This is a genomic window from Thalassobacterium maritimum, from assembly GCF_031127805.1.
GTDB classification, from domain to species: Bacteria; Verrucomicrobiota; Verrucomicrobiia; order Opitutales; family Coraliomargaritaceae; genus Thalassobacterium; species Thalassobacterium maritimum.
Map to the genome: position 1 here is coordinate 1 of NZ_JARXHW010000017.1, position 90956 is coordinate 90956.

The window sequence follows — 90956 nt, forward strand, 5'->3', positions numbered from 1 at the left end:
GATTCCGTGCGTGCAGAGCAGGTGCGGAGACCTGCGATCCCGGGGAATGACTCCGATTCCGTGCGTGCAGAGCAGGTGCGGAGACCTGCGATCCCAGGGAATGACTCTGATTCTGTGCGTGCAGAGCAGGTGCGGAGACCTGCGATCCCGGGGAATGGCTCTGATTCGAAGATGTTCGAGCTAAGAGTCTTCAAGGCTTTTGCTAGGCTGTGTAAGTGACGGTGGATCAGTTCGCTAGGTCCGCCTAGGATCCCGAGCTCTCCCATTTATTCAATTGGACGTTGGATGTTGAACGTTCGACGTTCTCCCTGTCTCGACGTTTCCAACTTCGAACTCTGCCTTAGGCCTCTTTTGCTTGTGCGGCTTTGGCGATTAGGGCGAGCCCTTCTTCCAGGCGGGCACGGGGGCAGCCGAAGTTTAGGCGCAAATGTTGTGGGCCGTCGAAGGGCGTGCCGTCGCTGAGGCCGACGCCGTGCTTTTCAAAGTGTCCGACGGGATTCTTGAGGCCTAGTTTGCTGACGTCAAACCATGCTAAATAAGTGGACTCCATGGGGCGGAAGGTGATCTCTGGCAGTTCGTTTTGAATGAATTGGTAGATCAGATTGTAGTTGCCGCGCAAATACGTGAGCAGCTCTTGGCGCCATGGCTCGCCGTGATTGTAGGCGGCGGTGATGCCGGCGTAGCCGAAGCAGTTGACCTCGGTGATGATGCCGCGAATGGTTTTTTGGAATTGGGCGCGCAGCTTGGGATCTTCGATCACGGAATAGGCACAGGCGAGCCCGGGCAGATTATAAGTCTTGCTGGGGGCCATCAGGGTGACGGTGCGCTGCGCGACGCGTTCGCTGAGGGTGGCGGTTACAGTGTGCTTGGCGTCTTCGTCGAAGACGAGGTCGCAGTGGATCTCGTCGGAAATTAGAATTAGATCGTGGCGTTCACAGAAATCGGCGACTGCGGTGAGCTCTTCTTTGGTCAATACGCGGCCGACGGGATTGTGCGGACTGCAGAGCACGAAGATCTTGGTGTTTGGCTGAACCGCCGCTTCCATCGCCTCGATGTCGAGCGTCCATTGGTCGTCGGCATTGAGGCAGAGAGGGACTTTGATCAGTTCGCGGTTTGCGTAGTCGGGCGCGGACAGAAAGGGGGGGTAGACCGGTGTGGCGGTCATGACGGAGTCGCCGGGCTCGGTGAAGGCGTGGCAGCACAAGTTAATGGCGGGCACCAGACCGGGCAGGAAATTGAGCCAGCCAGCTTGGGCGCTGTAGCCGTGTTGGTTTTGCAGGTAATTGAGCACCGCTTCGACGGGCGCGTCGTAAGGGACGGTGTAGCCGAAGATGCCGTGATCCAGGCGTGCTTGCAGGGCATTCATGATCTCGGGCGCGGTGGTGAAGTCCATGTCGGCGACCCAGAGCGGTAGGATGTCGCGGCCTTTGTACTTGTCCCATTTGAGGCTGCCGTAGCCAGTGCGATCGGGGCAAGTGTCGAAATTGTAGTTTGCTGTGTTCAAGGTAAGTGGATGCGCCGATGCGCTTATGCGTTTTTGACGAGTTGTGTGAAAGCTTTGAATTGTGGGTGATCGGCACTGCCGAGCAGGCTGTAAAAGATGGTTTCGCTGGGCAGTACGTGGGCCTCCATGGCGAGTAGTTGCTCCAAGACCGAGCCGCGGTCTTCGGGGCGACGTTCACTGATGCAGTCGCTGAGCAGGGTGACGCCGATTTCCTCGCTGAGGGCTTGGATCGCACTCTGGTAGACGCAGATGGAAGTCTCGATGCCGGCGATGAGTAAGTGGTCGATTTGATTGGCTTCGATCCAGCGGTGGAGTCCTTCAGCTTCGAGGGCGGAGAAGGCGCTTTTGTCGAAGACGGGTGTGTTGACGTCCCAGATACTGCTGAGGGCTTCGGTGGTGGTACCTAATTTTTCAGGCAATTGCTCGGTGGCGGCGATGGATACGCCCAGGAGCTCCGCTGCCTTGACGGCAAAGGTGGTGCGCCTCAGGAGGCGTTCGCGGTCGGGCATGGCTTTGAGGAATACATCCTGAAAGTCGATGAGTAGTAGGCCTAGGTGATTACTTGGATCGGACATGAGAATTGGGAATTGGAAATTAGGAAATGGGAATTAGGAATTAGATGGGGTCGGGGAGGCGTTTGCTATGGGCGTAGGCTTTGCGGGCGCGGACTTGGGTGAGTGTTTGGTCGCCGATGGTGTAGGCGGTCAGGTGGCCGCCGTATACGCAGCCGGTATCGATGCCGATGGAGCCGGGGCGCTCTAACACATTGGGGCGGGGCGTGTGGCCATAGACGACAAAGGGGGAGCCTCGCCAGGTGTCGGCCCAGGGGGGCGCATCGGGGGCGTCGGAGCGTTTGGCGGCGTTCCCTTTTTTATCGATCACTTGGATGGTGGTGATGATTTCGAGTGCTTGTTTTTGCCAAGGTATGTCGGGCAGGAAGCCTCCGTGCACGAAGACTGTCTCGATTTTGGCATCGTAGAGCACACTGGGCATTTCTTCGAGGTAGAGCCAATCGTCTTCGGTGAGTTGCTCGAAGGTGGGGCGGTCGTAGTCTTTAAGCAGGCTAGGCTTGTTGTTGCGCCATGCTTCCAGCAGGCGCAGTTCGTGATTGCCGACGATCGCTTCGACATTGTATTGGCGTGCCAGTTCGATGACACGACAGCTGTCGGGGCCACGGTTCACTAAGTCGCCGACCTGAATCACCCGATCTTTGGGGGTAAGCTCGAGGGCTTCGAGGAGTTCTTCGAATTCATCGGCACAGCCGTGCACATCTCCGATCGCGATTGTTCTTTGCATAGTCAGCTACTGAGCGTTTGAGCCCAATGACAGGGCTGCAAGTATATTCGAACGTTTTCGCAGCTGAGTGGCCTTTAAATTCAGCTTTTTGCTAGTAGGGCGGAGAAGTTTGCGGTGGCTGTTTGGTAGCTGTCTATTGCGGCTTGGGGTTCGATGGTGCTGCCGGCTTTGGGTTGGCAGAACTGGCTTTCCAGCTGGTGTAGGTTGAGGCCGAGTGTGTGGCTGGCGGCACGTAGGGCGGCGCCGAGCGCGACCGAGCTGCTGACGGCGAGGCGTTGCACTTTGGCCTGAAATATATCGGCGACGACTTGGGCGATGGCATCGTTTTGGGACGCGCCGCCGGTCAGGTAGATGGCTTCGGGCTGCAGCTGCATCCAGTCGCTGCGGAGCTTCATGTTAATAAATTGTCCTTCCACGCAAGCGCGGATGGCGGCGTCGGCGTCTTGCCAATTTTGAAAGGCTTCGCTGCCTTTAAGAATGGGGGCTGCCAGATCGATGCGGGGGCTGATCTCGGGACGAAAGAAGGGCAGCATGACTTGGTCGTCGTTGGCGACGGGAGTTTTGCTGAAAGCTGCAGTGAATTGGTCCCAGTTGTAATTGAATTTGTCTTTGACGGCCTCGCGGGCGAGGGAGCCGTTGACGAAGCACTGCAAGGACATGGAGCCGCCGGCGGGGTTGCCGAAAACGTGGCCGCAGCCTTGCGGGTCGGCGACGACGCCTGGCATGGCGGCAAAAAAGGTGTCGGAAGTGCCCAGCGAGAGGACAACTTTTCCGGGGCGGCTGGCGCCCATGCCGACGAGGCTGCTGGGGTTGTCGCCGGTGAAGAGGGTGATCGGGGTGCCTTGGGCGAAACCGTATTTTTCGACGAAATATTCAGAGATTTGGCCCGCTGTGGTGTTGCCGGGAGCGGCGTCGGGCAGGCGTTTGCCTAGCTCGGGCGCGGTGGCGGCGAGCAGTTCGGGGTCCCAGTCCCAAGTGTGGATGTTGAGTAGATTCATGCCAGCGCCGTCGCCGGTGTCGATGGGGGCGTCGGCTCCGCAGAGCAGGGAGCAGAGGAAGGAGCTGACTAGGTGGATGTGGGCGGTTTGTGCGTAACCGGCGGGATCGTTTTTATAGAAACGGCGAATTTGTGGGCCCGTGAAGCGCTCGATGGGGATGGAGCCGGACTTGGCGCAAACGACTTCGTCGCCCCCGAGGGCAGAGGCGATCTCGCGGCATTCTGCGCCGGTTGAGGTGTCCATCCAGATGGGGGCGGTTCTGCGCGCGAGGCAGGGCTGGATCTGGGCGGAGAGGCTTTCGGAGGCATCTAATGTGTCGATGGCATTGAGCCATTGATCGTTGAGATACACGGAGCCGTGCTGCTGACCTGCGCCGGAGATGGCGGCGATTTTAGCGAGCTCACATTGGTCTTTGAGTTCTTCGAATAGCAGTTCGAGTGCATCGAGCCACATGCGTGGGTCGGCATGCACTTCGCCAGCGGCACCGTCGGGGATGAAGCCGGAGGGGGCGCTGTATTGCGGCAGGCGTTGGCCGAAATTGACGGAGGCTTCGGCGACGATGGTTTGTGTCTCCGTATCGATGACGATGGCGGAGCAGCTCTGGGTGGAAGAATCTAGGCCGAGTGAAAGCATGGCGGGGGCCGCTGGCGCGGCAGTTGGAAGGTGGGAGGGCGTAGGGGCGCGACTTGTCACGCCCGCCGGTGCAAAGTAGCCGACACGACGCGGGCGTCACAAGTGAAGCCCCTACGATAGACTAGATGAATTCGTTTAAAAGATTCTCCAGCATTTCCTGGCGACCGCTGGCTAGGATGGGCTCGCCGTTGCTGAGGGCGTATTTTTCGAGTTCTTCGAAGCCGACTTCACCGGCTTCGATCTTGGCGCCGATGTCTTTGTCGAAGCTGCCGTAGCGGGCGTCGACGAAGTCTTTGAGGCGGCCATCTTCGCGGATGGCGTGTGCGATTTTGAGACCGCGGGCAAAGGCGTCCATGCCACCGATGTGGGCGTGCATGAGATCAATTGGCTCGTGAGACTCACGGCGGCGTTTGGCATCGAAGTTGAGGCCGCCGGTGGTGAAGCCGCCCATTTCGAGCACGACCAGCATGACTTGAGTGGTGAGATAGATGTCGGTGGGGAATTGATCGGTGTCCCAGCCAATCAGTTCGTCGCCGCGGTTGGCATCGATGCTGCCGAGCATGCCAGCGTTGTGGCAGACGGTGAGTTCGTGCTCCATGGTGTGACCTGCGAGGGTGGCGTGGTTGGTCTCGATGTTGAGCTTGAAGCGGTCCATGAGGCCGTATTCGCGCAGGAAGTTGAGACAGGCCGCGGCGTCGGAGTCGTATTGGTGGGTGGAGGGCTCGCGTGGCTTGGGCTCGATGTAGAAGGGGCCGTCGAAGCCGATCTTGTCCGCGTGATCGACTGCCATGTGCAGGAAGGCGGCGAGGTGATCGAGCTCACGCTTCATGTTGGTGTTGAGTAAGGTGGCATAGCCTTCGCGACCTCCCCAGAAAGTGTATCCGAGCCCGTCGAGTTCTTTGGTGCATTCCAGGGCCTTTTTTACCTGTGCGGCGGCGTAGGCGAATACCTTGGCGTCGGGTGAGGTGGCGCCGCCTTGCGAGTAGCGCGGGTGGGAAAATAGGCAAGCGGTGCCCCATAGAAGTTGCACGCCGGTTTCCTGTTGCTTGGCTTTGAGTTTGGCGACGACGGCGTCGAGTGCGGCGTTGGAAGCCGCCAGATCGCCGAGTTCGGGCGCGATGTCGCGGTCGTGCCAGCAGTAGAAGTCGATGCCGATTTTTTCGAGGAATTCAAAGAACACGTCGACACGTGCGACGGCGTTTTCGACGGAGTTGGAACCATCGTCCCAAGGCATTTGGGCGGTGCCTGCGCCGAAGGGGTCGGCGAGCTCGTTGCGCATGACGTGCCAGTAAGGTGCAGCGAAGCGGAGGTGCTCCTTCATGGTCTTCCCCGCGATAATTTCGCTCGGGTTATAGTGCTTGAAGGCCAGCGGGTTTTTAGAGCTGGGGCCCTCGAATTGGATTTTGTCGCAGTTGAAGTATTGCATGGTGATTTCGTAGTTGGGTTGTTTTAGCGCCCAACTCAGAGTTGTGGTATGAACGCGTGGATGATTTGTGAGGTTTTAAAGTGATGCTTGCTTCTGAAAATTGAATCAGGCGCTAAAGCAACCTGACTACGACTAGAGATTACCAAAGTGGAGCGATATCCGAAACCGTAAATTGCGATTATATTCTGTTGATTTGCGTCATATTCTGCGCTTGGTTTATAGGCAATGAGCCAACAGATCGCGATTGTAATGACGGAGGTGTTTTTGCGTCGCTTGACGCCGGCATTGATGCCCTTTGTGCGTCGTCAGCAGGACTTCCGGGTTGTCAGTATTCATCGACCGATCGACGAGTTGCTGGATTTATTGCGTGAGTTGCAGCCGGATGGCTTGATCACTGAATGGTTGCCGGAGGTGACGGAGGCGCTTTTGAGCTTGGATATGCCGACGGTCATCGCGGATACAGATTTTAGTTATCCCGGGGTGGTGAGCATCGACGTGGATGATTATGCGGTGGGCGCAGCGGCGGCCGAGGCCTTTCAGCAGGCGGGCTATCGTAGTTTTGCTTGTTTGGGCAATGGCACGCCGTATTCGGGACAGCGGATCGATGGCTTTATACAGGCGGTGGATTTACCTGTTTCCGTGCATACGGAGACCGCGTTTGAGGATGCGCGCTATAGTGAGCATTTCGTTGCACCGAATGCGAGACTGCGTCGTTGGCTGGAGTCCTTACCGAAGCCAGTTGGTATTTTTGCGGTGCATGATCCGCTGGGGCGATTTCTGTGCAGCAGTTGTCAGCAATTAGGGATCTCGGTTCCGGAGCAAGTGGCGGTGATCGGAGCAAATAACGACGACTTGGTCTGTGGTTTGAGTTATCCTATGTTATCGAGTGTGGCGATTCCCTGGGATTCGATTGGGGCGTTGGTTGGCGAATCGATGCAGGATTTGTTGGTGCAGAAACGGGCGCCGGCAGAGCCGGTCTTGGTGCCGCCAGGTGGTGTGGTCTTGCGGCACTCAGCAAATCATTTGCTGGTGGATGATCCGCAGTTGCGGCGCGCGATGTCTTATCTCTCGGAGCGCATGCAGGATTCGATCAGTGTGGGGCAGATGTGCGACGAGTTGCGGCTGGCGCGTCGTAGTTTAGAGCGCAAGTTTAAGGAGTTTTACCGCTGCACGCCTTGGGAAATGCTCTGCCGCTTGCGTGTGGCACAGGCGAAGCAGTTGCTGGCGCAAACGAACCACCCGATCGGCAGAATTTCGGACTTGTGTGGCTTCAACGACGCCGAGCGCATGGCGGTGGTATTTAAGCGAGTCGCGGGTGAGGCGCCATCGAGCTTTCGCAAGAATCGAAGGTAGCGGTTTGCTTGGGTCGGAGTCCCGCCTACTCTGAGCGGGCGTAACTCGTGGAGCCCTTTAGACGGTCGCGTATCCAGAGGCTTGCTGATATAGGCCGCCTAAAGGCGGGACTCCAGCCTACTCGGGCACCTTTACATCGTAGATGTAGCCGACGCCGTGCACAGTGCGGAAGGCGTCGAGTGTCAAGTCGTGGCGTTTGTAGAGCTCGCGGATCTTTACAATGTATTGGTCCAAAGAGCGGCTGCGGACATCGGCGTGGATGCCCCATACGGAGTGGATCAGATTCTTGCGAGTGAGCACTGCATTGGGATGATCCGCGAGGTAGGCGAAGATGCCTAGCTCTTTGCGGCCGATGCTTTCGATGGCGCCATCGGGGAAATTGACTTCTAAGCGCTGCGGGTTGACTTCAGCCCCGCAGAATTCGAATGGTTCATCGGTGATCGACGCGTTTTGAGTGATATTGCTGTCGTTGGTCGTTTCGGCGCGGCGGAGCACCGCGTTGATGCGTGCGATCAATTCTGGAAATCCAAAGGGCTTGGTGATGTAGTCGTCGCCGCCCATTTCGAGCGCTTTTACTTTTTTAACTTCATCGTTTTCGCCTGTGAGGAAGATGACGGGGGTGCTGTTACCAGTGCCGCGGAGGTCACTCATCAGGTTGAAGCCCGTGTTGTCGGGCAGATGCACGTCGAGCAAAATGAGATTCGCAAAATTGCTTTTTAAGAAGCGCTCCACGTGGCAGGCCTCGTGGCAGATCTGGCTTTGCATGCCGGCGACTTCCAATTGTGTCGCGATCAAGGTGGCGAGATCTTTATCGTCTTCAGCGATTATGATGAGTGGCTTAGGTGTTTGGTTCATCTGATTATGAGTTTGCCTGTGTGTCGGTTTTTTGGGGGAGGTCTGTCAGGTCAGCCAAGTCCGCAAGGACTTCGCTCGCGTGGGCTTCTGGTTTTACTTTGTGATATGCTTTTGCAATGGTTCCGTCTGTGTGAATGAGGAAAGACATGCGATGGATGCCATCGTAGGTGCGCCCCATGAATTTTTTCTCTCCATAGACGCCGTAGGCTTGGGCCAGCTCTAGTTCCGTGTCGGGAATGAGGGGGAAGGGGAGTTGGTATTTTTCCTGAAATTTACCGTGTGAGCGCTCGTCGTCTTTACTGACGCCAATAACCTTGAGGCCGGCTTCTGCGAATTCGGCCCAGGCGTCACGTATGGCACAGGCCTCTTTAGTGCAGCCTGGAGTATCGTCTTTCGGGTAGAAATAGAGCAGGCAGGGTTGCTGTAGACCTTCGAGTGTGTATTGTTGACCGTCTTCCGTGAATTGGAAGTTCGGTGCCTTTTTTCCGGCTTCGAGTGGTGTTGGTTTGCCCATGATTTGTGTGGAAAGTGTCTTCTAAATGCAGAAACTAAGCACTTATAGGCCTTTTACAATTACTTATTTATAATGTCCAAGCGTAAAAGACATGCGCTTTTACAAAATTTAATCTTGTGCCTGATTCGTCCTGCTTCAGCTTTTGCGGCTATGGAAAATACGCCATTACTCATGCTCGGTCTGCCGAAAGGCAGCCTACAAGACTCAACTATCAAACTTTTTGGTAAAGCGGGCTTCAATATCTCAGTGAGTTCCCGCTCTTACCGTCCGTCGATTGACGACGAGGAGTTGGATGGCCGCTTCGTGCGCGCCCAAGAAGTGAGCCGTTATGTAGAGCATGGATATTTCGACTGTGGTCTGACTGGACAAGACTGGGTACGTGAGAATGACTCTGACGTGGTCGAAGTGTGCAGCCTCGTTTATAGTCGCGCATCAAACAAGCGCTCCAAATGGATCATCGCTGTGCCAGAAGCTTCGCCTGTGCAGACTGTCAAGGATCTCGAGGGCAAGCGTATCGCGACTGAAGTGGTGAACATTACACGCGAATATTTGAAGGACAACGGAGTGAATGCCGAAGTTGAGTTCTCTTGGGGGGCGACCGAAGTTAAAGTGCCGGATTTGGTTGATGCGATTGTGGATCTAACTGAAACAGGTAACTCGATTCGTGCCAACAAGCTGCGCATCGTCGACACACTTCTTTACACTAACACGGTCTTGATCGCCAATAAGGCGTCTTGGGAGAATCCTGAAAAGCGCAAGAAGATCGAGAACATCGCAATGCTGCTCCAAGCCGCGCTTGAAGCCAACAGCAAGGTCGGGCTCAAGTTGAATATTGAAAAAGCGAAGCTCGATAGTGTGCTGGCTGATCTGCCCGCGCTGCGCAATCCGACTGTCAACCGCCTGACTGATGAGTCTTGGGTCGCGATCGACACGATCCTCGATGAGAAGACTGTGCGTGAAATTATTCCTGCACTCAAAGCGCATGGCGCTGAGGGGATCATCGAGTATCCTTTGAACAAAGTCGTTTTTTAGGCGAGTTTTAGGATTTGATTTTTAGAAGTGACTGACAGTCCTTGGCGCCATTCTCTGAGTGGCGCCAGGGGCCGGTCCAATCACACTTGTGTCGATTTTAGTGGGCGAACGCGCAGAGATTTTATTGCTTCGCAATTTTATCGATGACCGCATTGGTTCGTGTGGCAGAGTCCGCAGTGCTCCATGCACTTGAACCTGTTTGTAAGCATTCCACGACATTGGAGATTAATCCAAACTGAATGTTTTCGCTGTGCGGATAGTCCAAAATTTCTTCTTCACCGTCTTCGCTTACAATGCGGAGCTCTGTTGAGCCAAAGACCGAACAGGTGATCTGCGCTTGCTCGAATTGGAGTTCTATTTGATCTCGGTATTGTGAACTAATAAAATTCCAATCGCCTGATACGGAAACGCCGGCATCCGTGGTCGCTGTCATGGCAACCAGTTCTTCCACCGGGGAGCCTTTTGAGCCATGCAGCATGTGTCCACGAACGGACTGTAGTGGGCCCAGCCACCAGTCAAACAGGTCCAGGGCGTGACTGCCTAAGTCCCAAAAAAGTCCACCGCCTGAAAGCTCGGGTTGAAAGCGCCATGAGTCGGGGGTGCCCGTTCGCTGCTGGCCGCAAGCGTAGCGATAGTGTAGACTGCGCAAGGCTCCAAATTGATGGTTATCGATCAGTGATTTTACTTTATTAAAATGCGGTAAGCCACGGCGGTAATAGGCGACAAAGAGCGGCCGGTCGGCTGCGGTAAAAGCATCGATCATTTTTTGGCACTCAGTGGCATTACGCGCCATTGGCTTTTCGACATAACATGGCTTACCAGCTGCGGCAACTTGAAGGGCCAATTCGCAATGAGAGCCTGGGGGAGTGGCAATGTAAACTGCATTGACTTGCGGATCATGTATCAAGGCCTCCGCGGAGTCATACCAGCGAGCAATGCCATGGCGCTGCGCATAGTCCGCAGCCTTGGGGCCATCTCGACGCATGACTGCAACAACCGAGCTGCCAGGCACTTTCTGTAAGGCGGGGCCGCTTTTCACTTCGGTTACGTTACCACATCCTAGAATGCCCCATTGTATGGTTTCCATTTGCATGCTACTTAATAAGCCGACCTGCCGAGTTGATTGGAAGTGCAAAAGTCCTAATCCAGCCGACAATTCGGTAGCTTAGATCTATGGGGCGGCTAGGTTCTAGAGCGTTGTTGTCGTGTCAACGCTGGGAAATTTTCAAAGGGGAGGCTAAAACGCTCGGTACCCAAAGATTCGGTACATTTAGCTTTGAGTGCGCGCCAGCGGTCCCATTCGTAGTCGGGGGCGTGTGCGATGTGGAGGCGTAGGCTGCGCCATTCCAGGCGGGCGCGTTCGATATCGCCTTGGCTGAGCTCGTCGTCGATGTAGGCGGCGGCATGGCTGCTTTTGTGCTCGATGTTATACAGGATTTCGCTGGCGCCTTCGCCGTAGTCTTCGGGCACGCCGCGCCTTAGGTAGCCGGGGATGCTGCGCAAGCCGTAGGCTTCCTGGCAGAAGGCGGTCAGCGGGCGACCGGCAAGGGCGAGTGCGTTGAAGCGGTGCCCGGCCCGCAAATTGGCGAGATCGTAAACAAGTTCTTCGATCGGGTAGTGCTTGGCTTCGAGGGCGGCGGCCACCGCGAGGCCTTCGCCGTGATTGAAGAAAGAAAAGATAATCCCGCGTCGGGTGGGGTGGGCGCGATGGTCGATGAGACCGAGTGCATGCCATTGTTCGGCGACGCTGCGTGGGGTGGAGTGGGAAGTGGAGATCTGTCTTCGCTTTGCTACGCCGTGACAAGGTGGGGAGTGGGGAGAATGTTGATTGTTGGGGAGGCTGCCGGTGATTTCGCGTTTGCGCTCGATGGGGTTGAGTAGGCCTTTGCCGCTGAGGTCTTTGAGCGCGTAGATTTCACCTTCGCTGTAATCGAGTTGTGCGTAGAGGCTGCCGTTACGCTCGCCGAGCTGCACGGAACGTCCGCCGCGAGTGAGTGAAGCGAGATTGGGCACGATACGGCGCTCGATTTTTTCCAGTGTCCAGAGCTTGGGAATGTTGGGTGTTTTGCCCTGGTGGCGCTCCTGTTCGCGCAGTGCCTTACGCAGCCACTTACTCAGGCTGAGCCGGTTGTCGTCACGGGTTTGGGGGAAGGTGGCGAGGGGCACTTCCAGGCCGTAGCGGCGGTCTTTGCCGGTGCCGAATTTACAGATGGTGCCGATGCGCAGGCTGGCGACGATTTTGGGGCTGCTGAGTCCCGGGCGCCAGCTGTCGCGATCGAGGTACCAGCTGTCTTTGAGTTTGAACAGGATGGGGGCTCGTTTGCGTTCCCAAATACCTTCGCTGTTCTTGAATTCTGTAATCACTCCGCCGGACAGGGATTGTTCGTGATTGAGGGTGCTGGTGGCGTGGGCTTTGCTTTTGCGCTGGTGCAGAAAGTCGTCCAAGCCCAGCTGGATGGGCTCGCGGGCGAAAAGGCGGGCGGTTAACTCGCGGGTGGCTTGCAAGGGTTGCTTGCCATCTTCGACTGCGGTTTGAATGACTGTGAGTAGGGAGGGCCAATCGACGTTGCCTTCGCGTTGCAGGCGTAGGGCTTTGGCTTCGTTGAGTCGGGGGGCATTACCGGTGAACAACACGCTGCCGCGATCGTCGAGGCCGCGGCGTCCGGCGCGGCCGAACATTTGTAGCAGCTCATCGGGGCGCAGGTGTCGATGCGCTTCGGCGACCCGGTATTCGCGATCCAGCACCAGCACCGAGCGCATGGCAAAGTTGATGCCGGCGGCGAGCCCCGTGGTGGCGACGATGACTTTTAACTGGTTGGCCTTGGCGAGTGGCTCGACCAGCGCGGCGCGTTGTGCGTAGCTCATGCCACTGTGGTGAAAAGCGATGCGCTGCTTGAGAGTGCGAGCCAGCTCGTTGCCGGCGAGGGCCTTTTGCTCGGGTGTGAGCACAATGCTGTCGGGCTCGGGTAGGGCGGCGGCCAGGCTGCGGGCGAGGCTTTCGGCTGCCTTGCGCCGGGGAGCGAAGATCAAGATGGGGCCGAGGCCGGCGGCGAGTGCGCGCGCGATATAGCGTGGCCAGCGGCCATGGATGTTCTTGGGCAGTTGCTCGGGCAGGGCGTCGAGGTGAATCTCGTCCAATGGGACCGGGCGTTCACGATGGCGCACGGTGGCGACGGTGCGGCCGCAGCCTTGCAGCCAGGCTTCGATGTCTCGGGGGTTGGCCACGCTGCCGCTGAGCAGTAGTAATTGGGTGTCAGGCGGGGCCATGGCGAGTGCTAGCTCATAGTTCACGCCGCGGGCATGGTCGCCCACCATTTGGTATTCGTCGATTACCAGTAGGCGCGGACCACGCCCGGTCATCAGGGCGCGCTTTTGCGTTTCCAGGGTGGCGATCACGATCGGGGCGTCGCTTTGATAGCTGATGTCGCCAGTCTCGATCCCGACGCGCCAGCCCTTGGCTTGCCACTCACAGAATTTATCGTTGGCCAGTGCACGGGTGGGCACGGTGAAGACCGCTTTGCCGGGAAAGGCGCGTTCGACTAAGTGTTCGAAAATGAAGGTTTTGCCCGCACCCGTGGGGGCATCCACAATGACGTCGTGCTGCGCGCGCAGCAAGTTGACCGCCTGTTGTTGCCACAGGTCGGGTATGGTCAAAGCTGTTTCTAGGACGTCCACCTAAACAGATTCGGCCGAAATTGGGATGCTGTAAAGTGTGGGCCTTGGATCTTTTAGATTTTAAGGGCAATTGAGATGCTTGTGTTGACAAAAGGCACACATTCGCGAAAATGTAATGATGTTCGATTGGTCTGATGAAAAAGATTCTCTACTTCGTCGAGAACGTGGAGTGAGTTTTCAGGATGTTATTTATCACATTAGTCAAGGTGATGTCTTGGCACTTTCAGATCACCCGAATGTTGAGAAATATCCGAATCAGAGAATCATGTATGTCCGTATGAATGACTATGTCTATATGGTGCCGTATGTTGAGAATGACTCGGGTTTATTCTTGAAAACAATTATACCGAGCCGGAAAGCGACGAAACATTACTTGGAGGAAAAGCGATGAAAGAAGATAATTACGAAAAAGAACTGCTTGAGGCTGAGGATGGTATTTTGGATGCAGCCAGAGCTCCCAATGATCGAGAGGCTGAGCGATTGAAGGAGGCGGCACAGCAGACCTACAACAAAGATAAACGGATCAATATTCGTATCTCGTCGCGCGACTTGAGTGCTTTGCAGAAAAAAGCGAATCGCTACGGTATGCCGTATCAAACGCTGGTATCGAGCGTCTTGCACCGCTACGTGACGGGGGATTTGACCGAAGTGGATTCCTAAAGGCTCGGCTTCAAGATCAGCACGCCGTCGTGGGCTTCGGCGATTTCGCGCATGATGTTGGCGTAGCGCTCGTTGCCTTGTGCGGCGCCGAGTCGGAAGGGGTTGATGAGAGTGGGGAATCCTATGGCGCTGATGGATACGGGGCGCTTGCCAGTGGCGGGATTGCGTGGGTTGAGGCGGTCGAGCTGGATGAGGAGGCTCTGGGTCGAGCCGCGAAAGTCGTCGCCGATGAAATAAATGCTCATGGAATCGTCGGCTTTGAGGCTGGGCTTGAGGTCGCGTATGGCACGGCGTAGACCGGGTTCGGGATCGCTGACGCTGGCGACTCGATAATTGAGGATTTGCTTCAAGGCTTGTTGTCGCAGGCCAGAGGTGTCGGGCAGCCAGAAGCCTGCGCGGTTGCCGATCATATAATTACCGCTGGAATCGAGGAACTGGATGCTGCGCACCTCGGGCAGGCTGTCCAAGAGTTCTCGGATTTGGTCAATCACGCTGTAGTGCAATTGAGCGGTCATTTGGTTGCGCATACTACCGGAGGTATCGATGACGAAGGCGACGTGGGTGGCTTCGGCTGGCAATCCAATGGGGGGGAGGTCTTCGTGTTTAAAGCTTTGCAGTAAGCGATTGGCCTCGGAGGCGGCCTGCGCGGCAGTGCTGAGGTTGGCCTTGCGGCTGTCATACTCTTGTTGTAAGTCGGCGAGTTGGGACTCCAGTTCTTGAATGAGGGAAAGGATGCGTTCACGCTCGGCGCTCGTTTGTTCGCTATGAATGGCGGCTTCCAGCAAGGCGGCCTTTTCAGCGACATCGGCTTCCAGCATGGCGAGCTGTGCCTGCATGGACTTTAGGGTGGGCACGTCGATTTCACTTTCGACGCCGTGCGGTCCTGAGCCGATCGAGAGGATGAACAATAGCAGGATCGCCCCGAAGCCACAGCAGAGGCAGTCGAGAAAAGAGAGGCTAAAGACCTCTATGGGGCGGCGTTTAATCATTTATGGATGGGGGATGAATGATGAATGATGGGGGATGAATGATGAATGATGAATGATGGGGGATGGGTGATGAATGATGAATGATGGGGGATAAATGATGTCAGTTATTATTCATCCGCCATCCGCCATTGCGCTAGCGTTAGTGCGCGGCCGGCCAGTCGTTGTCGGGGATGAGGGTGATGCCTCCGGTGCGGCCGCTGAGTTTCCAGAAGAGGCCCGCCGCGGAGGGATCGCCTTCGAAGGGGAAGAGGATGGTGTTGAAGGGATAGGTAAATTGCTGGGCCATGGCGCGGTTGAAGAGTTGCACCCGGTCGGCTTCGCTGAGGGCTCCGTTGCTGGGCGCCGGAGCGCTGGGGAGTCCGTCGCCGATCAGTAATAAACTGCTGGCGCGTTGCTGGAGTTGGTTGACGGTTTGCAGGGCTTTGGCGAGGTCTGCGCCCCCGCTGGCTTGGAGTTTGTCGAGGCGATCCAAGCAGGAGAGCAGGGCGTTGTTATCGTAGGGATCGATATAAGGATTTTGTGGGCTACCGGAGAGTGCTTGGGTATTTTCAGCCATGGCAAAGATCGCCACTTGGGTGCCTTTGGGGATGGCTGCTAGCACGGCGCGCACGGCGGCTTTACTGCGGAGCCATTTGGGGGCGTTGCTGCCGCTGCCTTGTTGGATGATTTGCACGGCGCTGTTGGCATCTTCTGCCAGCATGCTGCCGGAGCTTTCGAGTAGAATGACCGCACGTGGGGCGCGTAAGCGTAGGCCTGAGAGGTAGCTGTTGTCGGCAGAGGGGCGATCGAGTGCCGCGGGCTCTTCGCTGGGTTCGGCCTCGGATTCCAGTGCTGCGAGGGCTTCGGCCTGTGCTTCAATCGCTTTCGCGAGGCGTTCTTGTTCGGCGGCCAATTGAGCGACGCTGGTCGCGTTGCTGTCTGGTTGCGGATCCAGAGCTTCGATCTCTTTTTCCAGTGCCATTTGCTTCGCTTCAGTTTCGCGAATGGCGGCCTGCAGTGTTTCGGCGGCCGCTTGCGATTGAGTGGCCTGTTCTTGGCTATCGGTGATTTGCGCCTTTGCCGTGAGAATGAAGAGCAAGAGCACGGCCCCGAAACCGCAGCATATGCAGTCCATAAAAGAAAGCGCGGAGCTCTGTGTTTCGCGGCGACGTTTCACGGGAAATAATCTCTAGTTTAAGTGCTTGGCAGTGGGCTGAGGTTTAACCTTCGCTCCTTGCTTCGTCTTGGCTGGCGGACTTCTGCTCTTTATCCTCGGTCTGCTGCTCACGGATAGCGGTTTCTTCGCGGTCGTAGAGTTTATCGATGAGTTGCTCGCGGCAGAAGGTTTGTAGACGCAGAATCAGGCCTTCCTGGCCGCCTTGTAGTAGGTGAATGAGCAGCATCAGCACGATACTGATAAAGAGGGCCACCAGAGTGGAGTTGAAGGCTACGCCCAGCGCACTGGTGACGCCGGAAATGTCGCCTTGTAGCGCTTCGTCAGCGCGCTGCAGGGCGACGCCGATCCCGCGCACGGTGCCTATGAAACCGATGGAAGGGATCGCCCAGACGAGGTAGCGGAGCATGGAGAGCTCGCTTTCTTGTTGCTCGGAGGCCACTTCAAGTCGGCCCATGATAGTTTCGGTGGCTTCGGGCACGCTGCCTGTCATGTGATAGCGTTCGAGCCCACGCGCCATCACGTAGGGGAGGATCTTATTATGCAAGTCCTGCTGTTGGCTCTTGCTATCAATCTCGGCAGAGAGTGCGCCAGCGCGCTCGCGTGTAATGCTGCGCGCGCCAGCCAGTAGATCGACTTCGGGCTCCGTATCCAGCCCCTCGCTCTCGGGAGCGAAGCGGCCGAGTGTCTTGGCCTCGTAGTTAAGCAGTATGAATTTATAGATCAGGATCATCAGCCCCCAGAGAAAGAGGGAGATACAAATTTGCTGCTCATAGTCTTTGAGTATAACGAATAGGCTGGAGAAAGAGCTGCCGACATCGACGCCGTAGCTGTTAGCCAGATCAGCCTTATTGGCGCCGGGGCGTATGATGAGACCGTAGAGAGTGCCGACAAAAATGAAGGAGGCGATCAAACCGAGGGTGAAAATGAGGCCTTTGACAGAGAAGAGGCCGCGTTCAGGATTTCGTAGACTCATAGATAGCTCGGAACTTTAGATTGAGAGGAGGTCTTATTATTCTGTGCATTGCAATTTCTGCAAGGGCACTTATTGATAGCGTTATGAACAAACTTTTTGCCTCTACCATCTTAATCTTGGCTCTCATTTTTGCAACGGGCTGTCAGAATAATCCCAATCGTGGTCGCGATCTCGGTATACTTGCGGGTGCCGTGCTGGGAGGCATCGCGGGTGCCCAGATGGGCGATGGCGATGATATCAATGTGGTGGCCGGCGCGGTGCTGGGAGGTGCTTTAGGTGGCATGGCTGGTAATCAGATCGATCAGCGTCAAGAAGAGCTGCAGGCAGCTGAGGCGCAGCGTCAATATGAGTATGAGCAGGAAGTCTTGCAGCAGGAGAAGCTAGAACAGGACATTAAAGCTTTGGAAGCGAAGCGGGTGCGTGATGAGATTGCTCGCAATTCCACTTCGGCCGATGTGGCTGCTGCAGAGCGTGAAGCCGCACGAGTGGAAGCTGAGTTGGCCGCTAAGAAAAAATCTTACGAAGAGTCGCAAGCGCGCGCGCGTCGCATTCAAGAAGCGCAAGCGCGCATTGCTAAGGCTCAGGAAGAATTGGCCGAACTGGAGCGCCAAGAGAATGGGCAGTATTAACGCGAACTACCAACGGAAAGTGGCACCTGCGCTGTATTGGTCGCCGCGCCCCGGGGTGCCAGGCACGTCTTCGAAGCCGTCATCCCAAGCGTTGTCGATCGCGAAGAAAAGCTCTAAGTCCTTGATGGATGGTGGGTAAATGCTGAGGCCGAAGTGGGTGAAAAGTGCGGAATCACTGCCGTTGCGTAGCGCGTTCGCTTCATTCTCGCGCCATTCGTTGTCGATACGAATCTCAATAATCTCATTCGGGCGCCAGATCGCGCCTAGGGTCACGCGATGCTTGGCATAGTTGAGTGCGTAGAAGCTCCCGACTATGGCGTCGTTATTGTAGTCTTCATCTTTATGCAGGTGGGTATAGCTGGCGATACCTTCGAAATCGCCCCAACGTTTGGTGCCGATGAGCTCAACGCCGAATGTTTCGATGTCGACTGGGTTCGCGCTGCGAGCGAAGGGGTTGCTCTCGTAGGTCCAATCGACCAGATCCTGATCCCAACGGTAAAAGATTGCAGCTTCGAGGCTCCATTCGGCACGTTGTAGCTTGCTTCCTAATTCCAGGTTTTTGCTGGTTTCTCTGTCGAGCTCGTAGTTGCTTTGAAAAACGCCGCTACTATCGCTGCCATTGATGGCTGTGTAGCCGGCTAATTGGGAGGTTTCAGCATAAGATAGATAAATTGTATCGTTGCTAGCACTTGAATTGACGCGTTTCCAGGTGATATCTGCTATGGGAGATAGCTCGGATTCGTTACGGTTTGAGTCGTCGTAAGTTGCGCCTGCTCGTACTGTCAATGTGCTGCGTTCGTCGATGTTGAAGCGATATTGCGGTAAGAATGAAATGCTGCGATAACTTCTGGAATTGAAGTCGCCGAAGACGAGGCTAGTCGAATCAATTTCATCGGCAGTGAGTTGCGCTGAATAGTTCAGAGCGATCTGCTCGTTGATCTCATGTTGGCCGCTCACTCCTAGTGAACTGACGCTTGTTTCGTGCTCTGCTGTGTAGTCAAAGCCTGTCGCATCTAGGAGGTAATTGTCCTTATTGATTCTGTGGTAAGCTGTGATCTCGAACCAATTCGAATTTCCATAAGTTTGCTGATGATTGAGCATGAAGAGCCGGGTTTTTAGCTTTTCTGTTTCGATGGCACCAACGAAGGCACCTGCAGGTGGCGTGTACATATTGGGCCAAGTGAAGTTTTTCGACTGATAGCCGGCAAAAAAGTCGGTCTGCGAATTGGGGCCGAGTATTTGCGCGCGTCCGGTGGTGCGGTTGAAGTCGCTGTCGCCAAACTCAAGGGTGCCATCGCTTTCGGAGCGAGAGACTTCCGCCTCGATGCCCCAACTCCATTCGCCACTTTCACCGAGGGTGCCTGTCATGCCGTGGTGGATACGTTGAAAGTTGAGGTCGTGGTCACCGCCGCCGACTGTTAAGCTGCCGCCGTCGGCGATCTGACTCCATCCGTAAGTGATGGTGCCCACTGTGCTATTGAAGCCGTAAAGTGCATTGTCGATGCCTGTGAACACTTCGGCGCGTTCGAGCATTTCCGGCGCGATGGGTAGCTCGGCGAAGTAGTGACCGGTTTGCGGGTCGATTAGAGTGGCACTGCCCACTCGGAAGCCGGTGCTTTCGAAGATACCACCACGAATGGTGACGTCGCCTTGCGCCTCCGACATATTACGTGATTGCAGGTCGACGCGCGGTTCGAACTCCAGGTTTGAGACTGGCGATTCGTAGGTGGTGACTGGGCGTATGTTCGCTGTTTGCTGCGCATCAATGTAGAGCGTTGGCAGCGTTTGGGTGCCTTCTGCGATAACCAATAGCGGAATCGGAGTAAACGCTAGTAAGGAAAGATTTTTGATTTTGCTTGGAATCATGCAGCTAGCCAAAACTCAGAAATCTTAAAGATCAATTGTTAATTGTTTAAAAAATCAGCTTAACATTGGCGTTGATTTTTGGGTTGGCATTTGCTGGACATCTCATCATTGAGACTTACTCCATTTATAATCCTATGCAGCTTTTAAATCTCAGTTTCGCAATTCTCATCATTAAAATGGCTATTTGTATCCTGCCGGGGGTGATTGGCATCTTTATGATTGTTAGCTCTGAAGAGAAAAAACGGGAACTTCGGAATACAATTTGTAACCAGGTATTTGGCGTGAGCAATGCGATCCCCTATCCAAAGTTCGCGATGACTATGGTGGTTATCGGTTCAGTGCTCTTGGTTTTTACGCTATCAGCTTCGTGGTTCTTGTTACTGCGCGATATGTTTATTGAATCCTGATATTGTATCAGGCAATTTTAAGCATCGCGTTCGGCAATTGCTTTACGGTAGATCTCGCGGCTGATCCAAGCATCGGTCGCTGCGTAGCGAATTTGTTTTTGATCGAGATCTGCACGTGCCCAATTGGAAACTTGTGCGGCTTTGCTAATACGGCCTTTCATGATTAAGCCTGCTAGGGCGCGCAAGCCGCGATTTTCGTAGCCGAGCTTGAGAGTGATGTCGGCAATTTCAACAAAGCCAGCCGGGGAAAATTCTGCCATCGCGCGGAGCTCTTTAACGTCATCCTTAATCGCAACGCCAGTCTTTATAATATCGGGAGATTCGAGCAATGGGAGTAGCGGTTCAAAGGTCTCAGTTTTGTTGATACGAAACAGATACACGCAATGCTCCGTGGCTAGTTGTATCAGTGCAGGTGGGTAGTATTGCCCCTTTTTGAAAGTTGGCCGTGTCTCTGTGTCGAAGCCCAGATGCGCTTCATTCACAAGTTTAGCGACGGCGGCTTCCATCGTTTCGATGCTCTCTAATATTTGTATTTCTCCCTCCCAAGCAATTAAAGGTAGCTCGTTAATTTCGGCTTTGGATATTTTGCGATTTTCTATGGTGGGCGTGTCGGTTGTTTCGGACATGTAATTATATTTTAAGCTTCGATCTCGAGGCCGTCGAAGGCCAGTTCGATGCGCTGGGGGTAAGTCTTGCAGTTTGTGTCTTTGGAAATGCGTTGATTGTAATCTTCGTTATAGCGTAGAGCGTCTTTGTGGATTTCTTCGATATCTGCGTCGGAGTAGGCGGGCTCGTGGTGGAAGACTATGAGTTGACGCACCTTGGATCGGGCGGAGAGCTCGACAGCTGTCATGTGGTCGGAATGCCCCCAATTGCGCTTTTCGTTGGTTGCTTCTTCAAAGGTATACTGCCCGTCAAAGATGAGTACGTCGGCGTCCCTGAAGAAGTCGACGAAGCGATAGCCTTCATCGCGGGCCTCAGGACCGTGTTCAGAATCCGATGAGAAAATGATGCGCTTGCCGTGCTCTTCAAAGCAGTAGCCCCATGAGTCCCCAGGGTGTTGTTGCTTGATAGTTGTTACTTGAACATCATCGACTTGAAAACTAGCACCATTTTCTCGTATGTCGAATTCGATGTCGGCTTGCATTGCTTCGAAGGGAACAGGAAAGCAGGGGGCCTCCATCTGTGCGCGAATTGCACGTTCGGTGTCTTTATGGAAGCCGTGAAAGATGATCCGATTTCCAGCTTTGTAGGCAGGCGTGAAAAACGGGAAGCCTTGAATGTGGTCCCAGTGCAAGTGTGAGATGAAGATGTGGTAGGTGGCTGGGGGCGCGTCTTTACTCTGACTGAGGGCGAAGTCGCGCAAGCCAGTGCCTGCATCGCAAAAGATGAAATCATCACTCTTTGCTTGGATTTGTACGCAAGAGGTATTGGCCTTGTAAGTGCCGCGTTCGCAGTGGGGTAAGGTTTCTAGGTAGGCATCGACTGCATCGAGGTTCTCAAAGCTGTGTTCACGAGCGCCCCAAATCGCATCTCGAACCTTTTGACGGATCGATTCCGATGTGCTAGGAGCTGGAAGTGAGCCACAGGAGCCCCATATGATCGCTTTCATGCTTTGTGAAGCTGGTTAAAATTACTTGTCGAACAGGCCTTTGATACTTTCGCCAATTTTCTCACTGGCTTGATCCACTTTCTCAAGACCTTGAGTTTTAAGTGCCTCGACTGCGGCTCCGCCTAGCTCGCCCGCATTGGCAATGGCAGGACCGATGGATTGTAAAACCTTGCTCAGCACGAGATCGATGACTTCAGCCATGGTCATTTGTTTCCCATCCTCACCGATGTCGTTCATTTCTATGCGAGGTAGAGTGACTGTTTGTCCTACGCCCATCACGCCGACGTAGACAGTGCCTTCTTCGATGACGAGCTGTTTGATGACGACCTGCTTTTTGGCGCCCGTTTCAGGCTCGGGGGTAGCTGCCGTGTCATCAGAGCTGTCGGCCGGGCCAGTAAACTCTTCGATGTTTTGCAGCAATTGCTTGAGGTTGGAAGACGTTAGAGTCTTTTCGTAACTGATTTCTGGCTTCTTGATCAGGATGTGGTCGATTATGATCTTGTCGCTAAGGACGGTGCCCGTATCGACTTGCAGGTCAATTTCACCGAGAGAGAAGATATTTGCGCTCTTGAAACCCTCGGGGTTGGCGACATTGAGTCCAGTTAAAGAGCCATTTCCTGATAAAATCGAGAGATTGACGTCTTCTAGTGTGACAGCCGTTTGTGTGACTTGCGGGCCGTACTTCTCAACGCCCTTTTTGATCTGCTGATTAAGCCCCCCCGATAACACGTAATAGACCGCTGCGCCAGCGATTAAAGCGAGTATTAGGAGGCCTAGGAGTAATTTTTTAAACATAATTGGTCTATGTAAATAGATTGATTGTGATGTCGACTCTACAGCATAATCGCTCTATGGCGAGTTTGAAAAATCATCCAGTCTTGAGCGAGTTTTTATTGCAAGGCTTCGAGGCTCCCGAGGGCTTGGTTCCGGTAGCTGTGTATGCGAATTTCTCTGCGGCAGGGGATGCCGGGCTCGCCATTCTCGCGATGGGCAAGGCGTATTGGACCTTATTCCATGCGGGGCAATATGTAATTTGTGTGGCCGCAGCCGATGCTTCATTGGTCGCGGCGGAGCTGCGAGCCATGTTGGACTTGGACTCTGTGCCCAATCGATTTATGGGCACGCGATTTCTGGAATTCTCGTTCAGTTCCTTGAGTTTTGTGCTGTATGCCTTGTTATTGATCGGCTGTTTCGTCTGGCAACAGGCTGGTTATCCGCTGGATCTGGGCCGTGGGGACTCGCTGGCTATGATCTCTGGGGGCGAGTGGACGCGGGCGCTGACTTCGCTGTGTTTACACGGTGATATTGTGCATCTGGTCTCGAATCTAGTCGCTGGAATGGGGTTTGCCTTCTTCGTCGCTCGATTTTTTGGCGCGGCGGCTGCGTGGTTGTTGATTTTACTGAGTGGGGTGCTTGGTAATGTACTCAATGCTTGGGTCTATTTTCCCGAAGCGCATTATTCGATCGGTGCGTCCACCGCGGTATTTGGAGCGCTGGGTCTATTGACCGGAGTCGGGCTGTGGGTGGCGTTGACGGAGGCTCAAGAGAGCTGGCTTATGCCGCGTTGGTTTATACCAGTGTTTGGGGGCATTACCTTGTTGGGCTTGACCGGGATTGGCGATGGGTCGCTGCACGGTATCGTTGATGTGGCGGCGCATATCAGCGGCTTTATGTGTGGCTTGCTGCTGGGCTTTTTGGGGGCGATTTTTCAACGCGCATTTGCTGTGCTTGAGCGAGCGCGAGTTTGGCTCGGGCTCTTGACCTTGGCTCTGGTGGCCATCGCTTGGGGCCTGCGCGTGGGCTAGGCTCGCAACAGGCATGGGAACAGTGCTGATGAGTGCACGGAGCTCGGGCGGCGAAGCTCCGAGGCCTTACTTACTTTTTAGGCTTTTGAAGTTTGGGTTTGGGCACTTTACAGTCGACGGTGCCACAGCCGCAGCCGCGAGCGCTACTCTTTTTCTTCGGCTTAAATGCCTGATAGAGATAGAGTAGGGCCGCTAAAATGATTACTGCGACGATAATGACTTCAATGCTTTCCATTAGCTGTGCATCTCCACGTGCTATGACACAAAGAGCATGCCGACTTGGTAGACGGCCACGGCGGCGATCCAGGCGAAGCTTGTCAGTGCGACAAAGCTACCTGCAGCCCACCACCAGTTGAGTTCCTTGGCGATCACAGCCAAGGTGGCTCCGCACTGCATGCAGAGGGCAAAGAAGACCATGATCGAGAGTGCGACTGGAATATTAAAGACGGGCTCACCTTTGCGAGGGCCAGATTCCCATTTGGCATTGCTCAACGTGCTGCGCAAGTCGTCCGATTCCTCATCCACCTCGCCACCGAGTGCATAAGTGATTCCGAGAGTTGAAATGATGATTTCACGTGCCGGAAAACTGGCTAATACGCCAACGGTGATCTTCCAGTCGTAGCCTGCGGGAGCGAAGATGGGCTGCACAAACTTACCAAAACGGCCCATATAGCTTTGTTCGAGGTAACGGGCAGAGATTTGTTCTTCTAATTCAGTGCTCTGCGCTTCGTCTAGTTGAATCTCGCCGGAAATCTCGCTCATCGCACCTTGCGTGATTTGGCCGATGTATTCTGCAGTCACCTCTTCTTCCAGTTCCGTGGAGCGTGGGAAATATAACAGTGCCCAAATGATGATCGTCATCGCGAAGATAACTGTGCCCGCCCGCACGACAAATTCTTTACCACTTTCATACATGCGGTGGAAAACTAGCTTCACTTGTGGCACCCGATAGTGAGGCAATTCCATCACAAATGGCATTGGCTTACGCCCCTTATTTAGAGTTTTATTGAGCGCCCAGGCAAAGGGGGCGGCTACCAGTGCGCCGATGAAGTGCATGCCAAAGAGTGCGGCACCTGCGACGTTTGGGCCGTATTTGGGTTCGATAAATGCACCGATTAGCAGTAGATAGACAGGTAGTCGTGCCGAACAACTCATCAGCGGAGCGACTAGAATCGTGATCAAGCGCGCCTTGTTGTCGTTGATCGTGCGGGTGGCCATAATGCCTGGGATTGCGCAGGCGAAACTCGTGAGCAGTGGCACGAAACTCTTACCGTTGAGCCCACACCATTGAAAGAGTTTATCCATCAGGAAGGCCGCTCGTGCCATATAGCCTGAGGCCTCTAGCAGTGAGATGAAAAAGAAGAGCACCAGGATTTGCGGCAGAAAGACCAAAAATGCGCCGACACCTCCGATGATGCCATCGGCGACCAAACTCTGTAGCATGGGCGTGGCGACGAGTGCATCCGAGGCGATCCCTTGCACCCAGCCGACGACTGTTTCGATCAGATCCATGATCGGGCCGGCCCAGGTGTAGACGGATTGGAAGACTACATACATCATCCCAACGAAGACCAGCAGGCCCCAGAATTTGTGTAGTAGCAGTTGATCGATGCTCTCGGACTTGCTGCGCTTTTTCATCGCCGATTGGCGCTCCAGCACGTCGTTGAGTAGAGGATTTAAAAAGCGGAAGCGCAGCGTCGATTCGGCGGCATCGGGTTGAAAGCCATCTTTGTATAGTTGCTCGCGGGCAGCCTCAATGATTGCTTGGTGTTCATCGGCCGGAGTCTTTAGCCGTTCTGTGACTGCGCTCTTACGATCAAAGAGCAGGCGCTGTAATTCGCCTTCACTCAGAGATTCGCTGCGTTGCTCAACAAGCTGTTCTCTCAATGAGCCAATCGCCTTTTGCACAGGCTCTGGCCATTTCGGACGTACCAAAATCGGGCGCGTTACGAGTGCCTTCTCGATCGTTTTGGCCAATTCATCGGTTCCGCTCTTGCGCTTAGCGACTGTGGGCACGACGGGAACTCCAAGCCGTTGCTCTAGAAGTTTACTGTCGATTTGAAGCCCTTTTTTCTCGGCGACATCCCAGCAGTTGAGTGCGATGACCATGGGCACTCCCAGCTCTGAGGCCTGCGAAGCTAGAAATAAATTACGCCGCAGGTTTTCGACGTCCACCACCACTACGACTAAGTCGGGTGCCTGGCCGCCCATGCCATGTCCACTGATCACGTCAACTGCTACCCGCTCATCAAGTGAACTCGCGCTGAGACTATACGTGCCCGGCAAATCGATTAACTCGACCGACTCTCCGCTGGGCATAGTCCAAGTGCCTGTCTTTTTTTCAACCGTGACGCCAGAGTAGTTGCCCACTCGCTGACGCATTCCAGTCAGTATATTAAAGAGGGAAGTCTTACCCGTGTTCGGATTCCCGATCAGAGCAATGCGACGGTTGGCTTTTGCGCTGCTCATTAGATTGCTTCAACCTCCACGTGTGCAGCGTCTTCCAGACGCACGCTGATGTGGCAACCGTTGAATTCCACTGCGATTGGATCGCCCAGTGGTGCTTCGTGCACGAGGCGTATTTCTTGGTCCGGCAACAGGCCCATAGACATCAGCCGCGAGACGCAGTCGTTGCAGCAATCCAAGTTTTTGACGCGGAAAAGTCCGCCTTTTTTGATTTCGTTCAGTCGCATGGTAAAATGGTCTCGGCTGAGAATAAGTCTCAATCGCTCATTGATGAGAAGGAGTTATGACTGAATTGCAAGCCTCAGCTGTCCTAGGCGTGAGAGTTTTCAGGTCGAGGCGGTTTGGGGCAGCCGGATCGTGTGTGAAGGCTCCGCACGGAGGCAGTGAGACTGGAGTCAAGCTCGCCTTGCGTGCGCTCTAGCTGAAACGCTTTTTGTGGCCACGCGAGACGGTCACGTATTTTTCGGCGAGTCCCTTCAGTCCCGCGCGTTCCGCATCGCTGAGTGCGCGCACCACTTTAGCTGGAGCCCCGAGCACTAGCGAGCCTGCGGGGATTTGCGTGCCTTTTGTTACCAGTGCGCCTGCACCGATAATCGATTGTTCGCCGATGACAGCGCCGTCAAGAATGGTGGCTTGCATGCCGACCAGGCATTCGTCGCCAATTTCGCAGGCGTGGATCATGGCTGAGTGGCCGATGGTTACATATTTGCCGACTTTTACACCGTAGTCGTCGGCTAGGTGCACGACGGTGCCGTCTTGCACATTGGAGCCTTCGCCGATTTCGATGGTATTGATGTCGCCGCGCAGCACTGCATTGTGCCAGACGCTGGAATTGAGCCCTAGGGAGACGGCGCCAATGACGACGGCGCCTTCAGCCACATAGGCCGAATCGTCGATGGCTGGAGTTTGATCAAGATATTTCGAGAGACGTTCATCTATAGTCATAGTCGCCCATTAAGCGGGAGGATAGATTTTGCGCCAGTTCAAAGCACTTCTATAAGCAGGGCTTCTTGCTTGGAAACTGCGAACTGCTTCCATTGAGAGTGATCTTTTTCCGGTGCGTACTGGCTTAAACGATGTAACCACGTACGCTGGCGTGCCTTCTGTGGTCGCAGGGTCCAGCTTTCTTTGCCTTCGCTTGTGATTGCCTCCAATACTATCTCGTTACCAGGCTTCTAGTCCCAATGATTCGCAAACCCCGCGTGGGAAAGTGGCTTGGCGCTTACTAGAGAGTTTTACCTTTAACATCGGTATTGTGTAAGTAGATTTTGCCTTACTTGTCAACTTTGCCGTAAGGTGGTGCCTGGCTGAAGGCAGCCACATACATGAGATGATCGGTATTTGCAGCTTCTGCCACATGGGCATCGTGTGCGTGCAGATCGATACTCGCCCAGATCTGATCGATTCGTAACAGCGGCATTGAATGCATGATTGTGTTACACCAACCGCGGCCACCTGTGGCGAAGCTGTCTCTAAGACGCGTATCGATTGCTTGAAAGACGCGATCTCCTTGGGCTACGTTAAAATCGCCACCTAGTAAGATCGTTCTATCTGAACTCGCTGATGGGAGTGCTTGCACGACTTTGTCGATCTGTTCCATTTGGCGCTCTCGTTGGAGTCGTTGTTGAGTCCAGCAATTGGCGTTCCATAGGTCTATGCGTGGATTACTGGTTGCGAGTCTTAGTGAGGTGATGTGGTACTGTGTGCCGCGGATTTCAGCCCAAGCTGTATTAAAGAAGGAAGCCGTGGTTCCAATGTGTTGGATGTGACCTTTGACTAGAATGCTGGTGTCCACGCCGTGTGCATATTGGTAGTCGCTGTTTTGCTTGACCCATTCGAGTACCGTATTCCGTTGTGGCGTTTCTTGTATTAATACGATGTCGGGGCCTAGCTCCAAGGCAGAGAGGAGTGCATCTATTGAGCCTGAGCAATTGACTGTGATGACTTTTAATTGAGAAGTGATGTAATGTTCGGGGCGTAGCAATCTACTGAGAGATTTGATTTCTTCAACAAAGCTAAAGGTGAACAGTAACCAGAGCATGCAAGCGAACTTGAAGGACGCGCGGCGGTAAGCCGGGAGGCTCAAGCCCCATATAATTAACCAACTCCACGCAGGAAAGATGGTGACTGCGCTGGCCCAGTCAGGACGCTGCCAATAGACTAGGAGCAGAAACAATGCGGATGATATGGAGATGCCGTTTAGCGTTCTTCTCATATGTCAGCTTGATCGGCACTGATTAGCTCGCGGGCCTTTACGGAAATACGCCGCGCATCTCATAGACTTTATCGATGTGTGCGATCGCGGCCGCGTAGGAGGCTAGGCGCATGCTGCAGTCGAGGCGCTTGGCGGTGGCCAGCACGCGCTCGGCAGAGCGTGTCATCACTTTACGCAGACGCTCGTCGACCAGCTCTTCGTCCCAGGTCTCGGATTGTCGGTTTTGCTTCCATTCGAAATAACTCACCGTCACACCGCCGGCGTTGCACAGAATCGCGGGCAGCACTTCCACGCCTTTTTGGAGTAGATGCTGCTCTGCGCGTGGGGTAGTGGGAGCGTTGGCCGCTTCGACCACCACTTTACATTGTAAGCGTTCGGCGTGTTCGAGGTCCACCATCTGCTCCAGTGCGGCAGGTATGAAGAGGTCGACCGGGGTGCTGTAGAAATTGGGCGCGTCGATTGCGTCGGCTCCGGCGAAACCGTTCACGCCGCCAGTGGCTTGCACGTGCTGCGCCAGTGCTTCGGCGTCGATGCCGGCTTCGTTGCGGATGGCACCGGTGTGGTCCATCACTGCTTTGAGTTGACTGCCGCGTGCTTGGAGTAAGCGAGCGGTCCATGAGCCGACATTGCCATAGCCGATCAGGCTGAAACTGAGCTTTGAAATCTCCATGTCCATGCCCGGGAGGAGGGCGTCGAGCACATAGACCAGCCCCTGACCAGTGGCTTTTTCACGCCCAGCGGAGCCGCCGAATTCGAGGGGTTTGCCGGTGACGACGCCGCGTGCGGTGACCTTGGTGGAGGACTCGGCGAAATTGATATAGGTGTCCGCCATCCATGCCATGATTTGTGCATTGGTGCCCATGTCAGGAGCAGGGATGTCGTAATCCGGCCCGATGTTGTTACCCAGTGCGGCGGTGAGGCGGCGGGTGACGCGTTCGAGTTCGCTGCGGCTGATCGAGCGTGGATCGATCTTAAGTGCTCCTTTGGCGCCGCCGAAGGGCAGGCGGGCCAGCGCACATTTCATCGTCATGAGCAGTGCCAGCGTCTTGACCTCGTCCAGTTTGACTTCGCCGTGGTAGCGGATGCCGCCTTTGTAGGGGCCCAGTACGTTGTTGTGTTGCACGCGATAACCTTTGAATAATTGCCAGCGTCCATCGTCCATTTTGACGGGGCAGTGCACCATGATTTCATTCTTAGGTTGCGAGAGGATCAGCTTCAGACGCTGGTCTACTTTGAGCAAATTGGCCGCTTCGAGTACAGAACTGATCGTCTGGAAATACAGATTATGATCATCGTAGTAATCGTCCAATTCGTGGAAGATTTCACGTGCGGATTGGCAGGCGGGGGTATCGCAGGGGTCCATGCGATTAAGGGTGCTCGCGCTGAGTGAAGAAGGCAAGCGCTTGTGTGATTAAAACCTTCGCTTTTAATTTTAGCGTGGCGGCTCTACCTTGCCGTTGTCCAGATTCTTAGAGAACTGAGGAAGAAGAGTTCCAAGGCCGCGACTTGGTTGAAGTTGATTTCCATCAGGCTGGCAGATTTTTCCAAGGCTTCGGTGGCGCGGTGCAGGGCGCTGGCAGGAAGCTCGCCTGTGTTGAGGGCTTCGATATCGCGTGCAAAGCCGGCAGTGGCTTTTTCGATCTCCGCGAAAAGTTGTTTGCGATAGCCTTTGCTTAGGCCGACTTCCATGGCATCTTTTTCGTCCGAGCTGATATGCTCGGGCAGTGTTTCTTTTTGTGCTTTCCAGGCAGTCGCTGTCATTTCATTCAGAATCGCTTGAAAGCGCGCATTGAGGCCGTAGGCGCCCATCATAATGTGGGGAATGGTCTTTTTGTTGGGACCTTTAATCAAGCGGCCGAGCCATTCGCGATAGGAGACCACCCAGGCGGGCCAGTCGGGGTGCTGTATGCCTTCCATTGTGGCCGGAATGCGGAAGTTGAGGCAACGGCTGCGAATGGTGTCGAGCAGGTCGTAAGGGCGCGTCGTTAGCAGAAATAGAGTGGTGCCGGCTGGCGGCTCTTCCAGTGTCTTCAGAAAGGCGTTGGCAGAGGCCGGATTCATACGATCGGCGTCGATCACGATGCCGACCTTGCGCCCGCCTTGATTGGAGCTTTTGGCGATGTCGACCACCAGCTTGCGCATGGTGTTGTTTTCTTCTGTCTTGCCCACTTTGATCAAGCGAGCTTTGCCACTCGGGCGTAAGATAAAGCAATCTGGATGGTCGAAAGGGTTGCGCATCGTTTCGAGTAGATGGGCGGCGATCGCACTTACGATTGTTTCGAGGCTTTCTAAGCTCTCTCCGTGGAGTAGGATGCCGTGCCCGAGGCGGTTCTGGGCCAAAGAGCGTTCCAGCACTTCGACCGCACGGGTATCGCGCAGTTCTTCAGGAAGGGAGTCGGATAGTTTCATTTCTTTGGATTTATGCTTTAAAATTGCTCAATTTGTCGCAGGCAGCTTAGCTGTATTTTTGGCTTAAGATTCTATGCTGAGCAAGAAACAAGACACCTTTTCGAATGATTAAAAAAGAACGCGCCGCTTATATTCAAAATCGCTTACAGGAACTCTATCCTGAGCCGCCTGTGCCCTTGGATCATAAAGACCCGTATACTTTGTTGATTGCGGTGCTGCTCTCGGCTCAGTGCACCGATGTGCGGGTCAATCAGATCACGCCCTTACTCTTCGAGCGTGCAGATACGCCGCAGGCGATGGTAGAGATCCCTGAAGAGGAAATTCGCGCGATCATTCGTCCTTGCGGGCTTTCGCCGATGAAAGCGAAGGGCATCGCGGGGCTTTCGCGTATTTTATTGGATCAACATGGCGGCGAGGTGCCTGCCGATATGAAGGCGCTGGAAGCACTGCCTGCTGTGGGGCATAAGACGGCTTCGGTGGTGATGGCACAGGCCTTTGGGGTGCCCGCGTTTCCAGTCGACACACACATTCATAGGCTTGCGCAGCGCTGGGGCCTCACCAATGGGAAAAATGTGGCCCAGACCGAGCGAGATCTGAAGCGATTATTTCCAGAGTCGTGTTGGAATGACTTACACCTACAAATTATTTTCTATGGGCGCGAGTATTGTACTGCCCGCGGCTGCGATGGCACTGTCTGTGAGATTTGCCGCACGGTGTATCCAGCTAGAAAGCGCGCCAAGAAAACCTTAAAAGCTTAGTTTGCGTGGATAGCCAGTTTCGCTGGCTGTATTAATTGCCGAAGATTGATTGATTTGTGCCTAAGTCGAAGGAATCGTTGCCAAAGCTGCTGTCCGAACTTGCCGGCGCATTGATTACTGCGTCAAAAGTGAAATCGGCCGCTCCTTTACCCTTGGATTGGATCGGTTGATGAAAGTCGATCTCGAACTCACTGCGTTTTGCCGGAGCTTCAGCTTGAGTCTTTTCGTCTGCTTGAGACGTCGCCACTGCTTGGGCGGGTACAGCTAGGCGCCCTATAATCGGCTGCGAGGATTGAGTGGGGACAATATCAAAAATGAAGTAACTACTTTGCTCATAGGCCTGCGCTAGGCTTACACAGATCAGTGGCAGTATGAGTGTGGCGATCAGTCGACGGGTTCTTGGTAGGGAGCGCATGGGATTTTGAATAAGGATTTCAGCTATAATGTCGAGACTCCTGTCCTTTTAAAAAGACTGCTTGGTTTGTGTCAAAATGTCTCACTCTTGCTGGCGTTGTCTCGGTTTGTCGTGTTTTTGCCCAGTTTGTCTTTCTGTGTGAGTGCTGTAAGTGTCTTTTAATCAATCTATTGCATTTGGATTTTAGTGATTCGGAGCTGGAACGGTTTATGCGAGGGTAGAGCTATGAATATTGATTTTAACACATTTACCGAAAAGTCTGCCTTCGCTGTGCAGGAGGCACAAAATCTAGCCCGTCATTATGGGCAGCAAGAGATCGACAGCTGGCATCTATTACTGGCATTGGTGCAGCAAGAAGGTGGCATCGTGCCTGGACTGTTAGAGCGCATGCAAGTTTCGCCCGCTGCTGTCGAACTAGCGGTAAAGCGCGAAATTGAAGCCCTGCCCAAGGCTTCCGGCAGCGTCAATGCCAGCCAAGTCTATGTTTCGTCTGCCTTGCAAAAGGCAATCGCTGAGGCGGATAAGGTCAAAGCCAAGTTGGGCGATGACTTTGTAAGCACGGAACACTTGTTCCTTGGCTTGCTCAAAGGTTCTACGGGTAAGTTGGGGAAGTTGTTGGATTCCTTCGAACTGGATCATGATAAAGTGCGCAAAGCAATTGAAACGGCGCGCGCCGGTCAAAAGGTGACCTCTCGTAATCCGGAGACAACTTTTGAAGCACTCGAAAAATATGGGATCGATCTGGTCGAACAGGCACGTAAAGGGAAGATGGACCCTGTCATCGGTCGCGACTCTGAGATCCGCCGTGTGATTCGCATACTTTCACGTAAGACTAAAAACAACCCAGTGCTCATTGGTGAACCTGGTGTGGGTAAGACGGCCATCGTCGAAGGTCTCGCGCAGCGCATCGTGCGCGGCGATGTGCCGGAAGGCTTGCAAGACAAGACTATCTTTGCACTGGACATGAGTTCTTTGGTGGCGGGTGCCAAATACCGGGGTGAGTTCGAAGAACGCCTTAAGGCCGTGCTGGCCGAAGTTAAAAATAGCGAAGGTCGCATTCTTCTATTCATTGATGAATTGCACACCATCGTAGGCGCAGGAAAGACCGAAGGTGCGATGGACGCGGGTAATATGCTCAAGCCCATGTTGGCACGAGGTGAGTTGCACTGTGTGGGGGCCACGACCCTCGATGAATATCGCAAATACATCGAAAAGGACGCCGCGCTAGAGCGCCGTTTCCAAACGGTGCAAGTCGATCAACCCAATGTCGAGGACACCATCTCGATTCTGCGCGGCATCCGCGAGCGCTTCGAGTTACACCACGGGGTGCGCATTCAGGATAACGCGCTGGTGCAAGCTGCTGTGCTCTCGCATCGCTATATCAGCGAGCGCTTCCTGCCCGATAAGGCGATCGATCTCGTGGACGAAGCCTGCGCGATGATACGCACTGAAATGGACTCGATGCCACAGGAGCTCGATGAGCTGACGCGTCGTGCGCTCCGACTTGAAATTGAAGAAGCTGCACTGAAAAACGAGAAAGATGAAGCGTCCAAAGAACGTCTCAAGACACTCTCCCGCGAGTTGGCCGACATTCGTGAAAAAGAGTCCGCCCTTCGCTCGCAATGGGAGAGCGAAAAGGGCGCGATCGACCAGATCCGTCAAGTGCGCGAAGAGCTCGATACGACACGCATCGAGATGGAAAAAGCAGAGCGTAATTATGATTTGAATACAGTGGCTCAGCTACGCCACGGCAAAATGCCTGAGCTCGAAGCTAAGCTCAAGCAACTTGAAGCAGTTGAGGCTAAAGAGGGGGCTCTCTTGAAAGAAGAGGTCTCACAGGAAGAGATTGCAGACATCGTTGCCAAGTGGACGGGCGTGCCTGTTACACGTATCGTCGAAGGCGAGAAAGAGAAACTCTTGCGTCTGGAAGAAGTGCTGCATGAACGCGTGGTGGGGCAAGATGAGTCGGTCACATTAGTCACCGAGGCGATTCTACGAGCCCGCGCCGGCATTAAAGATCCCCGTCGGCCGATCGGTAGTTTCCTCTTCTTGGGGCCCACCGGCGTGGGTAAGACCGAGCTGGCGCGCACCCTTGCGCAAACACTCTTCGATACTGAGGATAATATCGTGCGTATTGATATGTCCGAATACATGGAAAAGCATGCCGTGGCTCGCCTGATCGGCGCGCCTCCCGGATACGTGGGCTATGATGAAGGTGGCCAGCTGACCGAAGCCGTGCGTCGCAAGCCTTATAGCGTGGTGCTCTTCGATGAGATTGAGAAGGCGCACCCCGATGTATTCAATGTGCTCTTACAAGTCATGGACGACGGGCGCATTACCGACGCACAGGGGCACACGGTAGATTTTAAAAATACCGTGATTATTATGACCTCCAATGTTGGCAGTCGTTTTCTCACCGAAGGTGTGGTTGGAACAGAGATTCCAGACACGGTGCGTGAGTCGGTCATGGCAGAGCTGCGTCAAGGTTTCCGCCCAGAGTTCCTGAATCGGATCGATGACACTGTTTTGTTCAAACCGCTGACACTGGATGAGATTACGCAGATTGTAGACTTACTCTTGGCAGATCTGAATAAGCGCTTAGCGGAGCGTGGTATCACCATCGAGTTTGATGACGCCGCTCGCAAATGGATTGGTGAAAAAGGCTACGATCCGGTTTATGGTGCACGCCCTCTAAAGCGCTTTTTGCAAAAGCAAATCGAAACTAAGCTCGCACGTGGCTTGCTTAGCGGCGACGTCGCAGAGCAAAGCACCGTCTTGTTTAAGTTGGAAGACGGCGCGCTGACCATGGAATCGCTCGACCGAGTCGAAATCCTCTAGTGCGTGCGCTCTTAGCTGCCCGCCCGCAGCTAAGGGCGCCGCATCGCCGGTCCATTGCAAAATCGAAGGCTTGCACTTCATCTTTGAATGTTTAGCTTTCCGTTATGAAATGGATTTTGGCTGTGGTCGCATTATTATCGGGTTTGTTGGGTGGCTTTCTGTTGGCACCTCGTTCTGCTGAGTCCTCCTGGGATACAGGTTCATCCGCCAGCAATGCTCCAGCGGGAGGGGCCGCCTCGGCTGCGGCTGCTCGGGCTGCTGATAGGCAGGGGAGCGCTCCTGCCGCGGCAGGCGACGTAGGGGCATCGGGCGCGGGCGGCGCCGAGTCTATTACGGAGGCTTGGCTGGAGTCTTTGGACGAGCTCGACACTTTTGATCAGATTGGTGCCTTGCATGCTCGTTTAAAGGATCTGGACGTCTCCAAATTTCCTGAGCTGATGAAGAAGTTAGGGAGCTATGCCGGTTCTGCGGTCAACTGGCAGGTGCGCAGCATGATTGCGACTCGCTGGGCTCAAGTCGATCCACAGGGCATGCTAGACTATGCGAAGCAAGAAAAAGGCACTGTTTCGTGGAGTCTTTATAACACTGTTTTTTCCGCGTGGTCGAAGCAAGACCCGCAGGCAGCTTACAGTGCGGCACTCAATCTGGATTCTCAGCGTTGGCAACAAGCGGCGATTCAATCGGTCGTCAATACCGTGGCGGAGACGGACCCGCAGCGAGCCATTCATATGGCTCAAGAATATTATGGTAATCAGGTCAGCGGGCAAGGACGTTGGTTGTATCAATCCATATATCGTAATTGGGCGCAGGAAGATGGAGCCGCGGCGCGGCAGAGTGCATTGCAGTTAGAGGAGGGCGCCGCAAAGTCAGCTGCGCTGGCCGGGGCCATGTCCGATTGGATGGCAAAGGATCCGATGGAGGCGTTGGCTTGGCTAGACTCGTTGCCTATGGACAGCGCGATTTATGGTTCGCGCAAACAAGTCTTTCGGAATTTGCTCAATCAGGATATTGAGGTGGCTAAAGAGTATATTGATTCGGTGGAGAATCCTCTGGAGCGACGCCAAGTGCTCGAGAATTTACAGTTTCATAACTTTGCATGGCAAAAAAGCTATGAGGAGATCCAAGAAGTTTTTGATTGGCTCGGCACAGTCGCGACTGGGCAAACTTATGATAATCGCGTGAGTAGTATTATACAGGCGATGACGCAAAACGATCCAGACCGTGCGATTGATTTTGTGCTTAATATGGGCCCTGGCAATGCACGTATGAATGGCTTGAATGCGATCGGAAGTAAACTAGTTGAAATCGATCCACAGTTGGCCTTCGATTTTGTGGATAGTCTGCCCTATGAGGACGAAAAGCGACGCGCGCTTGGGAGTATGGGCTGGCGCCTTTCGCAGCAGGGAGTCGAGTCGGCTAGTGTATTGGTGGGGGCGCATACGGACCCAATCGTGCAGCGTCAATTAGCCTCGCGCATCTCGGGTGAGTGGTCGAAGTATGATCAAGCCGGAGCATTGGCTTGGTCGGAATCACTATCGGATGAACAGGCGCGAAAATCCGCGATGCGCTCTGTGCTAAGTAATTGGATCGAATCTGACCCCGCGGCAACTTTAGCTTATGTGAGCACGCTAGAGGATAGCGATTCGGGCTCTGTACTACGTGATGCCTACACCAGTTGGGCACGTAATGATCCACAGGCGGCGGTATCTTGGCTCGATCAATTGCCTGAAAGTGCCGAAGCGCGTAAAGCCGACATCTATCGAGGTGTGGCGAGCAGCTTCATTAATCATGATCCGATGGCTGCATCGGAGTGGATTGCAACTCTGGAGGAGGGCCCGGCACGGGATCAATCGGTCGAGACGCTGGTGAATAACATTTCTCAAACTGATCCGGAAGCGGGTTTCATTTGGGCAGTCACGGTGGGAGATGATAATAAGCGTAAGAACACGCTGAATCGCAGTGTGCAGGAATGGATCAAGACCGATATTGAGATGGCTTATGAAGCCGTCCTCGATGCCGAGATCGAAGCCAGCGAAAAAGAACCTTTGCTCAAGATGTTTGAGGGTAAGCTTTAATTGATTTTTTTATCCAAATTGCAGCTCGCAAGATGACTGCAGTTGTGGGCCGTGCAAAACGCAAGCAAGCTGCGCCTTTGTATGTGGCCTATAGAAGAAAGATTATTTTCCCTGATTGATTCTTGATCGCGACCTATAGCTGGTCTTTACGCGTGTAGACAGGCTTAGAGAGTTTTTTTACTAACTTTTTTTTGACGAAGTCGTATGAGGCTGCGGTGTTTCGGCATGGAGTTTGCGTAATTGGACGGCATGGATATAATACGCATTCTTCTCTCGATTCTCTTACCACCTGTTGGGGTCTTTCTTCAAGTTGGGATTGGCCTCCAGTTTTGGATCAACATTGTCTTAACGCTGCTGGGGTACATTCCTGGTATCATCCACGCGCTTTACATCATACTGACTCGTGATTAAGCTGGGGGTGCTGAGTTTAAGTTAGCTGCAGCTATGCTTTGCGCAGCTTATCGACATTTAAGTAATAAAAAACCTGCTGATGAAAAAATTCCATCAGCAGGTTTTATTTTTGGCAAGTGGGGGAGCGCTTCTAGTATGAGGACTCTGGCATGCTAGCTACGCTGCTTGCCTCCCGCGCGCCAGTGGTTACTTATTGAGTTCACTTGCAGGTTGGACCTGCTCAGCGCTTGGTTTTGTGCGAGTGCGACCTTTCTTCTCATCAGCTCGCTCTTTCTTGTGTGGAGCCAATCCCCCTGGTTTGAGGAAGAACAGAATTATGAGAGTTATCGCTAAGATCATTGCGACTGCAGTGAGTATATATCCGTACATGGTAAGCTTTCTTTGAGTGTTGTGGATGTTATTCAGTTGCATGGGATCATGCGACCTAGTGCAAGAGGCACCGTTGTCTAATTAGAAAATGGCATGCCAATGCGGCGGGCGTATCCGTAAGTGATTGTTTATAAGTTTGATGTTCTATTGGCGACCTTTCCCGTATGAGACATTATTGCAAAATGCGTTATTAAACATGCTTTTAACGGGCTAATTGCATTCTTGATATTGATGCTTTTCTAACAGTGAGGTATATCCTGTTGGTATATCGTGCCTTGCGTTGTGGTATTATTTTTTGGCACGGAAAATGGGTTAGTGTGCGTTATGGATACAATAACAGCACCTACATCAACTGACCACGTGAACCACCAAATTGCAGATGATTTGGACCTAGCAGCGCATTCAGAGCATTGGCTAGCTCCGGAGCTCTTAAAAAAGTTAGCCTCACTTCAGGGCTGGAGCTTGGAGCAAGACGCCAACTCGTTGAATCTGGAGAAATACTATAGCTTTAAAGATGACGAAGCAGCTCAAGAGTTTGCCAACACGATTGGTGTATTCCTCAAAACAAATACGGTGCTCATTATGCTTCAAAAGTCAGAAGATCGCCCTTTGGTGGTCATCACCATGCGCGCCAAGGCTACAGCAGAATCTGCACTGATTCTGTGTGAGATTGCAGACGAGAGTGAACGCAAATATGAGATGGTCGCAAGTTGCACCGAAGATGCTGCTTAAATTTGTAGATTGAGCCGCTCTTCATTTGAGACGTTTTCAAATGCAGGGCGGCTATCAGCTTTTGCGTTATTGGCTCACCGCAGTTCCATGTTTCAGAAAATTGTAGATACCGTCAAGTCACGTGCCAATGCATCAGGCAGCCAGTTATCTTTTATGGGCTTGGCATCCTTCTTGGAGTCTACAGTGGTGCCCATTCCCTTGGAAGCGATTCTGATACCTTATTATCACAAACATCGCGAAAGCCTTTGGCGCACCGCAACTGTAGTGACCCTAGCCTGCCTGTTAGGGGCCAGTGCTTTTTATGCAGTCGGGGGGCTCGCTATGGATGGCTGGGGACGTTCTGTGATCGAAACCTTCTCTAGTTCTGAAGGCTTCGAATCTTTGAAGCAGGCTCTAAATGAACATGGCTTTTGGTTGATACTAGCCGCGGGCATCTCGCCGATACCTTTTCAAATTGCGATGTTGGGAGCGGGCGCTGTGGAATACCCCTTTCTTCCTTTCATTTTGGCCGCTGCACTGGCTCGTGGTATTCGCTATTTCGGCCTCGCCTTGTTGGTGCAAGTATATGGAGAGCGCGCATTGAACATGTGGGACGAAAATAAGCTGAAGGCTTCGGCTGTCGCCTTGGTTTTGCTAGCCAGCGTATACGGACTCGGGCGTTGGATTGAGTCAAGTTTGGTGGGCTAGTCGACGCTACTGATCATTTGGTTAGGCTTTTGTGGTCTTTCGCCCTCAAAAACTCTTAATTGCAACCGTTAACCTAAAACCAGAAATATTATGATAGATAAAAAAATACCCATCCTAGACATCGAATCGAAGCTTGAATTGATCGATCCCATTATTAAGGAATCCGGTGGTGTGCGGCTATCGGTTTTCCTCCCTATTTACAATCAGGGCGTCGAAATTCGCCAGAACGCGATCCGCTTAAAGGACTTAGTCGATGAGGCTCGTTCGGGCCTTCAGCACGCAGGCATGGAAGATAGTCAGGTGGATCGTTTCTTAGCACCGCTCATGGATTTGATCGAGCATCCAGAGCAATTGCGCCAAGCGTCACCGGGAGTGGCACTATTATTGGATGCCTGCTCTTTGCGCCGCATTCATTTGAACTATGAGGTTTCACCGATGTGCTGTGTGAGTGATCGTTTTGCTGTGAAGCCCCTGCTCCCAATCCTGCAATCAAATCCTGTCTATACAGTATTGTCTTTGAATCAGGGCGAGGTGCGGGTCTATCGTGGAATCGGCAGCGAGCTGCAAGCTGTCGAGGTGGAGGCGATGCCTCAGGCAATCGGAGACTTGACCGAGTTTGACGATCCAGAGAAGACTTTACAGAATCACTCTGCAACTCGCACTTCCCGTGCAAACACTACGGGGTCTACGCCTGTATCCGGTTTTCACGGACATGGTATGCCCGATACTTATAAAGAAGATCTCAAGAGGCGCTTTTTTCAACAAGTCGCACAAGCGATTGAATCCTTCTTAGTCGATAAGAAGGACCCTCTCATTATCTTTGGGGTCGCGGGTAACATCGGTCATTTCAAACAGGTGAATGCTTCGAGTCAGCGTATTTACATCTATGCAGATCGAGATACCAGTCATTGGGATGTCACCCGGCTTGGAAGTGAATCATTGGAGCTTCTGCAGCCTGAGTTAGAGCAGGCAACCACTGCTAAACTAAACCATATTGAGGAAGCTGTGGGGCATGGTGAGGAAATCGCAGGTATTGCAGAATGTGCGATCGCGGCCGCCATGGGGCGTGTGGAGAGTGCCGTTGTCGCCGAGGATGAAGCGGTCTATGGTAAATGTGATATTGATCGTATGCGCGTCGATTTTGACGAGCAGGGGCAGACGCTCTGCGCGCAGGATTTGTTGGACTTCATCGCCTCTGAGACATATCGCCACGGCGGTTCGGTGATCGCTCTGCCACAAGATCGTATTCCTGCAGGGCGACGCGCGGTCGCTGTTGCTCGTTTCTAACAGTATATGATGGATTAATTAATTACCGATAAGTTCATTCGAGCCGCTGCGCATGTATTGCGCAGCGGCTTTTTTATAGTTCGTGTGTTCGATCGGTATCTTTGCTGGATTGCTTATAATACGGGCGCTGCTAGACGCGAAGCGCGCACCCTTACTCGTTCCCAGAAGCCTTGTCCATCGAGATCACTTTGTTTAATTGCTGTCGCATTATTGAAGTCTTGCTGCAGCATTTCAGTGACCTGCCGATTGAATGCTCTATCACTCACGACTGCACTCAATTCGAAGTTGAGTCTAAATGAGCGATTATCGAAATTTGCCGATCCGATGATGCAATAATCATTATCAGACAGAATGATTTTTTGATGCATGAAGGGGCTGGTATATTGAAACATTTCTGCCCCGGCAGCTTCTAGCTCACGTATATAGCTCCATGCTGCGAATTGGGCTAATCGTGCGATGAGGGTGTCGGTCTCATCGGGGATCAGTATTTTGACTTCAACCCCTCTTAATGCAGCAGCTTGTAGAGCGCGCACGATCACGTCGTCGGGTACGAAGTAAGGACTCGCGATCCAAAGTCGCTCTTCAGCGTGGTGAATGACATCGAGTAAAAAGAGAGTATAGCGCTCGAAGCCATCGGTTGGGCTAGAGGGCAGGCTGGCCACCGCTACATCTTGCCCTTGTTCACTGTGCGATTTTGGCTGCCAGTTTAAATCTTCGAGCACTTCATCACGTGACCAGGCCCAATCCTGTAGAAAGCTCACTTGCAAGGTTTGTACGACCGGGCCATCAAAGCGAGCCATTGTATCTCGCCAGTTCATGTAGTCGGCCTTTACATTCATTCCTCCAATCCACGCCGAGTGTCCATCCACGACGATTAGTTTACGATGGTTTCTGAAATTGAGACGGAAGAGTTTGTTCCACTGAGGCACGACATTGAAACTGACTGACTGCACGCCCGCTTGATGCATGGGTGCTAAGTAGTCGTCACTCACTTTTGTGCCAATGTCGTCATAGATTACGTAGCAGGCAACACCGGCTTGGGAACGCTCGATGAGTCGCCTGGCCAACTCGGAGCCTACTTCATCATCTGCAATCGTGAAAAATTGAATCAGCACATAATCTTGAGCTTGTGAAATTCCTTCAAATATAGATTCAAAGGCTTTGGGGCCATCGGGAAGCAATTCTGCGGCATTGCCCCGAGTGGCTGGTAATGGGAGTAAAGTGTCTCTGAGCGCTGCGGAGCCTTTGAACGTCTCTGCAATTAAGTTTTGTTGCTCTAAGGTCTCATGCAGTCGTTGAATTGTCGGCTCGATCTGTGATGCGTAAATTTGCTTTTCCTCAATGTATTCCTCGAAGTCGACTTCTCCGAAAACCAAGTATGTCGGCACGGATATGAAAGGTACGGTGTTTAGCGCCAAGACCCAGGCAGTGGTGCCTTGTGGCGTACGGGCACTCATGAGCGCATTCAGCGACATAAAGAAACCAATAATATGGAAGCTAACGAGCGCACTCCAAAATAGAATGTATTTGCGAGATCTTTTCCGGGTGCGCACTATGTTACTTTTCTTTCTGGGACTTGGCATTGTGTCGTTGGGTTGAGTTTTTTCTGCCGCTTGCAGCGTGATGCCTGTGCGCTCGAAGGTGTGCACATTATACGGTAAGTGACCTGAGTTGTTGTGGCTGACTTGTCGTGCGCTTGCTAAGAAAAGGCCGGGTGCTCTACACCCGGCCTTCTTTATAAAATGTAATTCAGGTAAATGATTTACATTTCAACTTCGATTTCGTTGACGATTCGTAGATTAGTCGTTGCTGCGAAGGCTTTTTCGATTTGGTTTTTGAGTGCTTGGCTCTCAACTTCGCCTTCTAAGTAGACTGTGTTGTCTTCGATTTCTGCTTCGACCTCAGCGAGGTCATTGTCTTCGACACTGAGGCTGGATTTTACATCGTGCCACATTTTGCTGAGTTTGTTCTCATCATGATCCCACTGTTGCTGGTGGGCGGTGCCGCGCTTCATCGACTGGCGTTGATGGTCGATGTAGGCCTTAATCTCGCTTTCTGTGGTGTCCACTGTGAAGCGATTTTCGGCTTCATTGTGTGTGAGTTGATCGTAGGGCAAAGACACGTGACTCTCTCCTAAGCCCCATGTGCCACCGACTGAGAGATAAGCAGTGGTGAGTTTGCCGTCTTTAGCATTTACTTGAATGTCGCTAACATTCCCAATCTCGACGCCATACTTGTCGTATACTGGAGTGCCGGTGAGATCTTCGACGGTTACCTTAGTTTCGATCCGATCGTTTTGGATAAGTTTATAATTCTCACCAAGATCCGGAGATTTGGCGAAGCCAGTTGCGCTGATAGCAAGAATGGAAGCGTATGTGATTACTGTCTTTTTCATAGTAGTCTATTTCCTTCGTTTTGTGTTTAGGCCGCGAACCAGTGGGTGCGCGATCAATAGTCTTTAAACAGGCAGCATGCCAACATGCTTGAATTACCTGGATGCCTGCGCACGGTTTCGTCTCTTTGAGGATTTTGTATGCTGCATAACTTCCTGTTTTTCAGCTGTCTATGCAGTGATATTCTTCTCTCTTTTTTTGGGAGGATTTTTATTTAAAGAGATCTGGCACGAGAATGCAGGCCCTTTGTCTCATGCAAAACGCAGCTGTTTTGGGAAGTTCTATTGCAGCTTGCAAGTATGTGTGAGGCAGCTTTGATGCCATTTATCATACAGTGAGGTTTAGAGCCTGATTGGCACGGCGGCTGCAATAGATATCTCTTATGAAACATAGAGTCATCACTAACCGTTGTGATTGGAGGCGCCTGCAATTCCTTTTCAGTTCAGACGCAAACATGAATGCTAGAGCTTTTTCAGCTCTGCAGATTCATAATTGGATAGTGGGGGGAGCGTTACTATGATTCAGGCTTTTATAGTGGCGATCAGTCTGATGATTCTAGCGGTTGTTTTTCATTATTGGAGTTTAGGCCGGCTGTTACATTGCCTCCCGCAGCGTGGACAGCAGCGTAATCATTTTTTACGTTCCGTGCTGGTGCTCTTGCTCTTAGTGTGTGTGCACTTAACGGTAATTGTCGGGTTTGCCTGCGGCTTGAATTTTGTCTCTGTATTCTGCGATGCAGGTCAGCTCGCCGGCGATCTTGGTGCAGGATTTATGGACTTTTTCTATCATTCAGCCGTGACATACTCGACGCTCGGTATCAGCGAAGTGCCTACGGGAGCGCTTAAATTTGTGACTGCCTTAGAGGCTCTGACTGGAATTATCCTATTAACATGGTCAGCTACTTTTTTTTATAGCGTGATGGGGCGAGCACCAGAGCGCGAATAATCGTGGCGTTGCGGATTAATAGCGCCGCGTGGGGGCGACTCTAAGTGTCTCGTAGCGGCTGGGATCGATTTCCTGAATGAAGCGACTGGGGTTGAGACGCATGACTTGATTGCCTTGATTGTTGAGCATGGGGTAGCTCATATAGAGTTCTTCTTCCGCGCGAGTGACGGCCACGTAGAAGAGGCGACGCTCTTCTTCCAAATCGCCCGCATCAATGGTGCGTTTGAGTGGGAAGGTGCCATCGGCCAGCCCGATCACAAAAACCACGGGAAATTCAAGGCCTTTGGCTTGGTGGATCGTGGTCAATCGCAAGCAGTTCTGTTGTTCTTCCGGGCTGCGTTCATTACTTTCGGAGGCGAGTAATACTAGTTGAGCAAGCAATTCCTCCATCGTCTCAAAGCGGTTGGCGAAACTGACCAAGCTCTGCAAGTCATCGGCGCGGTCAGTCCAGTTGGGATAGATCTCACGGATGTAGCTGCTATACCAACCGTCGAGCGCGAGTTGAATGATTTCTTCCGGTGCGCGTTCAGTGAGGGCGGCAGATACTTCGCGAATCGTCTCGGCGAGTGAGGGCCATTCTTCCTTGGCGTCGGCGGGCACTTTTTTGAGCACTTCAGGCGAGACCAGTACATCGCAAAAGTTCTTTTCTAGTTTGGCTGCGCGCTCGCGAGTGAATTTATGGATACGCTCCGCGGTCTTGGGGCCGACCTTGGGCAGTAGGCAGGTGAAGCGAGCAAAGGCGGATACGTCGGCCGGGTTGGAGGCGAAGCGCAGCTGCGCAGTGAAGTCTTTGATGTGGGCTTGTTCGAAGAAGCGCACGCCACTTGTGATCTGGTAATCGATATTGAGACGTGTGAGCTCCATTTGCAGGTCCATTGCCTGAAAGTGGGCGCGGTAAAGGATGGCGATATCGGAGAGGTTGCGTCCCTCGTCGACCAGCCCCTCAATGCGTTCGATAATAAATTTAGCCTGACCGCGTGTGTCCATGACGGGCACAAAGTAGGGGCGTTCGCGTGAGGGTTTGATGGCGCGCAGCTCTTTGGAGAATCCAAGGCCGCTCGGTTGTGATGCCAGTACGGCATTGGCAAAGCCCAAGATCTCGGGCGAGCTGCGGTAGTTGGTTTCGATTTTGTGGATTTCGGCACCGGGGTGGCGCTCTTCGAATTGCATGATGTTATCGAAGTCGGCGCCGCGCCAGGTGTAGATGCACTGTGCGTCGTCGCCGACGGCCATCACTTGGTGATGGCCAGCGAGTTGATCCACGATGTCAGACTGCAGGCGATTGGTGTCTTGGAATTCGTCGACCAGGATGTGTTTAAAGCGCGCTTGATACTGTTCGCGAATCTCGGTTTGCTCGCGCAGTAGTTTGAGGAAGTATTCCAAGAGGTCATCGTAATCGACCACTTGTTGATCCAGTTTGGCCTGCTTATAGGCCTTGTAGAATTTATCGACCTTGTCGGCCATGCCGTCGAGGAAGGGGTAGCGCTCATCAGCCTCTTCGCGTGGTTCGCGGCAGGTGTTGCGCGCGTAACTGATCATGTCCGCGACCACTTTGGGCTTGGGGTTGTTCTTGGTTTTGATGAACTTGGAATCCAGTGTCTGAATGACGTTTTTAAGGATCGCTTCCGCTTCGCCTTGATCGAGTATCGTATAGTTACGCTGGAGGCCGACCAGATCGCCGTGTACGCGCAGGATGCGTTGTGCGATGCTGTGGAAGGTGCCGCCCCAGAGCTGGCGACCATTGATGCCCGTGAGCTCTTCCACCCGTTCCAGCATTTCGCGTGAGGCTTTGTTGGTAAATGTGAGCAGTAGGATTTCGTAGGGTTGCACGCCTTGGTGCAGCAAGTAAGCCACTCGATAGGTGAGGGTGCGGGTCTTTCCTGAGCCTGCGCCAGCGAGCACCAAGGCCGGGCCTGGCTCAGAGGTAACGGCGGCATATTGTTCGTCGTTTAGTTCAGCTTTGAAATCGATGGGAGGGAGTGGTGCTTGCATGGAAAGTGTGAAGTGTGAGCGGCAAGTGTGAAGTGGGGCCCGCCCAGCGCAAATGGAAAATAATGTACAGAAAATGAGCCCGTCGGCAATGGCCGACGGGCTCATTTAGGTGCACAAGTTGCAGTTGCTTATTGAGTCGCTTCTTTATTGATTCCAGATGAGAAAATGCCTCCTTTGGCGATTTTTTGCAACTTGCTGTCGGCTTCCTTTTCTTCTGCTAGAGTTTGCCCCAGCAATTCCGCTATGCGACTTTCACCGATGCAAGTTGCGAAGGTGGCTGCAGAACCATAGCTTGCGATTTCATAATGCTCGATGCGCTGAGCTGCCGCGATGAGCGCGGCATCGCCCACATCCGGATCCGATAGCTTGGGGATGAGTTCTTCACCTTCGCGAATGAGTCCTTTGGTGGCTTCACAGGTTTCACCATCAGGTGAAATTCCTAGAATGTTACTTATTTCAACTAAGCGATCGACCTGATTTCTGGTTTCGCTCAGATGCGATTGGAATGCTTGTTTTAAATCATTGTTGTGTGCGGCGGCTTCCATCTTAGGCAGCGCGGCGGTGATCCGATTTTCGGCGTCATAGAGATCGCGGATTTGTTCCACGAGTAGGTCTTTCATGGTCGTTATCATCGTTTTTCTTTCTGTTTGTTTGGGTTGTATTTTCGGGTTGGCAGCTCGCCAACCGGGCAGAATGTAGGGAATGCAACGTGAGTCGCAGCTGCGCTAGATTTGTTGGCGGCCCCCGGTTACGGGATAAATTTCCCCTGTGATATAACTGGCCTGCGGCGACGCTAGAAATACATAGGCGTGCGCTAGCTCTGAAGGCTGCGCGGGTCTTCCAAGCAGGGTGTTCGAGCCAAAGTTTTCTATTTTATCCTCCGGCATGGTATTTGGAATGAGAGGTGTCCATACCGGGCCAGGTGCCACGGCGTTGACACGTATCCCTTTATGGATTGCAAATGATGCGAACGATTTTGTCATACTCGCGATTGCCGCCTTAGTCGCTGCGTAAGGGAGCAAATAGGCTGAGGGATCAAAGCTTTGTATGGATGCTGTGTTAATAATACAGCCACTTTCCTGAATTATATCTAAGGCATATTTGCACAGATAGAATGTTCCGAATGCATTGATTTTAAAGGTATTCTCGAATTCTTCTATATCGATTGCATCAGCAGTTTGATAGGTTGTTTGCGTCGCTGCGTTGTTGACTAGAATGTCCAGTCTTCCGAATTCACTGTTTACTTGTTGTAGCAGTTGCTTGCAGTGTTCGGCTTTACTTTGGTCGAGTTGATAGGCGCAGGTTCGCACGCCAGCCTCTTGTTGCAAGAGTTGTTGCGTGCTCTCTGCATCGCTTTGGTTTTTGTGGTATGTGAATGCGACATCAGCTCCTTCGCGTGCATAGGCAAGTGCGATGGCTCTGCCGATTCCACTGTCACCTCCTATGACTAGTGCGACGCAGCCTGATAATTGCTGGTGGCCTTTATAGCTTTGTTCTCCATGATCTGCTGGAGGATTTAGTTCGTCGCTTGCGTCGCCTGCTCCAGCAGCTGATTTACCATCAAAAGGCGGACGTGCTCCGATATACAGCGGGTTGGGGCGATTTGGTTTTTGGTTTAACTTCATAGTGGCTGACTCTTTGAGGTTATATAATCACGCGGCGTGGCGTGAGCGGACCGCACAGAATGTGCACGGGCTATGCCAAGCGCATGAGTTAAATGCAGAGGTGCTTCGTAACTGCTTTATGTCCAGTTGTATGGGCTTTTACTGCTTTTAGTGCGGCATGCAGCAGCCACATTCGATTTGCAATTGGCAATGTTTGAAGGCTAATGATCGCTTCATTTTGCAATACTGGCTGGGTGTGGCTCCACATTTATTGGCATTCAAATTTAAGGGATCGGTTCCGAAGTAAAAGCCTCCGCTTTGTTGGTTGCGGTTTCGGGCATCTTGGTTTTTCTCGCTCGAATGCAGATTATTCCCTCCAGTATGTTGCCCGAGCGTGATGAGGGTGCACTGCGTCAATTTTTACAGGGCTGCCGTGAGGCGGCTCGCGCCAAGGGGCATTTTCAGATCGCGAGTATCTCTTTGGCAGTGAAGCACATTGCGCCGCTGGCGGTCTTGCAGTCTATCTATGAGCCCGACGAATTACACTGCTACATCGAGCGCGCCAGCGACGATGAGGCGGTGGCCGCAGCGGAGGCAGTGGTGCAAGCGCGCTTTGATGGTTCTGATCGATTTGCCTCGGTGAAGGCCTTTGCCCAGGAGATATTGGAGCATACGATTGCGGTGGGCGATTTGAGTGAGGCGTTTACCGGGCCGCATTTTTTTACTGCTTTCAGCTTCGATGATACGGTCAGCGAGGGGGCTGCATTTCCGGCGGCGACGGTGTTTTTGCCACGCTGGCAAGTCTCTCGCTCGAATGGAAAGTATGGCGCAGTGGCGAATTTGAAGGTCGAGGCGGATACCGATATTGATAGCTTGGTGATGCGAGTCTGGGGCGCCTATCGCAAGTTTGGGGCCTTTGATTATTTGCCAGAGGCGGCTTTGGAGGATGTGGCCGCGTCACCCAAGGTTGAGTCGCGGCGAGAGCTGGCGCCCGGCGTCTATCCTGCGGCTGTGTGTCGTGCGCTCGAAGCGATCGAGGCGGGTGCCTATGAGAAAATCGTGTTGGCGCGCGGTATCGAGCTGGAAGCGGATCGTCCTTGGCAACCTCTGGACACTTTAAATCGTTTACGAGAGCGCTTCGCGGGCTGTTTCACCTTTTCGTTTGCGGGTGGAGAGGCGCGCAGCTTTATCGGCGCTACGCCAGAGCGTTTATTACAGATTCGCAATGGACATTTGTTGACGGAGGCGATTGCAGGTTCGGCGCCGCGTGGGCAGACAGCGGGTGAAGATGCAAAATATGCGCGAGCACTGCTGGAGAGTGAGAAGGATTTGCATGAGCATGTTTGTGTGCGCGATTCCATTCTACGGCGTTTAGAGCGTGTGGGGGTTCAAGGGCATGCGGAGCCGCATCCGCAGCTACTTTTATTGGCGAATGTGCAGCACTTGCGTACTCGCATACAGGCGGAGGTGGGCGAGTCGGTGCATTTGCTGGATATGTTACCGGAGATGCATCCCACACCCGCGGTGGGTGGTTCGCCGCGTGAGCAGGCAGTGCCGTGTATTGCTGAGTTGGAGCAGATGGAGCGTGGGCTCTATGCGGGCGTGGTCGGCTGGTTCAATCACCTCAATGAGGGGGAAATGATCGTCGGTATCCGCTCGGCTCTCATCGAAGGGAAGCTTGCACGCCTTTATGCGGGTGCAGGTATCGTGAAGGGGTCCGATCCGGACAAGGAAATGCGTGAGACAGAAATGAAGTTGCGCGCTTTACTGGATGTGTTGGCGAATTCGTAGTCTTGTTGTGGGCGTATCGCCTGTATAACCGTTTGGTTCAGTCTGTTTAGGCAGTAAACAATGCGTGAGTTGCCTAGCGCCTATAAGGCTTGCTGTGTGGCAATAAGCTTTGCAATGTGTGCGCTGCGCATGAATTCTCAGTTGAAGCAGTTAAAGGCTAATCGTAAGGCAGGATATCTGAACCTGTTCGGCCGGCGTATGGGGCTGGGAATTTACACGCTACTGGTATTGGCATTAATCAGTGCTTTGGGGTTTCCTCAGGGAGGTTCTGTTGGGGGCTTATTACTCTTTCCGCTCGTGCTTGGTTTGGCTGTTGTGGCTGGTTTATTATTTCAATTAGTAGGTGCTATTACATCTTTGGTCTTACTTCTTTTGATTGGGGGCATTGCTTTTTTCATGGAGTTAGGCGTGTTTGCGTCGCTCTCGAAGTTTGATGGCATTTTTTTTATGGTGGGTTTTAGCTCATTGCTGGCTGCATTTGCATGTGTCGCCGCATTTGCCGTGGGAGTACGACAGCGCACGGTTGATCATTCGGCACAGCGACAAAATTTACTTTATAAGATATTTGATGCTCTGCCGATTGGCATTTGGGTGCGCGCTCGAGATGGACGTAGTTTGTTTGTGAACGAACGGTGGGCGGAATTCTCACCTTTGAGTGCCCAAGAAATCTTTAGCTCAGGTAGCACTGAACCACCAGTGGATCTGGGGGATGAATGGAATCAGTTAGTTTCTGAGGTCTTGGATGCAGAGGATTCGGCTGTGCGTTATCAGTCCATTGAGTTGACGGACGCGCGTGGAAAGGAGCTGAGTATGACTTTGCTCACTTTGCGTATGTTGGTGGATCAAGAGGATGACTTTGGCACGCTATCACTATTAATCGATGAAACTGCCTTGCGCTTGTATGAGAAGAAGATGCAGCAGAGTGAACAAAATCTTCATCTCGCTCTGAATAATGCACGGATGGGGTTCTGGGATGAGAATTTGAAAACAAAGCAGGTTAACTGTGATGAGAACTGGTATCACCTGCTCGGGGTCGAACATGTCGCCGGAGATTCACCGCTTGAAATTTGGGAGAAGCGCTTACATCCAGATGATCGCTCTCGTGTGTGCGAGTTGTATCAAGATTTCTACAAGAAAGGTGACGGCTCCTTACGTGTAGATTATCGGATTCGCAATGCACAGCAGCAGTATGTGTGGATGCAGGATAGTGTACGTATCACCGAATTTGAGGTGGATGGCTCTCCACGTCGGGTAATGGGCACGATGCAGGATATCACCGATCAAAAGCAAGCAGAGCTTGAGCTCCAGCAAGCGAAGGAGCGCGCTGAGTTGGGGAATCGCATTAAGAGTCAATTTATTGCTACGATTTCGCATGAGATTCGAACTCCTCTAAATGCTATCATCGGCTTATCTAGTTTGATAACGGAAAGCGAGCTAGAGGAGGAATCACTAGATCTGGCTCAGACGATACATTCCAGTGGGAGAGGGCTGTTATTGTTGGTAAATGATATTCTAGATTTTTCCAAAATCGAAGCGGGGCGACTGGAATTGGAGGTGCAGGAGTTTCCTTTGCTGCTTTGTTTTGAAGATTGCGTGAAATTGTTTAAAGCGCGTGCTGCTGAGAAGAATGTCGAAATTTCGCTGCAGCTCTCGGAGCAGTTGTCTGAGTTCGCGGCGGGGGACATGGAGCGTTTACGACAGGTGGTGCAAAACTTATTGTCGAATGCTCTTAAGTTCACAGATGAGGGAGAAGTCCATGTCACGGTTCGCTCAGTTAGACTGGAAGACATTGATGCCGCGCACCGTCCCGATCCGTTGGAGCCGATTGGTTATTTGGATCACCCAGAGCATGGTTACCTTGAAGTTCGAGTCCAGGATACTGGAATCGGTATCCCTGAAGACAGACAGCATGTTTTGTTTGAAGCATTTAGCCAAGTGGATGCATCGACCACTCGTAAATACGGCGGCACTGGCTTAGGCTTAGTGATCTGCAAGCGACTGGTTAATGCAATGGGTGGGTGTATCTGGGTTGAGAGCGAAGCTGGAGCCGGGGCCACTTTTGCCTTTGTTGTGCGCACGGAGTTTATCGCCGATCATCTTCCACTTGAGGGGGTGACCCGATCGCCCTTCGAACCTGTGGAGCGTATTGCCGGGATGCACCCTTGTGATATCCTAGTGGTCGGCCCAGAAGAGGCTACACGGGCGATCACTGCATCTTGCCGTCAATTAGGCTATACGCCACATGCCGCTGAAGATTATGATTTGAGTGGTCATTCGTATCGCCGTAGACATTACAACATCATGTTCATCTGGATGGAAGATGAACTGGAAGCGCTGGAGCTTGCTAGGAAAGTATCTGCTGCTCCTAATAGTATAAAGCCGGATTTCATTATCGGCTGTGGACCTGTGGAGCAAAAGATTTCCAAAGATCGCTGCCGCCTCAGCGGCATGCACGATGTGGTGCAGTGCAAACTGAGGCCGCAGGTGATCAGTGATGTTATTCTGAGCGCGCTGGGTGTGCGCGATTGAAGGCGCTGACTAAGGCGTGAAGCCCGGCCAACTCGATGTTTGCATTGATACCACAGCCGAAGCTGATGGAGCCATCGTCATTTTTGATCTGTATGTAGGCGGCCGCCTTGGTCTTGGAGCCCCCACCAATCGAGTGCTGGCGATAGTCGATGAGTTTGAAGTCTTTGCGCCCCTTCAAGTGGAGTGCATTCACGAATGCGCTAATCGGTCCGTTGCCGGTGCCCGTGACTAACATTTTTTCGCCATCGATGCAGATGTCGGCTTCGACTTTGACCTCGCCCGTTTTGGTGAAGTCTTCGCGTTCGATGGAGAGTAATTCCAAGGGGGTGCTCAGATTCACATACTGCTGCATAAAGACCTCGTGCACTTCTTGTGGCGCGAGTTCGCGGCTGCCTTGGTCAGCTTGATTGTTGATGGTCAAGCCCACGTCGGGGTGCATTGCTTTGGGCAATTCGAGTCCAAAGTCGCGCTCCAAAATGTAGGCGACACCTCCTTTACCGCTTTGGCTATTGATGCGAATGATCGCTTCGTAATCGCGTCCGATGTCTGCGGGGTCGATCGCCAAGTAGGGCACCTCCCAGCGAATGCCGTCCGTATCTGTGGTGGCGCGCAAGTCCATGCCCTTCTTGATCGCATCTTGGTGCGAGCCAGAAAATGCGGTAAAGACTAAGTCACCTGCGTAAGGATGGCGGTCGTGTACGGTCATGCGAGTGATGCGTTCATAGACCGAGCGAATGTGCTCCAATTGAGAGAAGTCGAGCAATGGATCGACACCTTGTGTGTAGAGGTTTAAGGCCACCGTTACGATATCCAAGTTGCCCGTGCGCTCGCCGTTGCCGAAGAGGGTGCCTTCGACCCGATCAGCTCCAGCCAATAAGCCGAGCTCCGTCGCAGCGACGCCGGTACCACGATCGTTATGGGTGTGTAAGCTGATTATCGCCTTATTGCGCTCCTTCAAGTGCCGACAGAACCATTCAATTTGGTCCGCATGCACGTTGGGTGTCGCCACTTCGACTGTGGCGGGCAAATTAAGAATGATCTTATCGTCCTCCGTTGGTTGCCATTCCGCCATGACGGCTTCGCAGACTTCTAAAGCGTAGTCGACCTCGGTGTCAGAGAAGCTCTCGGGGGAATACTGAAAGCGGATCTGTGTGCCTGGAATCGTTTCGACCAAGCTCTTTACCAAGCGAGTACCTTCAATCGCAATCGCTTTAATCTCTTCCTTTGATTTATTAAAGGTTACGCGGCGCTGCACGGGCGAAGTTGAATTATACAAATGGACGATTGCCTTGGAGACGCCCTGCAAGCTTTCGAAAGTGCGGCGGATTAAGTGCTCACGCGCTTGAACCAACACCTGCAAAGTTACATCTTCGGGGATGCGCTTTTCCTCTACCAAGCGGCGGATAAAGTTAAACTCCGTATCGCTCGCAGACGGGAAGCCCACTTCGATCTCTTTAAAGCCGATTGCCACCAAGAGCTCAAACATCTCGAGTTTCTCGTCCACATTCATTGGTGTGGCGAGTGCTTGATTGCCGTCGCGCAGGTCCACACTGGCCCATCTGGGGGCGTGCGTAATTGTTTTACTCGGCCATTGACGGTCCGGTAAATCAATTTGTTGAAAGGGAGTATATTTTGTGATCTTGCCAGTTTGCATGAGGCTCCTTGCTAAATAAATACGAAATAGAATGCAGTTTTAAAGAAAACGGAAGCGTTTATGTCGAACGCTTACCAGAGTGGAACGCGAAGTTCCTAAGAATTTAAAATACGGGCTTTCTGCCCGCAGACGAGTCAATCTAATCCCCTAGGGGAGTAGTGGGAGTAGAATTAGAAGTGCTCCCATGAGGAGACTATTTCTGTGGGTCGTCATTTGCATTCGATTCACATCGTCTATCGCTAGCCTGAGGCTGTCAAGAGTGGGCTGTATTTTTAGCAATTACGCGATCTCATACAAGTTTTGCGAAGGCAGGTCACTTCAGCGGAGGCGCTTGCCCCCGCTGAAGATCCCTGCCTTCGCGGGCCTGTTATGAGCCCTTATTCCCGTCCGAATAGGACGGCTTGCATGTGTTGGCCGATCTTTGGATTTTCATAGATCGCTTGAATCATCGTGGTATAAGTATGGGTAAATGTTTTGTTGTACACTAGATCGCCGAAGACCGGTTCGACCTTTAAAAAGGCGAGTGGGTCGCGCGCGGTGGCGGCGGCAGCTTGGTGTAGCTCGGCCTTCATTGCATCGACGATGTCGAGTTGCTCTCCGTGTTGGTTGACGCCCTTGTCACTGTAGTAGCACCATGCAGCGATGACTAGGGTGGCGTATTCGATACTGCCACCGTTCGCGAGGTTTTCGCGGATGGTGGCAATCAGGAACTTGGGCAACTTGGAGGAGCTTTCGAGACAGATGCGAGCGAGATTATCCTTAATGTTGGGGTTGCCGAAGCGTTCGATCAGGCAGTCTTTGTAATCGTCGAGCTCAATGCCTTCGACAGGCTCGAGCACGGGCGTGACTTCGAAGTCCATAAAGCGGCGCAGATAGGTAGCAAAGAGTGTCTCCGCGACGCATACATCGATGGTCGGGTGGCCGTGAAGTGAGCCTAGTAAGCCGAGTACTGAGTGCCCTGCGTTGAGTAGGCGGATCTTCATGGTCTCGTAAGGGGTCACGTCGGGCACGAATTGCGCGCCCACGCTTTCCCAAGAGGGACGACCATTGCTGAAGCTATCTTCGATTACCCACTGGATGAAGGGCTCGCAGGTGACGGGCCATTCGTCTTTTAGCTCAAGTTCGCTTTCTAGGTATCGGATGTCGTCTGCCGTGGTGACAGGAGTGATGCGGTCGACCATGGCGTTAGGGAATTTTACTTCAGTGGCGATCCATTCGGCTAAGTCGGCATCTTGTTCCTGTGCAAATGCGAGCATCACCTTGCGGGCCATGTTACCATTGTGCTGGATATTGTCGCAGGACTGAATTGTGAATGCGGGCAGGCCAGCCGCGCGACGTTGTTTCAGCGCAGCAGTTAAGAAGCCGAAGACGGTTTGTGGGTGCCCTGGGTTGGCGATGTCGTGCTTGACGGCGGGATTCATGCAGTCGAACTCCCCCGTGGCAGCGTTGAAATTATAGCCGCCCTCGGTGATGGTGAGCGATACGATTTTTGTATCGGCATGTGCCATGCGATCGATGACTGCGCTAGGGTCGTCGCAGCCTAGCAGAAAGTCGACAATGGAGCCGATCACGCGATTTTCGATGCGTCCGTCGGGGTGTTTTACGATCAGGGTGTATAAGTAATCTTGTTTCTCGAGGATGTCACCGATCTTGCGGTCCGCGTCGCGTAGGCCGACGCCGCAGATGCCCCAGTCGGAGGCGTCGCTTTCGTTCATTAAACGATCCGTATAATAGGCTTGGTGCGAGCGGTGGAATCCCCCCACGCCGATATGGACGATGCCGGCTTTTACCCGGCTGCGATCATACTGTGGGCAGGCCAACTTTTCGGCGAATAGAGGCAAGTTCTTTTGATTGAGTGCGATGGCTTCTTTCATGGGATATGTGGGTTGAGGTTCTATTTAAGTAGAGCTTTTTTGCGGCGAAGTGCCCAATAGGCGGCGCCGAAGTAAATAAGGGTGCAGATAAATGCGAAGCGGTAGAAGAGCTCTCGATTGCTGTCGTAGGCTGCGATGTCGGGGCTGCGAAACATTGTCGAGAGCGCTAGTAGTAGTGTGATTGCGAGGCTGCTACGGGAGCAGAAATGCAGTACTTTAGTGAAAGTTGATCGATCTGCAACTGGTTCAGGCTCATCTTGCGCTTGTTTGGCTTGATACTCTTTGATGGCTTCGTTGCGGGCCTTCTCGGCAGCGACTTCTTCAGGATATTGTTCGGCGGCTCCGTGCTTTTTAGCCAAGACCGTATATACGATCGCGGTGAAGAACCAAGTGGGGATAAAGAGGTAATAGAAAGACATGACGTCTAGGGCATTTAGACCAAATCCAAAGATGAGTCCCACGATCCAAGATGTGACAGCTGGTGTGCTATGTGTCAATTTACGATAGCTCACCCAATACCGTGTGAAGCCGATACGTGGGAAGATGACGTGCTCGGTAAATACGATTGCCCCGACTGGGACCACCAATAAGCCGGCATATGTCAGCAGCGGCAACATTTTGGTGAATACGAAGGGGAAGCAGGCGATGATCACGGTCACGATGCCGACCGCCAGTGTGGTCTTCTTACGAGAGTGCTGGTTAAAGATTGCTTGGGCCGCGAGCCCAGCGCGATAAAGGTTGGCGTTGGCAGTGGTCCAACCGGCAACAATTACGATCACAAAGCCAGATAGGCCGAGCGCGTGGAAGGCGACATCGCCGGGGTCTAAGGACGCGATCGAGGCTTTGACCATAACGGCGGTACCTGCGCCCATGATCCCTGCAGAAATCCATGCGATGTAGTGTCCGAACAGCATTCCGGAGCTGGTGCAGAGACCGTAAATGCTCTTCTTGGCATAGCGCATCAGCGCCATGTCAATCAAGCCAACGTGGGTGATGGTGTTGGCGGCCCATGCAAAGCCGATCACTTCCAGCAGGCCGATGCCAGGCTCTCCGAATACATTAATACCGGTCCAAATCGACTGATCACCGATTGTGATAAAATCGCTCCAGCTCTGCAGCATCGTGTAACCGAACACCGACTCCGTTAGGCTGGGCATCATGACCAATGCACCGCTGGCAAACATGATGAAAAGCCATGGGCCGCATAGACCCGAAAATTCCGAGACCGCATTGAAGCCATACATGGCCACGAAGACGACGATAATGCCCACCGCGAGCACGATCGCCACGAAGGCCGCGCTGTTGGGATACCAATTTAATTGGGCGGGTATGTTAAATAAGAATCTTACCGCCGTCGAGGAAACCGTTATCATAGCCGCGGATATGACGGTAAATATGATGACGTTGGCCCAGTTATACAGCTTTGTCATCGAGTCACCCGCGATTTTGTGTAAGTAGGTGTAGAGGCTCAGGCGCGTCTGAACCGCAATCGGCGTAGTGATCAGCGTCCAACTAAGGATGGCCAATATGTTGCCGATCAGCAGGCCAATCAGGATGTCCATGGTTTTGGCACCTAATGCCACAAATGTGGCACCAATCACAAATTCAGTCGCTGCTACGTGCTCGCCGGCGTAAAGACCGAGGAAGTGCTTCCAGCCGTGTAGTTTGTTGTCCGGGATCGGGAGTTGTTCCGCGCTGACGTTGTCGAGCGCGTGGGTTGAATTGTTATCACTCATCGGGGTATGTTTAGCTTACTGATTTAGTTTAAATTGACTGGGTAATTCGGGAGTGGCGCCAACCTGAGAGCAGACGAAGGAGGCGACTTTATTGGCGAAAATGTTGACCTGATCGAGCGGCATGCCGTCCAGCAGGCTCATGCAGATCGCAGCGGTAAAGGAATCGCCCGCGCCGACGGAGTCGACCATGTCGGTGGGCTGGCAGGGAGCGTCATCCATCGCGTCGGCGCTAACGAGTAAACTGCCATGTTCTCCACGCGTGTAGATCAGTAAGCGCAGCTCGAATTGCGCTTGCAGCTGTTGTAGTTGTTCGCTGGTGCTGCCTTTGAGCGCAAAATACTTGGCCAATACCGGTAGCTCCTCGTCACTCAGTTTGAGGATGTTGGCGGCTTGTAGGGAGCCTTCGAGCAATTCTTTGGAGTGGAAGGATTGGCGCAGGTTGACATCAAAAATCTTGAGTGAGTGGGGCGGCATCGCGCGCAAGAAACTTTGAATCGTCTGGCGGCTTTGCTCGGAGCGTTGTGAGAGCGAGCCGAAACATACGGCGTCCAGCTGAGAAGCTAACTGCTGGAGTTCTGTGGTCAACTCCAGGTGATCCCATGCGGAATTTAGCACAATTTCATAGCTGGGCTTGCCGACGGGGTCGAAGGTGACCTTGGCTTGCCCGGTGGGATAGTCCGCTGTGGTGGATAAGTAGTTTGTGTGGACGCCTGCCGCTTGAAGTTCATCCAGCATGCGACGGCCGAAATCGTCGTCGCCGATGCAGCTTACGGGGTAGGCCTTGGCGCCAATCTGACTGCAATGCCAGGCGAAATTTGCAGGCGCGCCTCCTATGCGAGCGCGATGAGGGAAGACGTCCCAGAGTACCTCTCCTATGCCAGCTACGGTGAAAATCTTATTCATGGGTATAATTATTTTATTGGGGGGGTGCAGATGCGGCCTCAGTGCCGTCGATTCAGTAAGCTTGTAGAATTGTGTACTTTTGTAAAATATTTTAATAGCATTTGACCTTCTTTGTTATTACATTTCACTTACATTTAAATTATGAGTGTAGAAAAGCCCAAGTATTTACAAGTGTATGACGCGATTAAGTATCAGATACGCAGCCAGGCCTATCGGGTCGGGGAGCTCTTGCCAGCTGAGGCGGAGCTTTGTGAGCAGTTTAATTCCTCGCGTCCGACGATTGCGAAAGCGCTCAATTTATTAAGTCAGGAGGGCGTAGTGCATCGTAAGGCAGGCTTTGGCACGCAGGTGCTGCCGCCTCAGGTGGAAGCGTTGAAGATTGGTTTATTGATTCCACAGCTTGCGCAGACGGAGATTTTTGAGCCCATCTGTGCCAGTATCACAGAGTGTGCGCATGAGGCTGGGCTGCATGTGATACGTCCACCAGAGCTCGGGCGCTCGGCAGATTTCCGTAAGATGGCGGAGTCCTTAGCTGCGCAGTTTATTAGTATGAAGGTGAACGGTGTCTTTTTTACGCCGATCGAGTATATCCCGAATCACGAAGAATTTAATTTGGCGATTTTAGAGCGCTTGAGTCAGGCAGGCATCTCGGTGGTGTTATTGGACCGCGATATCTACCCTTGGCCGCGTCAGACGCCCTATGATTTAATTGGGATTGATAATATCGAGGCCGGCTTTGTGGTGGCCGGGCATATGATCTCGAATGGATGTCGTCGCATCGCCTTCGTTTCGGAGCCTAATCCGGCCATGACCATTCAGTTGCGGCAGATCGGCGTGCGTGAAGCCCTGATACAAAATGGTTTTAGCACGCGAGATTTACGCACTGTCAATTTTGAGTCCGAGCATCCGGAGGCGGTGGTGGAAACGCTGCGGCGGGAGCAAGTGACGGGAGTGGTTTGTGCCAACGATGTCACTGCAGCGCGGCTTTTGCGCATTATGGTGGATGGTGGAGTTCGCATTCCTGAGGAGATGCAAGTTTGCGGCTTTGATGATGTAAAATATGCCTCATTATTGGCGGTGCCATTGACGAGTTATCAGCAGCCCTGTCTGGATATTGGTAAAATAGCTGTGAATACGATGATCGCACGCATACAGCACCCAGAAGGCCCGACTCATCGCACTACGCTCAAGGGGCGGCTAGTTATGCGTGATTCAGCGCCTGCACGTCGTTCATAGTGGGAGGGATTCTCGCGTGCTGGGAGGGCTTTTCTGCGCTTGGGAAAACGAAGCGCAGACTTGAGTCTTGTTTGTCTGGGCATTAGCCTTCATTTTACTCTGAGTGACAGACATGACTACCAACTTAAAGGGCCGGACCATTTTACTCGGCATCACAGGCTCGATCGCAGCCTTTAAGGCGGCCGACATCACCAGTCGGTTAACGGAAGCGGGTGCGGACGTGTTTCCCATTTTGACTGCGGGGGCGAGTAATTTTATACAGCCACTCACATTGCAGACGCTTTCGCGCAATCCAGTCGCAGAAGATCTATGGAACGAAGGTGCTAGTTGGCAGCCTGGGCATATCGACCTTGCGGATCGCGCCGACCTCTTACTGGTCGCTCCAGCGACCGCCCATTGCATCGCCCAGTTTGCACATGGACTCGCTCCTGACTTGTTGACTTCAATTCATTTGGCTACGCCAGCGCCCGTGATGATCGCGCCTGCGATGAATGGCAAGATGCTCGCGCATCCAGCGACTCAGTCGAATATTAATATTTTGCGAGAGCGAGGTTGCCACTTTATCGAACCTCAGAGTGGCATGCTTGCTTGTGGCTACGAAGGACAGGGTAAATTAGCCTCGGTCGAGGCGATTGTGGATGCAGTCATGGCTTTTTTTGATCGAGCTTAGAGTTGTTGAATGGAGAACGAAGAGAGCCCCCCCGATAGCATCGCTGCTGCTCAAAAGAAGGAGCAGTTAAAAAATCGCGTGCTTAAAACGGGCGAGAGTTTCGGTAATTATCGGGTGGTGAAGTGCATGTGTGCGGGCTTGCTGGCGCATTACTATCATATGCAGCACATTCGTGACTTGCACGATGTGACAGTGGGCATTTTTCACTATCGCACTGAAGGTAATGATCGCTTTTTTAAGCGTCTAGAACTGTTGAAGAAGACGGTTTCCACCTTCGACCATGAGGCGATTCCGAAGATACGTGACTGTAATAAGATCGACGGGCGTATTTGCCTTTTTCTGGATCCTGTTAAGGGGCAAACACTGAGCCAATATTTTGAAACTCATGGAGAGCCTGGTAAAGAGGGCATCGGGGTCAAAGCATCGGTCGTGATGATTGCGCAATTGCTCGGGGTTTTAGGCTATGCACATTCGCAAGGCGTCGATCATCGCGATCTGGATTCGGATTTAATTTATGTTCAAGAAGATGGTAGTATCCGGATTTTAGGTCTCGGAGTGAAGGCTGCCCTAGGTGTGGATTTATTTGAATCTATTGTCTCTGCATCGGTCTCGCCGCTCGTTTCGAGTAAAACGCTCGGGCGTCTGAATTCATTTGATGTGATGAGTCCCGAGTACCGTTCGGGCGTGGTGGAAGATGCTCGTGTCGATGTCTATGGGGTTGGCTTTATTGGTTACTGGTTGTTGACCGGGCGTAAGGCCGTCCTGTCAAAATACGAGCCGCCGACTAAGCTGGTAGATGATATTTCGCCCAATTGGAACGAGTATTTTGATAAGTCGCTTGAGCGCACTCAGGATAAGCGTTATCAATCCTGTAAAGTTGCGTTGCTTGGGCTCAAGAGCACCGAGGTGGAGCCGCAGTCGGAAGGGGCTGGCTTTGTGCAGCGGCAAATCGACCGGATTCCGGTGCCGAAGAAAATTGTCGAGCGAGGTGAGTTGGCAACACGCATTTACCGGCTCTTTATTATCGGCTTGATTGGGCTGACTTTGACTGCGATCTGTGCGTCATTTTTGAGTGTGAGTTATACTGAGGAGGCTGATTATAGCCGTTCGGTGGCTCAAGTTGCGGAGGCGGGGCAACGTCCATCCCTAGAGCTGAAGGTAGAGCCTCCTGTTGCTAAGGTCGAATTTGTCGGTTTTAAACAGCGTTTTTTCGCCAATGAAGGTGCCTTGCGTTTAAATGTGCAGCCAGGTGACTATAAATTGCGTATTTCTGCACCGCACCACATTGAGAAAATTCTGCGAGTGAACATCGTTTCTGGCGCCAGTATCGCGGAGCGTGTGCAAGTGAAATTGAAGCCTGCGTGGACGGATATGACGATTCATACTGAGCCTGGTGCTTCGATCTCTGTTGTGGATGTGCGTGGTCTTGAGATTGAACTCGGCGTGGCTGATGATTCGGGCACTTTTTCTCTCAAGAAAGGGATTTTTGCTGGAACTTATCAAGTGCTCGTGAAGAAAGCAGGCTATCAGCCCAGTGTATTAGAGAATCAGGCGATTGAGTTTGGCACTTTGGCGGAGATTGATGCGCCACTATTGCCATTACCCGCTAAGGTTGATGTTCGTAGTCAGCCTGCTGGGGCGTCGATTGTTATTAATGATGTCGAACTAGGGAAGACCCCCTTGTCCTTAGAGGATGTGATCCCCAGTGATCAATATTTGGTGATTGCTCGCCTGCCAGGATATCGTCCGATCGGTCGTCGCGTCGTCGTGGAGCCAGGCCAGGATATGATGATTGATTTTGGTGATCTAGTGCCGCTCTCTGGCGCCTTGCGTTTTAGAGTCAGCGTGCGGGGCAAAAACGTGCCCGAGCCGGAAGATCTGTATCATGCACTCAAAGTTGTCATCGACGATGAGGCCTATTCATGGGGAGAGCGCGATCTTGGTTTTGTGCCAGTGGGCGAGCACCGTATCCGACTGGAGCACCCGCTCTACATCTCTAACGAGAAGACGTTGCAGGTCGATGACCGTGGGGAATATACTTTGGACTTCGTGTTGAAGCCGCGTCCAAGTATTGTGCAGCTTGAAATTCCTGGTAGTCTTGAAGCCGCTGTGCGGGTGGATGGTGTGGTGACCAAGTTAGTTGGTAATTCGATTCAGATTCCGGCCAATAAGGAGGTGGAGTTTGAGCTACGTGTCAGGAATCATTTAACTATGTCGCGAGTGTTCAAATTATCTCCGAATGAGACTTATGTGTGGCAGGTCAAACCTGTCTCCATCCCAGGGCCGACGGAAGGCCAGAGTTGGACCCTGCCTTATTTTAGTATTTCATTCGGGTGGGTGCCCGCAGGGGAGTTCACGATGGGGAGTCCTTTACCAGAACACGCACGTTTGCCGAATGAGGGGCCCCAAACTCAGGTTCGGTTCACGCGTGGTTTTTGGGCTGGTATCTACGAAGTCACGCAAGCGCAGTATTACGAAATCACTGGGCGCAATCCTTCTAAGTTTAAGAGTAGCGCTCGGCCGGTTGAGAGTGTGAGTTGGCAGGAGGCGAAGGTTTTCTGTGAGTTGTTAACAAATTTTGAGCGGGAAGCGCAACGTCTACCTGAGGGCTATGTCTATCGTTTGCCTAGCGAGGCGGAGTGGGAGTATGCCGCGCGTGGGGGTAGCATGACTCCTTTTCACTTTGGCCGCGTGGCAGATGCCACGAAGGGCCACTTTCGAGGGGTTTACCCGCGCGATCGTAAAGACGGCTTGCGTGCGCCCGATGGTACCGGCACCTCAATCGTGGGGCGCTATCAGGCAAATGAATATGGGCTTTATGATGTGCATGGTAATGTGCGAGAGTGGACGCTTGATCGCTACAATGGCAGGTTATCCGGTGAGTCCGCGGTAGATCCACGTCCGCGAAGTGAAGGGGAGCGTATCGTCGTGCGTGGTGGCGGTTGGGAGGATTCCGCCGCTCGTGTACGCTCAGCTGTGCGTGAAGAAATTAGCCCGAATGTGACGAGCGATGCGGTCGGGTTTCGCGTGGTATTAGCACCGGAGCTGTAGCTTTCTGGGCGTTGGGGCCCTAATGATTCGGACTGCGATGACTATGCGGCGGTCGATATCATACTATTTAGAGTGTTTCTCCCGCCAGCTCTTTGTCATTTTGCGAGTAGATAAATCTGCTTTACGCTTGCCGTAGTGTTTGGAGCTTAGAGCATGTGATTCGGAAGTCCCCCTCGTTCCCCATTATTAACTACTTTATTCGCCAGCAGACTAGAACCCCGATCCGCATCGCATATCATGGCTTCGGCCGTAGAAAATCCTTCGCCCAATAAACGATTACTGGGATTACTGTGGCCGCATTGGAAGCCGGTTTCGATCGCTTTGGCGGGGATGTTTTTACTCACTGCGGTGAACTTGGCTACGCCGATGCTGATCGGCATGGTGTTTAATGAGGTCTTCCCCGAGCGTGACTGGTTGCTGCTGTGGTGGATTCTCGGAGGATTGCTTGGCTGCTTTCTGCTGCGTAATCTATTTTTTTATCAGAGTAAATTCACAGCAGTGCAGGTGGGTGAAAATGTCTGCTTTTCGCTGCGCAAGCGTTTGTTCGAGCGTATTCAGCAGTTGCAACTGAGTTATACCCGTTCGCAGAGCCCGGGGCAGATCACGAGTAAAGTGATGAACGATAGTATGCAAATTCAGCAATTCATTGCCGATGTGCTACCTAAGACTTTGCAGGCTGCCTTGCTGTTCTTAGGGATTTTGGTGATCACTTATACGATCAACTGGCAGTTGGCATTGGCCTCGACTTTTATTTTGCCTGTGCATCTCTATGTATTCACATTTTTCGGGCGCCGTATCAAGCGTAGTAGTCGCGAGTCGCAGGAACGCATCGATTTTGCCACGGGGAGCATTATCGAAACCCTCTTAGGCGTTGAAGTGGTAAAAGGCTTTACAGGCGAGGAGCGAGGCAATCGCGCCTTTAATGAAGCGATGGAGGACTCGCGGGCCAGCCATCTCAATAGTTATCGTTACGTAGTCTTACAAAAAGTTTGTGCGGACCTCCTGGTCGGCTTTGGCATGTTGGCCTTGATTGGGCTCGGCGCCTATCAAGTGATTGGTCGTCCGGTGGAGCATGCCATGGGTGCGGGCGACTTTATCGCCTTCTTCTGGTACATTCGATTGCTCTATCCTACCGTGATCGACCTGATGAGTAGTGGTGCTAAGCTCTCGAAGGTGGGGGCGAGTGTGGACCGAGTCTATGAGTTACTTGATGTCGATGAGGCTGCCACTGAAGGGGCAGGCGTTGCGATGCCCGAAATGCGTGGCGACCTACGTTTTGATCAGCTTAAGTTTTCCTTCGACGGTCTGAGTGATACCTTGCAGGACGTATCTTTTGCGGTGAAAGCGGGGCAGGTCTGCGCGATCACTGGACACTCCGGAGCTGGTAAGTCAACCTTGGTCAGCCTAGTGCCGATGCTGCTGCGACCGACCGCTGGTAGCATTGTCATCGATGGGGTCGACACGCGTGAAATTTCGACTCGCGATCTTCGCCGAAATATCGGTGTCGTCTTTCAGGAGTGTTTCCTGTTTAATGCCTCGATTCAGGAAAATTTGCGCTATGCCAAAGCCCGTGCTAGCGAGAAAGAGATACGCCGCATCTGTGCCTTAACGGGTGCGGACGAGTTTATACAGCGGCTTCCGAATGGCTACCACACGATTGTGGGCGATGGAGGATTGGCGCTTTCGCGCGGGCAGAAACAGTTGATCACGATCACGCGCGCGATGATCAAAGACCCGAAAATTTTAATTCTAGACGAAGCCACTGCCTCACTCGACACAGAGCTTGAGGATGCGGTCATTCCTACCATTTTAAAGCTCATGCGTGGGCGCACGACTCTCATGATTACCCACAACCCGAAACTTTTGAAACACGCCGATATGGAAATTGAACTCAACCAAGGGCGCCTTGTCTCGCAGCGCAATCGTATCGCATCGGCCGCACAATCCTTCGCGGAGGGGGCGCTCTCGACTTGGTTGCTTTTGCTCGGGCTCACGCTTGGAGCCTTGTTTACCATGCCCACGCCAGTGGCGGCGCAAACTGGCTCTGTCCTGGATGAGATCGAGACCCAACGTATGCGTCTTAGCTATACAGATCCCAAGCGCTGTTTGGATGTGCTTAAAATCTACGGGATCAATACTGGTATCACTGGCGATGCGATTAAAAAGGCTCAATTGCCTGTGGTGGTGGCGATTCCATCGACTGTGCAGCACAATACGATTCCTAACACCGATAAGAGTTTTCCGCTCACCGATGCCGACCCGCTGAATGAACTCCTTATTTTCTACGATCGCTCTCAGCCATCGCAGTTGAGTCGTGTGGTGCGCATGATTCGTGAGGAGATCGATATTCCTTCCCGCCAAATCATGATCGAAGCCATGGTACTGGAGATTTCCGAGTCAGGCTTGGATCGGCTCGGAGTGGAGTGGACGCTGGCTGGCCCCAGCTCGAATTTTTCCGCGTTACAATTGGGCGATGTCGTTCCGGACCTCGATAGTATTAATGATCAGTTCGTGATGGGCACGCCCAAGATCTTTGGAGAATTCGATGTCGGTATCCGCGCACTCATGGCTGATGGGGAGGCCGAGGTGCTTTCGCGCCCCAGTGTGCTGACTTTGGATAATCGCATGGCCTACATTAATGTTGCGCGTAAAATCCCGATCGCAGAAACAAAGTTTCAGGGTAATAATAATGTCTCCACAGTCAGCTTTCGCAGCGAAACGGTGGGCATTCAGCTCGCAGTGCGCCCGCGTATCAACGATGAAGGGCAGGAGGTCAGTATGCAGGTCAATGCGACCGTCTCCGCCGAAGTGCCCAATGAGGATGTAATCGTTCGCAATGCCAATACCGATACAGTGGTGGCGCGCGCGCCGACCATTTCCATTCGCGAAGTCAAAACTTACGCCCGCATTGCCAATAATACGCCCTTTATTATTGGTGGTCTGATCGCAAAGGACGATTTACGCATTAAAAAAACGGTACCGTTGCTAGGTTCGATCCCATATTTGGGGCGCGCCTTTGGCAGCGAAGAAGTCGATCAGCTTAAGCGCGAGGTGATCATCGTGATCACGCCCTTCGTCTTGCCGGAAGAGGTCAATAATCAGACTGAAGCCCTGGATAAGATTGTCGGCCGCTTCCTGCCCAAGGGCGAGGACACCTTCGACTCTTTTGGCAATGAGCTCTTCCGCGACGCCTACCGTATCCGCGACGAGGATGTCTTTGAGCTTAACTTCCTGATTGAGAATGAGCATCTTAACGAATTGCAAGCCAAGGCAGAATTGGCCGTCGATCAGGACTACTCCTTGCGTGCGCAGTACCCATTCTCGAGTTTCGCGAATGGGCGTGTGCCCGGCGAGAACATCCTCGTCTATCGTCAGATGTATGAAGTGATCAAGCGCATTCGGATGGATGAGCGGGTGGACGCTTCGCGCTCGCTGATATTTGAGCCTAAGCCTGATGCCGACGAAGGTTTTGAGGTGAGCTTCTTAGAAAAGCTCCTGCTCGAGCGAGCTCAAGCTCATGCAGGCGAGGTGCAGGCCAAGCAAATCCGCAGCATCGAAGATGTCTGGGATTACTTCGACGACAAAGCGCTCACCATCAGCTACCGTGATTATGGCAAGACCGAGGATCTCAGTCAGGCGCTAGAGTCGCCTGTGCCTAGTATTGAGATCGTTGAGGTGCCAGACCGTTCCGCTTATGAGCATCTTTTTTGGGCCTTGAATCAACCAGACGAGCAAGGGCGTGCGCGTCATAGCATCGTCTTGCACGATGCTGCAGATTTGCGCCGTCTCAAGCGCGCCATCGTATTGCGCGACACTGTCACACTTAACGCCGTGGACCGCACACTCACGCTGGAGAACTTCTCTGTTGGTCGATTCCTGCTTTTGCCCACCCGCGATCTCAGCAAGGTTGACCTCGTGGATGGTGAAGTGGCACGCCTCTTCTATTTGACTGAGCGCTACTACGATGCGCTGCGTCAAGCCTTGCGCGATGCGGCTACCGAGTTGGAAACTGAGCTCGAGGCGATGGGAATCGACTAGGGCTGCGGCGGCGCTGCTTTGACCCGCGGCAGCTGCGCTCGCGCGTGTGTTGCGCTCAGTCCAACCATTCTAACAGCGCTTAATACCGCGCCGTCGCGTCTGGGCGCACAAAAAAGGCCCCAGCGAACCGGGGCCTTTAAATAAATATGAATGAAGCTTTACGCCTTAGTCACCAAGCCTGCTTTGATCGCCTTTACGGAGACCCACATGCGCTTGACTTCGCCGCTAGGTAGCTTGACGCGGATGCGTTGAACATTTGGACGGAATTTCCGACGTGTGTTCTTGACTAGAGATGTACCGATACCACCGCTTTTCTTGGTGAGACCTTTACGGATGATACGGCCGCCTTTCATGGGGCGTTTACCTGTGATTGCGCAAATTCGTGACATAGGAGTTCCTTCGTTGAAAAATTTAAAGGCTGGAAGGTAGGGGGGATCGAGCTCCAAGCAAGCGTTTTCTTTGAAAATTTTTAGAGGCCGATTTTTAGCCTGCATCGTCCCGCAGGCCCCATAGAACCTGGAATCGTTGTCCCATGTTGGCGGGATGGATCAGTTCCAGCAGGGTTTGCCGGTCGTGGCTAAAGCTGCCTGCGCTGTCCGAAACGATGGCTTCGGCGGCCCGTTGGGCCCGCTTGACCAGGAAAGATTCTTGACTCTCCAGCACGACCGATTGCAAGCCCGCAGCTTCCATTTGTGCCATGAGTGGGGTCCAGTTGACGTCGCAAGTGATGTCGCAGTCGCCCGGGCTGGCGAGCAGATCGTTGCCCTGCGCGTGCTGCTTGTAGGTGCGTGCAGTGCCGGAGGGGTGGTCCTGTAGTAGCGAAGTCCAGGTGCGGCCATAGTCGAAAAAGAGTAGTAAACCCTGCCAATCTTGTGACAGTAGCTCAGCCAGTGCAGCTTCGGCGGCAAGTGGGAGGTCTAGCTCGTAGCCGTCTTCAATGTGCGCCGGCAGGCGATCGGCCACTGCTGCGACTTCAGGGCTGAGTTGTGCGAGCAGCACTTCTGTCAGCTCGCCAGCTGTGTTGAGTCCTACGCCGCGCTCGCGCCAAGCGCCCTCGCGAAAGATGAGGCGGTGGAAGGGCAGGGCGTCCAGCCATTCGTTGGCGAAAATGACGACTTTGCCTTCGATTTGGAGTTGGTCGCCCTGGCGAATGACCTGTTCCGCGCGAAAGGGATGTTTTTTTAAGTGGCTGAGGAGTGAGCTGCCGGGTTCCGCGGCGATTTCGACGAAGGTGCTGGCTGCGGCTTCGCCGGGGGGCAGTAGCTCCGCCGCGGCGGTGCTGACGAGTTTGGCAAAGACGCGCCCCAAGCTCTCGGCGGTATAGAAGTCGTGCTCCGGACTGCGGCCTACGCGTTGCGCGAGTTGGGTGTAGTAGCCGCAATCCTCACTATAGAGTGCAAGCTCTATGTAATCGCGGTAGCTGATGGGCGCCGATTGGCAGCGAGCGCGAACGATGTCTTCAACTGTAGTCTGAGCTTCTTTCATGGCTGGCCGTGCACTCTATGCGGAATGCGGACGACTATGAAACCACTAAATACGATCGCGCTGAATTCTTCCTCGCGTGCTTAAATGCTTGAGGCGTCGCCCGACGCGCATACTTAGAGTGAGATGATTTTGGCGATTGAAAGTTCTTGTGACGAGTCGGCACTGGCACGGTTTGATCCCGCCAGCGGGCTGGTGGGCGAGTGGGTTCACACTCAGATCGATTTGCACAAAGAGTATGGCGGCGTGGTTCCTGACCTTGCTAGCCGTGAGCATTTAAAGAATTTCTTTCCGCTGCTTTCAGCTGCGGGGCTGTCTGCGGATCGTGGTGAAATTACTCAGATCGCGGTCACGCACGGGCCCGGCCTGGCTGGTTGCCTGGCGCTGGGCATGGCATTTGCCCGAAGTTTGGCAGTCGCCTGGAATCTGCCGGTGGTCGGGGTCAATCACTTGCGCGGGCATGCCTATTCGCCCTTTATCGCTTTGCATCAGCAGTCGCCGCAGGGTTTTGCCCAGGCCTTCGAGGGGCTGTTGCCGCACTTGGGGCTGATTGTTTCGGGGGGCAATACCATACTCTTTCAAATCGATATGGATCAACAGCTGACTGTGCTCGCGGAGACGGTCGACGACGCCGCGGGCGAAGCCCTGGATAAGGGCGCTAAGCTGCTGGGGTTGCCCTATCCGGGCGGACCTCAAGTCGAGCGATTGGCGGCAGGGGGCGATGCCAGCGTTTACGACTTTCCCAAAGCAATTGCACCGCGCAATGAGCGCCGCTTTAGTTTTTCGGGTTTGAAGACCAGTCTGCGCTATCGACTCGAGAAAATGAGCGATTCCGAGCTGGAGGCTGCGATGCCCGATATCTGCGCAGGCTACCAAGGGGCCGTCATCGATCAACTGGTCGGCAAGACCAAGCATTTGATTCAGGCTGCTGAGTATCGTAGCCTCGGCCTGTCTGGGGGCGTATCCAATAATCGAGCGCTGCGTGCCGCGATGGCGCGCCTGGCGAAGCGTTTTCGACTATCGTGCCACATCGCGCAGCCGCAGCATACCGGGGACAACGCCGCCATGATTGCATTTGCCGCATTTGCCGATCAGGCCGGGCTCGCTCAGGGGGATTTTAGTATCGAGCCAGCCTTGCGTTTGGCGCAGCCAGCCGCGCAGTCTTGATCTTACGTTTTTTTGACAAAACGTGCCGTTGCCAACGAGTATGTGAGCCGTTTGAGTACGCTGGATGCTAGAGCGCTATGCTATATTTGGTGCGGGGCAGAGTGCTCAAGCGGCGCGGCGCCTCGCAAGACACCATGATCTCGAGGTCGTACTCATTGACGAGGCCGGGCAGGGGGATCGAGCGGTTTTTGAGGCGCATGACTTGGCGGATTTTGATGCATTCATCTTCAGCCCAGGCTTTGCACAAGAGCACCCTTGGCGCGTCTTGGCGCAGGCCTCGGGGCGTCCTTGTATGAGTGAGCTCGCTTTTGCAGCTCGCTATTGGCAGGGCAAGGTGATCGCGGTCACTGGCACTAATGGAAAGACCACTTTGACGGGCCTGATCGATGCGGCACTCAAGCAGGCCGGGCATCGCAGTGTGTGTGCGGGCAATATTGGTTTTCCCTTTGCCGATGCGGTTTTGACAGAGGCGAATCATCCGGAGGCCTATGTCGTGCTGGAGGTGAGCTCGTTCCAAGCAGAGCTTGCAGGCGGTTTGAGCTTGGATGCGTTGCTGTGGACCAATTTTGCCGAAGATCACTTGGACCGTTATGGATCCATGATAGACTATTTTAACGCCAAGGCGCGTCTCTTTGCCTGTCTCAAGCCCAGCGGAATTTGTGTGCTGGGGGCGCAGGTGGCCGATTGGATGGAAGCCATGCACCAAGAGTTTAATGCGTATTTTGTTGCGCAAGAAGACAGTGCTTTGCTCTTTAAAATCGACCCTAGTTCCTCCTTCCACCGCTATCCTAATTCGGAGAACTTTACGCTGGCTGCTGAATTGTGGTGGCTGCTGGGGCTCTCCTCCGCGCATCTGATCGAGGCGGCCAATACATTTGAGCTGGAGCCGCATCGGCTTGCGCGAGTTGCGGATTCGGAGGGTGTCTGCTATTGGGATGATTCCAAGGCGACCAATTTTCACGCCACTCTCGCGGCGCTTGAATCGGTGGGGCCACCCGTGGTCTGGATCGGTGGTGGGCGTGCCAAGGGGGGCGATATCGAAGCTTTTGCACGTGAGGTTTCGGATTATGTCAATGCCGCGGTCTTATACGGAGAGGTTGCGCCGCGCCTGGCGGCCGCATTAGAGGGCTTGTTGGATTCGGTGCAGGTATTTTCCTGCTTTGCAGATGCCGTTTGCGCCGCTGCCGAACTGGCCAAAAGCATGACAGATGCGAATGTTTTGTTGAGCCCTGGCTTCTCTAGTTTCGACCAATTTGGCTCTTATGCGGAGCGTGGAAAAAGCTTCACAGATTTGGTTTTAAGTTTGAAGAATACTAGTAATGCCAGCTAGTGTGCTGGATTGCAGGCAATATCTCCATTTTATCATGAAAGTATCTAAAGTTTTCGGTTGTGTTCTCGGTCTTCATTTCGGTGTGATCACAGTATTATTGGTTCAGCCCGGTTGCCGTAGTCAGCAACCGCCTACGCAAACCTACACCCAAACCTCAACCCAAACTGCAGCGTCGACGCGCACTTTAGCCAATACCGGGACTTATACTGCAACGCGTTCCGGCAGCTCCACTAGCAATATGGGCAACACGGGCGGCGAGCGCACCATGGCCTACAGCTCTGGACGCACTATTAAAAGTTCTGTCGAAGGAGCTTCCCGTCTATCAGAAGGCTTTATCGAAGCGAAACGCGTGGATGGTAGTTCTGGAGGTTTGGATGCCGCCTTTAACGCGGGTTTTGATGATGGCCGCTATGCGGCTGATAACACTGGCGGCGAATTTGGTGAGTTCGACGATATTGCTCCGATCGCGCCGCTCTCTTCGGGGTCTGCGGGCGGACAAACCGTGCAAATTGCCGGTGACTCCTTTGAAACCTACACCGTGAAAAAGGGCGACAATTTGTGGACTATTGCAAAGCGCTACAAGGTGTCGCTCAACGAACTGTATGCAGCCAATGGCTTGAATAAAAATTCGGTGTTGAAGATCGGGCAGCAAATCCAGATTCCAGTCGAAGGTGGCACGGCCACGGTCAATACTGTGAGTGCCGATACTTACCAGCCCTCTTCGTTCAATCAGGCGAGCACCAGCTACACTGTCCAGCGCGGCGATTCCCTCTCTAAGATTGCAAGTCGCCACAACACTTCGGTGCGTGCGATCAAGGCGGCCAACAATATGAGCTCAGACCTCATTCGTGTCGGAGATACGCTGATCCTACCGGTTGCCGGCAGTGGCTCAGCGCCTTCCTCCTCCTCTCCTTCTTCTTCTTCGGCGGCATCTAGCCGCTCTAGTGCGCCGGTCACGTATGTGCCCACCACCAACAGCGTCAGCTCGGGTGCTCGCACGCATACTGTTAAAGCTGGTGAGTATCCGGCTACAATTGCTCGCAAATATGGCATGACTTCCGGCGAGCTGCTCGCATTGAATGGCATTACCGACCCACGTAAGTTGCAGGTTGGCCAAGTGCTACAGGTCAGCGCGTCAGGTTCTGCGAGCAATGTGGATTCACGCACCGAAACTGTGGTCGCACCTCCAGCGGCCCAGTCGACAGGTCAGACGGCTGCGCCTAAGACGATCCCCGCGTCGCCAGTTACGAGCTCTTCTTTCCGTTCCTCGGCCAGCGCCGCCGGCGCGAGTAATGTCAGCAGCGGCCCGGTCGAGATCACTGTGATCGAGGCGGACCCTCTTGTTGAGGGAGGTGTCAGCGAGATCGAGTCCGACGATGTCTTCGATGGCGCTGTCGAGATTCCTGTGATTCGTCTGGAGGAGTAGTCTTCTAGCTTCAACAAAAGCGTAGAGACTTCTGCATTCATAATGAGCGCCCGTACGGCTTCGCCTAATTCTTCGTGGCGTATCCCGCCGATTGGGCTCTTTATTGTCTTTATTGTCGTTGGGCTCACCTTTTTGGGCTTAGTCATCCTGTTTAGTGCCTCGCAATCGATGCACGATGACCCGACCGTCTTGTTGCGCAAGCAGCTGATTTGGTTGGGCTTGGCCACGGTGGCAGGGGGGATCGCGATGCTGGTCAATTTAGAGGCCTTGCGCGACTATGCCTACCTGCTGGCCCTCGGGTCGATGCTACTGCTGGGGCTGGTATTGATCCCTGGCATCGGGGTAGAGGTTAACGGTGCACGGCGTTGGATGGACTTCGGCTTTATGCGCTTGCAGGTCTCCGAGATAGGCAAGCTGGGGCTACTGTTTGCGATGTCACACTATCTGGCGAGTCACCGGCGCGACCTGGGGCACTTGCTCAAGGGCTACGTGTACCCCTGTTGTTTGCTCGGGATGTTCTGCGGACTCATCATTTTGGAGCCTGACTTTGGCACCGCTTTTCTTTGCGGCGCAGTCGGTGGTTGCATGCTCTTCCTGGCCGGGGTGCATCTCAAATATTTGATTCCCACCGCGCTGGTGGCACTGACTGGATTTTCGGTTGCGGTCTATTTGGACCCGGTGCGATTGCAGCGCATTACCTCCTTCCTCGATGTGGAGGGCAATCGCAGCGATAGCGCCTATCAACTCTGGCAGGGCATTTTGGCATTCGGTGCGGGCGGCATTCAGGGGGTTGGACTCGGGGCCGGCCGCCAGCAAATGTCCTTCCTGCCCGAGGCGCATACTGACTTTATTTTTGCAATCGTGGGTGAGGAGCTCGGCTTTGTGTTCACCGCCGGGGTGGTGGTGCTCTTTATGACGCTCTTCTTTATCGGTATCTTACAGCTCAAGCGGGCTCCCAATCTTTATCAATATCTCTTGGTGATGGGGGCCTTGTTGTTCATTACTTTTCAAGCCTTAATCAATATCGGGGTTGTCACTGGCTGCTTGCCGACTAAGGGTATGTCGCTCCCATTTATCTCTTACGGTGGCTCCAATTTGGTATTTATGTTCGTCCTCACAGGTATTATTCTCAATGGCTTCCGCTCCTGGGAGCTGCCGGCACTGCGTAAGCAGCGTGATCTATGAGTAGGATTATAATAGCATGTGGCGGCACGGGCGGGCATCTCGCGCCAGGTATCGCGGTGGCGGAAGTGCTGCAAGAACGTGGGCATAAGTGCCTCTTGTTGATCAGCAATAAGCAGGTAGATTCGGCACTGGTCGAAAAATACAGCCACCTTGACTTTATCAAAAGCCCCGGCCGCGCCTTTTCTGGTGGGGTGCTGCAACGGCTCGCTTTTTTAGCGAGCCTGTTTTCCAGCTTCTTTGCTTCACGCCGCATGTTGCGGGAGCAAGAGCCGGATCTGGTGCTGCTGTTTGGAGGCTTTCTATCTTTGGGCCTGGGACTGGCGGCACAAATCGGAGGCGTTCCGGTCGCTTTACACGAGGCCAATTGCCAGCCTGGCAAGGCAGTGCGCTTGATTAAGCACCTGTCGACGCGCGTTTATTTGCCCGATGGTGTGCGGCTTAAAGGCGTGCCTCCGGAGTGTATCCGTTATTACGGCTATCCGGTGCGTAAGGAAATCAAACATGCGCTTAAGGTGGACGCCTGGAAGCGCTTGAATATTCAGGTGCCTAATAAATTGCTGGTCATTATCGGTGGCAGCCAGGGCGCGTCCGCGCTGAATCATTGGGTGACGCATAATTTCGGGCTTTTGGCCAAAGCAGGCATATCGATCTATTGCGTCACCGGATTGGGCAATAGCTCCGCCAGCACCATACACGAAATCGGTAAGGGTGGGGTGGATGTTACAGCCACCTTGGTGCCCTTTTCCGGCCAGATGGGGGATGTGATTTCGGCGGCAGATTTGGTGGTGTCGCGCGCGGGAGCTGGCTCGATTGCAGAGATCATTCGTTGTCGCGCCCCTGCGATTTTGGTTCCCTATCCCTATGCTGCAGATGATCACCAGTATGCGAACGCATTGGCTCATGAGCAACATGGAGCGGGTGTTCTCTTAGCTCAGGATCAGCTGGGTGATTTGACCTCAGAAGTGATTGATTTGATGTTTAACGACTGGTTGTTGGCAAAGTTTAAGTCGAATCTGGAGCGCTTGGATCGCTTCGAGTCCAGTGAGCGTATTGCCGACGATCTGATTGCCCTGTGCGATGCGCGCAGCATTGCGAATGCCGAAAAGCTGGAGCGCGTGACTTGATGGACTCGACCGATCAATATTTATTTCTCGGGGCCGGTGGCATGGGCATGGCGCCGCTGGCATGCTGGATGTCACAGGCGGGCTATTCTGTGTGTGGCTACGATGCTCACTTGCAAGAGCGCGTGCGTCGCTGGCTTGTCAGCTCCGGCGTGCAGCTCGAAGATTTTGTATTTCCCGAACAAGTCACTCGCTTCAGCACGCTGGTGTACTCCAGTGCAGTGAAGCAGTCGCACCCGATACTGGCGGCCGCCCGCGCCGCGGGGCTCAGGTGCTTACGCCGGGGAGAGTTATTGGCCGAAATTGCGCGACATAAACGCTTCGTCGCGGTGGTCGGCAGTCATGGGAAGACCACGACTTCTGGCATGGTCGCGCACGGGTTACGCCTTGCGGGCTTGTCGGTGGACTACATTTTGGGCGGCCTTTCCGCCGATCCTGACATGCCCCCGGCTCACTATACCGGCAGCGATTGGTTGGTCGCTGAGGTGGACGAGAGCGATGGCACCATCGATGGTTTTGCTCCTGCGGCCACCGTGGTGCTCAATGTCGACTGGGATCATGCCGACCGCTACGGCGATGCTGCCAAGCTCGATGCGGCTTTTACCGGTTTACTGGATCGCACTCAGGAAAGGATCTTGCTGCCACAGGCCTTGCACTTGCAGCCTAAGGGCGACACGCCGGTGCAACGTTTCGACGGGGCCGCCCAAAGTATGGGATTGGACGCCGCGCCGCGCGGGCGTTTTAATCAGACCAATGGAGATGCCGCCGCGGCAGTGCTCGCCTTGTTCGGGCAAGCCTTGCCGCGTGAGACGCTATCCTCTTTTCCGGGCATGGCGCGCCGTCAATCGATTCTGCATCAAGATGCTCAATTAACTATACTCGAAGATTACGCGCACCACCCGACAGAGGTCGACGCACTGATCGAGTGTTTACGCGACAATGAGCCAGATAAACGGTTGATTGTCGTCTTTCAGCCGCATCGTTATTCACGCACGCGTCAGTTTAAGGCGGCCTTCGCAGCCTCCCTACAGGCAGCGGATGCGGTGTATTTACTCCCCGTTTATGCCGCACATGAGCCAGTCCTGGCGGGAGGAGATAGTCGCGCTCTGGCTCAAGCATTTTCTGGTATCCCGCCCGTCGAATTGGAGATGTCCCTCACGGGGGTGCAGCAGCTAGCGCGCGCCATTCAAACGGAGCCCACACAATTGGCCTTTGTCGGGGCGGGTGATATTGAGGAATTTGCAGGCGTATTGACTGCTTGGATGACTGTGCCGGCAGAGCTGGCAGCTTCGCAGGCCTCGCTCTTAGACCTTGCCCTGCTACAATACCTTCGTCAGCGCCTATCGCCGGATTGCACTCTAAAGCGTGACGAGCCACTGGCCAATAAGACCACCATTCGCATCGGCGGCGCGGCTCGCTTTTACGCAGAACCTGCAAACTTGAGTGATCTACGAGTTTTGTTGCGCGCGGCGGAACTCTTTCAAATTAAAACATTTTGCATCGGTCGTGGCTCGAATCTCTTGGTCGCAGATACTGGCTTCGATGGGCTGGTGATACGATTTTCAGCTGCTGCCTGGCGTCGTGTCGAATCACTCGGGCAGGGACGCATCTGGGCGGCCGCCGGTGGTCGACTAAAAGAGATCTGCGGGTATGCTGCCAAGCAAGGGCTGGCTGGTTTCGAGTTTCTGGAGGGCATCCCCGGTGCGCTTGGAGGGGCACTGCGCATGAATGCCGGTGCCATGGGCAGTTGGATGTTTGATGTCGTCGAACGTGTCCAGTTTATCGACGAGGAGGGGCGCTATCAGGATTTGCCTAAAGAAGCCTTTCACTTTGGCTACCGCAAAGTGGAGGAGATTAGCCGCGGCATCGCGTTAGGCGCGATTCTGCGCTGTGTCGACTCCGAGAGTGAGCGCTCGATCCGTGCGCGGATGGACCGCTATTCGGGCTCGCGCAAAGAAAGTCAGCCGCGGGGAGCGAGTGCGGGCTGTATCTTTAAAAACCCGGAGGGTAACTTTGCGGGCAAACTCATCGATCAGCATGGCATCAAGGGCATGCGCGTCGGTGCGGCGGAGGTCTCGGAGGTGCACGGTAATTTTATTGTCAACCAGGGGGGGGCTTCCGCCACCGATGTCATCGAGCTGGTGCGGCAAATTCGCGCTCAGGTAAAAGCACAGTCAGGCTATATTTTAGAACCCGAGGTCTTGCTAGTTGGCCAGTCTTGGGATGAAGTTTTGAGCGAATGATTTCTTCTCCCACAGTTATTGTCCTCTATGGCGGCGTCGGTTCGGAGCGCGAAGTCTCGCTACGCAGTGGCGAAGCAGTCGCGCAGGCACTGCGTGCCCGCTTTTCAGTGGAGGCATGGCTGTTGCAGCAAGAGGCTTTGCCAGCAGCCTTAGATGCCGGCGCCCACATTGTATTTCCCGCCCTACACGGGAGTTTCGGTGAGGATGGGCAGCTCCAAGCTCTGCTGGAAGCGGCCGGCATTCACTATTGCGGCAGCGATGCCGTGGCCAGTCGTCTTTGTATGGACAAAGCCGCCACCAAAGCCATTGCCAGCGACTTGCGGATTGCGGTGCCTGCAGCCCTGAGCTTCGACGGTGCGCGAGCCCCGCTGGCGGACGCGGTGATCGAGCAACTCGGGGCCTCACTGGTGATTAAGCCCGCGGACCAAGGTAGCAGCGTAGGTTTACACTTTACCGAGCACCGCTCAGCACTCGGTGTCACGCTTTCCGGTATACGCTCGGGGAACTGGTTGATCGAGCAACGCATCCGTGGACGTGAGCTCACTGTGGGAGTACTCAAAGGCGCCGCCATGGGAATTGTCGAAATTGTCAGTCAGAGTGGTGTCTATGATTATCAAGCCAAATACACACCCGGCTCCACCGAGTATCAATATCCAGCAAGTCTCGAGCCCGCGGTGGAGGCGAAGATTAAAGACCACGCGGAGCAGCTCTTCGATGCCTGTGGCTGTCGCGACTTTGCCCGTGTCGACTTTCTATTGGAGGGCACGCGCCCTTATTTCCTAGAGATCAACACCTTGCCTGGGCTCACCGCGACCAGTCTATTGCCCAAGAGCGCTTCTTGCGTCGGGTTCGATTTTGAACAACTTGCAGCCGAATTGGTGGCGCCCGCAATCGCACGCTTTCAAACCGGAGGTGCGGAGTGATTGGCAATGGCAAGCAGAAAGGCAGCACCTCGGCGAGTGGGCAGCAGAGCTGGCGCGCACTTGCCGGAGCCCCTAAGAGCACACGTGTCAAGTCGCCGCAAGCGCGTAAAAGACGGCAAAATCAGCTCTTTAAGTTGTTCGCTATTTTCTTTGTTAGCATGATGTTGATCGGCTGTGTCGTTTGGGGCGTCATCGCCTTTAAGAACCGCAAAGAGCCCATCCAGATCACGACCCCCTCTAAGCCAGTGGAAAAAGTGCTCTTCGATACCAATGGTGTGTTACCCTCCTCTTGGTTGGGCACCGTGATTGAATTGCGGCGTGATACCACCATGATGGAGATTGATATCTACAAAATGAAGCAACAGCTGGAAGCACACGGCCAGGTGGTGTCGGCTTCGGTGCAACGAGAATTCCCCAATGCGCTCAAGATCGAGATCAAAGAGGAAGAGCCTGTCATGCGCATGCGAGTGGTCGGTCGCGATGGCAAGCCCGAGCTGCGCATTGTTTCCCGAGAAGGCACGATCTATCAAGGGGTGGGTTACCCGCAGGCTACTTTGAGTCAGTTGCCCTACCTGGTGCCTTATCGGCATCCAGAGGGCGGTTTCAAGCCTCTGCTTGGTATTGATAAAGTCGCCGAGCTACTGGAAGTCGCGAGACGCACACAGCCTAAATTTTACAGAACTTGGCAACTCGTTTCCTTAGAGCATTACTCCGGCGATCCTGAATTGCCCGGTGAAGTGATCGAAGTGCGCTCGCCCATGGTCCCACGCCTTATTTTCGGCTTTAATACCAGCTTCGAGCAGCAGCTGGATCGCTTGTCAGTCATTCTGAAATACGTCCAAAGCCGTGGCAATCCTGCCATCAAACGCATCGACCTCTCGCTGCCAGGCTCGGCTGCCGTGCAGTTTGTCAGCGGGCGTATCAGTACCTTCTAGCATCTGTGGCGGATAGTGTACATTTCCGTCATCATTTCTGTCATCTATCCGCCCGAGCGCATTCCCCTCCCACGCCCCTTTATGAAAATCGTACGCACCCTGATTCCGCTCTTGCTGACATCCACCCTCCACGCTGCAACAGTTGATGTCTATTTCGGCACTGGTGGCGGGCAGGCCCAAGGCATTTATCGCGCCAGCTTGGACATCGAACAAGGCAAGCTATCGCCAGCCTCCCTCGCTGCGGAGCTGGATGCCCCCGAGTTTCTGGCCTTTCATCCGGATCGCACAAAACTCTATGCGATCGCTAAGGTGGACTCGAAGCCCTCCGTGGTCGCCTACCAAGTGGCCGCCGACGGCGCTCTCGAACGGCTGCATGCGGAGCCGATCCCTGGAGGCGGCGCCGCGCATATCAGCGTGCACCCCTCTGGCCAGTTTCTGCTGACGGCGCAATACGGCGCCGGTTCGGTCGCGCTCTTCCCGCTCACAGAAGACGGTGCTTTGCTGCCTTGCCAGCAAGTGATCCAGCATCAGGGAGGCTCCAGAGTCGTCGCGCATCGTCAAAATTCACCGCATCCGCATTGGACCGGCTTCTCGCCCGACGGGCGTTTTGCCTTCGTGCCCGACCTCGGACTCGACCAAATTGTGATCTATCAAGTGCAATTTGAGCCCGTTTCGATTGAGCGCATCGGCCATGCCGACTCCGTGCCCGGCGGCGGCCCGCGCCATATGAAGTTCTCCTTGGACGGGCGTTTTATCTTCCTACTTAATGAGTTGAACCTCTCCGTCTCAACACTGGCTTACGATGCCGACTCTGGCAGCGCGCAGCTGCTCGCGTCCGCACCCACGCTCAGCGAAGCCGTCAAAGCCCAGCAAGCTTCTAACTCTGGTTCCGAGATCCTCGTGCATCCGAACGGCCAATTTGTCTATGCCGCCAATCGTGGCCATGACAGTGTCAGCGCCTTTCAAATTGCTCCTGATGGGAGTCTCGAGCGTATCGATGTCGAAGCCATCCGTGGCGCCTGGCCTCGCAATATAAATATCGATTCCAGCGGCCGCTGGCTACTCGCCGCCGGCGCGCATTCCAATACCGTAACGGTGCTCGCCATCGATCCCGATTCCGGCAGTTTACAATATCCCGGCAAACGCGTGATCTCAGTGCCCAATGTAATCTGCATTCTATTGAATGATTAAAATTGCCCTTTCAGAGCCAACTGCCTGGAGCGTCCGTGCTTTAGGCGACCTGTTACATCAGTGTTGTATTCAGACTTGAATCTACAGCTTACTTCTTTCCCTTCAAAAAATCGCGGCTTTCACGCTTTAGTTTTTTGATCTTCGTTTCGTTTTTCTTGAGATCGCGTTTATACATACGATCGATGAAGAGTTTGCCCTGCAGGTGATCCACTTCATGTAAAATGCAACGGCCTAGGAGTCCATCAGCTTCGATCACGTGCGGGTTGCCCTCCGTGTCTTGGTATTCGCAGCGCACGCCGATGGGACGGTCGACCCGACCGTTGACGCCGGGGAAGGAGAGGCAGCCCTCTTCGTAGACTTCTTCCGTGTCGTCCAAAATGGTGATTTTAGGGTTCACGATTGCCATCGGCATGATCAAGTCCAAGGGAGGCTTTTTGCCGTCGAAACTATAGTTGAAGGGCACTTCCACCCCTTCCGGCGGGCGCACATCGACGACGCAAATTTGCAGTGCTTGGTCGACTTGCTGCGCGGCTAGGCCGATGCCTTCCTCGTCATACATGGTGTCGACCATGTCGTCGGCCAAGGTCGCCAGCGCTTGGTTGAAATCTGTGATGGATTTGCCGACTTTGCGCAGGATCGGTTCGCCGTATTGTTTGACTCGTAAAATCATTGAGGAGACTTAGGAATTAGAAATTAAGAATTAGGGAATTCGGGACAGGAATGGGAATTAGCGTTGGCCCGAGGCGCGGGCAGGCAGGGGCGCAGCGTTGGACATGCTGGTATTCACGATCACCTTGTATTGTGCGGCGACCGTTTCGTAGGCAGACTGCAGTGCGGGCCAGACTTCAGCCGCTTCGCCCCATACGACTGTGGACATACTACCACTGTCGCGGCCAATGCCTGTCGCATCCAGCGCATCCAAATAGCAGTACACTGCCTCGCGCACCTGGCCATCCAGTGCGTAGACAGATACTTGAACGGAAATGATAGGATCAGTTTTTTCCATAATAAAGAGGTTTAGGCACGCATCCCCCGCTTGTCACGGCGGAATATCATTTGGGAGTGGTTGCCTGTGCACAAAAAAGCCCGCGATCGCTCGCGGGCTTTTGAAAAATCTGACCTCCGACCTTCTGACTTCCGTCTTCCGGCCGTCTGGACTAGACCAGCATGACCGATGGGGTCTCGAGGATCTCTTTGAGCGCCTGCAAATACTGTGCGCCGACCGCGCCGTCGATGGTGCGGTGGTCGCCGGAGAGACCGATCTTCATCACTTGGCCCACGACGACTTCGTCCTTGTCGTTCACTACAGGCTTCTTAATCGTTGCACCGATACTGAGGATCGCCGCGTTGTTGGGATTGATGATGCCGTAGAAGTCGGAAATGCCGAACATGCCGAGGTTGGTGACGGTCAGTGTGGAGCCGCTCATCTCGTTGGGAGTGAGCTTTTTCTCACGTGCCTTTTTGATCAAGACCTTCGCTTCAGCTCCGATTTCACGTAGTCCCTTGGTCTCGGCTGCGCGAATGACGGGTGTGACCAAGCCGTCGTCGATCGCGACCCCGAAGGCGAGGTGCACGTTCGGGTGTTGCTTGATGCTTTCACCTTCCCATGAGCGATTGATCGCAGGCACGCGGCGCACGGCTTCGGCCGCTGCCTTGAGTGTAAGGTCATTCACGGTAAACTTGGTGCCACCGTGCTCCTTGGGCAGATCCGCAAGCTTGGCGTTGAGCTCTGCGCGGAGCTTGGCCAATGGGCCGCCGTCGACTTCGATTTGTAGGTAGAAGTGCGGTGCTTGAGTCTTGGAGCCCACCAGTGCCTTGGCGATGCTCTTGCGCATGTTGGACACGGGCAGGTCGAGCGCTTCCAGTGTAGCAGCGGGCGCTGCGGCGGGGGCGCTGGCTGCGGCCGGAGCGGCTGCGCTTGCGGCACTGCCGGGTTTTGCGTTCTCGACATCGGCTTTGACAATGCGTCCACCGGGGCCAGAGCCCTGGATGCTGGCCAGATCGATGCCCTTATCAGCTGCAATCTTCTTTGCGAGCGGGGAGGCTTTGATGCGTCCGTTGCCGGAAGCGCTGCTTGTTGCGGGGGCAGCTGCTGGAGCCGGCGCGGCTGCTGGAGCCGGCTCCGCTTTAGATGCCTCCTTGGGAGCTTCCGCGGCAGGTTCCGCTTCAGCTTCGGCTTCGGGCTCGGATTCAGATTCGGAAGCTGCGGGGGCGCTGCTTTCTGCGGCGGGTGCTTCTTCACCTTCTTCGCCGATGGCTGCGATCGCATCCCCTACGGCGACTTCGGTGCCTTCGGCTGCGTATTGCTTAATCAGCACGCCGTCGTCGAAGCATTCGACTTCCATGGTTGCTTTGTCGGTCTCGACTTCAGCAATCATGTCGCCGCTGGAAATTGCGTCGCCTTCGTTTTTTAACCATTTGACCAGCGTGCCCACCGTCATGGTGTCGCTGAGTTTGGGCATGTCGATAAGTGTAGCCATAAGATGAGAATTAGAAATTAAGAATTAAGAATTAGGAATGTGCGTTGAAAAGCTATTCTGCAACTTTGAGCGCGCATTCGATAATGCGTTCTTCGTTGGGGATTTGCCAGTCTTCCAGCTCTTTGGAGTAGAAGTTCGGCGCATCAATTGCAGAGACGCGGTGGATGGGTGCATCCAAATCGTCAAAAGCCTTGAGTTGAATCATGTGCGAGATTTGTGCATCCACGCCACAGAAAGGTTTGTTCTCTTCCACCAGCATCACGCGGTGTGTCTTGCGAACCGACTTCAAAATCGTTTCTTCGTCCAGCGGGCGAATGGAGCGCAGGTCCACAACTTCCACACTGATGTCGTGTTTTTCTTCGAGAGTCTTCGCGGCTTGCAGCGAAATCATAGCGCAGCGGCCGTGAGATACGATGGTGAGGTCCGTGCCTTCTTTCAGCACATTGGCCACGCCTAGCTCGACGATGTACTCCTCTTCCGGCACTTCCCATTTTTCTCCGTAGAGTAGGGTGTTCTCCATCACGAAGACCGGGTCGTTGTCACGGATCGCAGCCTTCATCAGGCCCTTCGCATCATACGCGTTGGAGGGGCAGACAACTTTCAAGCCCGGGTGGTTGGCCACCATGTTTTCGGGCGTGTGTGAGTGAGTCGCGCCCACGCTAGTGCCACCATTGGCAGGACCACGCACGACGATGGGCACATTCATGAGCCCGCCCGACATGTAGCGGCAGAAGGAGGCATTATTGAAGAGTTGGTCGATCGCTACGTAGCTGAATGACATGAACATCATTTCCACGACCGGGCGAATGCCCAGCATGGAGGCTCCGATCGCCAAGCCCGAGAAGGCCGCTTCCGAAATCGGAGTGTCAATCAGACGCTTGTCGCCATGTTTTTCCCAGAGACCTTCAGTGACCTTGTAGGCACCGTTGTATTGAGCGACTTCTTCGCCCATGATGCAGACGTTCTCGTCGCGTTGGATTTCCTCGTCGAGTGCTTGCTTGATAGCTTCGCGGTAAGTGATAAGTGGCATGGTGTATTTAAATTAAGAATTAAGAATTAGGAATTAGGAATTAGGAGTGAGAAATTAGAAACGACAGCAAGGAGCGGTGTGCATTTTCGTAATTCTTAATTCCTAAATCGTAATTGTTTTCTAGTCATTAAAGAAGTGGGTGCCCTTGAGCTTGCCCTCTGTGTCGTTGTCCACTTCCCAGTAAACATCGGTTTGGATCTCGCTGCGTGGTGCGACTGGACTTTCGTCGGCGAACTTTGCGGAGGCTTCGGCTTCGTCCTTCTTTTCTTGGTCGATGCGTTTGGCCTCGGCGTCTGTCAGTGTGCCGTCCTCGAGCAGTTGCTGCTTGATCACGTTGACCGGATCTTTGGTGCGCTTATACTCTTCGATCTCTTCCTTGGTGCGGTACTTCTCGTGGTTGGCGTCCGCTACGGAGTGTCCGCGATAGCGATAGGTGCGGATTTCCAGTAAGAAGGGCTTCATCTCTTCGCGTGCACGAGTCATCGCGCGATTGGCGACTTCACGCACTTCAAATACGTCGTGCCCGTTGCAGACTTCCCATTCCATGTCGAAGCCGTCCGCGCGGTGCGCAAGGTTCTCTTCGGCAGAGGAGCGCTTGAGGCTGGTGCCCATCGAGTAGCCGTTGTTCTCAATCACGAACACAACCGGAATATTCCAGAGCGATACTAAGTTGAGCGTTTCCATGAAAGAGCCTTGATTGACCGCGCCGTCTCCTAAGAAAGCGAGCGCACAGCCCTTGAGGCCCTTATATTTGAGAGCAAAGGCCAGTCCGGCGCCCAGCGGTGTTTGGCCCGCCACGATCCCGTGACCACCCCAGTAGTTCTTGTCCGGAGCGAAAAAGTGCATCGAGCCTCCCTTGCCCTTGGAGCAACCTGTGTGCTTGCCATACATTTCGGCCATACACTCATTCATCGACATGCCCACAGCCAAGGCGTGACCATGGTCCCGGTAGGCTGTGATGATGTGGTCGTTTTCTTCCATCAGCGATACGATGCCAGTGGCCACCGCTTCCTGACCGATGTAAAGGTGTAGGAATCCGCCAATCTTGCCTTGGTTATAAGCGCGCAATGAGCGCTCTTCAAAGCGGCGAATGCCAACGATCGTGCTGTAAAGCGCGATCTTTTCCTCTTTAGAAAGTGATTTGTTGATCGGTGCCGTTGCGAAGTTTGTAGACTTGGCAGGTTTCTTGGCCACCGATGTGGTTTTCGATGTGGATTTCTTTTTCGTAGTAGCCATAAGCGTAGACAGATCAAACTCGCACAGCCCCGATAGATGACAAGACTAAAACCTAAAAACTGGCTATGGCATGCGGGTTAGTTTTCGCGAAATTTTATTGGCGAAAACTGTTTCGCGGTTCTTGTGTCTGCCTTGAGGCAATGTTGTGTAGGTAGTCAACTGCGCGGCGCTCGGACCAGTAGATGTTTTGATCGTTGAAGCTGACGAAGCCGATGTGGCCACCGTGGCTTGGGGTCTCTAGACGGAAATTTGCATTTTCCCGGGCGGCCTCGTGCGGGTAGCACTCCGGCGTGAGAAAGGGATCGTCGAGGGCGTTGACTAGCAGCGTGGGCACTGCGATGTCCATCAGCCGGTGGAGGCAGCTGCTCTGCGACCAGTATTCTTCGGCGCCGGAAAAGCCGTGGATGGGCGCGGTGTAGCGATCGTCAAATTCGGCGAAGGTGCGCATGCGCTCTAAGCCTGCGAGGCTGAGTTGCTGGGGGAAGCGTTGCGCCTTTTCGCGCACTTTTTCTCGCAGGCTGCGCATGAAGCGCGCCATGTAGATGCGGTTTTGCCAGTGCTCGAGCCGCTGCGCGCTGCTGGCTAGATCGCAGGGCACGCTGAAGGCGACCGCGCCACAAATGCGCGGATCGATCGTGCTGCCTCGCTCGCCGATGTATTTGAGCGTCAAATTACCGCCCAGGCTGAAGCCGACGAGGGCGATCTCGCGATACGCGCTGTGAGCGAATATGTGCTCTAGCACGATCTGTAATTCTTCGGTGGCGCCGCTGTGATAGCTGCGTAGCTGCTGATTGGGCTCGCCGCTGCAACCACGGAAGTTCCATGCCAGCGCATCCCAGCCGTCGGCTTGCAGTGCGCGGGCCATGCCTTGGCAGTAGTGGCTGCGCGAGTGGCCCTCGAGTCCGTGCGTGATCACGACGAGTCGCGAACTGCCCGGGCGCCGGGCCCAGTCTAGGTCGATAAAGTCGTGATCTGGAGTGCTTATGCGCTCACGCTGACGCGTGAGCACCGGCACCCGCCTAAATAGAGTCGGGTAGATGGTTTGCAGGTGCGCATTTCGGAAACCGAAGGGCGGAGCATACTTACTCTTCGTCACTCTCGATCTCGGCGAAGCGCATGACTTCTTCTAAGGTGCTGGTGCCTTCTTTGACGTGGGCCCAGCCGCTTTGCATCAGTGTGCGCATGTCTTGCGAGACCGCTGTCTGGCGAATCATGCGGGCGGAGTCGCGCTTGACGATGTGTTCGTGGATCTCTTCGGTCACCCGTAGGATTTCAAACATGCCCACACGGCCACGGAAGCCGAGCTTGCGACAGCGCTCGCAACCACAGGGGGCTTTGGCCAGCGGCGCGTATTGCACTTCGCTGGGGTCGATGCGCATGGTGTGTAAAAAGCTGGCGACTTGACGTGGATCGTAATTGGCCGGCTGCGCGCAGTTGGGGCAGAGGCGGCGCACCAGGCGTTGCGCGATGATCATTTCCACCGAAGAGGCGATCAAGAAGGGCTCGATGTCCATGTCGACCAAGCGGGTGAGGGCACCGGGGGCATCGTTGGTGTGGAGCGTGCTGAGCACCAAGTGCCCAGTCAGCGAGGCGCGGATCGCGATGTCGGCGGTCTCGCGGTCGCGAATCTCACCCACCATGATCACGTCGGGGTCTTGCCGCAGCACGGCACGGAGTGATTGGGCAAAAGTCAGGCCAATCTCGGGGTGCACCTGTGTCTGGTTGACCCCGGGCACTTCATACTCGATCGGGTCCTCTACGGTAATGATGCGCCGCTCGGGCTTGTTGATCAGGCGAATGAAGGCGGTCAAGGAGGTGGATTTACCCGAGCCGGTGGGACCCGTTACTAGAATGATGCCGTGCGGCGTGGCCAGCGACTGAGTCAGCTTTTTTTCCTCATCGTCTGCAAGGCCCAGCTCGCGCATCGAGAGTGGCTTCGACTTTTGATTCAGCAGACGCAGCGAGACGCTTTCGGCATACATCGTCGGGAAGGTGGAAATACGGATGTCGAGTTCCGAGTTGCCGGCGCCGAAGGAGATACGGCCGTCCTGTGGGCGGCGCTTCTCCGAAATGTTGAGCTTGGCCATAATCTTGAGGCGCGAAATAATGGCCCCCTGGAAGCGGATCAAATTGTCGGGCACACGGACGGGCACCAGTTCGCCGTCGATTCGGTAGCGGATCTGTAGTTCGTCGCGGTGCGGCTCGAAGTGGATATCGGTCGCGCGATCGCTGACAGCCTTCTGCACCACTTCATTCACGAAGCGGATCACGGCCGCATCTTCGTCTTCCGCCTCATCGGCATCGGCGACATCGGTCACCAGGTCCGACTCATCCAAGCTGCCGGAGCCGACGCCGAAGTTTTGGGTGATGGTTTCGGTGATCTGTTCCGGATCGCCCATGAACCATTGGGCATTGCGCCCACTGACGGCGTAGATCCAGCGGTTCATTGTCTCGTCGGGCGGCCAAAGGGTGGCCAGGGCGATGGGAGCGCTCTGGTCTGTTTCGGCGGCCAGGTCGTCGCTAAATGCTCGATCCTCGTCAGCTTCCGTCTTGATCGGGATGCACTGATACTCGTGGATCATGCGCAGGGGCAGGGTGGCGGTGGGGTTTTCGATCAGTTCGAAATTTTGCACCACCGGCAGCTCGGCCAGCTCGGCCAGTTCAGTCACCATTTCGCGTGTCGGTCGGTTGCGCAGGGTGGATAGCTCGATCAAACGATCGCCGCGTGGCAGGCCTGAAACAGTGCTGCGTTGTTCCTCGTCGAGGCCTGTGTAGATGGGGTCGATATTCATAACTATACTCTTAGTATCTAAATCGTGTGCTTTGGTTCCTCGGACTCTGTCTCCCAGTAATCATCGCCGTAATTAAAGAAAATCTCTTCGCCTGCTTCGATCTCGCGCAGCGCTTCAAAGCGAGCCGTTTTCCAACGGCTGGAGACGATTAGAAAGGCGTTCGGCTCATCACTGTGATTGATGTAGCGGGTGTAATTGGCCTTCGGGCCTTCGCCCACGATGATATGTGTGCGGCAGACCCACATCACGTAGGCGGAAAAAGGCCGCTCCGGATCGTAGAACTCTTTTTCGCTGATCACCTCACCGGTGTAGTAGCCGATCGTATCTTCCGCCGCGATCCGGTGCTTGGCAAAAAGGCCCATGCCCGCGCCCTCGATAGTAGAGGTGCGGATTTCGAAGTCGTCAGCAGTCCATTTTTTGGGCTTTGGCATGTTGTGGAGCAAAGTAGTGGCGTCACGGGGGAAAGGTCCAACTTAGAATCGAGCATTTATGTAAAAGGTTGCGGCAAATTGTGTGCTCTCGAATTTTGGGCGCCGCAGAGCAAGATTCACCTCAGTCCTCCGCCCTCCGACTCGCGGGCCAACAGTTCGCCGATCCAGCGGCGATGGGGGCCTGATAGTGTGATGCGCTCGATGTCTTCGAGGCGCACCCACTCCAGTGAGGCGTCGATGCTGGGCTTGGCTTTGACCTGGTAAATGTGTTCTTTGATGCGGCGGTGCGTGATCGAGCGCGATTTGCTGGCCAGCAGCTGCTTGGCACTGCGCGGGCTGGCCACTGTCTCTAATCGGGGCAGCTCGTACTGCCCGGCCAGTTGGCCGGAGTCTTCCGCGATACGGTGGAGCAGTAGCTTGCCCGCTTGCAATACCCAGGCCCGCTCGACTTCGACTTTTACCGTGGCTTTGCGCTCGATCTTGGGGCGCGCCTCTTGGCTGCCCTTGCGGCTGGCCGCGCAATAGGCCAGCACGGGACAGACCGTGCAGAGTGGCTTATGCTTGAGGCACACTGTGGCGCCGAGCTCCATCATCGCTTGATTGTGCTCGCCGGCATTGCCTTGGTCCAGCACGGCTTCGGCGGTGGGAGTGAAAGCCTTGACCGCTTCGCCGTTGTTTTTAAACACGCGGGCATCGTCCGTCAGCCGCGCGAGAATGCGCACCACATTGCCATCGACCACTGCCGCGGGTTCGCCCAGCGCGATCGAGCTGATCGCGGCCGAGGTGTAGGGGCCGATGCCGGGCAGTTGTTGCCAATCTTCGCGGCTGCGTGGTTTGGGCTCCAGCGCGACATATTCCTTGGCCAACTTATGTAGATTGCGCGCGCGGCTGTAGTAGCCCAGTCCCTCCCAGTGCTTGAGCACATCCTCGGCGGGCGCCTCGGCCAGGGCGGCAAAGTCGGGGAAGCGCCGCATCCAGCGCTCAAAGTAGGGCAGCATGGTCTTGATTTGTGTCTGCTGCGCCATCAGCTCGGACACCACGGTTCGATAGAGGCTCGGTTGTGTGCGCCAGGGCAAGGGCCGCTGCGCGGTGGCATACCACTGAGCGAGGGCATGACGAAAAGTAATGGTATGTGAGAGTAAGTCCATGAGCCTGGAAAGAGTCGACCTCTGACCTCTGAATTAAGAAGAAGGGAGGCGCACACAGTAGGAACGGGTTCACCGCTCGGCGACAACCAGATAATGGGGCTGGATTGCCTTGCCAAGTCTGGGGGCTTGGCGCCATCTCTTTTCTGTGATAGAAAACCAAGAAAGCATCCGCACGCTACTTTGTGAGCTGCAGCAGGCGATTTTAAAAGCAATTCTGGCCGAGCGCGCACGGAGCACTGTTGAGGCACTGGCAACGGTGTCGCAGGAGACCGCGGCTGATACCATCTACGCGATCGATCGTGTCGCGGAGACGACGATTCATAGCTGGTTGTGCGCGCATTGGCCGAGCGATCAGCCGGTCGAAATTGTGATGGAAGGTCTGGAAGATGGCGCAGTGTTGACCTATCCGCTCGGCACGCCTGTGGGCGAGACCCGCCTGAAATGCATCATCGACCCGATCGACGGCACACGGGGTATTATGTATGATAAGCGTGCCGCTTGGATCCTTGCCGGGGTGGCCGCGCAGCGCGGTGCGGACACTAGCCTAGCCGATATTGAAGTCGCCGTGATGACGGAGATCCCCACCACCCGGCAGTGGCGGGCCGATCAAGTCAGCGCCATCCGCGGCTGCGGCGTGCGTGCCGTGGCGATCGACGTGCGCGACGGCTTTAGTAGTCAAGCACTCCAACTACAACCGAGCCGTGCCCATGAAGTGCGCCATGCCTTCGGCACCGTCAGTCGCTTTTTTCCCGCAGGCTTGGCGCTCCTGAGTCGAGTCGAAGAAGCGTTGTGGGATCGACTCTATGGACAGCCGGATTCGCCGTCACCATTGGTTTTTAATGATCAATATATCTCCAGTGGTGGTCAGTTTTACGAGATCCTGGCCGGGCATGATCGCTTTGTCGCGGACCTGCGTCCGGAGGCCTTTGCCAAGCTCGGCATTTTGTCCAATCTTGCTTGCCACCCCTACGATGTCGCGACCGCGCTCATTCTGCAAGAGGCGGGCTGTGTGGTCGAAAAGCCCGATGGCCAGCCCTTGGATTGCCCGCTGGATACCACTACGCCAGTGAGTTGGGCCGCCTATGCCAATCCGGAGCTTGCCGATACGATGCGGCCAGCCCTACAAGCGGTGATCGCTGAATATTTGTAGCCAGGCAACTAGTGGGCGGATTTCTTCAGCACATCGTAGCCGACGAGTTTGCCCGCTTCCTCATCCCACAGCCGCAGCTGGATTGATCGAATACTGCTACGCAGTGTCAACTCCGGCACTTGTTGAAAGAAGGGCTCCGACTCGTGGCAGGCCTTTAAATTATAATTCGGAATGCGCGAGCTCAAGTGGTGAATGTGGTGGTAGCCGATGTTGCCAGAGAACCAGTTTAAAATCGCAGGTAAGCGATAAAAGGAGCTGCCCTGCATGGCCGAGTCGGTATAGTCCCACTCATCCCCCGTGCGCCAATAGGTGTCTTCAAACTGGTGCTGCACATAAAATAGCCAAATGCCCGCCCCTCCGGAAACCGTCGTGATCAGCAGTTGAATCCATAGGAAATTCCAAAAACCAAATATCAGGCTCATCGCCACTGCGTAGAGCGCGATGCATGCATTCATCTTATACACGTCCATACGGTCGCGGCGGCTGGCGATTTTGTAGGCGAAGCGTTGATACACGATAAACAGCCCCAGCGGGCCGAGCACGAACAGGATAAAAGGATTACGCGTCAGACGGTATTGAACCCGCAGCCACAAGGGAGCCGCCCGGTATTCCTTCACTGTCATAGTCCAGACATCGCCCACCCCCCGGTGATCCAGATTGCCGGAAGTGCCATGATGCACCGCGTGTTGCCAGGTCCAGTGGCGGAAGGGCGTGAGCGTCATCAGCCCCGAGATGAAGCCCACCGTCTTGTTTGCTTTTTTATTTCGAAAAAACGAGCCGTGTCCGCAGTCGTGAAAAATGATAAAAACCCGCACCAAAAAGAGCCCCGCCAGTGTGGCCAGTGCCAGTGTGAGCGGCCACGAAAACGAGACTGTAAAGTACATCACCCCCCACAAAGCGATGTAAGGACCCATTGAATTGACGATCTGCCACGAGCTCTTCTTCAGGCAAGGTTGCTGGTATTTTTTAACGATCTGTCGCCAATTGGGCGCAGTCTCATTAACTGGAATCGGTAGAGGTGGAGTGATTAAAGGCGTGTTCACTGCCCCGTGAAATATGACTTTTTCAGTAGGGGCGAGCACTAAGCTCGATTTTTGAGCCGAGCCTCGCATGCGCGGGCGAAGAGAAGGGGCTGGGAACATTGAACATTGAACGTCCAACATTGAACATCGAATGAGTCGCGGAATTCAGTAGCGGGGGACTTTAGACCCCGTTCCACGTCGTG

General features: G+C 53.9%; 76 protein-coding genes. 31 read left to right on the top strand and 45 right to left on the bottom strand.

What is annotated here, in order from left to right; genetic code table 11:
* On the top strand, positions 1 to 219 hold a 219-nt coding region (locus QEH52_RS08960), incomplete at its 5' end, for a hypothetical protein (RefSeq protein WP_308949838.1).
* 121 nt (positions 220 to 340) lie between these two features.
* Here QEH52_RS08960 and QEH52_RS08965 read toward each other — a convergent pair.
* The 5 genes from QEH52_RS08965 to xylA form a co-directional block, all read right to left on the bottom strand.
* Complete coding sequence (locus tag QEH52_RS08965) at positions 341 to 1504, bottom strand: MalY/PatB family protein (protein ID WP_308949840.1); 1164 nt, start codon at positions 1502 to 1504, stop codon at positions 341 to 343.
* Positions 1505 to 1527: 23 nt separating this feature from the next.
* Positions 1528 to 2079, bottom strand: a complete 552-nt coding sequence (locus QEH52_RS08970; RefSeq protein WP_308949842.1) for an isochorismatase family protein — start codon at positions 2077 to 2079, stop codon at positions 1528 to 1530.
* Between the two features lie 40 nt (positions 2080 to 2119).
* Positions 2120 to 2800: a metallophosphoesterase gene (locus QEH52_RS08975; protein WP_308949844.1), complete on the bottom strand. Its 681-nt coding sequence runs from the start codon at positions 2798 to 2800 to the stop codon at positions 2120 to 2122.
* A gap of 80 nt (positions 2801 to 2880) precedes the next feature.
* Complete coding sequence (locus QEH52_RS08980) at positions 2881 to 4431, bottom strand: xylulokinase (RefSeq protein WP_308949845.1); 1551 nt, start codon at positions 4429 to 4431, stop codon at positions 2881 to 2883.
* Positions 4432 to 4552: 121 nt separating this feature from the next.
* Positions 4553 to 5857: a xylose isomerase gene (gene xylA / locus QEH52_RS08985; protein WP_308949846.1), complete on the bottom strand. Its 1305-nt coding sequence runs from the start codon at positions 5855 to 5857 to the stop codon at positions 4553 to 4555.
* A gap of 225 nt (positions 5858 to 6082) precedes the next feature.
* On the opposite strand from xylA, the gene QEH52_RS08990 reads away from it, so the two are divergent.
* Complete coding sequence (locus QEH52_RS08990) at positions 6083 to 7210, top strand: substrate-binding domain-containing protein (protein ID WP_308949848.1); 1128 nt, start codon at positions 6083 to 6085, stop codon at positions 7208 to 7210.
* A 117-nt stretch (positions 7211 to 7327) separates the two neighbouring features.
* Here the strand turns inward: QEH52_RS08990 and QEH52_RS08995 are convergent, their stop codons facing one another.
* The gene (locus QEH52_RS08995) at positions 7328 to 8065 is read right to left on the bottom strand and encodes a response regulator transcription factor (protein WP_308949850.1); all 738 of its coding nucleotides are present in this window, start codon (positions 8063 to 8065) and stop codon (positions 7328 to 7330) included.
* A 4-nt stretch (positions 8066 to 8069) separates the two neighbouring features.
* On the bottom strand, positions 8070 to 8579 hold the full coding sequence (bcp, locus tag QEH52_RS09000) for a thioredoxin-dependent thiol peroxidase (RefSeq protein WP_308949851.1): 510 nt from the start codon (positions 8577 to 8579) through the stop codon (positions 8070 to 8072).
* 150 nt (positions 8580 to 8729) lie between these two features.
* Between bcp and hisG the strand changes: the two genes are divergently transcribed.
* A complete protein-coding gene (hisG, locus tag QEH52_RS09005; protein ID WP_308949852.1) occupies positions 8730 to 9611 on the top strand; it encodes an ATP phosphoribosyltransferase in 882 nt (293 codons plus the stop codon).
* Positions 9612 to 9732: 121 nt separating this feature from the next.
* Here hisG and QEH52_RS09010 read toward each other — a convergent pair whose 3' ends face one another.
* The gene (locus QEH52_RS09010) at positions 9733 to 10698 is read right to left on the bottom strand and encodes a Gfo/Idh/MocA family protein (protein ID WP_308949854.1); all 966 of its coding nucleotides are present in this window, start codon (positions 10696 to 10698) and stop codon (positions 9733 to 9735) included.
* A gap of 95 nt (positions 10699 to 10793) precedes the next feature.
* The gene (locus QEH52_RS09015) at positions 10794 to 13286 is read right to left on the bottom strand and encodes a DEAD/DEAH box helicase (RefSeq protein WP_308949856.1); all 2493 of its coding nucleotides are present in this window, start codon (positions 13284 to 13286) and stop codon (positions 10794 to 10796) included.
* 387 nt (positions 13287 to 13673) lie between these two features.
* Here QEH52_RS09015 and QEH52_RS09020 point away from each other — a divergent pair, with 387 nt between their 5' ends.
* The gene (locus QEH52_RS09020; RefSeq protein WP_308949858.1) at positions 13674 to 13946 is read left to right on the top strand and encodes a hypothetical protein; all 273 of its coding nucleotides are present in this window, start codon (positions 13674 to 13676) and stop codon (positions 13944 to 13946) included.
* Here the strand turns inward: QEH52_RS09020 and QEH52_RS09025 are convergent.
* From QEH52_RS09025 to QEH52_RS09035, 3 genes are all read right to left on the bottom strand, one after another.
* Positions 13943 to 14935 (bottom strand): vWA domain-containing protein, encoded by a 993-nt coding sequence (locus QEH52_RS09025; protein WP_308949859.1) that lies wholly within the window; start codon positions 14933 to 14935, stop codon positions 13943 to 13945. The genes QEH52_RS09020 and QEH52_RS09025 overlap by 4 nt on opposite strands.
* Positions 14936 to 15074: 139 nt before the next feature.
* On the bottom strand, positions 15075 to 16091 hold the full coding sequence (locus tag QEH52_RS09030) for a vWA domain-containing protein (RefSeq protein ID WP_308949861.1): 1017 nt from the start codon (positions 16089 to 16091) through the stop codon (positions 15075 to 15077).
* A gap of 43 nt (positions 16092 to 16134) precedes the next feature.
* The gene (locus QEH52_RS09035) at positions 16135 to 17064 is read right to left on the bottom strand and encodes a MotA/TolQ/ExbB proton channel family protein (RefSeq protein WP_308949862.1); all 930 of its coding nucleotides are present in this window, start codon (positions 17062 to 17064) and stop codon (positions 16135 to 16137) included.
* A gap of 83 nt (positions 17065 to 17147) precedes the next feature.
* On the opposite strand from QEH52_RS09035, the gene QEH52_RS09040 reads away from it, so the two are divergent.
* Complete coding sequence (locus QEH52_RS09040; RefSeq protein ID WP_308949865.1) at positions 17148 to 17693, top strand: glycine zipper 2TM domain-containing protein; 546 nt, start codon at positions 17148 to 17150, stop codon at positions 17691 to 17693.
* Positions 17694 to 17699: 6 nt separating this feature from the next.
* On the opposite strand, the gene QEH52_RS09045 is transcribed toward QEH52_RS09040, so the two are convergent.
* The gene (locus tag QEH52_RS09045) at positions 17700 to 19559 is read right to left on the bottom strand and encodes a TonB-dependent receptor plug domain-containing protein (protein WP_308949867.1); all 1860 of its coding nucleotides are present in this window, start codon (positions 19557 to 19559) and stop codon (positions 17700 to 17702) included.
* Positions 19560 to 19693: 134 nt separating this feature from the next.
* Between QEH52_RS09045 and QEH52_RS09050 the strand changes: the two genes are divergently transcribed.
* On the top strand, positions 19694 to 19966 hold the full coding sequence (locus QEH52_RS09050; RefSeq protein ID WP_308949868.1) for a hypothetical protein: 273 nt from the start codon (positions 19694 to 19696) through the stop codon (positions 19964 to 19966).
* Positions 19967 to 19983: 17 nt separating this feature from the next.
* Here the strand turns inward: QEH52_RS09050 and QEH52_RS09055 are convergent, their stop codons facing one another.
* The 3 genes from QEH52_RS09055 to QEH52_RS09065 are packed head-to-tail and all read right to left on the bottom strand — an operon-like array spanning position 19984 to position 22373.
* Entirely contained in the window at positions 19984 to 20592 is a 609-nt protein-coding gene (locus QEH52_RS09055) for a 3'-5' exonuclease (RefSeq protein ID WP_308949869.1), read from the bottom strand.
* An 11-nt stretch (positions 20593 to 20603) separates the two neighbouring features.
* On the bottom strand, positions 20604 to 21578 hold the full coding sequence (locus tag QEH52_RS09060; RefSeq protein ID WP_308949870.1) for an MBL fold metallo-hydrolase: 975 nt from the start codon (positions 21576 to 21578) through the stop codon (positions 20604 to 20606).
* 21 nt (positions 21579 to 21599) lie between these two features.
* Entirely contained in the window at positions 21600 to 22373 is a 774-nt protein-coding gene (locus QEH52_RS09065; protein ID WP_308949871.1) for an AsmA family protein, read from the bottom strand.
* 56 nt (positions 22374 to 22429) lie between these two features.
* Here QEH52_RS09065 and QEH52_RS09070 point away from each other — a divergent pair, with 56 nt between their 5' ends.
* The gene (locus tag QEH52_RS09070; RefSeq protein WP_308949872.1) at positions 22430 to 23383 is read left to right on the top strand and encodes a rhomboid family intramembrane serine protease; all 954 of its coding nucleotides are present in this window, start codon (positions 22430 to 22432) and stop codon (positions 23381 to 23383) included.
* A gap of 70 nt (positions 23384 to 23453) precedes the next feature.
* On the opposite strand, the gene QEH52_RS09075 is transcribed toward QEH52_RS09070, so the two are convergent.
* From QEH52_RS09075 to QEH52_RS09105, 7 genes are all read right to left on the bottom strand, one after another.
* Positions 23454 to 23618 (bottom strand): FeoB-associated Cys-rich membrane protein, encoded by a 165-nt coding sequence (locus QEH52_RS09075; RefSeq protein WP_308949873.1) that lies wholly within the window; start codon positions 23616 to 23618, stop codon positions 23454 to 23456.
* Between the two features lie 20 nt (positions 23619 to 23638).
* Positions 23639 to 25852 (bottom strand): ferrous iron transport protein B, encoded by a 2214-nt coding sequence (gene feoB / locus QEH52_RS09080; protein ID WP_308949875.1) that lies wholly within the window; start codon positions 25850 to 25852, stop codon positions 23639 to 23641.
* Complete coding sequence (locus tag QEH52_RS09085; RefSeq protein WP_308949877.1) at positions 25852 to 26076, bottom strand: FeoA family protein; 225 nt, start codon at positions 26074 to 26076, stop codon at positions 25852 to 25854. The genes feoB and QEH52_RS09085 overlap by 1 nt, the downstream gene beginning before the upstream one ends.
* 190 nt (positions 26077 to 26266) lie before the next feature.
* Positions 26267 to 26794: a gamma carbonic anhydrase family protein gene (locus QEH52_RS09090; RefSeq protein WP_308949878.1), complete on the bottom strand. Its 528-nt coding sequence runs from the start codon at positions 26792 to 26794 to the stop codon at positions 26267 to 26269.
* A gap of 328 nt (positions 26795 to 27122) precedes the next feature.
* Positions 27123 to 28064 (bottom strand): endonuclease/exonuclease/phosphatase family protein, encoded by a 942-nt coding sequence (locus QEH52_RS09095; protein WP_308949881.1) that lies wholly within the window; start codon positions 28062 to 28064, stop codon positions 27123 to 27125.
* Positions 28065 to 28101: 37 nt separating this feature from the next.
* Positions 28102 to 29427, bottom strand: coding sequence for a Glu/Leu/Phe/Val family dehydrogenase (locus QEH52_RS09100; RefSeq protein ID WP_308949883.1), 1326 nt, complete (start codon positions 29425 to 29427; stop codon positions 28102 to 28104).
* 83 nt (positions 29428 to 29510) lie between these two features.
* A complete protein-coding gene (locus QEH52_RS09105) occupies positions 29511 to 30473 on the bottom strand; it encodes a hypothetical protein (protein WP_308949884.1) in 963 nt (320 codons plus the stop codon).
* A gap of 104 nt (positions 30474 to 30577) precedes the next feature.
* Between QEH52_RS09105 and nth the strand changes: the two genes are divergently transcribed.
* Positions 30578 to 31231 carry an endonuclease III gene (gene nth, locus QEH52_RS09110; RefSeq protein WP_308949885.1) on the top strand — a complete coding sequence of 218 codons (654 nt, stop codon included), beginning with the start codon at positions 30578 to 30580 and terminating at the stop codon, positions 31229 to 31231.
* Positions 31232 to 31262: 31 nt separating this feature from the next.
* On the opposite strand, the gene QEH52_RS09115 is transcribed toward nth, so the two are convergent.
* Positions 31263 to 31646: a hypothetical protein gene (locus QEH52_RS09115; RefSeq protein ID WP_308949886.1), complete on the bottom strand. Its 384-nt coding sequence runs from the start codon at positions 31644 to 31646 to the stop codon at positions 31263 to 31265.
* 225 nt (positions 31647 to 31871) lie between these two features.
* On the opposite strand from QEH52_RS09115, the gene clpB reads away from it, so the two are divergent.
* The 6 genes from clpB (at position 31872) to QEH52_RS09145 (ending at position 40045) form a co-directional block, all read left to right on the top strand.
* Positions 31872 to 34484, top strand: a complete 2613-nt coding sequence (clpB, locus tag QEH52_RS09120) for an ATP-dependent chaperone ClpB (RefSeq protein ID WP_308949887.1) — start codon at positions 31872 to 31874, stop codon at positions 34482 to 34484.
* Between the two features lie 104 nt (positions 34485 to 34588).
* Positions 34589 to 36559 carry a hypothetical protein gene (locus QEH52_RS09125; protein WP_308949888.1) on the top strand — a complete coding sequence of 657 codons (1971 nt, stop codon included), beginning with the start codon at positions 34589 to 34591 and terminating at the stop codon, positions 36557 to 36559.
* Positions 36560 to 36808: 249 nt separating this feature from the next.
* A complete protein-coding gene (locus tag QEH52_RS09130; RefSeq protein WP_308949889.1) occupies positions 36809 to 36970 on the top strand; it encodes a YqaE/Pmp3 family membrane protein in 162 nt (53 codons plus the stop codon).
* 693 nt (positions 36971 to 37663) lie between these two features.
* The gene (locus tag QEH52_RS09135) at positions 37664 to 38071 is read left to right on the top strand and encodes a hypothetical protein (protein ID WP_308949890.1); all 408 of its coding nucleotides are present in this window, start codon (positions 37664 to 37666) and stop codon (positions 38069 to 38071) included.
* A gap of 87 nt (positions 38072 to 38158) precedes the next feature.
* Complete coding sequence (locus QEH52_RS09140) at positions 38159 to 38758, top strand: YqaA family protein (protein ID WP_308949891.1); 600 nt, start codon at positions 38159 to 38161, stop codon at positions 38756 to 38758.
* A gap of 90 nt (positions 38759 to 38848) precedes the next feature.
* The gene (locus tag QEH52_RS09145) at positions 38849 to 40045 is read left to right on the top strand and encodes a baeRF3 domain-containing protein (RefSeq protein ID WP_308949892.1); all 1197 of its coding nucleotides are present in this window, start codon (positions 38849 to 38851) and stop codon (positions 40043 to 40045) included.
* A 113-nt stretch (positions 40046 to 40158) separates the two neighbouring features.
* Here the strand turns inward: QEH52_RS09145 and cls are convergent, their stop codons facing one another.
* Together cls and QEH52_RS09155 are read right to left on the bottom strand one after the other, a co-directional pair.
* Positions 40159 to 41628: a cardiolipin synthase gene (gene cls / locus QEH52_RS09150; protein WP_308949949.1), complete on the bottom strand. Its 1470-nt coding sequence runs from the start codon at positions 41626 to 41628 to the stop codon at positions 40159 to 40161.
* A 179-nt stretch (positions 41629 to 41807) separates the two neighbouring features.
* A complete protein-coding gene (locus QEH52_RS09155) occupies positions 41808 to 42440 on the bottom strand; it encodes a PRC-barrel domain-containing protein (RefSeq protein WP_308949893.1) in 633 nt (210 codons plus the stop codon).
* A gap of 514 nt (positions 42441 to 42954) precedes the next feature.
* Between QEH52_RS09155 and QEH52_RS09160 the strand changes: the two genes are divergently transcribed.
* Positions 42955 to 43383 (top strand): hypothetical protein, encoded by a 429-nt coding sequence (locus tag QEH52_RS09160; protein WP_308949894.1) that lies wholly within the window; start codon positions 42955 to 42957, stop codon positions 43381 to 43383.
* A gap of 15 nt (positions 43384 to 43398) precedes the next feature.
* Here the strand turns inward: QEH52_RS09160 and QEH52_RS09165 are convergent, their stop codons facing one another.
* From QEH52_RS09165 to QEH52_RS09175, 3 genes are all read right to left on the bottom strand, one after another.
* Positions 43399 to 45375, bottom strand: a complete 1977-nt coding sequence (locus QEH52_RS09165) for an ATP-dependent helicase (protein ID WP_308949895.1) — start codon at positions 45373 to 45375, stop codon at positions 43399 to 43401.
* Positions 45376 to 45503: 128 nt separating this feature from the next.
* Positions 45504 to 45995, bottom strand: coding sequence for a ferritin-like domain-containing protein (locus tag QEH52_RS09170; protein ID WP_308949896.1), 492 nt, complete (start codon positions 45993 to 45995; stop codon positions 45504 to 45506).
* 105 nt (positions 45996 to 46100) lie between these two features.
* On the bottom strand, positions 46101 to 47000 hold the full coding sequence (locus tag QEH52_RS09175; RefSeq protein WP_308949898.1) for an SDR family oxidoreductase: 900 nt from the start codon (positions 46998 to 47000) through the stop codon (positions 46101 to 46103).
* Between the two features lie 339 nt (positions 47001 to 47339).
* On the opposite strand from QEH52_RS09175, the gene QEH52_RS09180 reads away from it, so the two are divergent.
* The gene (locus tag QEH52_RS09180; protein ID WP_308949900.1) at positions 47340 to 48770 is read left to right on the top strand and encodes an isochorismate synthase; all 1431 of its coding nucleotides are present in this window, start codon (positions 47340 to 47342) and stop codon (positions 48768 to 48770) included.
* A gap of 129 nt (positions 48771 to 48899) precedes the next feature.
* On the top strand, positions 48900 to 51299 hold the full coding sequence (locus QEH52_RS09185) for a PAS domain-containing hybrid sensor histidine kinase/response regulator (RefSeq protein ID WP_308949901.1): 2400 nt from the start codon (positions 48900 to 48902) through the stop codon (positions 51297 to 51299).
* Here QEH52_RS09185 and leuA read toward each other — a convergent pair.
* From leuA to QEH52_RS09205, 4 genes are all read right to left on the bottom strand, one after another.
* Entirely contained in the window at positions 51268 to 52953 is a 1686-nt protein-coding gene (gene leuA, locus QEH52_RS09190; protein ID WP_308949903.1) for a 2-isopropylmalate synthase, read from the bottom strand. The genes QEH52_RS09185 and leuA overlap by 32 nt on opposite strands.
* A 377-nt stretch (positions 52954 to 53330) precedes the next feature.
* On the bottom strand, positions 53331 to 54827 hold the full coding sequence (locus tag QEH52_RS09195) for a mannitol dehydrogenase family protein (RefSeq protein WP_308949904.1): 1497 nt from the start codon (positions 54825 to 54827) through the stop codon (positions 53331 to 53333).
* Positions 54828 to 54847: 20 nt separating this feature from the next.
* Positions 54848 to 56563, bottom strand: coding sequence for a purine-cytosine permease family protein (locus tag QEH52_RS09200; RefSeq protein ID WP_308949905.1), 1716 nt, complete (start codon positions 56561 to 56563; stop codon positions 54848 to 54850).
* A 15-nt stretch (positions 56564 to 56578) separates the two neighbouring features.
* On the bottom strand, positions 56579 to 57466 hold the full coding sequence (locus tag QEH52_RS09205; protein ID WP_308949906.1) for a carbohydrate kinase family protein: 888 nt from the start codon (positions 57464 to 57466) through the stop codon (positions 56579 to 56581).
* 141 nt (positions 57467 to 57607) lie between these two features.
* Here QEH52_RS09205 and QEH52_RS09210 point away from each other — a divergent pair, with 141 nt between their 5' ends.
* The 4 genes from QEH52_RS09210 (at position 57608) to QEH52_RS09225 (ending at position 66461) form a co-directional block, all read left to right on the top strand.
* Positions 57608 to 58702, top strand: coding sequence for a GntR family transcriptional regulator (locus QEH52_RS09210; protein ID WP_308949908.1), 1095 nt, complete (start codon positions 57608 to 57610; stop codon positions 58700 to 58702).
* Positions 58703 to 58814: 112 nt separating this feature from the next.
* On the top strand, positions 58815 to 59372 hold the full coding sequence (locus QEH52_RS09215) for a flavoprotein (RefSeq protein ID WP_308949910.1): 558 nt from the start codon (positions 58815 to 58817) through the stop codon (positions 59370 to 59372).
* A 9-nt stretch (positions 59373 to 59381) separates the two neighbouring features.
* Positions 59382 to 62423 (top strand): SUMF1/EgtB/PvdO family nonheme iron enzyme, encoded by a 3042-nt coding sequence (locus QEH52_RS09220; RefSeq protein ID WP_308949912.1) that lies wholly within the window; start codon positions 59382 to 59384, stop codon positions 62421 to 62423.
* Between the two features lie 237 nt (positions 62424 to 62660).
* Positions 62661 to 66461 carry an ABC transporter transmembrane domain-containing protein gene (locus QEH52_RS09225; protein WP_308949913.1) on the top strand — a complete coding sequence of 1267 codons (3801 nt, stop codon included), beginning with the start codon at positions 62661 to 62663 and terminating at the stop codon, positions 66459 to 66461.
* A 158-nt stretch (positions 66462 to 66619) separates the two neighbouring features.
* On the opposite strand, the gene rpmB is transcribed toward QEH52_RS09225, so the two are convergent.
* Both rpmB and QEH52_RS09235 read right to left on the bottom strand, forming a co-directional pair.
* Entirely contained in the window at positions 66620 to 66850 is a 231-nt protein-coding gene (gene rpmB / locus QEH52_RS09230) for a 50S ribosomal protein L28 (RefSeq protein ID WP_308949915.1), read from the bottom strand.
* Between the two features lie 94 nt (positions 66851 to 66944).
* The gene (locus tag QEH52_RS09235) at positions 66945 to 67946 is read right to left on the bottom strand and encodes an SAM-dependent methyltransferase (protein ID WP_308949917.1); all 1002 of its coding nucleotides are present in this window, start codon (positions 67944 to 67946) and stop codon (positions 66945 to 66947) included.
* A gap of 123 nt (positions 67947 to 68069) precedes the next feature.
* On the opposite strand from QEH52_RS09235, the gene tsaD reads away from it, so the two are divergent.
* The 9 genes from tsaD to QEH52_RS09280 all read left to right on the top strand — a co-directional run bounded on the left by tsaD (position 68070) and on the right by QEH52_RS09280 (position 79464).
* A complete protein-coding gene (gene tsaD / locus QEH52_RS09240) occupies positions 68070 to 69110 on the top strand; it encodes a tRNA (adenosine(37)-N6)-threonylcarbamoyltransferase complex transferase subunit TsaD (RefSeq protein ID WP_308949919.1) in 1041 nt (346 codons plus the stop codon).
* A gap of 64 nt (positions 69111 to 69174) precedes the next feature.
* Positions 69175 to 70440, top strand: a complete 1266-nt coding sequence (murD, locus tag QEH52_RS09245) for a UDP-N-acetylmuramoyl-L-alanine--D-glutamate ligase (protein WP_308949921.1) — start codon at positions 69175 to 69177, stop codon at positions 70438 to 70440.
* A 34-nt stretch (positions 70441 to 70474) separates the two neighbouring features.
* Positions 70475 to 71866, top strand: a complete 1392-nt coding sequence (locus QEH52_RS09250; RefSeq protein WP_308949923.1) for a LysM peptidoglycan-binding domain-containing protein — start codon at positions 70475 to 70477, stop codon at positions 71864 to 71866.
* A 42-nt stretch (positions 71867 to 71908) separates the two neighbouring features.
* The gene (locus tag QEH52_RS09255; protein WP_308949926.1) at positions 71909 to 73051 is read left to right on the top strand and encodes an FtsW/RodA/SpoVE family cell cycle protein; all 1143 of its coding nucleotides are present in this window, start codon (positions 71909 to 71911) and stop codon (positions 73049 to 73051) included.
* The gene (locus QEH52_RS09260) at positions 73048 to 74175 is read left to right on the top strand and encodes a UDP-N-acetylglucosamine--N-acetylmuramyl-(pentapeptide) pyrophosphoryl-undecaprenol N-acetylglucosamine transferase (RefSeq protein ID WP_308949927.1); all 1128 of its coding nucleotides are present in this window, start codon (positions 73048 to 73050) and stop codon (positions 74173 to 74175) included. The genes QEH52_RS09255 and QEH52_RS09260 overlap by 4 nt, the downstream gene beginning before the upstream one ends.
* Positions 74175 to 76415 carry a UDP-N-acetylmuramate dehydrogenase gene (gene murB / locus QEH52_RS09265; protein WP_308949928.1) on the top strand — a complete coding sequence of 747 codons (2241 nt, stop codon included), beginning with the start codon at positions 74175 to 74177 and terminating at the stop codon, positions 76413 to 76415. The genes QEH52_RS09260 and murB overlap by 1 nt, the downstream gene beginning before the upstream one ends.
* Complete coding sequence (locus tag QEH52_RS09270) at positions 76412 to 77338, top strand: D-alanine--D-alanine ligase family protein (RefSeq protein WP_308949929.1); 927 nt, start codon at positions 76412 to 76414, stop codon at positions 77336 to 77338. The genes murB and QEH52_RS09270 overlap by 4 nt, the downstream gene beginning before the upstream one ends.
* The gene (locus QEH52_RS09275; RefSeq protein WP_308949930.1) at positions 77335 to 78273 is read left to right on the top strand and encodes a cell division protein FtsQ/DivIB; all 939 of its coding nucleotides are present in this window, start codon (positions 77335 to 77337) and stop codon (positions 78271 to 78273) included. Before QEH52_RS09270 ends, QEH52_RS09275 begins: the two co-directional genes overlap by 4 nt.
* Positions 78274 to 78354: 81 nt before the next feature.
* A complete protein-coding gene (locus QEH52_RS09280; protein WP_308949931.1) occupies positions 78355 to 79464 on the top strand; it encodes a lactonase family protein in 1110 nt (369 codons plus the stop codon).
* An 88-nt stretch (positions 79465 to 79552) separates the two neighbouring features.
* Here QEH52_RS09280 and QEH52_RS09285 read toward each other — a convergent pair whose 3' ends face one another.
* From QEH52_RS09285 to QEH52_RS09325, 9 genes are all read right to left on the bottom strand, one after another.
* Positions 79553 to 80134, bottom strand: a complete 582-nt coding sequence (locus QEH52_RS09285; protein WP_308949932.1) for a peptide deformylase — start codon at positions 80132 to 80134, stop codon at positions 79553 to 79555.
* Between the two features lie 57 nt (positions 80135 to 80191).
* Complete coding sequence (locus tag QEH52_RS09290) at positions 80192 to 80470, bottom strand: hypothetical protein (RefSeq protein WP_308949935.1); 279 nt, start codon at positions 80468 to 80470, stop codon at positions 80192 to 80194.
* A 151-nt stretch (positions 80471 to 80621) separates the two neighbouring features.
* Positions 80622 to 81944 carry a pyruvate dehydrogenase complex dihydrolipoamide acetyltransferase gene (locus QEH52_RS09295; RefSeq protein ID WP_308949936.1) on the bottom strand — a complete coding sequence of 441 codons (1323 nt, stop codon included), beginning with the start codon at positions 81942 to 81944 and terminating at the stop codon, positions 80622 to 80624.
* A 52-nt stretch (positions 81945 to 81996) separates the two neighbouring features.
* The gene (locus tag QEH52_RS09300; protein ID WP_308949937.1) at positions 81997 to 82974 is read right to left on the bottom strand and encodes an alpha-ketoacid dehydrogenase subunit beta; all 978 of its coding nucleotides are present in this window, start codon (positions 82972 to 82974) and stop codon (positions 81997 to 81999) included.
* A 120-nt stretch (positions 82975 to 83094) separates the two neighbouring features.
* Positions 83095 to 84210, bottom strand: coding sequence for a pyruvate dehydrogenase (acetyl-transferring) E1 component subunit alpha (pdhA, locus tag QEH52_RS09305; protein ID WP_308949938.1), 1116 nt, complete (start codon positions 84208 to 84210; stop codon positions 83095 to 83097).
* Between the two features lie 94 nt (positions 84211 to 84304).
* Positions 84305 to 85306: a YheT family hydrolase gene (locus QEH52_RS09310; protein WP_308949940.1), complete on the bottom strand. Its 1002-nt coding sequence runs from the start codon at positions 85304 to 85306 to the stop codon at positions 84305 to 84307.
* Entirely contained in the window at positions 85293 to 87002 is a 1710-nt protein-coding gene (locus QEH52_RS09315; protein WP_308949942.1) for a GspE/PulE family protein, read from the bottom strand. Before QEH52_RS09315 ends, QEH52_RS09310 begins: the two co-directional genes overlap by 14 nt.
* A gap of 17 nt (positions 87003 to 87019) precedes the next feature.
* Entirely contained in the window at positions 87020 to 87433 is a 414-nt protein-coding gene (locus QEH52_RS09320) for an SET domain-containing protein-lysine N-methyltransferase (RefSeq protein ID WP_308949943.1), read from the bottom strand.
* Between the two features lie 116 nt (positions 87434 to 87549).
* Entirely contained in the window at positions 87550 to 88581 is a 1032-nt protein-coding gene (locus tag QEH52_RS09325; RefSeq protein WP_308949944.1) for an A/G-specific adenine glycosylase, read from the bottom strand.
* A gap of 145 nt (positions 88582 to 88726) precedes the next feature.
* Between QEH52_RS09325 and QEH52_RS09330 the strand changes: the two genes are divergently transcribed.
* Positions 88727 to 89731, top strand: coding sequence for an inositol monophosphatase family protein (locus QEH52_RS09330; protein ID WP_308949946.1), 1005 nt, complete (start codon positions 88727 to 88729; stop codon positions 89729 to 89731).
* Between the two features lie 8 nt (positions 89732 to 89739).
* Here the strand turns inward: QEH52_RS09330 and QEH52_RS09335 are convergent, their stop codons facing one another.
* A complete protein-coding gene (locus QEH52_RS09335; RefSeq protein WP_308949947.1) occupies positions 89740 to 90774 on the bottom strand; it encodes a fatty acid desaturase in 1035 nt (344 codons plus the stop codon).
* Positions 90775 to 90956 lie beyond the last annotated feature (182 nt).

Bases quoted from the DNA above. Each gene is read 5' to 3' on its own strand.
- QEH52_RS09295 (WP_308949936.1), bottom strand. From the start codon at position 81,944: ATGGCTACACTTATCGACATGCCCAAACTCAGCGACACCATGACGGTG.
- murD (WP_308949921.1), top strand. From the start codon at position 69,175: ATGCTAGAGCGCTATGCTATATTTGGTGCGGGGCAGAGTGCTCAAGCG.
- QEH52_RS09235 (WP_308949917.1), bottom strand. From the start codon at position 67,946: ATGAAAGAAGCTCAGACTACAGTTGAAGACATCGTTCGCGCTCGCTGC.
- QEH52_RS09115 (WP_308949886.1), bottom strand. From the start codon at position 31,646: ATGCGCTCCCTACCAAGAACCCGTCGACTGATCGCCACACTCATACTG.
- QEH52_RS08990 (WP_308949848.1), top strand. From the start codon at position 6,083: ATGAGCCAACAGATCGCGATTGTAATGACGGAGGTGTTTTTGCGTCGC.
- QEH52_RS09165 (WP_308949895.1), bottom strand. From the start codon at position 45,375: ATGCAAGCACCACTCCCTCCCATCGATTTCAAAGCTGAACTAAACGAC.
- QEH52_RS08995 (WP_308949850.1), bottom strand. From the start codon at position 8,065: ATGAACCAAACACCTAAGCCACTCATCATAATCGCTGAAGACGATAAA.
- QEH52_RS09045 (WP_308949867.1), bottom strand. From the start codon at position 19,559: ATGATTCCAAGCAAAATCAAAAATCTTTCCTTACTAGCGTTTACTCCG.
- QEH52_RS09215 (WP_308949910.1), top strand. From the start codon at position 58,815: ATGACTACCAACTTAAAGGGCCGGACCATTTTACTCGGCATCACAGGC.
- tsaD (WP_308949919.1), top strand. From the start codon at position 68,070: ATGATTTTGGCGATTGAAAGTTCTTGTGACGAGTCGGCACTGGCACGG.
- QEH52_RS09180 (WP_308949900.1), top strand. From the start codon at position 47,340: ATGCAGATTATTCCCTCCAGTATGTTGCCCGAGCGTGATGAGGGTGCA.
- QEH52_RS09085 (WP_308949877.1), bottom strand. From the start codon at position 26,076: ATGCGACTGAACGAAATCAAAAAAGGCGGACTTTTCCGCGTCAAAAAC.
- QEH52_RS09060 (WP_308949870.1), bottom strand. From the start codon at position 21,578: ATGAAAGCGATCATATGGGGCTCCTGTGGCTCACTTCCAGCTCCTAGC.
- cls (WP_308949949.1), bottom strand. From the start codon at position 41,628: ATGCCAAGTCCCAGAAAGAAAAGTAACATAGTGCGCACCCGGAAAAGA.
- QEH52_RS09260 (WP_308949927.1), top strand. From the start codon at position 73,048: ATGAGTAGGATTATAATAGCATGTGGCGGCACGGGCGGGCATCTCGCG.
- QEH52_RS09040 (WP_308949865.1), top strand. From the start codon at position 17,148: ATGAACAAACTTTTTGCCTCTACCATCTTAATCTTGGCTCTCATTTTT.
- QEH52_RS09025 (WP_308949859.1), bottom strand. From the start codon at position 14,935: ATGATTAAACGCCGCCCCATAGAGGTCTTTAGCCTCTCTTTTCTCGAC.
- hisG (WP_308949852.1), top strand. From the start codon at position 8,730: ATGGAAAATACGCCATTACTCATGCTCGGTCTGCCGAAAGGCAGCCTA.
- QEH52_RS08975 (WP_308949844.1), bottom strand. From the start codon at position 2,800: ATGCAAAGAACAATCGCGATCGGAGATGTGCACGGCTGTGCCGATGAA.
- QEH52_RS09290 (WP_308949935.1), bottom strand. From the start codon at position 80,470: ATGGAAAAAACTGATCCTATCATTTCCGTTCAAGTATCTGTCTACGCA.
- QEH52_RS09100 (WP_308949883.1), bottom strand. From the start codon at position 29,427: ATGGACCCCTGCGATACCCCCGCCTGCCAATCCGCACGTGAAATCTTC.
- QEH52_RS09225 (WP_308949913.1), top strand. From the start codon at position 62,661: ATGGCTTCGGCCGTAGAAAATCCTTCGCCCAATAAACGATTACTGGGA.
- QEH52_RS09070 (WP_308949872.1), top strand. From the start codon at position 22,430: ATGGCGAGTTTGAAAAATCATCCAGTCTTGAGCGAGTTTTTATTGCAA.
- QEH52_RS09325 (WP_308949944.1), bottom strand. From the start codon at position 88,581: ATGGACTTACTCTCACATACCATTACTTTTCGTCATGCCCTCGCTCAG.
- QEH52_RS09185 (WP_308949901.1), top strand. From the start codon at position 48,900: ATGAATTCTCAGTTGAAGCAGTTAAAGGCTAATCGTAAGGCAGGATAT.
- bcp (WP_308949851.1), bottom strand. From the start codon at position 8,579: ATGGGCAAACCAACACCACTCGAAGCCGGAAAAAAGGCACCGAACTTC.
- QEH52_RS09020 (WP_308949858.1), top strand. From the start codon at position 13,674: ATGAAAGAAGATAATTACGAAAAAGAACTGCTTGAGGCTGAGGATGGT.
- QEH52_RS09050 (WP_308949868.1), top strand. From the start codon at position 19,694: ATGCAGCTTTTAAATCTCAGTTTCGCAATTCTCATCATTAAAATGGCT.
- QEH52_RS09155 (WP_308949893.1), bottom strand. From the start codon at position 42,440: ATGAAAAAGACAGTAATCACATACGCTTCCATTCTTGCTATCAGCGCA.
- QEH52_RS09145 (WP_308949892.1), top strand. From the start codon at position 38,849: ATGATAGATAAAAAAATACCCATCCTAGACATCGAATCGAAGCTTGAA.
- QEH52_RS09175 (WP_308949898.1), bottom strand. From the start codon at position 47,000: ATGAAGTTAAACCAAAAACCAAATCGCCCCAACCCGCTGTATATCGGA.
- QEH52_RS09210 (WP_308949908.1), top strand. From the start codon at position 57,608: ATGAGTGTAGAAAAGCCCAAGTATTTACAAGTGTATGACGCGATTAAG.
- nth (WP_308949885.1), top strand. From the start codon at position 30,578: ATGATTAAAAAAGAACGCGCCGCTTATATTCAAAATCGCTTACAGGAA.
- QEH52_RS09095 (WP_308949881.1), bottom strand. From the start codon at position 28,064: ATGAGAAGAACGCTAAACGGCATCTCCATATCATCCGCATTGTTTCTG.
- QEH52_RS08980 (WP_308949845.1), bottom strand. From the start codon at position 4,431: ATGCTTTCACTCGGCCTAGATTCTTCCACCCAGAGCTGCTCCGCCATC.
- QEH52_RS09125 (WP_308949888.1), top strand. From the start codon at position 34,589: ATGAAATGGATTTTGGCTGTGGTCGCATTATTATCGGGTTTGTTGGGT.
- QEH52_RS09170 (WP_308949896.1), bottom strand. From the start codon at position 45,995: ATGAAAGACCTACTCGTGGAACAAATCCGCGATCTCTATGACGCCGAA.
- rpmB (WP_308949915.1), bottom strand. From the start codon at position 66,850: ATGTCACGAATTTGCGCAATCACAGGTAAACGCCCCATGAAAGGCGGC.
- QEH52_RS09065 (WP_308949871.1), bottom strand. From the start codon at position 22,373: ATGTTTAAAAAATTACTCCTAGGCCTCCTAATACTCGCTTTAATCGCT.
- QEH52_RS09255 (WP_308949926.1), top strand. From the start codon at position 71,909: ATGAGCGCCCGTACGGCTTCGCCTAATTCTTCGTGGCGTATCCCGCCG.
- QEH52_RS09280 (WP_308949931.1), top strand. From the start codon at position 78,355: ATGAAAATCGTACGCACCCTGATTCCGCTCTTGCTGACATCCACCCTC.
- QEH52_RS09205 (WP_308949906.1), bottom strand. From the start codon at position 57,466: ATGAATAAGATTTTCACCGTAGCTGGCATAGGAGAGGTACTCTGGGAC.
- QEH52_RS09320 (WP_308949943.1), bottom strand. From the start codon at position 87,433: ATGCCAAAGCCCAAAAAATGGACTGCTGACGACTTCGAAATCCGCACC.
- pdhA (WP_308949938.1), bottom strand. From the start codon at position 84,210: ATGGCTACTACGAAAAAGAAATCCACATCGAAAACCACATCGGTGGCC.
- QEH52_RS09220 (WP_308949912.1), top strand. From the start codon at position 59,382: ATGGAGAACGAAGAGAGCCCCCCCGATAGCATCGCTGCTGCTCAAAAG.
- QEH52_RS08970 (WP_308949842.1), bottom strand. From the start codon at position 2,079: ATGTCCGATCCAAGTAATCACCTAGGCCTACTACTCATCGACTTTCAG.
- QEH52_RS09250 (WP_308949923.1), top strand. From the start codon at position 70,475: ATGAAAGTATCTAAAGTTTTCGGTTGTGTTCTCGGTCTTCATTTCGGT.
- xylA (WP_308949846.1), bottom strand. From the start codon at position 5,857: ATGCAATACTTCAACTGCGACAAAATCCAATTCGAGGGCCCCAGCTCT.
- feoB (WP_308949875.1), bottom strand. From the start codon at position 25,852: ATGAGCAGCGCAAAAGCCAACCGTCGCATTGCTCTGATCGGGAATCCG.
- QEH52_RS09160 (WP_308949894.1), top strand. From the start codon at position 42,955: ATGATTCAGGCTTTTATAGTGGCGATCAGTCTGATGATTCTAGCGGTT.
- QEH52_RS09130 (WP_308949889.1), top strand. From the start codon at position 36,809: ATGGATATAATACGCATTCTTCTCTCGATTCTCTTACCACCTGTTGGG.
- QEH52_RS09135 (WP_308949890.1), top strand. From the start codon at position 37,664: ATGGATACAATAACAGCACCTACATCAACTGACCACGTGAACCACCAA.
- QEH52_RS09055 (WP_308949869.1), bottom strand. From the start codon at position 20,592: ATGTCCGAAACAACCGACACGCCCACCATAGAAAATCGCAAAATATCC.
- murB (WP_308949928.1), top strand. From the start codon at position 74,175: ATGGACTCGACCGATCAATATTTATTTCTCGGGGCCGGTGGCATGGGC.
- QEH52_RS09270 (WP_308949929.1), top strand. From the start codon at position 76,412: ATGATTTCTTCTCCCACAGTTATTGTCCTCTATGGCGGCGTCGGTTCG.
- QEH52_RS09200 (WP_308949905.1), bottom strand. From the start codon at position 56,563: ATGAGTGATAACAATTCAACCCACGCGCTCGACAACGTCAGCGCGGAA.
- QEH52_RS09035 (WP_308949862.1), bottom strand. From the start codon at position 17,064: ATGAGTCTACGAAATCCTGAACGCGGCCTCTTCTCTGTCAAAGGCCTC.
- QEH52_RS09300 (WP_308949937.1), bottom strand. From the start codon at position 82,974: ATGCCACTTATCACTTACCGCGAAGCTATCAAGCAAGCACTCGACGAG.
- QEH52_RS09195 (WP_308949904.1), bottom strand. From the start codon at position 54,827: ATGAAAGAAGCCATCGCACTCAATCAAAAGAACTTGCCTCTATTCGCC.
- QEH52_RS09285 (WP_308949932.1), bottom strand. From the start codon at position 80,134: ATGATTTTACGAGTCAAACAATACGGCGAACCGATCCTGCGCAAAGTC.
- QEH52_RS09105 (WP_308949884.1), bottom strand. From the start codon at position 30,473: ATGAAACTATCCGACTCCCTTCCTGAAGAACTGCGCGATACCCGTGCG.
- clpB (WP_308949887.1), top strand. From the start codon at position 31,872: ATGAATATTGATTTTAACACATTTACCGAAAAGTCTGCCTTCGCTGTG.
- QEH52_RS09075 (WP_308949873.1), bottom strand. From the start codon at position 23,618: ATGGAAAGCATTGAAGTCATTATCGTCGCAGTAATCATTTTAGCGGCC.
- QEH52_RS09090 (WP_308949878.1), bottom strand. From the start codon at position 26,794: ATGACTATAGATGAACGTCTCTCGAAATATCTTGATCAAACTCCAGCC.
- QEH52_RS09140 (WP_308949891.1), top strand. From the start codon at position 38,159: ATGTTTCAGAAAATTGTAGATACCGTCAAGTCACGTGCCAATGCATCA.
- leuA (WP_308949903.1), bottom strand. From the start codon at position 52,953: ATGCAAACTGGCAAGATCACAAAATATACTCCCTTTCAACAAATTGAT.
- QEH52_RS09315 (WP_308949942.1), bottom strand. From the start codon at position 87,002: ATGAATATCGACCCCATCTACACAGGCCTCGACGAGGAACAACGCAGC.
- QEH52_RS09010 (WP_308949854.1), bottom strand. From the start codon at position 10,698: ATGGAAACCATACAATGGGGCATTCTAGGATGTGGTAACGTAACCGAA.